This window comes from Amycolatopsis sp. NPDC004169 (assembly GCF_040610315.1).
GTDB lineage: Bacteria > Actinomycetota > Actinomycetes > Mycobacteriales > Pseudonocardiaceae > Amycolatopsis.
In genome coordinates this window covers 1-113458 of sequence record NZ_JBEXMD010000031.1, presented here as the reverse complement: position 1 = coordinate 113458, position 113458 = coordinate 1, and the positions used below count along the sequence as shown (strand labels likewise).

Sequence of the window (113458 nt, the reverse complement as noted above, 5' to 3'; positions counted from 1 at the left end):
GGCGGCGTGGGACGTCTTCCTCGACCCGCAGATGGTGGACGAGGGGTACTGGACCTGGGCCTCGCCCGAGCCGTCGCTGCCGCTGGTCACCGGGATCCCGGTGACGAACTTCGCGGGCTGGCTGCTGGTCGCCGTCCTCGTCCAGGCGGCGTTGCACCGCTGGGTGCCCCGCCCGCCGGACCCGGTCCCGGCCCTGGCGGCCGGCCCGGCGCCCGCGTTGTACCTCTGGACGTGGTTTTCCTCGGTGTGGGCGCATTTCGCGTTCTTCGGACGGCCGTGGGTGGCCGTCGCCGGAGGTGTGCTCATGGGCGCGGTGGCGGTGCCGTTCGCGATCCGGCTGGGAAAGGGGATCCGGTGGGCCCGCGTTTCCGCGTGATCGTCCGCGCGGCCGCCGCGGCGGCGGTCGCCGGTGCCGCGCACGCGGCGTACAACGCGCGGATCGTCCGGGCACCGCGCGAAGGGCGGGCCCGGTGCCGGGAAGCCGTCTCGATCCTGCTGCCGCTGCGCGACGAAGCCGAGCGCGTCGGCCCGGCCCTGCGTTCCCTGCTGGCGCAACGCGGCCTCGACGACGCCGAAATCCTGGTGCTGGACGACTGTTCCACCGACGGGACGGCCGACGTCGTCCGCCGGCTCGCCGGGCCGCGGGTCACGCTGCTGACCGGCACCGAGCCACCGCCGGGGGTGCTGGGCAAGCCGCACGCGTGCCACCAGCTCGCCCAGCGGGCGCGGGGGAGCGTGCTGGTCTGCGTCGACGCGGACGTCGTGCTGGCCCCCGACGCCGTCGCGGCCGCGGTTTCCCTGCTGCGCGAGGCGGAGCTCGACGCGGTGTCGCCGTTCCCGCGCCAGCGCGCGGACGGGCTCGGGGCCCGGCTGGTGCAGCCGCTGCTGCAGTGGTCGTGGCTGGTGCTGCTGCCGCTGCGGCTCGCGGAGAGGTCCCCGCGGCCGTCGCTGGCCGCCGCCAACGGCCAGTTCTTCGTGATCGACGCGGCGATGCTGCGCAAGTGCGGCGGCTTCGCGGCGGTGGCGGGCGAAGTGCTGGACGACATCGCGTTGATGCGCGCGGTGAAGCGGGCGGGCGGCCGCGGCGTGGTCGCGGACGGCAGCCGTGTCGCGGAGTGCCGGATGTACGCGACGTGGGCGGAACTGCGCGAGGGCTACACGAAGTCCCTGTGGTCGGCGACGGGCTCGGCCCCCGCGGCGGCGGCGATCGCCGGGCTGTTCCTGGCGGTGTGGGTGCTTCCCGCGGTGGCCGCCCTGTGCGGTTCGCGGGCCGGCCTGGTGGGGTACGCGGCCGGGGTGGCCGGGCGCGCGGTGGCGGCCCGGCGGACCGGGGGCCGGGTGTGGCCGGACAGCCTGGCGCACCCGGTGTCGGTGCTCGCGCTGACGGGGTTGATCGGCCGGTCCTGGTGGGCCAGGACCACGGGCCGGCTGGTGTGGAAGGGGCGTTCGGTGGCGTCTGCGCGCCGCCTGCCGGGCGGAGGTGCCGCATGAGCGCCGTCGTCGTGGTCGGGGGCGGGATGGGCGGGCTCGCCGCGGCGGCCCGGCTCGCCGCGGCCGGGCACCGGGTCACCGTGCTGGAACGCGCCGCCTCCTGCGGCGGCAAGCTCGGCACCTTCACCCGGGACGGCTTCACCTTCGACACCGGGCCTTCGCTGCTCACCCTGCCGTCGGTCTACCGCGAGCTCTTCGCGGCCACCGGCGCCGACCTCGACGAGCTCGTCGACGTCGTCCCGGTCGATCCCGCCTGCCGCTACCGGTTCGCCGACGGCACCGAACTGGCCGTCCCGCACGAGCGTGCCGCGGTCCCGGACGCCCTGGAAGCGGCTTTCGGCGGCGGTGCCGGCGAAGAATGGCGGCAGCTCATGCAGGACGCCGAGCGGCTGTGGGGTCTCGTCGGCGAGCCCGTGCTGCGCCGCCCGCTGAACGGGACCCGGGACCTCCTCCGGCACGCCCGCGGCGTCCGGGACCTGCTGGCGATCGCGCCGTGGCGCACCCTGCGCGGCATCGGGCGCAGCCGGCTGAGCGACCCGCGGGCCCGGATGCTGCTGGACCGCTACGCGACCTACACCGGCTCGGACCCGCGGCGGCTGCCCGCCGTGCTGAGCGTCGTGCCGTTCGTGGAACAGGAGTTCGGCGCCTGGCACGTCCGCGGCGGGCTGCGCCGGCTCGCCGACGCCCTGCTGGGCCGGCTGGCGGCGCTCGGCGTCGACGTCCGGACCGGCGCGGAGGTCACCGCGATCGAGACCGGCCCGGCGGGCGTCCGCGGAGTCCGGCTGGCGGACGGCGAGCGGCTCCCGGCCTCGATCGTGGTGGCCAACGCGGACGCGGCGCACGTGTACGGCGACCTGCTCGACGACCCCCGCACGCGCGCGCCGCGCCGGGCCCTGCGCCGGACGCAACCGTCGTCGGCGGGGTTCGTGCTGCTGCTCGCGCTGCGCGGCACGACACCGGACCCGGCCCACCACCGCGTGCTCTTCCCGGCCGCCTACGACGCCGAGTTCGACGCGCTCTTCGGCCGTGCGCCCCGGCCGGTGGCGGACCCCACGGTGTACGTCTGCGCCCCCGGCGACCCGCAGCTGCACCCGCCGGGCTGCGAAGCCTGGTTCGTCCTGGTGAACGCCCCCCGCCACGACCCGGCGACGGCGGTCGACTGGACGACCCCGGGGCTGGCGGAGGACTACGCGGACCGGGTGCTGGAGGTCCTGGCGGCCCGGGGCCTGGACGTGCGGGACCGGGTGCTGTGGCGCGAGATCCGCACCCCGGCGGACCTGGAACGCACGACGGGCGCCCCGGGAGGATCGATCTACGGCTCATCGTCGAACGGCCCGAGGGCGGCGCTCCTCCGCCCGGCGAACGCGACGCCGGTGCCGGGGTTGTACCTCGCCGGCGGCTCGGCCCACCCGGGAGGAGGGCTGCCGCTGGTGGCGATGTCGGCGGAGATCGTGGCCGGGCTCGCCGGGGGAGGACCGAGCCGATGAGAGAGGGACCGGCGCAGGGCTACGGCTTCACGGAGCGGTGGGTGGGGCCGACGGCGGGAACCCGCGCTGCGCCGGGCAGGTTGCCGTGTTGCGGCTTCGCGTCGCGGTCGGCGGGAACGCGCGCTGCGCCGGGCAGGTTGCCGCGCCTCGGCTTCCTGGCGCCCACGCCGCGGTGGGTGAGGCTGGTGGTGGCCAGGCCGGTTCCCCGGCGCCTCCAGCCGGGAACCGGAGCCGCGCCGGGCAGGACGCCGCGCTGCGGCTTCGCGTCGCGGTGGGTGGGGTTGATGGCGGTCAGGCCGGTTCCCCGGCGCCTCCCGTCGGGAACCGGCGCCAAGCCGACCAGGGCGCCGCGCTTCGGCTTCACGCCGCGGTGGTTGGGGCCGTTGCCGGTCCCTTCGGCCGGAAGCCGCGCGGCGCCGACCTACCCGACCTACCCGGCCTGCCTGAACGCCCGCACGACCCCCACCCAGAGATGGGCCAAGCCGATGACCGACAACCCGGTCCCCAGCACCGCGCACGTCGTTCCCCACGGCCAGCCCGTCCACGGCGTCCCCGCCGGGGCCGACGCCGCCCCGGTCACCGCCACCGCCGTCACCACCAGGCGGGTCGGGCGCTCGGCCGCCGTGATCGCTCCCGCTCCGCGCATGCCCGCCGCCTGGGCGCGGGCGCGGATGTACTCGTGCAGCAGCGACGTCACCGCCGCCGCCGCGCACCAGCCCGGGGGTGCGCCGAGGACCAGCAGCACCGCCACGAAACACAGCTCCGTCACGCGGTCCGACGCCGCGTCGAGGACCGCTCCCAGCGGGCGGGCGCGGCCGGTGCGCAGGGCCACCGCGCCGTCCAGTCCGTCGAACACCCCCGTCGCCACGATCGCGGCCAAGGCGAGCCACAGCGCGTCGCCGCCCAGTGACGCCAGCCAGACCGCCGCCAGCGCGCTCAGCACGCCGAAGCCCGTCAGCACGTCGGGCGGCACGCCCAGCACCGGCCGGGCCAGCAGGTGGATCGCCCGCAGCCAGCCGACGGCGAGCGCGCTCCCCGAAACGTCGTGCTCGTGCACGCGGGACCAGCCCGCCACCCCGTCGTCCTCGACCGACACCGCCGGGGCACCGGCGTGAGCGGCCGGGACGTGGCCCGCCGGGCGGGCGCCGTCCTGCGGGACGCCGGCCGGGAGCTGCGTGGCCGGGACCTGTCCCTGTGGGCCGCCGGTGTCACCTTCTTCGCCGTCCTGGCCGTGGTCCCGCTGGCGCTCGTCGCCCTGCGGGGCGCGGCGTTCCTCGGGTCGCCGGCGTTCGTCCGGCACGGCGTTTCGCGCTGGGTCGACGCCCTGCCGCCCGGCCACGGGCCCGGACCGGCGCTGCAGGCCCTGACCACGGCCGCGCTCGGGACGCCGTGGACCGCGCTGCTGGTCACCCTGCTGCCGGCCACCTTCTACGGCGAAGGCCTGCTGCGCGGCCTCGTCCAGGTGGCCGGGCAGCCCGCCGGGGCGCTCGTCGGCTGGCGCGGGCGGCTGATGTTCGTGCCCGTGCTCGTCCTCAGCCCGACCCTGGCGATCGCGCCGCTGGCCACCGCCGACACGGTGGCCGGCTTCTACGCGCGCGGCGGCTGGGCGACGTTCTGGGGCATCACGCTGTCGTTCCACATCGACTGGCTGATCATCGCGGCGGTGACCGCGATCGTCTTCGCCGGCAGCGCCCCGCGCGGGGTGCGCCGGGGGCCGCTGGTGGTGGGCGCGCTCGCCGTGGCCGCCGTGCTGGCGGGGTTCTTCCACGGGTTCCTCCTGTTCCTGGCCATCCCGCTGGACTGGAGCGTGCCGTTCGGCGGCCTGGCGGCGGTCGGTGCGGTCTCGGCGTTGCTCCTGTGGCTCTACCTGCTCCACGTGCTGCTCCTGCTCGGCTACCGGCTGGCCCTCAGCGCCGAGCGCACCCGGCTCGGTGCCGAGGAGCCCGCGGAAAACGATGCAGAAGCGAGCGAGAATCCCGGCCGTTCCTGCAGGTCCGGCCGAGCCACCGGCTGAGACCCTGGATTTTTAACGCCCCCGTCATCAGTAAAGCGTTGCACAAGCGATTCGTTTGGGCCATCATCGGCCGTGCCGGAGCCGGACAGAAGAGCCGGCGCACGCCGGACCAGTGGTGGGGACGAGTGACGACCAGACCGGAACCGGAGGTCACCGACCGGGCCTCCTGGTGGACGACGGGGCAGATCGCCACCGCGATCGGGGTCTCGCCCGTCGTGCTGCGCGCGTGGGACAGCCGCTACGGTGTCGGGCCCGCCCGGCGCGGGCCCGGCGGGCAGCGGTTCTACGGGCCGCGCGAGCTGCAGCGGCTGCGCCGGATGAGCGCGCTGGTGAACCAGGGCGTCCGGGCCGGGACCGCGGCCGGGCTGGTCCTCTCCGAGGCCGTCACCCCCGCGCAGTCGCGGCTGCGGGCCGACGAGATCGACCAAGCCGCCGCCGCCATCGACCTCCCCGCGCTGGCCGTCCTGCTCGACGAGCTGCTGGCCGGGCACGGCACGATCGCCGCCTGGGTCGACGTCCTGGCGCCGGTGCTGCGCCGTCAGGGGGAGCGGTGGCGGGCCGGGGAAAGCGCCTTCGCGGCCGAATGGGCGCTGGCCGGGGCGATCTCGGCGGCGCTGCAGCGGCACGTCGTCGGCGCCCCGCCGCCCTCGGGTGAGCGGCCGGTGCTGCTGGCCTGCTGCGCGACCGAGCGGCACCCGCTGCCGCTCCAGGTGCTCGCGACGGTGCTGCGGGAAGCCGGCATCCCGGTGGTGTTCCTCGGCGAGATGGTGGCGCCCGACGTCCTCGTGCGGACGGCCGTGCGGATCGAGCCGGTGCTCGTGCTGCTCTGGTCGATGACGCCCTACACCGCCGACGCCCCGCTGCTGGCCGAGCTGGCCCGCCGGGGCGTGCCGGTGCGCGCGGCCGGGCCGGGCTGGTACCCGGTCGGCGGCCGGAACGGGCCGGTGCTCAACGGCCTCCGGGTCGCTCTGCGGGAAGCTTCCGCGCGTGCCGGACGCGTGTGGCCCTGACCGGTTCGGCCCCCGCTCGCGGAACGCGCACGCAAGCGCTGGGTAAACTGTGATTTGAGTCACAAAGGCACCTCTGTGGCGTGCAACTTGGGCACTGGGAGTGTCGAACGGGCGTCGGATGCCGTATCCGTTGAAGCGGACATAGCCGGTCGCAGGCTGTTCCGTCGCGTGTGACCACACCGGCGGACGTCCCTGGCGTGTGGGAACGTGGTGTTGATGGACGTCGACGGGGTGAGTGGCCGGGAACCCCGGGCCGGGGGTTCGTGGACGCCGGGCAAGGTCGCCGAACTGCTCGGCGTCTCGCCCGTGACCCTGCGCACCTGGGCCGCGCGCTACGGGGTCGGGCCGACGCTGCGCGACGACGGACGGCACCGGCGCTACTCCGACGCCGACGTCCGCCGCCTGCAGTACATGCAGCGGCTCATCGACCGCGGCATGCGGGCCAGGGAAGCCGCCGCGGCGGCGTTCTCCGGCGCCGACGAGACGGTGCCCGAGGTGTCGGTCGACCGGCACATCGAAGAGCTCGAGCGGGCCGCGGAAGGCCTCGAATTCGCCTCCCTGGCCGCGTTGCTGGACGAAACGCTGGACGCGCTCGGCCCGGCCGCGGCGTGGACCGAGGTGTTCGTCCCGGTGCTGCACCACCTCGGCGGCCGCTGGCTGCGCGGTGACGTCTGCTTCGAGTCCGAATGGGCGCTGACCGGCGAGATTTCGCTGGCCCTGCAGCGCTACAGCGCGGGGTTCGCCAACACCCCGCCCGGACGGCTGGTGCTGCTGGCCTGCTGCCCGGAGGAGCGGCACAGCCTGCCGATGGAGGTGCTGCGGGCCGCGCTGGTGGAGGTCGGCATCCCGGCGGTGTACCTGGGGCAGATGGTGCCGGCCGAGACCACCATCGCGATCGCCTCCAAGCTGGACCCGGTCGTGGTGTTCCTGTGGTCGATGTCCGCCAACACCGTCGACGACCTGCTGGTCCAGCGGTTGCGCCGTCGTGGCTTCGACACCGCCACGGCCGGCCCGGGCTGGGAGAACCTCACCGAGCGGGACGTCCCGTTCGTCAACGACCTGCCCGGCGCCCTCGAGCTGGCCACCGAACGCCTGAAGGCGTGAACCCGTGCCCGGGCACCGGGCGAAAGCGTTGCGCAATCGCTCCAGATGCCCGAGGATTACTCGCGTGCCGGTCCTCTCGGCCGGCCGTGGCGGACGGGAGCGTCTCCGGTGGATCTCAAGCGGCAGGTGATCGAGCGCTGGCCGGCGCGGTGGCCGGTGCAGCCGTTCCGGGAGCCGGCCTGGGCTCGCCAGGAACCCACCTACGCGGAGTGCAGCCCCGCCCTGATCGAGGCGGCGGTCAAGCGGGCCGGTGCCCGGCCGTCGGGCAACTGGTTCGTCTTCGCCGCCGCCCGGGAAATCCGGGCCGACCGGCCGTTCGGTGTGCGGGTGGGCGGCCGGGAGCTGGTCGCCTGGCGCGGGCCGGACGGCGCACTGCAGATCGGCCCGGGCGCCTGCCCGCACCTCGGCGCGCCGCTGGAGCAGGCGCGGGTGCACTGCGGGGAGCTGGTCTGCCGCTGGCACGGCCTGCGCGTCGGCCCGGACCGTCCCGGGTGGACGGCGCTGCCGGCCCACGACGACGGCGTGCTGGCGTGGGTCCGCCTCGACCGGATCGGCGGCGAGCAGCCCACCGACCGGCCGATCGTGCCGGACCGCCCGGTGGGGACCACGGTCGACGCCGTGGCCACGCTGACCGGGGTCTGCGAGCCGGAAGACGTCGTCGCCAACCGGCTCGACCCGTGGCACGGCGCGTGGTTCCACCCGTACTCGTTCGCGCGGCTGCGCGTGCTCTCGGCGCCGCAGGGGGTCGACGTCGCGGAGGCCGAGGACCGGTTCGTCGTCGAGGTGACGTTCCGGCTGGCCGGGAAGCTCGGCGTCCCGGTGGTCGCCGAGTTCACCTGCCCCGGCCCGCGCACGGTGCTGATGACCATTGTGGACGGTGAGGGGGCGGGCAGCGTGGTCGAGACGCACGCCACCCCGCTCGGCCCCGGACCCGACGGCCGCCCGCGCACCGCGGTGATCGAGGCGACGATCGCCGCGTCCGACCGGCCGGGGTTCGCCGCGGCGGCTCGGCTGGCCCCGGCGTTGCGGCCGCTCATGCGCCGGGCCGCGGCCCGGTTGTGGCGGGACGATCTCGCGTACGCCGAACGGCGTTACGCGCTGCGAGGGGATCACCGCTGACTCGCCGTCGTCGGCTACCGGATCCGGTCGGTGCACCGCAGGGCCAGCAGGGACAGCGCCGACCGGGGTTCGGCCGGGACGGCCAGCCGGTCGACGATCTCGTGCGCCGCGGCGACCCGGGCCGTGATCAGCTCTTCGAGCTTTTCCCGCGCTCCGGTCGCCTCGATGACGTCCTGCCAGCGCCGCACGGCCGCGTCGTCGATGGCCCGCAGCCGGTCGAAGGCCGCGAGGTCCCGGCGCTGGGCCGGGGTGGCGAGCTCCCGGGCGAGCACGACCACGCTGGTCGCCTTGTGCTCGCGCAGGTCGTCGCCCACCGGCTTGCCGGTGACCGCCGGGTCGCCGAACACGCCGAGCAGGTCGTCGCGGAACTGGAAGGCCTCGCCGATGTGCGTGCCGTAGCTGCCGAGCAGCGCCGACACCGCGGGCGCGCAGCCGGCCAGCGCCGCGCCGAACTCGAGCGGGCGGCGGACGGTGTAGTTGCCGGACTTGCGGCGCAGCACGTCGAGCACGGACGCCCAGCTGGGCACCGACCGCGCGTCGTTCACCAGGTCACCGAGCTGCCCGACGGCGAGCTCGGCGCGCATGGCGTCGTACACCGGCCACCCGCGCGCCAGCTCGGCGGCGGCCAGGCCGGATTCGCGCAGCAGCTGCTCGGACCAGACGAGGAACAGGTCGCCGGAGAGCACCGCGGCCGACTCGCCGAACCGGCCGGGGTCGCCGCGCCAGCCCTGGCCCTCGTGCCAGGTGGCGAACTGGGTGTGCAGGGTCGGAGCCCCGCGCCGCAGCGGCGAGCCGTCCATGACGTCGTCCTGCGCGAGCGCGAAGCAGTGCAGCAGTTCGAGACTGGCGGCGGCCCGCAGGGCGGCGTCCGAGCCGTCGCGCCCGCAGCGCCAGCCGACGAAGGCGAAGGCGGACCGCAGGAACTTCCCGCCGGACACATAGGACGGCAGGGCGGTGGTGGCGAGCGCGCCCTCCCGCCGGCCGGTGAACAGCTCGGCACACCGCGCTTCGACGAACTCGAGCGCGGCGGCCCGGCTGCCGGCCCGGATGTCGCCGAGCCACGTCGCAGGAGCGAGCTCGGGGGCGGCCGTGGTGATCCTCATGGTCATCCCTCCCGCCGGACGCAGACCGCCCGAATCTGGTGTGGGCGGCGACCGGGCGCCCTGACGGGTAAGGTATCAGGATCCTTATAGTTCGGGCAAGGAGTTCGGCGCGGGGGCCGGGGCCGGGGTGGCCTGCGATCCCGGTGACCGGGCTTGGTGCGCCCTCGGGTGCCCGGCGCGGCCGAGCCGCACCGACCTTGCCGGTGCCGTGGCTGCGGCGGCGCGCACCGCGGCCGCCGGGAACGCCCGGCCGAACCCCGCCGCCTCGGCGGCGGCCGCGGGAGCGCCCGCCGAGCGGGCGTGGGCGACCCGCGCTAGCACGGACAGCCCCAACGTGGCATCGGTGGCCGGTGTCGGTCGCTCGAAATGCCTGGCGCGGCCGAGCCGCACCGTTCGTGGTGGCCGGTGGGCACGGGTGGTTCGCGGGTGCCGGGGCTTCGGCACCCACTCGGGGTGGCCGGCGGGCGCGGTTCACCCCCTCCGCTCACCTCCCGGGATCGCCGCCGCAAGGGCCGTGGCTGCAGCGGCCAGGACCGCCGCCACCAGGAACGCCCGGCCGAACCCCGCCGCCTCCGCGACCGCCGCCGGTGTCCCCGATGCCGTGAGCCCGGAAGAACGCGCGTGGGCGACCCATGCCAGCCCGGCCAGTCCCAACGCCGCCCCGATCTGGCGGAACGTGCTCAGCAAACCCGCCGCCAGCCCCGTGTCGCCCTCGGCCGCCGCCCCGGTGGCCAAGGCCGCCAGCGGGCCGAACGACAGCCCGAGGCCGAACGTCACCAGCATCCCCGGCGGCACCACCCCGGTCAGCGCCGCACTGCCCGCGTCCACAGTGGAATACCAGCCGAGCCCGGCCACGACGCACACCGTGCCCGCCAGCACGATCCGCTTCGGCGGGATCCGGCCCGGCAGCCGGCCGGCGAGGCGGGCGCCGGCGATGATGCACGCCGCCTGGGGGAGGAACGCCAGACCCGTGTGCCACGCGTCGAGACCCGCCACCCGCTGCAGGAACAGCGCTCCGAAGTACCACGTCGTGAACGCCACGCAGCCGAGGACCGCCATCGTCAGGTTGATCGTCAGCCCCGGCCGCCGCAGCAGGGTGCCCGGCGGGACCAGGGGTGCCGCGGAGCGCCGCTCGGTCCGGACGAACGCCGCGAACAGCCCGATCGCCAGCAGGAACGGCAGGTACGCCGCGCCGCCGTCCTGGAGGCGGGTGGCGCCGTACACCAGCGAGACCAGCGCTCCGGTCGCCAGCGCCGCCCCCACGACGTCGAGGCGCGGCCGTTCCCGTGCGCCGCCGGTGCGGGCCAGGAACAGCACCGCGATGACGCCGATCGCCAGCGCGATCGGCACGTTGATCAGGAAGATCCACCGCCAGCCCGCCCACCGCACCAGCGCGCCGCCCAGCAGGCCGCCCGCCGCGCCGCCGACCGCGCCGACCGCCGACCACGTCCCCAGTGCGCTGCGCCGGGCGCGCTCGCCGGTGAACGTCGTCGTCACGATGGCCAGCGTCGCCGGGGACAGCACCGCGCCGCCGAGGCCCTGCAGGACGCGGGCTGCCACCAGCCAGCCGGGCCCGGGCGCGGCCCCCGCGAGCAGGCTGGCCGCGCCGAACACGGCCACGCCGGCCAGGAACACGCGCCGGTGCCCGAACAGGTCCGCGCAGCGGCCGCCCAGCAGGAGGCAGCCGCCGAAGGCGAGGCTGTAGCCGTTGGCCACCCAGGTCAGGCCGCTGTCGCCGAAGCCGAGAGCGTCCTGGATGGCCGGCAGCGCCACGTTCACGACCGAGACGTCGAGCACCGTCATGAACTGGGCGAGGCAGGCCGCCAGCAGGATCAGGGCACCAGCGTGCCGACCACCTTGCGCAGCAGCTGGACCAGGGTCCGCTGCTCGGCCGCCGTCAGCCCCATCGCCGCCGGGGTGTTGACCTCCAGCACCGCCTTCGTCGCCTTCCGGACGAGCCGGCGGCCGGCGTCGGTGATGTGCACCGGGATCGGGTGGCCGCGGCCCGGGCGTTCGCCGCGCACGATCAGGCCGAGCGCCTCCAGCGGGAGCAGGGCCTCGCCCATGCTCTGCGGCGTCACCAGGCATCGGCGTGCCAGCGCGCCCTGGGCGATCCCGGGGCTGTTGTCGATCTGCACGAGTATCCCGAACTGGGCCGGGGAAAGCTCGGCGGGGGCGAGTGCCTGTGCCATGCGCGGGACGAAGGCGAGGTAGGCGCGGATGACGTTCCAGCCGGCCAGGCCGTCGATGTCGCTGTCGGTCCACACCGGCGCTTTGCCGGTGCGGACCGGATGTTCTGCGTTGGGCACGGCATCACGATATCGTAGCCCACATCCATAAGGAACCTTACTCTTCGGGAGGGTGCCGGATGTCCGGACGCAGCCACGTGATCATCGCCGGCGCCGGCATCGGCGGGCTCTGCCTGGCGCACGGCCTGCGCCGGCACGGGATCGACGTCACGGTGTACGAACGCGACACCGGCCCCGACGAACGGTGGGCGGGGTACCGCCTGCACCTCACCGGGCAGGCCAACCGCGCGCTGCACGCGTGCCTGCCGCTGGAGACCTACCTGGCGATCCTCGACAGCGCGTCCCGGCCGCTGGACGCCTTCCGCATCCTCGACGAGCACCTCGAAGAACTGCTGGTGTCGCCGACCGAGGCCGACCCGGCGCTGCTGGTGGACGACGACACGCTGATCGGCCGCCGCCCGCTGCGGCGGCTGCTCCTGCGCGGCCTCGAGGACGTGGTCCGGTGGGGCCGGGCCGTCGAGCGGTACCGGCTGCTGCCCGGCAACCGGGTCGCCGTCGACCTCGCGGACGGCACGACCGACGAGGGCACGCTGCTGGTCGGCGCGGACGGCCGGGCGTCGGCGGTGCGCCGCCAGCTGCTGCCGCACGCCGAACCCGAGGCGTGGGACGTCGCCTGCGTCGCGGGGATGACCCCGCTCGAGGCGGCCGTCGCCGCGGGTGTCCCGGCGGCGATGGTCGACGGGGCCGGGTTCGCGATCGGCCCGGCCGGGCACAACATGTTCTTCTCCGGCCACGACCCCGCCGGGCGCAGCCGTCCCGACCTCCCGCCGGGCGGCGGCCCCCGGGAGCCGGACGACGCCTACGTCCTCTGGTCGGTGGGCGCGCCGTCGGCCGAGTGGCCCGAGGATCCCCGCACGAGCGACGGGAACCTCGGCGAGGCGGCCATGGGGATGGTGGCGGACTGGCACCCGGCCGCCGGGCAGCTGATCGCCGCCGCGGACCCGCATTCGTTGTCCCCCTTGACGTTCTGGGTGGCGCCGGAGATCGAGCCGTGGCAGACCCAGCCGACGGTGACCCTGCTCGGCGACGCCGTGCACGTGATGCCCCCGACCGGCGGCATCGGCGCGAGCACGGCCCTGCGCGACGCGGCCGCGCTCACCGAGACGCTGGCGTTGTGCGAGCAGGGCCTGGGCCGTCCGGTGCCGGCGATCGCCGCCTACGAACGGGAAATGCTCGAGCGCGGCCAGGAGGCGATCCGCGCGTCGGTGGCGAACCTCCAGTGGGCGCAACGCCTCGACGGCCCGGTGTCGTTCCGGCTGGGCAAGTTCGGCCTGAAGTCCGCCGGCGGGATCCGCACCCTGCTGCGGACCCTCGCCGGCAAGGGCGACGCCGGGTGAGCGTCAGATCATGTACTGCATCGAGTGGTCTCCCAGGTAGCAGACGCGGGCCATCCGGCGCTCGGTGACCAGCCCGAAGGCCAGGTGCGCCCCGGCGGCGTGCACGTCCCGCCACAGCCGCTGCAGCGGGTGCTCGTCGCGCAGGGCCGCCGCTCCGGCCAGCCGGTAGGCGCCGTCGACGACCCGCTCCGCGACGCGCTGGGAGTGCTGGACCGCACCGGCGAACCGCGCGCGGGTCTCCGGCCGGGCCGAGCCCGCCGTCGTGACCTCGTCCCACACCCGGGCCGCGGCCTCGTGGAGCAGGCACCGGGCGGCCAGGCGTTCGTTGTCCAGCCGCCAGAACTCGACCTGGGCGGCGGTGTCGGCCAGATCGGCCTCGGGCAGCGCGCGGAACTCCTCGACCGCGCGCCTGGCCAGGCCGACCGAGAACCCGCCCATCATCATCATGAGGAACGCGAAGTACGACAGCCGGTACAGCGGCCCCTCGTGCTCGCCCGGCTCGAAGAACGGGCTGAACGTCATCGAGTGCGGCACCTCGACGCCGCGGATCTCGACGTCGTCGCTGCCCGAACCCCGCAGCCCCAGCACGTGCCAGGTGTCGAGCACGCGGACCTCGCTCGCCGGCAGCACCGCGAAGCGCACGACGTCCTCGCCCCACTGCGGGGAGTCGACGCCGGGTTCCTTCTTGGCGAAGGCCGCGATGAACCAGTCCGCGTGGCGGCACCCGGAGTTGATCGCCCACCGGCCGTCGAGCCGGTAGACCGGGCCGTCCTCGCCCTCGGCTTCGGTCGCCGGCAGGATCGTGCCCTCGCCCATCGGCGCCAGCGCGCACGCGATCAGCGGGTCCGGGCGCTCGGCCACCACCCGGCGGCCCAGTTCGGCCGAGCCCCAGCCGAGGAACCCGGACGCCTGGCCGATCATCAGCGTCCAGCCCACCGACGGGTCGGCCCACGAGATCTCCTCGACGACCGAGAGGACGGTGGCCGGGTCGGTCTCCGAACCGCCGAGCACCCGGGGCAGCGTCAGCGAGAAGAGGCCCGCTTCGCGCAGGGCCTCCACCGCGGTTCGGCTCGGGGTCCGCGCGCGTTCGGTCGCCGCTTCGCCGCCGACGAGGTCCCGGGCGATCCGGCGGGCGTCGCCGAGGAGCTGCTCGGGGGTGCGCACCGTTTCCGTTGCGGTCATGACGCCTTCCTCGGTTCGTCGGAGAACAGCCGGTCCAGGTCGGACTCGAGCGCGGCCCGCTCGGCCAGCAGCCGCGCGGGCCGGTCGAACCACGGGTGCGCGCCGAGCGCGGCGAGGTGGGCGAAGGATTCCTGCATGGGGTTGCCGTCGTAGAGCGCGCTCGCGCCGGTCAGGGTCATCACCTGGGTGGTCGCGGTGCGGGCGGCGTCCAGCGCGCCGATGCCGGTGACGACCAGCCGGGCCAGCGCGGCCGGACCGGTGGCCGGCTTCGCGGTCCGGGCGGTGAGCAGCGCCGCGGCGCCGTCGAGCAGCGCTTCGGCCGACAGCAGGATCGACAGCACCATCGGGTCGTCGATCGTCTTGACCGCGGCCCAGCCACGGGCGCTGGCGGCGGCCTTGCGCAGGAAGGAGTCCCGGAACCGCCCGGCGACGCCGAGGGCGTGCGCACCCGCCGCGACCACCGCGAGCACACTGGGCGGCAGGGACAGCAGGTCGTCGCCGGGCGCGGCGGTGTCGTCGACGACCGTCCCCGCGCGGGCGCCGTCCCGCAGCCGCACGCGGTGCCCGCCCCAGACGTCCATCGCCGGGGCGAGCGGCACCGGCTCGGTGGTCACCGCCTCGCCCGCGTAGGCCGTCCAGGTCGCGGTGCCGTCGTCCGACCGGCCGGCGAGCACGACGCACCCGCTCGCGTCGACCGGCCGGTCCACCGTCCACTCCGGACCGCCGGTGCTGCCGGCCGGCCAGCCCAGCGCGGCCTCGCGCGGCACCGCGCTGTCCCGGATGGACAGTGCGTGGACGACGAGGGCGGTGACGCCCAGCCAGCCGGCCCGCGGGTCGAGGTGGCCACGGGCGGCGATGTCGACGAGGTTCATGCGGGTTCCTTCCGGGCGGCGGTGAGTTCGGCCAGGAGGTTCGGCACCACCTGCTCGGGGCCGGGCAGGCCGGCGATCTCGTCGGCGACGTCCCGCGCCGTCTTGGCCGGCCGCGGGTCGTGGAGGACGTGGTCGAGCGCGTCGTCGAGCACGCCGGTGTCGCCGCCTTCGGGCACGGCGAACACGCCCGCGCCCCGGCGGGTGACCGCGTCGCCGTTGAACGCGTGGTCCGCTTCGCGCGAGACGATCACCTGCGGCACCCCGCGGGCGAGCGCGGCCAGGGTCGAGCCGGCCCCGCCGTGGTGGACCAGGACGTCGCAGCCGGGCAGCACGGCTTCCAGCGGCAGCCAGCCGTGGGCGAGCACCGAACCCGGGTCCGTGCCGGGCGGGAGGTCGCCGGCGACCAGCACGTCGAGGTCGTGCCGGGCCAGTGCCCGCAGCAGCAGCGGGGCGAGCTCGCCGTGCTCGGCGGTCGTGCCCAGGGTGACCAGCGCGCGCCGGCGGCCCGGCCGGGCGGCGAACCCGCCCGGGTCGAGCACCCGGGCGCCGCTGTAGGGCCGGTAGCCGAGCACCAGACCGGTCGGCCCGCCCGGGTACATGCTCGGCGGGCAGACGTCGAGGGCCTCGTCGGGGTCGGCCAGCCCGGCGACGCCGTGCCGGCGGCACGCCTCGGCCAGGTGCGGGGCCATCCGGTCCTGCGTCCGGGCCACACCGGTGAGCTGGAACCCGTGCTCGACCGACGGCACACCGAGCACCGCGGCCACCAGCGGGCCGACCGGCTGCAGCGCGGTGTGCACGACGACGTCCGGCCGCCACGCCCGGCCGAGCGCGACGGCCGCGTCGGCGACCCGGTCGGCCAGTGCCGCGAACAACTGCATCGCGAGGTCGAACCGCTCGGCCTCCGCGGCACCGGGCATCCGGCGCAGGAACGACATCCGGATCGCGGCCAGCTCGTCCGTCCCGCCCGGCAGCAGGTCGACGGCCGGGAGCCCGGCGGACACCGCCCCGGCCACCGCGGGCCCGGTCGCGCCGACGAGCACCGTCGCGCCCGCGCAGCGCGCCGCCCACAGGCTGGGCACCATCGGGAACAGGTGCCCGAGGCCCGAGGAGGTGAAGGCGAGAACGCGGGTCACGGCTTCCTCCTCAGCACGGTGACGTGGAAGGGCAGCCCCGGCACCTGCCGCGTCGCCTCGGCTTCGAGGCCGGCGGCGGCGTACATCCGCTCGTGCGCCGCGGTGGTGTGGACCTCGCCGGCCTCGGTCCAGGCCAGCATCAGCACGGAGAACAGGTGCGGCTCGGGGTCGTCGGCCGGGGCGTCGCCCGCGACGAACCCGACGACGCCGATCCGGCCGCCGGGGGCGAGCTGGGCCGCGGCGTGGGCCAGCAGTTCCGCGGACCGCTGTTCGGAGAAGTGGTGCAGCACGTTGGTGACCAGCACGAGGTCGTGGTCCGGGCCGAGGTCGAGCTCGAACATGTCGCCGGGGACGAACCGCGCGCGGTCGGCCAGGCCCTGGTCCTGGGCGTGCTGCCGGGTGATGGCCAGCACGTTCGGCCAGTCGACGCAGGTGACGGTCGCGCCGGGCAGCCGGCGGGTGAGGGTGAACCCGTAGATGCCGTGCCCGCAGGCCAGGTCCAGGATCCGCGGCGCCTCCCGGCCCGCCGACCACGGCTCCAGCAGCTCGGCCAGCAGCCCGGCGGTGGGCACGGTGACCGGCCCGACCGAGCGGGCGAAGGTCTCCCAGTAGTGGTAGCCGGGTGTCTCGGCGTTGACGTCGCGGACCGACCCGCCCTGCCGGACGGCGCCGGCGAGGTCGCGCATCGCGTCCCACTCCTCGTCGCTCGCCACGACGTCGACCATGCCGCCGTAGAAGCCCGGTTCGCCGGTCACCAGCAGGGACTTCGCGCCTTCGTCCAAAGTGTAGGGTCCGTCGGCGCCGCCGTGCACGAGCCCGAGCGCGGTCAAGGCGTTCAGCAGCAGCCGGATCCCGCGCGGCTCGGCGCCGGTCGCTTCGGCGACCTCGGCGGCGGTGGCGTGGCCGGCGCCGAGCGCGTCGAACACGCCGACCCGCAGGCCGGCCCGCAGCAGGCTGGTCTCCTTGTAGACCCGCATCATCCGGTACAGCCGCTCCCGGGTCACCGGCGCGGCTTCGAGCGTGGTCATGGGCGTTCCTCCGGGTCGGCGGGCGGGCTGGTGCGGACCTGGCGCATGCCGGTCATCGAAACGGTGCGGCCGAGCGCCTTGAGCGCCTTCGCGAGCTCCTCGTGCGCTTCGCCGGCGGAGAAGGCCCGGAAGTCCTCCGGGGTGTCCCATTCGCTGACGACGAAGTAGCGGCCGGTTTCGCGGGTGTGGGCGTTGAGGGACTGGGCGAGGATGCCGGGCGCCCGGCCTGCGGTGGCGGCCATCCGGTCCCACGCGGCGAAGAAGTCGGACGGCGGGGTGTCGCCGATGTCGATCTCCAGCAGCACCCGGAACACCCCGGTTTCGGTGGTGGTCATGCCGGCCTCCGCCAGTCGTAGAAGGGCTCGGCCTGCGCCTGGGCCATCGACGGCTCGTCGGGCCGGTAGGGCAGCAGCAGCTGCGCCAGCTCGCCGTCGATGGCGCGGAAGCGCTGGTCGCGCACGGCGGTGTAGAGCCGCTGCTGGAAGCCGTCCTCGCCTTCGATGAGGTGGAAGTAGAGGTCGTGGAAGCCGAACAGGGTCCGCCGGGTCGCGCCGATCTGCGCGGGCAGGGCGGTGCGGTCGTGCTCGGCGAACAGCTCGGTGATCCGGTCGCGGTCGGCGGGGTTCCACCGGCGGACCATCAGGGCGCGGTGCACGGGTTCTCCTTTCCGGTCTCCGCGGCGGGAGACGTGGTGGCCGGGCCGAGCCGGACCGGCAGCGTGCGCAGGCCGCGGACCAGCGAGCCGCGGCTCCACACGAGGTCTGCTTCGGCCGGTTCGGCCCGGGGGTGGCGGTCCAGCACCGCGGTGATGCCTTCGGCCAGTTCGATCCGGGCCAGCGCGGCACCCAGGCAGAAGTGCGGGCCGGTCCCGAAGGCCAGGTGCGACGGCGGGGTGGCGGCGAACCGGTCGAACCGCAGCTCGTCCGGGGCGTCGAACGCGGCGGGGTCGCGGTTGGCGGCGTTGAGCGCCGGGATGACGAGGTCGCCCGCCTCGACGGTGACGCCGGAGAGGTCCACTGTGGACGTCGCGACCCTGGGGAAGCCGCCGACCGAGCCGAGGGAGATCGCCCGTAGCAGCTCCTCGACGGCGTGGCCGACCTTGACCGGGTCACCGCGCAGGGCCGTGGCCGCGGCCGGGTCGGACAGCAGCAGCATCAGCGAGCTGGCGAGGTGGTTGCTGGTGGTCTCGTGCCCGGCGATGAGGATCGCCATGGCCAGCGGGACGAGTTCCCGCGGGCTCGCGTCCTGCGCGGCCAGGTCCGAGAGCAGGTCGTCCTGCGGCCGGGCGGCCCGGCGGCCCAGTAGCTCGCCGAAGTAGCCGGCGAGTTCCCCGCGGGCCCGGCCGACCTCCGGCGCGGACCCGGGCGCGGTGGAGAGGAACGCCTGCGCCCAGACGAAGAACCGGTCGTGGTCGGCCTCGGGGATGCCGAGCAGCGCCCCGATGACACCGGTGGACAGCGGCCGCGTGTAGCCGGCGACGAGGTCGGCCGGGTCGTCTTGCGCGCAGACGTCGAGCAGAGCCTGTGCGCGGGCCGCGATCCGGGGGCGCAGGGCGGCCATCCGCCGGGCCGAGAAGGCGCCGCTGACGAGGCTGCGCAGCCGCGTGTGCTCCGGCGGGTCGAGGGCGAGCAGGGACCCGGCGGGCGGGGAGAGCCCGGCCGTGGGCGCCCCGGCGGCTTCGACGGCGGCCGCGCGGGAGAAGCGGGGGTCGGTGTGCACGGTCCGGACGTCGGCCATGGTCGTGGCGAGCCACGCCCAGCGTCCTTCGCCGAGGAAGACCGGGACGGGGGCCCGGGTGGCCCGGGCGGTCGCGTAGCCGGGATCGGGGTCGATGCCGTCGCGGGCGGCGAAGGGGTAGGTGGTGGTGGGCTGCGTCTGTGCTGTCATGCGGCTTCCCTGTGGGGCGTGATCCGGTTCTCGCGTGATCGGAGGCGGAACTCGCGTGATCGGGGGCGGACCTCGTGTGTCCGGAGGGGTTTCTCGGGTGACGGGGGAGGCATCTCGCGTGATGGGAGGGGCATCACCCGTGATCGGGGGGACGACACGGTCATGCGGGGTCCGCGCGGAGGACGGTCCAGCGGCCGGCTTCCGGCTCGCCGGTCAGGCGGAAGCCGGTGTCGGCGAACAGGTCCCGCCATTGGGTGACCGTGCGTTCGCGGCCGCCGAAGAGGACCAGCATGTCGATGTCGAGGACCTTGCCGTGGTCGAAGCCGTTGCCCGGTGAGACCACCTGCTCGACCACGAACAGCGGCGCCTCCCGGTCGCCGATCGCGGAGCGGACACGGCGCAGCAGGGCCTCCGCCTGCGCGTCGGGCCAGTTGTGCAGCACCGCCTTGAGGAAGTACGCGTCGGCGTCGGCCGGCAGCGGGTCGCCGAAGAAGTCGCCCGGGCGCAGCTCCACCCGGTCGTCGACGCCCTCGGCGGACAGCACCGGCCCGGCGTCCGCCAGCACGCTGGGCCGGTCCACCAGGATGCCGCGGGTGTCCGGGGCCCGGCGTAGGGCCGCGCCGAGGAAGTGCCCGTGCCCGCCGCCGAGGTCGGCGATGCGGGCGTACCGCTCGGGCTCGATCCGCGCCAGGTGCCGCTCGGTCTCCCACCGGCCCAGCTCGGTCATCATCGCGTCGAAGAACTGCTCGTCGTCCGGGTGCTCGCGCAGGTAGCCCCAGAAGTCCGTGCCCAGCACCGGAACCGTGGCCGGCCGCCCGGTGCGCAGCGTGTGCAGCAGCGCCCCGTACGGCTCGGTGAAGAACCGCTTGCGGCCGTAGGCGATCAGCGGCCGCAGGCTGTAGGGCACGTCGGCGCGCATCGGGCCGGACAGGGGCGTGCCGTCGAACACGCCGGGTTCGGTTTCGGTGAACACGCCGAAGGACGCGGCCATCCGCAGCACCCGGTACAGCGCGTCCGGGTCGGCCCCGCACTTCCCGGCCAGCTCGTCCACCGGCCGCGGTCCTTCGGCGAGGATCTCGGCGACGCCCAGTTCCGCCAGCGCCCCGACGACGTGGGCCAGGCGCAGCCCGCAGGTGAGGATGGTCAGCCGCTCGCGGTGGGCGTCGGCGCTCCCGGGACCGGCGCCGGCGCGGGCCTCGATCACGGACTTGATGTGCTGCAGCTGCTCGGCGGAGGTCCGGTTCAGCCGCTCGGTCATCGCGGCGTCGTCGAACGGCAGGCCGGGCCGGACCGCGAACTCCTGCCGCCAGCGCAGTTCCACCCCGCCGTCGACGTCGCGGTAGTCCCAGCGCAGCCGCATGTACTCGAACGGGCCGGTCTCGATCCGGTGCGCGGTCACCGTGCGGGCGTCGCGGTCGGGGAACCGCTCGGAGACCCAGGTCCAGACGGACCCGTCCGGGTCGGGCACGGTGGTCAGCCGGAACCGCACCGAATCCGCGCTCTCGCCGAGGATCTCGGCCTTCGCGTACTCGGTGAACAGCGTGGGCCAGGACGCGACGTCGTTGGTCAGGTCCCAGACGGTGGCGAACGGGGCGTCGATGACGACGCGGTTGTCGGTCGTGGCCGGCACGGGTGGCTCCCTCTCTGGCGGTGGTGGTCAGGACGGGTGGCCGACGCGCGGCGGCGGCGCGTCGGGGTGCGGGACGGGGGCGGTGTCGACGTGCCCCTCGGCCGGGCTCGGCGCGAGCGGGCCGAGGAACAGCACGACGCGGGCGGGCACCGGGCCGTGCTGGCGCATCACGTGGCGCGCGCCCCGCCGGACGAAGCTCGCGTCCCCGGCGGACAGCTCGACGGCGTGCCCGTCCACTTCGAGCGTCACGGCACCCTCGACGACCAGCAGGTGCTCGTCGGACCACGGGTGGTAGTGCTCGCTGACGGCTTCGCCGACGTCCAGCACGGCTTCGGCGAGGAAGCCGGCGCGGGTGCCGGCCGAGGTGGGGGTCAGCAGGGGGCGGATGTGGCCGCCCTGGCGGCGGCCGGCGGGCACGTCCGCGGTGCGGATGCGGATCGGCGGGACGGGTTCGGGCACGGGTTCCTCCTGGGGTGTCGGGTCACGGGCGGACGAGCCGCAGGCCGGGGCGGGCGGTCAGGGCCGCCCGCACCACGCCGTCGAGGCCGTCTTCGAGGCGGACCGCCGGGCGCCAGCCGGTGATGTCCACAAAGGACGAAGGGTCGACGGCGACGTCCTCGAAGTCGCCCGGCGCCGCGTAGTCCGGTGGCGGCACGCGCTGCAGCGGCACCGCCGGGACGCCGGTGCGGCGGGCCGCGGCGGCGGCGATCAGCTTCAGGACGTCGCCGAGCGGGACGGCGTGCCCGGAGCCGACCGGCCATGCGCGGCCGTCGAGCGCCTCGGCGTGGCACACCGCGAGCCACAGGGCCGCCGCTACGTCGTCGACGTGCACCAGGTCCCGGCGCACCGACCCGTCGTGCCACAGCGTCAGCGGCAGGCCGGCCACCGCCCGCGCGGCCATGACGGTGACCACGCCGGTCCCCGGCGAGCCGGCGCCCGCGCCGTAGACCGTGGGCAGCCGCAGCACGACCCCGCGCACCGCCCCGGCCGACGCGGCGCCGAGCAGGGCTTCCTCCACGGCTCGCTTGTGCCGGTCGTAGCCGGCGTGGCTCGACGAGGGGACGGTCCCGGCGGTCACCACCGTGACCGGGCGGCCGCCGACGATGTCGAGCAGATCGACCATCGGCTGCACGGTGGTCCGGTGCGCTTCCGGGTCGTCTTCGGCCACCCGCCAGGAGCGGCCGTCGCTCATCCGCGCCACCAGGTGGACCACCACGTCGGCGTCGTGCACCACCGAAGCCAGCTCGTCCTTGCGCGTGACGTCCGCGCGGACGTGCCCGGGCACCGGCCGCCGTCCCACCGCGCGGGTCCGGACGCCGAGCGCGGCCAGCCGCGCCACCAGCGACGAGCCGAGGTAGCCCGTGCCGCCGAGCACCACGACCAGCGGATCGCGGGCACTCACCGGGCACCCAGGGTCCGCCGCAGCGCGTCGATCACGTCGTCCTGGCGGCGCTTGTCGAGGGCGGCGTACATCGGCAGCGAGAAGATCTCCGTGGCGAGGTGCTCGGTGACCGGCAGCGAGCCCGGCCCGTAGCCCAGGTGCGCGAACCCGCTCATGGTGTGCACCGGCCAGCGGTAGCTGACGTTCAGCTCGATGTCCTGCTTCGCCAGCTCGGCGAGGATTTCGTCGCGCCGGGGGTGGCGGACGACGTAGAGGTAGTAGACGTGCTCGTTGCCCGCGGTGACCGACGGCAGCACCAGCTCGGTGTCGCCGAGCCCCTCGGCGTACCGGGCGGCGATCTCCCGGCGGGCGGCCACGTAGGTGTCGAGCCGGCGCAGCTTGCGCCGCAGGATCTCGGCCTGGACCGCGTCGAGCCGGGAGTTGTGGCCCGGCGTCCGGACGACGTAGTAGCGCTCGGCCATGCCGTAGTAGCGCAGCCGGCGCAGGGCCTCGGCGGTCTCCGCGCTGCGCGTGATCGTCGCGCCGCCGTCGCCGTAGGCGCCCAGGACCTTGGTGGGGTAGAAGGAGAACGCGGCCGCGTCGCCCATGGTGCCGGCGAGCCGGTCGTGCCGGCGGGCGCCGTGCGCCTGCGCGCAGTCCTCGAGCACCCGCAGGCCGTGCCGGGCGGCGACCGCGTTGACCGCGTCCATGTCCACGCACTGGCCGTAGAGGTGCACCGGGACGATCGCCCGGGTCCGCTCGGTGATCGCGGCTTCCAGCAGCGCGGTGTCGAGCAGCTGGTCCTCGGCGCGGACGTCGACGAACCGCGGCGTCGCGCCGGTCCCGTCGATCGCGACCACGGTCGGCGCGGCGGTGTTGGCCACCGTGATCACCTCGTCGCCGGGGCCGACGCCGAGGGCCTCCAGGCCGAGCTTGATCGCGTTGGTGCCGTTGTCCACGCCGACGCAGTGGGCGACCCCGTGGTAGGCGGCGAACTCCGCTTCGAAGCCCTCGACGCTCGGTCCGAGCACGAGCTGCCCGGAACCGAAGACGGTTTCGACCGCGTCCAGGATGTCTTCGCGCTCGGTGGCGTATTCGCTCAGGTAGTCCCAAACCCGGATCGTCATGCGGTCTCCTCAACCGGTCGGGGGAGGCGGCCGCCGAGGGCCGCTTCGAGGGCGGTGCTGGTGGAGTGGTCCGGCAGCAGGCCGGCGGCGTCGAGCTCGGCGAGCGTCGGCGCGTCGCGGTCGCGGGCCGACAGCACCGGGGCGTCCCGCCCGACCGGCCGCGGCAGCCGCAGGCGGATCCGCGGGTCGTGGATCGACAGGGCGAGCTCGTTCTCCGGGACGTAGGTGCCGGAGAGCAGGTAGGTCATCGTGGCGTCGTCGGACAGCGCGGCGAAGGCGTGCCCCACCCCGACGGGGAGGTAGACCGCCCGGCCGTGCTCGGCGTCGAGGCGCACCACGTCCCACGCCCCGAAGGTCGGCGAGCCGGTGCGCAGGTCCACGACGTAGTCGAGGACGCTGCCGTGCACGCACGAGACGTACTTGGCGACGCCGGGCGGCGTGCGCGTGAAGTGGATGCCGCGCACCACGCCCGCCCGCGACCGGCTCGTGCTCACCTGCGCGAGCGGGAAGAGCGGCGCTCCGGCGAACGCGCGGTGGTCGCGCTCGTCGTAGGCGGTGCGGAACAGCCCGCGGCCGTCGCGGTGGGTGGCCGGGGTGAAGGTCCAGGCCCCGGCGACGGCGAGCGCGCGCCGGGTCCCGGGTGCGTCCGCGGTGGACGCGTCGACCGGCAGGGACAACGGGACTCCCGGGGGGAAGGCGGGTCAGAGGACCCGGACGTCGGGCACGTAGGTGATCCAGCGGCCGCCGCGTTCCCGGAACTCCGTCTCCCGCGCCATGATCTCCGCGGCGTGGTTCCAGGCGAACAGCAGCGCGTAGTCCGGGTAGGGCGCGTCGAACGCCGACGCCGGCGAGACGGGGATGTGGGTGCCCGGCGTGACCCGGCCCTGCTTTTCGGGGGTGGTGTCGTAGACGGTGGTGACGAGCTCGGGGCCGATCCCGCAGAAGTTCGTCACCGTCGCGCTCTTGGCGGTGGCGCCGTAGGCGGCGATCGTGTGCCCGTCCTCGCGCAGCCGGGTGAGCAGGGCGATGAGCTCGCGGGCGTTGTGCCGGACGCTGTCGGCGAAGGCGGCGAGGGTGGCGGGGTCGTGCAGCCGGCGTTCCGCTTCTTCGGCGACGAGCTCGGCGACCGCGGGGCTCGCGGGCCGTTTTCCTTCACGCGCCAACGTGTAGCGGACTTCACCGCCGTGCACGGCCAGGCGCTCGACGTCGACCAGCGCCAGCCCGTGGCGGCGGGCCAGCTCGGCGACCGTGGTGGCGCTGAAGAGGAAGTAGTGCTCGTCGTAGATCTGGTCGAACGACGTCGCCGCGACGACGTCCCCGAGGTAGGGGTCTTCGAAGACGAAGATCCCGTCGTCGGTGAGCAGCTCGCTCACGCCGTCGAGCACCGAGCCGATGTACGGGATGTGGCAGAGGGTGTTGGCCGCGTAGATGACGTCGGCCGGCCCGTCCTCGGCGGCGATCGCGGCCGCGGTCTCCTTCTCGAAGTAGGCGGTGAGCACCCGGACCCCGCGTTCCTCGGCGGTCCGGGCGATCCCGCCGGAGGGTTCCACGCCGAGGTGCCGGACCCCGGCTTCGGCGATCGTCCCCAGCATCACGCCGTCGTTGCAGCCGAGCTCGACGACGAACGGGTCGGGCTTGCCGGCGAGTTCGGTGCCGAGCAGGTGCTTCGCCCAGTCCGAGAAGTGCGTCCGCATCACCGACGATCCCGATGAGCGGTACGGGTAGTGCTCGCCGAACATGCGCTCGCGCGGGACTTCTTCGAGCAGCTGGACCGTGGCGCACCCGGCGCACCGGCCCAGCTGCAGCCGGTAGAAGAACTCCTGGCCCGCGGCCGGGGGTGCCGGCGGGAAGACGTCGGACAACGGCTGGCTGCCGAGGTCGAGCACGAGCTCGACGGATCGGCCGCAGACCCGGCACTGGGACATCGGGTTACCCCCTCGGGAAGTCGGATGCCGGGCAGCCTGGGGAGCGCGGCTCGAGAAGTTCTCGAAGTTCTCGAAGCTCGCTCGACCGGCGGGCCGGCAACCGCTGGAGCCGCACGTCACCGGGAGCAGGGGCCCCGCTGGGTGGCAAATCGTCGCACACCGTCGAGAAAATCGTTGCAGCGCGTTCACATCTGTCGATCAAAGCCAAGGGCAATGATATGTGAGATAGGTCACAAAACCGGTTCAAGCTGTCAGGGTCCTTATAACCGGATCTAGCATGAAATTCGCCACCGGGGGACGGCATTCACGGTGAAAGACTCACGACACCGATATCTGTCCGCACCCCGGTCCATTCCGGTGCGGAAATATTCGGAGGTGTTGGGTGGATTTCACATTGCTCGGCGGCATGGAGATTCGATCCGACGAACGCGGTGGAATCCCGTCGGCGCCGAAACAACGGCAGGTGCTGGCCATGCTCCTGCTCAACGCCAACAAGGTCACCTACGTCGACGAGCTGTCGGACGAGCTCTGGGGTGACCGGCCGCCCGTCAGCAGACACACGACCCTGCAGACCTACGTCTACCAGCTGCGCCGCCGGCTCGAGAGCCCGTCGCGGCGGACCACGATCGTCACCCGGCCGCTCGGGTACATGCTGCAGGTGCCCGACGGCTCCATCGACGTGCTGGAGTTCCAGGCGAAGATCGAGCAGGCCGCCCGGGTTCTCGAGCTGGAGCCGGACGTGGCGGTGGAGCTGCTCGAAGGCGCGCTGAGCCTGTGGCGCGGCCCGGCGCTGGCCGACGTCGTCTGCGGGTCCGTGCTCACCGGGTACGTCACCCAGCTCGACGAGCTGCGGATATGCGCCACCGAGCTGCTGATCGAGGCGCGGATGAACACCGGGCACTACCGAGAGCTGGTCTCCGAGCTGAAGCGGCTGGTGCACACCTACCCGTTCCACGAAAACTTCCACGCCCAGCTCGTCCGCGCGCTGTCGATGAGCGGGCGGCGGCAGGAGGCGATCGCCGCCTACCGTTCGGTCCGCTCGATGCTGCGGGCCGAGCTCGGGATCGACCCCTCGCCGTGCCTCGACGACGCCCTGCAGCTCGCGCTGAACGGGCCGCGGCCGGCCGGCGTCCCCTCCCTGCCCGGCGTGCGCCAGGAGCGCTGCGGGTGACCCCCGATGCTTCCGGAGCCCGATCGTGGGTATACGGCACCTGATACCGACGACACGGAGGCCGTCCCTTGGCGCACGCGACGGAGCACCCACCCGCTGAGCGGCAGCGGGCCACCTCGTCCTGGCGGACCATCGCCTGGACCCTGCTGCTGGACGTGGCGCTGCCGTTCGGCTCCTACCTGGTCCTGCTGGTGTGGTTCGGCGTGCCCGAGGCGGCCGCGCTGGCCGCCGCCGGCGGCGTGGCGTTCCTGCGGGCCGTGGTGATCTGGGTGCGCGAGCGGCAGATCGGCGCGCTGTCGATCCTGCTCGTGGTCCGGTTCTTCCTCGGCGTGCTGGCCGCGCTGATCACCGGGGACGCCCGGTTCGTGCTGGCCAAGGACTCCGTGGTGACGGCGGTGGTCGGGCTCAGCGTGCTGGCCAGCCTGGTCCTCGCCCGCCCCGCGATCTTCTACATCCGCCGGAGCCTGTCACCGCGCAAGCACGCCTTCGACCGGCAGTGGCGGGAGGCCGCCGGGTTCCGGCGGCTCAACCGGCGGATGACCTGGGTGTGGGGGCTCGGCCTGCTCGGCGAGTCGACGCTGCGGATCGCCGTCATCTACCTGCTGCCGATCGGGGTCGCCGCCTTCCTGTCGCAGGCGATGGCCGCGCTGGCCATCGTGGTGCTCGTCGCCTGGACGCAGTGGCGCGGACGGCGCAGCCCGGTCGACCCCGAGGAGTGAAACCTCGAGCCTGGCTCGAGCGGGGTAACAGGAACCTGACACCCGCGGCCGATTTTGCCATAGTGGGCCCATGCAGACGGCGATCGAGGCCGACGGCCTCGGCAAGCGCTTCGGCGACACCCACGCCCTGTCCGGCACGACGTTCACCGCGCGCCGGGGCACGGTCCTCGGCGTCCTCGGCCCCAACGGCGCGGGCAAGACGACGGTGGTCCGGATCCTCAGCACGCTCATCCGGCCCGACACCGGCCGGGCCAGGGTGGAGGGGTGCGACGTCGTCACCGACGCCCACCGCGTCCGCCGGCTGATCGGCGTCACCGGCCAGTACGCCGGCGTCGACGAAAAGCTGACCGGGCTGGAAAACCTGGTCCTGATCGGGAAACTGCTCGGCCTGTCCCGCGCGGCCGCGCGGGAGCGCGGTGCGGCGCTGCTCGACCGGTTCGGGCTGAGCGCGGCAGGCGGCCGGGTCGCGGGCGGCTACTCCGGCGGCATGCGGCGGCGGCTGGACCTGGCGGCCAGCCTGGTCGGCCGTCCCCGGGTGCTGTTCCTCGACGAACCGACCACCGGGCTCGACCCCGCGGCCCGCGGCGACCTCTGGCAGGTGGTCCGCGACCTCGTCGGCGACGGCACCACCGTGCTGCTGACCACCCAGTACATCGAGGAGGCCGACCGGCTCGCCGACGACGTCGTGGTCATCGACCGCGGGGTCGTCGTCGCCAGCGGCACCCCGGCCGAGCTGAAGGGCAGGCTGGGGACGTCGACGCTGGTGGTGCGGCCCCGGGACCCCGGCCACACGGGACGGTTGCGCGAAGTGCTCACCGCGTTCGGCCACCCGGTGACCGAGGAGGACGGCGCGCTGGCCACGACGGCGGGCGACGACGACCTGCTGCCCGCGGTGGTACGGCGGCTCGACGAGCGGGGCATCCCGGTCAGCGAGCTGGCCCTGCGGCGCTCCACGCTGGACGAGGTGTTCCTCGCCATCACCCGCGGCGAGTCCACTGTGGACGTGGTCCGGTGACCGCCGCGCCCGGGCACGTCCCGCCCCTGCTCGCCCTGCGCCAGTCCGGCACCTTCGCCTGGCGCAGCATCCTGCAGATCAAGCACAAACCGGCCGAGCTGCTCGACCTTTCGGTGCAGCCGATCATGTTCACGCTGTTGTTCACCTACGTTTTCGGTGGTGCGATCGGCGGAACACCGCGGGATTACCTGCAATTCGCACTCGGCGGGCTGATTGTGCAGAACGCGTTGTTCCTCTCCATCTACGCGGCCATCGGACTGTCCACGGATCTCCAGAAGGGCCTGTTCGACCGCTTCCGCAGCCTCCCGATCGCCCGCGGCGCGCCGCTGGCCGGCCGCGTGCTGGCCGACGTCGTCCGGCAGCTGTGGTCGCTGATCGTCCTGCTGGTGGTCGGGGTGGCCCTCGGCTTCCGGTTGACGACCGGGTTCCCGGCGCTGCTCGGCGCCTTCGCGGTCCTGACGATGTTCACCGTCTCGTTCGCCTGGCTGCCGGTGTGGATCGGGGTCCTCGCGCGTGATCCGGAGAAGGTCCAGGTGTTCGGATTCGTCGTGGTCCTGCCGCTGACGTTCACCAGCAACGCCCTCGTCCCGACGGCCACGATGCCGTCCTGGCTGCGGTCCTGGGTGGACGTGAACCCGGTGACGCAGGTGAACGACACGCTCCGGGCGCTGCTGTCCGGGGGATCGGCCGGCGGGCCGCTGGGTGGCGCGGTGCTGTGGTCGGCCGCGCTCGCGGCGGTGTTCGGCACGCTCAGCGTGGTGGCCCTGCGAACCCGCGGCTGAGGGGACTCGCCCGGGTTCGCCCCGGCTCCGGACCCGCGGCCGAGCAAGCGCTTCCTCGAGCGAGCCGTCCGAGAACTCTTCAGCCGTCGTCGAGCCCGTACCGGCAGGCTTTGCCGCAGAAAGCGTTGCCTAGCAGAGGAGTTCGCATGACGGACGAGTCCGGGCCGGACGGCCGGGTGTCCGCATGAGCGGACCGTTCACCATCGTCCGCCCGCCGGAAACCCTGGTCTCCGGGGACCGCGGGATGCCCGCCGCGGTGGCCGGGTCCGCACTGGCCGCCGGGGAGGCCGGGCCGGTGCGCCGCTGGCTCGCCGAGCGCGACCGGCTCTCGGCGATGACGGTGACCCGGGTGGATCTGGCCGGCCTGCGCGGCTGGCACGACGACGGCGTGCTCCGCCACCACACCGGGCGGTTCTTCACCGTGGAGGGCCTCGACGTGCGGGTCGAAGGCGGCGCGGTCCCGCACTGGCGGCAGCCGATCATCTGCCAGTTCGAAGTCGGCGTGCTCGGCATCCTGGTCGCCCGGATCGACGGCGCGCTGCGGTTCCTCATGCAGGCGAAGGTCGAGCCCGGCAACGCGCGGGGCCACCAGCTCTCGCCCACCGTGCAGGCCACGCGCAGCAACTACACCCGTGCCCACGGCGGCCGCTCCGTGCCCTACCTGCGCCACTTCGCCGACGCCCCGCCCGCCCGGGTCGTCGTCGACGTCCTGCAGTCGGAACAGGGCTCGTGGTTCCTGCGCAAGCGCAACCGCAACATGGTCGTCGAGGTCGACCCGGGCCTCGAGGTCCTGGACGGCTTCCGCTGGTGCACCCTCGCCGAGATCCACGCCGCGCTGGCGGTCGAGGACCTGGTCAACATGGACGCCAGGACCGTGCTGTCCTGCCTCCCGCTGCACGGCCCCGGCCTGGCGGAGCGGCTGGACGTCACGGCGGCGGGGTTCACCGGCGCCCTCGTCCGGTCGATGGCCGGGACACACGGGGGAGTCCACCACCTGGAGGAGATCCTCGGCGCGGTCACCGCGGCCCGCGCCGAAACCGCGGTGAGCGCGCGGCGGGTGCCGCTGGCCGAGGTGTCCGGGTGGTACCGCCGCGACGGGGCGATCGTGCACGAGAGCGGCGCCTTCTTCGAGGTGCTGGGCGTCGACGTCAAGGCCGAGGGCCGCGAGGTCGCGGAGTGGTCGCAGCCGATGTTCGCCGCGCGCGGCACCGGGCTGGTGTGCTTCCTCGCGAAGGCCTTCGACGGCGTGCTGCACGTCCTCGTCCAGCTGCGCCGCGAGCCGGGGTTCCTCGACTCGGTGGAGCTGGCCCCGACCGTGCAGTGCACGCCCGCCACGCACGCCCGCACCCCGCCGTCGGCCCGGCCGCCGTTCCTCGACGTGGTGCTGGCCGCCGACCCGGCCGCGTTCCGCTTCGACACGGTGATGTCCGAGGAGGGCGGCCGGTTCCACCACACCCGCACCCGCTACACCGTGCTCGAAGCCCCGGACGTCACCGAACGGCCCGGCTTCCGCTGGATGACCGTCGACCAGCTCGCCGGCCTGCTGCGGCACAGCCACTACGTCGACGTCCAGGCCCGGAGCCTGGTGCCCTGCCTGCAGGCGCTGGCCTGCGGCCCCGCCGCACGACCGGCGGCCTGACCGAGGAGAGGGAGGAATCCGTGCACCGACGCGTCGTCATCACCGGACTGGGCGTGGTCGCACCCGGGGGAACGGGCACCGCGGCGTTCTGGGACCTGCTCACCGCGGGCCGCACCGCCACCCGGACGATCAGCTTCTTCGACCCCGCGCCCTTCCGGTCCCGGGTGGCCGCCGAATGCGACTTCGACCCGGCCGAGCACGGGTTCACCGCCGAGGAGGCGGCGCGGCTCGACCGGAGCACGCAGCTCGCGCTGGTCGCGGCGCGCGAAGCCCTCGCCGACGCCGGCACCGCGCCGGGGGAGGACGCCCACCGCTGGGGCGTCACCGTCGGCAGCGCCGTCGGCTGCACCATGGGGCTGGACCGGGAGTACGCCGTGGTCAGCGACCGGGGCCGGCACTGGGAGGTCGATGCCGGCCGCGCGGTCGGGCACCTCTTCGACTACTTCGTCCCCAGCTCGATCTCCGCGGAGGTCGCCCGCCGGTTCGGCGCCGGCGGCCCGGTCGCGATGGTCTCGGCCGGGTGCACCTCCGGGCTGGACTCGGTGGGGTACGCGGCCGCGCTGGTCGCCGAAGGCTCCGCCGACGTGGTGCTCGCCGGCGCCACCGACGCCCCGATCTCGCCGATCACCGTGGCCTGCTTCGACGCGATCAAGGCCACCACCGCCCGCAACGACGACCCGGCCACCGCGTCCCGGCCGTTCGACCGCTCCCGGGACGGGTTCGTGCTCGGCGAAGGTGCCGCCATGTTCGTCCTGGAGGAACTGGGCGCGGCCCGGCGGCGGGGCGCCCGGATCTACGCCGAGATCGGCGGGTACGCCGCCCGCTGCAACGCCTTCCACATGACCGGCCTGCGCCCGGACGGCCGCGAAATGGCGGCGGCGATCGACGCGGCGCTCGGCGAGGCGAAGCTCGCCCCCGAGGACGTCGGCTACGTCAACGCGCACGGCTCGGGTACCCGGCAGAACGACGTGCACGAGACCGCGGCGGTCAAGACCAGCCTCGGCGAGCACGCCCGCCGGACGCCGATGAGCTCGATCAAGTCGATGATCGGGCACTCCCTCGGCGCCATCGGCGCGATCGAGCTGGCCGCCTCCGCGCTCGCCATCGACCGCGGGGTGGTGCCGCCGACGGCGAACCTGCACGAAGCCGATCCCGCCTGCGACCTCGACTACGTGCCGGTCACCGCGCGCGAGGCCCGGGTCGACGTCGTGCTCAGCGTCGGCAGCGGGTTCGGCGGCTTCCAGAGCGCGGTCGTGCTGGGCAAGCCGGAACGGCTGAGCCGGTGAGCGCGGCGATCGTCACCGGCCTGGGCGTGCTCGCCCCGAACGGCGCCGGCACCGAGGAGTACTGGAAGGCGACCCTGGCCGGGTGCGGCGGGATCGGGCCGCTGACCCGGTTCGACGCCTCGGGGTACGCGGGCGGGCTGGCCGGCGAGATCGGCTTCGACCCCGGCGAGCTCCTGCCGCGCCGGCTGCTGCCGCAGACCGACCGGATGACGCGCCTGGCGCTGGTGGCCGCGGACTGGGCGCTCGCCGACGCCGGGATCGTCCCGGGCGACCGGCCCGAGTACGCGATGAGCGTCGCCACGGCCAGCTCGTCCGGCGGGTTCGAATTCGGGCAGCGGGAACTGCAGCGGCTGTGGGCCGACGGGCCCGAGCACGTCAGCGCCTACCAGTCGTTCGCGTGGTTCTACGCGGTCAACACCGGGCAGATCTCGATCCGCCACGGCATGCGCGGCGCGAGCGGGGTCGTGGTCACCGAGCAGGCGGGCGGGCTCGACGTGCTCGGCCAGTCCCGGCGGCTGCTGCGGCGCGGGAGCGAGCTCGTCGTCACGGGCGCGGTCGACGCGTCGCTGTGCCCGTGGGGCTGGGTCGCGCAGCTGGCCAGCGGCCGGATCAGCACCGAGACCCGGCCCGAGCACGCGTACCTGCCGTTCTCCCCGGAGGCGCACGGTTTCGTGCCCGGCGAGGGCGGCGCGCTGCTGGTGGTCGAGGACGAGGCCGTCGCCAGGGCCCGGGGCGCCGCGGGGTACGGCAGGCTCGCCGGCTACTGCGCGACCTTCGACCTCCCCGGGCGGCCCGGCCTGGAGCGGGCGATCCGCGGGGCGCTCGCCGACGCCGGTCTCGAGCCCGGCGACGTCGGGGTCGTCTACGCCGACGCGGCGGGCGTTCCGGAGCTCGACGCGCAGGAAGCCGCGGCGGTGTCGGCGGTGTTCGGGCGGCACGCCGTCCCGGTCACCGCGCCGAAGACGATGACCGGGCGCCTGTCGTCCGGCGGCGGCGCGCTCGACGTCGCGACCGCGCTGCTGGGCCTGCGCGACGCCGTGATCCCGCCGACGGTGAACGTCTCCGGGCCCGTGCCCGGCTACGGGCTCGACCTCGTCGTGGGCGAGCCGCGCCCGGCCGCCGTGTCCGCCGCGCTGGTACTGGCCCGCGGGCAGGGCGGGTTCAACTCGGCGGTCGTCGTCACGCCCGTCCGACCGTCCGAAGAGGAGTGACCATGCTGACCGCAAGTGCACTGAGGGACCTGATCGTCGAAGCGGGCGGCGACGCCGACGGCGCGGCGGACCTGGAGGAGTTCCTGACGACCGGGTTCGACGACCTCGGCTACGACTCGCTGGCGTTGCTGCAGGCGGAAGCCCTGCTGCGCACGAGGTACGGCGTGGTGCTGCCCGAAGGGACGACCGCGGAGCTCGCCTGTCCCCGCGACCTGCTGGCGGCGGTGAACGACCGGCTGGTGCCGGGCTGAGGTTTCTCAGCATCCTGCCAGCGGCGCGTGGCTAGCTTGGCGGGGCCGGGAACGGAACCGCCGTTTCCCCGAACCGGGTGGGGTGCGCGCCATCAGCGAGAAGTCCCGCGGCTCCGCGCTCGCGTCGTTCCACGTCCTGCTGGCGCTGGCCGGGATCCTCGCGCTGGTCGGGGTGGTGATGGTGCTGAGCGCGTCGTCGGTTTCGTCGTACGACCCGCGCACCGGCGGCGGGCAGTACGACCTGTTCTTCCGGCACCTGACCTACCTGGGCCTCGGTGCCGGGGTGTTCTGGCTGGCGCTGCGCCTGCCGCTGCGGCGGATCCGGGCGCTGGCGAGCAAGGTGATGGCGGTGGCGCTGGTGCTGCTGGTCCTGGTGCTCACCCCACTGGGCGCGGCCGGCGGCGGCGCCCAGCGCTGGTTCGTCGTCGCCGGGCAGTCGGTCCAGCCGATCGAGTTCGCCAAGCTCGCGCTGGTGCTCTGGGGCGCGCACGTGCTGGTGGCCAAGCAGCACCTGCTGCACCGCTGGCGGCACCTGCTGGTGCCGGTGGTCCCGGTGACGCTGCTGATGTTCGCGCTGGTGATGGCCCAGCCGAACCTGAGCGGGACGGTCACCCTGGGCGTGATCGTGCTGGGCCTGCTGTGGTTCGCGGGCATCCCCGGGCGCCTGTTCGCAGCCTTGGTGTCCGGGGCGGCGGCCGGGTTCGCGGTGCCGGCGATGAGCGCGGACTACCGGCTGGGGCGGGTACTGGCGTTCCTGTCGGACTCGTCGGCGTCGTACCAGACGACCCAGGCACTGTACGCGCTCGCCGACGGCGGGGTGTTCGGCCGCGGGCTCGGCCGGGGCAGCGCGAACTGGGGCTACCTGCCGGGCGTGGAGAACGACTTCATCTTCGCGCTGGTGGGCGAGGAACTGGGGTTCGTGGGGTGCGCGGCGGTGATCGGCTTGTACGCGGGGGTCGCGATCGTGGGAACGCGGATCGCGCGGCGGGTCCGCGATCCCTGGGCCCGCCTGGTGGCGGGCACGCTGACGCTGCTGGTGGTCGCGCAGGCGGCGATCAACATCGGGTACGTGGTGGGGTTGCTGCCGGTGACGGGGGTGACGTTGCCGTTGGTTTCCTACGGTGGATCGTCGTTGCTGGTGACGGCGGCGATGTTCGGGATCCTCGCGAACATCGCCCGCACCGAACCCGAAGCCGCGGCGGCTTTGCGCCACCGCGCGCCGGGCCGGTTCGGGTTCCTGCGGTGGCCGCCGCCCCCACCGCACGCACCTCGCCCGGCCCCGGCGGGCGACCGCCGCCGGACGGTGCGTCCGCCGGGCGAACCGGCGCGTGTCGCCGGTCGTTGACTGCCCGCCCGGCGCGCCCGTGGGGCCCGTTGGTTGCCTCGCGCGGAGCGGAGCGGGCGCGTCCACCGAAGGCGCTCGGGGACGCAGTCTCGATTGCGCCCATGGCAAGGCGATGTGCCGCAGGGACAGGGGCTCCCTTGGCCTGCCCGAGCTGCCCAGCCGGATCGGCGCGGCGCACCCGCGGAGGGTGCCGGTGATCGCCGCCCCTGCTCTCAGTCCTTCACCGCTCCCGCCGCGAGCCCCGTCCGCCAGAACCGTTGCAGTGCCAAGAAAGCCAGGATCAGCGGGATGATCGACAGCAGCGACCCCGTCACCACGATCGCCTTCAGGTCCGGGTCTCGCGTGATCTGCGTGTTCAACGTGTACAGCCCCAGCGTCACCGGGTACAGCCGGTCGCTGGTCAGCATCACCAGCGGCAGCAGGAAGTTGTTCCAGATCGCCACGAACTGGAACAGGAAGATCGTGATCAGCGCCGGGGCCATCAGCCGCAGGCTGACCGTGTAGAACATCCGCACGTCGCCCGCGCCGTCGATGCGGCCCGCCTCCAGGATCTCGTCCGGGACCGATGCCGCCGCGTACACGCGGGCCAGGTACACCCCGAACGGGCTGATCGTGCTCGGCAGGAGCACCGACCACACCGTGTTCGTCATCCCGACACCGGCCAGCATGAGGAACAGCGGCACCGCGAGCGCGGTCGGCGGCACCAGCACCCCGGCGAGGATCGCCGAGAACGTCACCGAACGCCCGCGGAAGGTGTACTTGGCGAGCGCGTACCCCGCCATCGCCGACAGCAGCGTGGCCGCCGCCGCGCCCACCACCGAATACAGCGCGCTGTTCGCCAGCCAGCGCAGGTACAAGCCGTCGCCGAAGGTCACCGTGTCGTGCAGGTTGGTGCCCAGGTGGTTGCCCGAGAACCACAGACCGAACGTCGTCGACAGGTCGGACGCCGACTTCGTCGCGGAGATCGCCAGCCAGGCCACCGGCAGCAGGAAGTAGACCGCGGCGACGAACATCGCCGTGGTCACCACGAAGGACGAACGGTGGCCGGTCACAGGGCGGCCCTCGCGCGGGTGATCCGGAAGAACAGCCACGAAAGGACCGCGATGAGCAGCGTCACCAGCACGCTCATCGCCGCTCCCAGGCCGTAGTTCTGGGCGGAAATCTGGGCGTAGGCGGCCATCGACGGCGTGTACGACGACGAAACCGCGCTCGAAACCCCGGCCATCACCTGGGGCTCGGTGAACAGCTGGAACGTGCCGATGATGGAGAACACCCCGGTCAGCACCAGCGACGGCGCGATGATCGGCACCTTGATCCGCCACGCGATCGCCCAGCCGGACGCACCGTCGAGCCGGGCCGCCTCGTACAGCTGGGGCGGGATCGCCTGCAGCGACGAGTAGAGGATCAGCATGTTGTAGCCGGTGAACGTCCAGGTGACGATGTTCGCGATCGAGTACAGGATCACGCTGCCGGACAACAGGTCCGGGTGGAGGCCGAGCGGGTCGAGCAGCTGGTTGACCGGCGAGAGGTTGGGCGCGTAGAAGAAGCCCCACATCACCGCGGCGATCACCCCGGGCACCGCGTACGGCAAGAAGAACGCGAGCCGGAAGAACCGCCGCAGCCGCACCACCGCCGAGTCCAGGGCCAGGGCCAGCACCAGCGCGAGGCCGAGCATCACCGGGATCTGGACCACCCCGAACAGCAGCACCCGCCCGACCGAGCCGGTGAACCCGGCGTCGCCGAGTGCCGCGGTGTAGTTGGCCAGGCCGGCGAACACCTCGACCGGGCGGCCGTAGGTGGAGGTCCGGGTGACCGCGGTGAAGCTCTTCACCACGGCCACGACGATCGGGGCCACGTAGAACACCGCGAACCCGAGCAGGAACGGGGCGAGCAGCAGCCACGCCGCGCGGGTGCTGCCGTTCGCCCGCCGCCGGCGCGCCACCCGGGGGCGGGGCGGCGCGCCGGCGACGGTCTGGGACGCTGCGACAACCATCGTCGTCCCTACTTCGCCACGGGGATGGACTGGCGTTGCAGGTCGGTGATCGTCGCCGCGCCGGCCTCGGAAAGCGCCTTGCCGAGCGTGCCGTTGCCGGACAGCGCGGCGCCGAAGCCGTCACGGACGTGGGCGTAGGTCTGCTCCATCGACGGTCCCCAGGTGAAGTCCTGGCTGACACCCTTGCCCGCTTCGCGGAACACCGCGTCGACGTCCTGGCCGCCGAAGAACCGCGTGTTCTCCGGCGACGCCTTCGCCGACTCCTGGGCCGACACGGTGGCCGGGTAGATGCCGCCCTGGGCGGTCAGGATGGCCAGTGCCTGCGGGTCGCTGTCGAGCCACAGGGCGAACTGCGCCGCTTCGGCCGGGTGCTTGGTGCCGGCGAACACCGCGGTGGTCGAGCCACCCCAGTTGCCGGAGCGCTGCTCGCCCTTCGTCCACTGCGGCAGCGGCGCCACGGCCCACTTCCCGGCGGTCGAGGGCGCGGCCTTCGCGATCGTGCCGACGCCCCAGACGGCCCCGGTCCAGGTGGCGATCTGCCCGGAGTCGAGGGCCTTGTTCCAGGATTCGGAGAAGCCCTGGTAGTTCGAAACCAGGCCCTGGGAAAGCAGGTTCTGCCAGTAGTCGGCGACCTTGGTGGACGCCGGGTCGGTCAGGTTCACCTTCCACTGCTGCCCGTCCTGGGTGAACCAGTGCCCGCCGGCCTGCCAGACCAGCCCGGCGAACCAGTTCACGTCCTTCTGCGGGAAGTGCGTGATCGTGAGCTTCGGGTCGGCGGCGTGCAGGGTCTTCGCGGCCTGGGCGTACTCGTCCCAGGTCGTCGGCACCGGCACCTGGTACTTCTCGAACAGGTCCTTGCGGTAGAACAGGCCCATCGGGCCGGTGTCCTGCGGGATGGCGAAGACGCCGTCGCCGCCCACCGAGGCCTGCGCCCACGTCCAGTCCACGAACTTCGATTTGGCGTCCGCGACGCCGGGACAGGCCGAGATGTCCCGCAGGCCCTGCTGGACGCGGAACCCGGGGAGCGAGTCGAACTCGACCTGCCCGAGGTCCGGCGCCTGGTTCGCCTTCAGCGCGGTGAACATCTTGTTGTAGGTGCCCTGGTTGCCCTGCGGGGTCTGCTCGACGGTGACGTGGATGTCGGGGTGCCCCTGGTTCCACAGGGCGACGGCCTGGTCGATGCCGGGCAGCCAGGACCAGAACGAAAGCTCGACCTTGCCCCCGGTGGGCGCGCAGCCGGCCGCGGCGGCGGGCGCGGCGGAGTCGGCGCTGCCGCAGCCCGCCAGCGCGAGCGACGCGGCGGCCAGGGCGGCGCCCAGGCGGCGGAGCCGGTTCGTCGGGGGAGAGGTACGCGTCATTGCGTTCGGTCCTTTCGCGGGGCGGCCCGGCAGCGGTCGATGGTGCCTCGGGAACGTTCCCGGGAATGTTCCCGGCCGCGGCACCCGGGGAGTATGCGCACCTCGGAGCCACCCCGTCAAGGGCGTCGTGCGGACGGATTCGATTCAGGCGGTCGCGCGCGTGATCAGCGAAACCGGCAGCGAGATCCGGTCGGCGGTGTCCGCGAGCAGGGCTCGGACCAGCGCCTGGCCGTGGTCGTACTTGTCGATCCGGACCGTGCTCAGCGGTGGGTTCAGGTACGCCGACATCTCCAGGTCGTCGAAGCCGACGACCGCGCAGTCCCGCGGCACCGCACCGCCCCTGGCGAGCACCGCCTGGACCGCCCCGATGCCCATCAGGTCGTTGAACGCGAAGATCCCGTTGACCTCCGGCGACGCCGAAAGCAGCCGGCGGGCCGCGTCCTTGCCGCCCGGGATGGTCGGCGGTCCCTGGACGATGCGGGCGGTGACGTCGCCGAAGCCGAGCGCCGCGCACGCGGTCACGAAGGCCAGCCGTCGCTCGTCGACCGCGACGCCGACCGAGCTGTCCAGCATCCCGAGGCAGGCGTCCGGCCGCCGGGCGAGCAGCTCCACCGCCGCGGCGGTGCCGGCCGCGAAGTCGTTGCTCACCGAGGCCGCCACCTCCGCCGGCAGTTCCCGGTCGGCCACCACGAGCGGGACCGAGCGAGCGTAGTCGGCGAGGACGTCGTCGGGCATGCCGTAGAAGAAGCCGACGACCCCGCGCGCGGAGCGGGCCAGCGCGTCCTCCATGGCGTCGCGTTCCCGGCCCGGGTCGGCGTCGGTGTTGTACAGCACGACGCTGCACCCGGCCGCCTCCGCCGCGTCGTACACCCCGCGCGCCACCGCCGGGTAGAACGGGTTCGCGATGTCGGAGACGATCAGCGCGATGACGTCCGAGCGCTGGGTGCGCATGCCCTTCGCCAGCGCGCTCGGCCGGTAGCCCAGCCGGGTCGCCGCCGCCAGCACGCGCTCGCGGGTGTCCGGGGCGATCTCCGGCAGGTCGCGCAGGGCTCGCGAAACCGTCTGCCGCCCCACGCCCGCTTCCCGGGCCACGTCCTCGATCGTCACGCGCTTGACGCGTGGCAGCCGTCCGCGTTCGGTCACGCCGTCCCCTCCCTTCGCGTAAGACGCCGAGCCTAAGGGGTCAGGGCGCGGCGCCACTGGGCGGTGACGCTCCGGCGCAGCGCTGCGGTGTCGACGCTGTCCGGATCGAGCAGCCGCTGCAACGCGATCCCGCGCAGCTGGCCGACGACGGCGGTCGCGACCTCGTCCGCCCCGGCGTTCGCGTCGATACTGCCGTCCGCGATGCCGGCTTCGACGTCTTCGCGCAGGTCGGCGCGGAAGGCGGCGTCCCGCTCGCGGAAGATCGGGGCCAGCTCCGGCTGGGTGGCGGCTTCCGCCCACAGCAGCAGGAAAGCCTGGTTGAACGCGCCGATCCGGCCGAGTTCGCCGAGGTAGCCGTCGATCAGCCGCAGCAGGCGGTCGAGGCCGGGCGGGAGGTCTTCGAGCCCCGGGACGAACCCGGCCTGTGTGGCGCGCGCCAGCCGTTCGACCAGTGCCTGCTTCCCGCCGAAGTGGTGGGTGACGATCCCGCGGCTGTACCCGGCCCGTTCCCCGACGCGGGCGAGTGTCAACGACCGCACGCCCTGCTCGACGACGAGTTCGGCGGCGGCGGTCAGCAACGCGGCTTCGGCCTGGTCGCGGCGTTCCTGCTGGGTGCGGCGCATGTCCGGAGTCTAGCAAAGTAACTTGCGTGTTGCCCAACAAGTATGTGTAGAGTGCGTTGCCAGGAGGTCCTGATGATCGAAATCGAAGACCGAGCCCTCGACGCCCTGCTCGCCGACGACCCCGGCGGCCCGGTCGTGATGCTGAACCTGCTGCGGTTCCGCCCGGACGGCGGCCGCGAGAGCTACCAGCGCTATGCCGAAGCGCTTCGCGCCGAACTCAACCCCCGCTACGGCCTGCAGGTGGTGTACCTCGGTGCCGGCGGTCCGGCGCTGGTCGCCGAGCCCGGCCAGGCCTGGGACATGGTGGTGCTGGTCCGCTACCCGGACCGGCAGGCCTTCGCGGCCATGGTCCGCGATCCCGAGTACCAGGCGATCACCCACCTGCGCACCGAGGCGCTGGTGGAATCGGTCCTGCAGCCGACCACGCCGGCGGTGGCGTGATGCCCGCGGTGTTCGTCCACGGCAACCCCGAGACGGCGGCGGTCTGGGACCTGCTGCTGGCGGAACTCGCGCCCACGAGAACGGACGTGGTCTGCCTGTCCCCGCCCGGTTTCGGCGCGCCCCTGCCCGCCGGGTTCGCGGCCACCCCGGCCGGCTACCGGGACTGGCTGGCCGTCGAACTGGCGGCCTTCGGCGAGCCGGTGGACCTGGTGGGGCACGACTTCGGGGGCACTCACGTCCTCAACGTCGTGCTGAGCCACCCGCACCTGGTCCGCAGCTGGGTCAGTGACACCCTCGGAAGCTTCGACCCGGACTACGAGTGGCACGAACTCGCCCGCCGCTGGCAGACACCGGGCGTCGGCGAGGCCGATGTTGCGGCCCGGTTCGGTGCGGCGCCCGAAGAACGCGCCGCGGTGCTGGTGGAACGCGGGATGGGCCGGGCGGTCGCGGCCCGCGTCGCGGCGGGGCAGAACGAGGCGATGGGCCGCGCGGTGCTCACCCTGTACCGAGCCGCCGCCGCGGCCGGCGCGCCCGGCCTCGGCTTGCCGCTGGAACGCGCGGCGGCCCGGCCGGGGCTCGCCATCCTGGCCACGGCCGACCACGTCGTCGGCAGCGAGGAGCAACGGCGCCGGGCCGCTGCCCGCGCCGGGGCGCGGGTCGCCGTCCTCGACGGCCTCGGTCACTGGTGGATGACCCACGAACCGGACCGCGGCGCCGCGGCGCTGACCGGGTTCTGGGCGAGCCTGCCCTGACCTCAGCGGGCGGTGCAGGCGAGCCCGGCCAGCGGCTGGGACGTGCCGGTCACCACGGCGCCCCAGGTCGTCGCCGCGCCGGCGGCCAGTGTCCCGTTGTAGTTCTGGTTGGCCGCCTGCACCTGCCGGCCGGACTGGGTGGCCGCGGCGTTCCACGAGTTGGTCAGCTGCTTGCCGCCGGCGAAGGAGAACGCCGTGGTCCAGCCGGTCAGAGCGGTGGATCCGGTGTTCTTCACGGTGAACTCCAGCTGGTACCCGCCGTTCCACGACGAAGTGACCGCCGGGGTCACCGTGCACGACGCCCCGGCCGGGGTGGTCGTCGTGGTCGTGGTGGTGGGGCTGGTCGGCGTGGTCGTCGCGGTGCTGGTCCCGGTCGTGTAGCTGATCCCGGTGTAGGCGGCCGCGCACCCGGAAAGGCACTGGTCCGGCAGGGAAAAGCGGTACACGCGGCCGTCGTTGACGAGGGTGTCGCCCGCGTCGCGGACCCGGATCGCGTAGGAGGTCCCGGCCGTGGCGGTCGGGCCGATGAGGAAGGCCTGGCCGAGGTCGCTGTCCGGTGGTGCCTGCTGCCAGCTGCCGTCCGCGCCCTGGAACTCCACGCCGTGGACGCCGTTGGGCAGGTGCGACACGGCGACGGCCGTCCAATACCGTTGCGAGCCCTGGAGGAAGCCGAGTTTCAGGTCGCCGGTGTAGTTCGGCGCGGGCACGTAGGACCACGAGACGCGCCGGTTGTTCCAGTGCCCGGGGTTCATGTCCCCGACCGGGACGCCGTTCTTCACGAACCGGTTCAGCGACGCGGTCGAGAGGTCGAGGTGGCCGGGATCGTCGCGGCACCAGGCGTTCGAGTCACCGCAGCTGTCGGCGACGACCATGGTCAGCTGGGCGCCGGCGTAACCGTCGGTCACCCAGGACCCGTTGCGGCAGAACGGCTGTCCCGGCGCGCCGTCGTTCACGCCGGTGCAGTACTCGCCGATGGTGACCTGCACGAACCGCCCGCAGTTGCGGCCGTTGTCCCACAGCCCGATCTTCGCGGCCTGCGACGGCGGGATCGGCCGCGGGTAGAAGCTGTAGTCACCGGGGGTGTTGTAGACGTTGAGGGCGACGAAATCCGGCGCGTCGAGCACGTCCTGCGGGAGGCCGCAGCCGCCGTAGGGCGCACCCAGCGCGTCGAAGCGGGTGGCGTTGCCGGTGATGGGTGCGGCCGGTGCGGCGCCCGACTTCCAAGGCCACAGCACGGAAACACCCACGACGAGCACGGCGATCACGGCGAGCACACCCGGGCGTGCGGCCGGCCGGCGCGAGGCGGATCCCATCGGCTCTCCTTCCGCGGTTCAAGTACCGCGGCAGGCGGAAAGCGGCCCCGGCGGCGTCGTCTGGAAGCGCTCCCAGAGTCCACCGTGCCCCCGTCGTTTGTCAATCGCCTCCTCACGCCGGGCCGCGGGCGACGACGGTCAGCCGCTCGAGGGCCAGCTGTCCCGAGGTCAGCCGGAGGCCGATCGCGGGGGACCAGCCCGTGCCGATCACCGGACCGCCCGGGATCGTCCGCAGCAGCTGCCACCGGCCCTGGTGGCCGAGCCAGCTGGTGAGGCCGCCGCGGTGGTCGGACACGACCGCGAACCGGTCGCCCGGCGACCACTCGACGGCGGCGCAGCACCCGCCGGTCACGTCGTCGCCGTAGTCGCGCCCAGCGGCCCGCACGTCCGCGCCGGAGGTCCCGAAGTGGTGGTTGTACCAGGCCAGGGCCAGATCGTCCGGCCCGGCGGCGCGGCCGAGCAGCACGCTGTCCTCCGGGGCGCTCCCGGCGAAGGACCGCGGTTCGAGGACCACCGCGAAGTCACCGGCCGGGGCGGCCACCGGTGCCACGAGCACGGCGGCCGACTGCCGGCTCGCGGACGCGACCAGTGCGCCGTCCGCCTGGCTCAGCGCGGGCACCGGCTCCCCGAACCGCGGGCCGACGCGGTAGTCGTTCAGCCGGTCACCGGTGAAGTCGTCGTCCCACACCGGCGTGGCGAAATCGGCCGGGTCGAACACGACCTCCGCACCCACGAGGTCGGCGGTGCTGCGCACCGGGACGCCGTGGTCGAGCGTGGACACCAGCAGCCGCACCGGCGCCCGGGTGCCGACCGGCGTGTCCGCGGGTGCCGTCACCCGCCACCGCAGCGGCACGTCCCGGCCCGGGGTGAGCCGCAGGTCGCCGGCCGGGCCGACCGGCTGGGCCGTCCAGCCGCGGGGGAGGGTGAGCGCGGGCCGGACGGTCAGCGGCTGCGCACTGCGGACCGAACCGGTGATTTCGGCCGTCTGCCCGGGCCGCAGCCGCGGCGGATCGTCCTGGAGCCGGACCCTCAGCCGGTCGTCTTCGGCGCGCCACGCCTGCACCGCGGTGATACCGGTCGCGCCACCGTCCACTCTGGACGGCCGGACGCGCAGCCCGTCGGTGCGGACCGCCGGCTGGACGACGACCCGGTTCGGCCTGCCGCGCACCGGCGTCGCCGGATCCCTTTGCCCGCCGGGAAGATCCGCCCAGGTCCCGTCCGCGGCGCGGTACTGCAGCGCGAAGGAATCGGGCGTGCGGACGCCACCGCCGTCGTCGTAGAAGGAGATCCGGACGTCGGAGACGTCGGTGGCCGCGCCGAGGTTGACGGCCAGCCAGTCGTCGCGGTTCGGGCTGCCGTAGCTCGTCCAGCGCGTCGACGGGACGTCGAGGTCGAAGTCCTGGCCGTCGATCGCGTTGGCCGGGCTGTCCGCGGGCCACGTGGAGGACGCCGAGGCCGCCGGGTAGCCGGTGCGGGCGGGGTTCGCCAGGTCGTCGACCGAGTGGTCGGCGGCGGCCGCCTTGCCGGGCCGGACCGGCACGTCGACCGCGGTCAGCCCGGCCTGGCGGTGCACGAGCTTGCCGTCCAGCCAGACGCTCAGCCCGGCGCCCTGCCGGTAGACGTGGCCGTCGCGGTCCCAGGCCACGGTCAGGTTGCGCCCGTGGTAGGGCACGTTCTCCACGGCGAAGTGGTCCCAAGCGGGCGGAACGAGCGGCGCGAGCCGCACGTGGTCCCCCTGCTGGGGCCGGATGCCGAGCAGCCCGGACAGCACGAGGTCGTCGAACGTCGAGTGGTTGTAGTCCTCGCTGTGCCCGCGGGAGTCGTAGAGCCAGCGGTCCTCATCGGGGTGGTGCGCCTCGGCAACGTACGGCACGCCGTTCTTGCGCTGGGTGAGGGCGTAGCCGCGCAGCAGGGCGTAGTAGTCCTGAGTGGACACGTACGGTTGCGGGGGATAGTCGGTGAGCAGGTTCGCCAGCGCGGTCAGGGTCTGGCTGGTGGCGTAGGGCCAGCTCGGCCCGGACCAGCGGCAGCACCCGGCGGCGGCGTCGTGCATGAACCAGGGGCTCCGCCGCTCGACCGTGGTGGGCCCGAACGGGGCCGCGAAGCCGGCCGGATCGGTCAGCTGCGCCCACGCGGCGGCGGCACCGGCCGGGGCCATGTGGAAGTACCAGGGCACGAAGCCCATTTCCTCCCGGTCGGCGATCTTGGTGCGCGCCGGGTTGCCGTCGCGCATCACGTGCTTGTAGAACGCGTCGCCGCTGTCCCACAGGACGCGGTCCTGGTTCGCCTGCAGGCCGCGGGCGTCCCGGTCGTAGGAGTCGGCGAGCTGCCGGTCGCCGGGTGCGCCGCGGCGGCGCAGCAGGTTCGCGATGGCCTGCGCGTCGCCGTACTGGTAGGCGTTGAGCGTGGGGCGGAACCCGGCGCCGCCGTGGTAGGGATCCGGGCTCTGGTAGGAGCTCGCGGTGTACTCCATCGCGTCCCAGACCGGAACCTGCCAGTACAGGCCGAGCAGCGGATCGAACTGCGGCGCCCAGGCGGCCCACTGCCGCTGCAGCTCGGGGAGCCGGTCGACGGCGAAGTCCCACCGGCCGTCGACGGAGGCCCGGGCGAGCACGGCGTCGGCGGCCCAGAAGGAGTACTCGTGGGCCCAGTCGGTGGTGTTCTCGTTGAGGCCGTCGGTCGCCGGCTTCGGGCCCGCCCCGCTGCCGCGCAGCCAGTAGTCGACGTAGTCGTCGAGGTAGCGGGGGTCGCGCAGCCACCGGCCTTCGTACAGGTGGTGCCCGGCGGCGGCGTCGATCCCGCCGCCGGGGGCGGAGTAGCCGACCGGGCCGAGGAACTCGGAGACGATCCAGCCGTCCTCGGGCCCGGTGTACTTGAGGGCCTCCTTGAAGGTGCGCCACCGGTAGTAGTAGGTGTCCTCGATCGCCTTGTCGGGCAGGTCGACGAACGGGATGTTGGCCTCGTACCAGCCGGGGTCGCCCAGGCCGGCGAGCTTCGCCGGGTGGTCGAGCAGGTGCGTCCCCGGGCCGACGGCGGGGTACACCGGCGGCGGGCCGGCCTGCGCGGCCACCGCGGGGACCACGGCGGCCGACAGGGCGACGAGCGTGGTGGTCAGGACCGTGCACAGACGGCGAAGCGAGCGCATGCCGACGCTCCTCGTGCTCCTGGGGGACCGGGCAGGGGAACGGTAGCCGGTCGGATACAACGTTGTAAACAGGGATTTACAACGTTGTATCCGGGTAACCCCCGGAAATGCACCGCAGTCGCTTGTTCGGGATCTTCATCGACACGCCCGCCGCCGAAGCCGGCCGGGCCGCGCGGTTCTGGTCGGCCGCGCTCGGCGCGCCGGCCCGGCCGGTGGCGGGCGAAGAGCAGTTCACCACCCTGGAGGGTGCCCTGCCCGGCCTGCTCCTCGACGTCCAGGCGATCGACGGCGAACCCCGCTACCACGTCGACATCGAGACCGACGACGTGGCGGCGGAGGTCGCCCGCCTGACCGCTTCGGGCGCGCAACCGGTGTCCCGCTGGCTGGAGTGCCACACCCTGCGCGCGCCCGGCGGGCACCTGCTCTGCGTGGTGCCGGTGCACAGCGATCCGGAGACGTTCGGGAAGCTGGCCCGCACCTGGCCGTGACCGGGCTCGACGGCCCCCGCCGTCCGCAACTGCTCAGGCGTGCCAGGCCGGATCGCGCCCCAGGAAGCCCATCAGCCTGTCCTGTGCCGGAGCGTCCTCGGCCACCGGCACCGCGGGGCCGAACTGGCCGCTGTCGCGCAGCAGCTGCTCCATCGGCCGCATCGCCGCCAGCGCCTCCGCACAGCGCTCCGCTCCGAGGTCGGGCTCGCGGCCGAGTGCCTTCGCGAGATCCCAGGAGTGCATCCAGACATCGCCGGTGTAGAACTGCGCGATCGCCTCGTCCACCGGCCGGTCGCCGGTGTGCGGGTTGCTGAGCACGCGGCCGGCGGGGTCTTCGAGGATGGCCTGGATGTCGGCGACGTGCTGCTTCCACGCCCCCGCCGGGTCGGCGTCGACGTCCAGCGGCGGGAGTTCGATCCCCGCGCCGAGGAGGAAGCCGCGCGGCCACTCGACCAGGTGCCGGACGATGTCGAGGGCCGTCCACCCCGCCACCGGAGCCGGGCGCGTCCAGTCGCCGGACGAGGCCGATTCGACGAGTTCGGTGAAGCGCGCGGCGTCGGCGGCGTGCTGACCGGCCGGGGTCATCGGGCGAGCAGTTCGTCGAGCTTGGCGTACCCCTCGTTGACCCCGACGTCCATGCCGCCGGCCAGCATGCCGTCGCGGGTGGCGAAGTCCGGCACCACGCTGAGCACCCGCAGCCGGGTGCGGCCGCCCTCGAGTTCCTCCAGGGTCAGCGTTTCCAGTGCGACGCCGTCGGGCTCGCCGTCGTAGGTGAACGTCGACACGATCCGCTCGTTCGGCCGCAATTCGTGGAAACTGCCGTGGAAGGCGGCGATCTCCGCGCCGTCGCGGTCGTTGGCGAAGGCCCACTCGCCGCCGGTGCGCGCGTCCCAGCGGATGATCCGCGTGGTGACCGAGTGCGGCCCGACCCACTGCGCGTACAGCTCGGGGTCGACGTGCGCGCGGAACACCTGCTCCCGCGTGGCGTCGAAGTCCCGGACGAGCTGGATGGTCGGGACCTTCTCGTCGGCCAGGATGTCGGTTTCGTACTTCGCCGTGGTCATGACGCGTCCTTTCGCGGGCGGGTTTCGCTGCCGTTCATGCGGCCCAGCAACGTGTCGAGGCGCCGGTAGCGCTCCTCGGCCTGCCGCCGGTACCGCTCGATCCACTTGGTCATCAGGTCGAACACCTCCGCGTCCAGGTGAACCGGACGGCGCTGCGCGTCCTTGCTGCGGGTCACCAGCCCGGCCTCTTCCAGCACCTTCACGTGCTTGGAGACCGCCTGGAGGCTCATGTCGTAGGGCTCGGCCAGCTCGCCGACGGTCGCGTCCGCGCCGGCCAGCCGCGCCACCAGGTCGCGCCGCGTCGGATCGGCCAGTGCCGCGAACACCCGGTTGAGCCGTTCGCTGTCTTCGTCCACCGGTTTCTTCCTCAACTCTTCGGTTGAGCAAGACCGTACGACGGCGCCGGAACTGTTGTCAACCTGAAGGTTGAGAACGGGTGGGGCTCCGCGGAGCCCCACCCGGTGCCTCAGAAGTGGTCGGCCGTGCTGATCCGGCTCCGGACCAGTGCGCCGGACGCGGTCAGCCGCCCGGTGCCGTAGTCACCGCCCGCGCAGGTGCCCGGTTGCAGCGCGGCACTGCTTTCGTCCGCGTCGGAGTACGTCCAGTTCGCGTAGCCGATCTGCAGCTGGTCGAGCAGGTCCAGCCAGGCCGTGGTGCTCGACTGGTCGAGGGTGCCGCCGCCGGTCGCGGTCACCGTGCCGAACTCGGTGACGAACAACGGCAGCTTCGTCGCGGCCCGGCTCACCGTGGCGCGGTAGTTGTCCTTGTGGCTGGCCGCGTAGAAGTGGAACGTGTACATGATGTTGGTGGCGTTGACCGGGTTGGTGACGACCTCGGTCTCGTCGGACCCGTCGGAGACGCCGAGCGAGGACCACCCGCGGGTGCCGACGATCACGACGGCGTCCGGGTCGGCGGCCCGGATCACCGGGATGACCTGCTCGGCGTAGCTCTTGATGGCGCCCCAGCTGACCCCGTTGGGCTCGTTGGCGATCTCGTAGATCACGTTCTTCCGGCTCGCGTTGCGGGCGGCCACCGCGGCGAAGAAGGTCTTGGCGCGGTCGAGGTTGTAGTTCGGGTCGCCCGGGGTGAGGGTGTGGAAGTCGACGATCGCGTACATGCCGCGTTCCTCGGCCTCGCCGACGAGGCTGTTGACCCGGTCGGTGAACCAGGCCGGGTTGGTCTCGTACCCCTTCTCCTGCACGTACATGGCGATGCGGAGCAGGTCGGCGTGCCAGTCGTTCGCGAGCGCGTCCAGGGACGCGTCGTGGTAGCAGGAGTCGAACCACTGGAGGCCGTGCGTGCTCATGCCGCGCAGCTGGATCGCCCGGTTCGCCTCGTTGCACAGGTGGACGCCGCAGACGTGCAGCTGCCCGTTGGCCGCCAGCGGCGTGCCGCCGGGGGACGGCGTGGTCGTGCTGGTCGTCGGCGTGGTGGGCGTGGTGGTGGTCGTCGTCGAGCCGGTGCAGGTGACGCCGTTCAGTGCGAACGACGCCGGGATCGGGTTGGCGCCGGTGGTGGTGCCGGTGAAGCCGAGGTCGGCGACGGCACCCGGGCCGAGGGTCCGGTTCCAGTCGGGGCTGGCCGCGGTCGCGGTGGTCCCGGACTGCGACCAGGTGGCGTTCCAGCCCTGGGCGACCTTCTGGCCGGCGTCGGGGAAGGTGAACTTGAGCGACCAGCCGGTGATCGCGTCGCCCAGGTTGGTGACCTTGACCCCGGCTTGGAACCCGCCCTGCCACTGGTTGGTGACGGTGTAGTCGACCCGGCAGCCCTGCGCGGCGGCGGAGGCTTCGGGCATGGCCAGCACGGCGGTACCGCCGAGAACCGTCGCGCCGGCGGCCGCCAGCGCAGCGATGGAGCGCTTCATTGAACTCCCTTGGTGTGGTGTTCGAGTGTTTCGACGGGCTGAGAGCGCTCCCAGAGAGGAGAACATCCGGCGCCGGTCGTCGTCAAGAGCGCGCCCCCTGATGCCCTGCGGGTATCACCGGCGCCGGAAGAGGTCTTGGACGCGGGTTCCCCGCCGGGGCGAGAGTGGCGGGGTAAGCGAAAGGAGCAGGCATGAAGGTCTTTCTGACCGGCGGGTCCGGCTACATCGGCCGGGCCACGATCGCGGAGCTGGTGCGGGTGGGCCACCAGGTCGAGGCGCTGGCCCGCAGCGACCGCGCGGCAGCGGCCGTGGAGGCGGCCGGAGCCATCGCGATCCGCGGCGGCCTCACGGATCTCGACGTCCTCGGCGCCGCCGCCACCCGCGCGGAGGCGGTGGTCCACCTGGCCCAGGCCACCTCGGGCGAGGAGGACCTCGCCGCAGCCATGGCCATGGCAGGCGGCGGGACGTACGTGCACACCGGCGGCACGTGGGTGTACGGCGACACCGGCGGCGTGCGGGACGAGACGGCCCCGTGGCGGCCGCCGGCGGTGGTGGCGTGGCGCCGGCCGGTGGAGGAGGCCGTGCTGGCCCGCGCGCCCCGCCCGGTGATCGTGCAGCCGGGACTGCTGTACGGCGGCGAAAACCGCCTGATCGACGCGTTCTTCGTCCAGCCGGGCAAGAAGAACGGCGCGATCCCGTACATCGGCGAGGGGGACAACCACTGGGCTCTGGTCCACGTCGACGACCTCGCCCGGCTGTACGTGGCGGCGCTGGCGGCCGAGCCGGGGTCGGTCTACGTCGGCGTGGGTGGCGTGAACCCCACCGCGAAGCAGGTGGCCGAGGCGTGCGCGCACGCCTCGGGCCTGGACGGGAAGACGGTGTCGATCACGCTGGAGCAGGCCCGCACCGAGATGGGCCCGATCGCGGACGCGTTCGCCCTCGACCAGGAGTTCAGCCCGGCCAAGGCGCAGCGCGAGCTGGGCTGGGCGCCGCGGTACCGGGATCCGTTGCGGGTCCTCGCGGAAGGCCGCTGAAACCGTCTACTGTGGACGAAGTCTGGCGGATCGGGCGAGGTCGAGCCGCCAAGCCCCGCACACGACGACCAGCTCGGCTTCGACCCGCCCGGCAGCCCGCACCGGCTGGAGCGCGCCTTGCTGCCGGCCGGTGGTGGGCTGGGGGTGGGTGGTGGTTTCGGTGGCGTGCAGTGTTTCGGGTGCGCCGAGCCGCGGTCCGGTGGTGGGCCGGGGGCGGGGGTTGGTTCCGGTTTCGGGCGGGCTCGGCTTCTGTCCGTTGGTGGGCTGGGGGTGGGTGGTGGTTTCGGTGGCGTGCAGTGTTTCGAGCGTGCCCAGTCGCCGTCCGGTGGTGAGCCACAGGTGGGCGGCCAGTGCGGCGAGGTCGGCCGGAACGCCGTCGGCGAGGGCGGTCTCGCCGGACCGCTCGCCCAGCAGGCACCGGCCGCCGCCCAGGGGGATGGCCACGATCCCGAGTCCTGGCCACCGGTCGAAAGCCGCGGCCGCCTGTTCTTCCGCCCGGTGCGGCCGGGCGGGCGCGATCGCGAAGTCCGCCAGGGCCGGCAGACCGTGCCCGTCGGCCAGGACCGTGCTGAAAGCCGTGCTCCAGCGGGATTCGCGGCCGTACCACCAGCAGGTGAGCGCGGGCCGCGGCAGGCGCCAAGCGGTGATCCGGTGCGCAGTCGTCGTCATGGTGCCACCGGTTCCGGGAGCGGGACCGGCGAAACCGGGACCGCGCGCGCCGGCTCGGGCAGGCCGAGCAGCCGGTACATCGCGTGCCGCAGGAGCCGCCCGGCTTCCCCGGGCCGGGACGTGAGCAGCTCGCGGATCAGGCCCGGCAACCCGGTGCGGTCACGGGCTTCCCGCGCCGCCGACAGCTGCGGGGCCAGCGGCCGGTCGTGCCGGCGGCGGGGTGCTTCGCGGGCCAGAACCGCGGTCGGCGTACCGTCCAGCAGCGGCTGCCCCGGCGTGTCCTCGAGCAGGACGGCCGCACCCGCGGCCGCCGCGTAGGCGGTGACCGAGCCGTAGTCGCCGAGGACGTGGTCGGCCGCCGCCAGCGCCGCGCGCCAGCCTTCTTCCGGCGGCAGCAGGACCAGCCCGGCCCGCACGGCGTCGGCGAGCCAGGCCCGCACCTGCCAGGCGCCGTGGTGGGCCCAGATGTTCGGGTGCAGCGCCCCGACAACGCGGAAGCGGTCGGGCGGCAGCTCGGCGAGCACCCCGTCGAACAGGCCGGGGTCGCGCCCGAACGCCGAGCGCGGCGACCAGGTCGAGGTGACCACGACGACCTCCTGGTCCGCGCCGGCCCCGAGCGCCCGCCGGTAGTGGTCGCGGTGGGGGAGACTCGCGGTGAGCCGGTCGAGCGCGATGTCCCCGGTGACGACCGCGGCGGGCAGCGCCTGCGGGCACTCCTCGGCGAGCAGGACGCGCTCGCGTTCGTGGACCAGCGCGAGCGCGTCGGCCCGCAGCCTGCCCTCCCGCAGCAGCTGGTCCGGGCCCAGCCCCGTGCCGTGCCGCCGCGGCCGCGGCACCGCGGTGTCCGGCGGGCGCCACGGCCGGTACTGGCCGAACCCGCCGCCGTGGGGCACCAGCAGGGTCGGCGCGGCGAGCGCGTCGAGACCCCGGGTGCTGCCGGCGAGGACGAGGTCGAACTCGCTGCGCCGCGCCTGGGCCCAGGGCAGCACGACGCCGCCGTGCGCGCGCAGGAACGCTTGGCCTGCTTGCCAGTTGTCGCCCGCTTCGGGGTCGGCGAAGACGACCTGGATGCGGTGATCGGCTTCCAGCAACGGCAGCAGGTCCAGCAGCCGGGTGCCGGCGACCGGGTGCGGAACCAGCACCAGAACGGTTTTCGTGCCGCGCCGGGTGGCGTAGTGGCGGTCGGCGCGGCCGACCGGACTGCGGACCCAGGCTGTGTCGCACATGTGTTTCTCCCTCGCTGTCCGAAAACTGTCACCAGACTGCGCGGAGAGCCGGAAAAACCGGTTTGGCCTGCTGTTCCGCATCTTGACAATCGATCGACAAAGATCGTCATTTCAGGACACTTGTGGCTGTGACCTGGTAGTTCGTGGTGGGGAATGCGAAAATGCCGTGGGCGGAGAGGGGCGGCGTCACGGCTCGCCGCGGGGAGGGGATCTGATGGAAATCGGGTTCGGAATTCTCGGGCAAACGGCTCTGCTGCTGCACGGGAACATGGACGTGAAACCGGTGCGCGGGCGGCCGGGCCAGGTCCTGGCGGTGCTGCTCGCGAATCCCGGCCGGCTGGTTCCGGTGGACACCGTGGTCGACTGGGTGTGGGCCGACCACGAAAACCCGCCGCAGGACGCGCTGGGCACGCTGCACCAGGCCGGCGCCCGGTTGCGGCAGGCGTTCCAGGCCGACGGCGTCGACGCCGACCTCACCATCGGCAAGCCGGGCTGCCGGCTGGACGTCGACCGCGGGCGGATCGACTACCACCGCTTCCGGGCGATGATGGCCCGGGCGCGGCAGTTCCACGAACAGGGGCAGCACGACCGGGCGCACGTGGAGGCGCTGGCCGCGGTGCGGCTGCGGCGCGACGAGCCGCTGGCCGGCCTGCGGACCGCCGCCGCCGACGGGTGGCGCCTGCGGTGGGCGCGCAACGAGTGGGTCCCGGCCAACGCCTTCGTTGCGGCACAACAGCTTCTGCTGGGCCAGACGGAACTGGCGGTGGCGCGCCTGGAGGAGCTCGACCTCGCCCACCCGATGGAACTGAGCCTGGCGAAGCTGCGGATCCGCGCCCTGCTCGCCGCCGGGCGCGCCCTGGAGGCGACCGAGTACTTCCGCCGTCTCCGCCGCGAGTTCCAGGAGCACGGCGACCTCTACGCGGCCGGTGAACTGCTCGCCGTCTACAACGAGGTGTTCGTGCCCGGCGCGGCGTCCTTCCCCGCGCCGGCGCAACCGGCGCCGGCGGCCGAGGAGGCCGAACCGCGGCTGCCCGCGGTCTGGCACCTGCCGCCCGACGTCGACGGCGTGGTGGGCCGCGAAGCGGTGCTGGCCGAGCTCGACGCGTTCACCGCGGACTCGGCCGGCGTGCCGCGCGCGGACGTGGTCGTGCTGACCGGCGGCCCCGGCGTGGGCAAGACGACGGTGGCGCTGCGATGGGCGCACCGGGCGGCGAAGCGCTATCCGCACGGCGTGGTGCTGGTGGACCTGCGCGGCGACGGCCAGGCCGCGGACGCGTCGGCGGCGGACGTCGTCGAGCTCCTGCTGGCGCTGCTGGACGTGAAAGTCGACGAAATCGTCTCCCCGGTGGCGCGCGCGGCGCGGCTGGCCCGGCTGCTGCGGCGGCGTCGCCTGCTCGTGGTGCTGGACAACGTCGCCCGCACCGACCAGGTCGAGCCGTTGCTGCGGGTGCTGGCGGAGTGCACGGTCGTGGTGGTGACGCGGCAACGGTTGTCGGCTCTGCTCGCGGCCCGGCCCAGCCCGGTGGTGACGGTGGCGCCGCTGTCGGACGACGCGGCGCGGGCGCTGCTCGAGCGGCGGATCGGGTTGCGCGCCCGGCAGGACCCGGACGGCGTGGCCGCGCTGGTCCGGCTCTGCCAGGGCAACGCGCTCGCGCTGACGCTGGTGGCGGTCCGCGCCGCGGCCCGGACCGGGATGCGGCTGGTGACGCTGGCGGAAGCGTTGCGCGACGCGGACATGCTGCTCGACGTCGGCAACGACGGCGACTGGCCCGGCCGCAGCCTGCGCTCGGCGTTCACGGTGTCCTACCAGGCATTGCCGCCGGCCGAGCAGCGGACGTTCGCGTTGCTGGGCCTGCACCCCGGCGCCGAAGTCGCGCCGGACGCGCTCGCCGCGGCGGACGGGCGGCCGCTGTCGCAGGTGCGGCAGTCCCTCGCCGTGCTGGTGGCCGCGCACCTGATCGAGCAGCCGGGCGACCTCGACCGCTACCGCGTGCCCAACCTGCTGCAGCTGTACGCGGAGTCGCTGGCCCGGCAGCTGGCCGACAACGCGGCGGCACGCCGGAGGTTGCTCGAGTTTTCCTTGCTGACGGCGTACGAAGCCCACCGGACGGTGTTCCCGGCGAAGCACCGCCCGGACCTGCCCCGCACCGGCGGCGACGTCACCCCGGCCCGGTTCGCCACCCCGGCGGCGGCCCGGCAGTGGGTGCTGCGGGAGCGCACGACCCTCACCGCGGCGGTCCGGCTCGCGGCGGAAGCCGGCCTGCCGGAAATCGCTTTCACGCTGCCCTCGCTCACGGCCGACGTGTTCGACAGCCACGGTCACTTCGGAGACATCATCGCCGGGTTCACGGTCGCGGCCGCTTCGGCCGCGGCGGTGGGCAACGTGTACGCGGAGGCGTCGAGCCTCAACGACCTCGGGCAGGTCCTGCTGCTGATGGGGCAGGACGCCGAAGCCGAGCCGTACCTGCGGGAGGCGCTGCGGCTGGTCGACGCCCACGGGATCGGGATCGGCCGGGTGACGGTGATGCTCAACATGGCCCGGCGCCACCTGCACGCCGGCCGGATCACCGAGGCCGTGAAGATGTCCCGCGAAACCCTCGAAGAGGCCCGCGCGCTGGACGAGCCCGAGCGCTGCGCGGCGGCCCTGCACCGGCTCGCGGACGCGTTGCTGGAGCAAGGCGGGCACCAGCGCGAGGCGCTCGGGCTGTACCGCGAGGCGCTGGCGCTGCGGGAACGCATCGACTACCGCCCCGGCCGCGCGCAGACCCACATCGCGCTGGCCGACCTGCTGACCCGCATGAGCCGGTACGAAGAAGCCGCCGGCCAGTGCGCCCGCGCGGCGCGGCTGGTGAACGAGAGCCAGCACCTGCCGACGGCGATGAAGCTGAACACGGTCCAGGCCCGGCTGTGCCACGCCGAAGGGGACGACCGCGCGGCCCTGCGGCACGCCCACCGGGCGGTCGAGCTGGCCGACCGGTCGGGGCACGCCACAGGCCGCGGGCGGGCGCTGGACACGCTCGCGGGCATCCTCCTCGATCGCGGCAACATCGAGGACGCGCGTGAGCTCTGGGAACGCGCGGCGCGGCTGTTCCGCGACCGGGAGCGGGTCGGGCAGGCCCAGCGGATCGAGGCCAGGTTGAAGTCGTTGGAGGCGGCGGTGATCCCGGAGGCCCGCGACGGCGAGCGCGACACGGTGGCGATGCCGTCCCCGCGGCTGTCGTCATGGGCGGCCGAGCGCGCCTGACGGGCCTACCCGAATCGACTGCTCGACGCGGCGGTTGAGGCCGTTCGTGCGGTAGTTGTGGCTCTGCGTCTCAACCGAATCCACGAAGGTGTGAACTGTTGACCCGATAGAGTGAAGCGAATTCACGTTAGTCACGAATTTATCACTCAGAACAGTGTTTCGTCACAGGAACGATAGATCCACCCCAACGGGGAGTGACGGATACGCTTGGATATTGTGCTCGCCACCTAGTAAATAGCGGCTGCTTGTACGAGCGGTCGCATCGCACCTTGAGGTGACGAGTTGAAGCGTGTTCGGTTCCACCCGCTGGTCGTGACCGGCATCGTGTGCATGCTCGCTGTGATGCCCGCTGTGATGGCGTGCTTGCCGGCACACTGGCGTTATTACTGAGCGTGCGGAGGCGCCCGGCTGTGCCGGGCGCCTCCGCCGGTCAGAAATCGGTGAAGTCGGATCCGGCGGCCGTCGATCGTGGCGGCCGCCCCCGTCCGCGCAGTTGCACGCCCGCCTCGAGCAACATGCGTTTGGTGATGTCCCGGCCGAGGCCGAACGCCTTCCCGGCGTCGGCGATGGATTTGCCACTCAAATAGGTCTCGACCAATCCCGCGGGCGCGGGCGGTGTCATCGGCTGCGGCGCCCGGAACGTGACACCTTGTTCCTGCAGGACGGCACGCAACGTCCGGTAACTGCCGTCGAAATCGGCCAGCAGGGTGTTCAGCGTGGCCCCGGCCAGGTACCGCCGCTTCAGTTCGGCGGCTTCTTCGGCCGGTACGTCGGCGGGGAGCCGGTGGGCCCGCCGGTTGGGTCTGTGCGCTTCTCCGGCCTCGTTCACGAGATCATCGCCGCCCCGAACAGCTGATCCGGTATCGCCGGGGCGTGCGGAGCCAGCCTTGCCGCGCCCGGCGATCTGAGGTGTTCCTCCAGGCAAGGCGATGAGCGAGGAGGCGTACACCGCCAGACGTGTTCTACCCGCTCGCTCGTACGAGCGAGGTGGGGGTTTTCCGTGGTCACCGCGGGCTCACCCCTCGGTTCGCGGATGTGTTCCCGGTTGCGGGAGCGGTTGCCGGGCCGGACGTTGAGGAGACGGGCGACCTTCCGGTTCGTGATGGGGTTCGTCGCGGCGGGATGTGACGATCTTGACTGTCGCCCCGATGTGACACCAATGCCCGACGGGGGTGAACCCGCGGCAGGCCGCCCCCGGCCCCTCTTCGCCCGCCTCAGCCGGTCAGTTCGCCCAGTTCGGCCAGCAGCTCCGACGCGGTCACCGGGTCGAGTTCGCCGAACACCCTGGCCCCTTGCGGGCCCCAGCCTCCCTCGGCCTTCTCGGCCAGCCAGATGTCCGTCAGCTTCTGCTCCGGTTCCTCGGCCGGCATGCCGACCTGGAGACCCGGCTCGACGTTGACCACCACCGCCCCGCCGTCCGGGGTGGGCCGCAGGAGCCAGCACTCCACGCCGTTGTCCAGTACCGGCCCGCGCAGCCAGCCCCGCTTCGTCAGGCCCAGGAGGCGGCCCGTCGGGACCGTGCGGTTCTCGAACCTCCGCAACGTCGGTGCCGCCCGCTCGGCTTCCGCCAACCGGGCCGTCGGACGGCCCAGCTGGGGGAACGGCTGGCGGATCCCGTGACCCGCGAACCGCGCCGACCACGACGGCAGCTCGCCCGCGATGTCCAGGGGGTGGGCCACGCCGACCTCGTCTTGTTCGGAGAGCACGTACTCCTCGTCGTGGACGTCGGCGTACGTGCCGTCCTCCCGGCAGCGGAAGGTCTGCCCCGCCGGGGTGCGCCAGACCAGGCGGCGGACCAGGTGGACCAGCAGCGGGTGGCCGGCCAGCAGCTCGGTGAACTCCGCCGCCGGCCAGCGGCGGCCCAGCACCATCGCCGACTCCAGGCGGGGGATCTGCTCCGCCGCCACCGCGCGGACCTCCTTCTTCAGGACCGCGAACCGCTTGTACTCCGCCGCCGCGCGCTCGGTGTCGTCCTTGGCGCCCGGTTTGGGCAACGCCTTGAGACGCTGGCCGTCGGGGTCCGTGGCATACGGCTTGAGCTGTTCGTCGAACCCGATCGCGAACCGGCGGGGGCCGTAGTCGAGCACCGTGGTGGCCGCCTCGCCGAGTTCGAGGTCCGGGACCAGCCGGTCGGCGAGCTGCTCGGCGGACAGCCCCAGGCCGGCCGCCACCGCCGCGATCTTCTCCTGCGCGCGGAGCTTGAGCGCCTTGAACTTCACCTTCTGCGCGATCGAGTTCAGCTGCCGCAACGCCGGATCGGTGCCGATGCGGGCCAGCACGTCCAGCGCCGCGGCCGCCCGCGCGTGCCCGCCTTCCCCGGGCCACGCGCGGATCAGCGGGCTCAGCCCGCGCGCCACGTCGTCGTCGCCCAGCTCGGCCAGTGCGGTGAGCACCCAGCTGTCCTTGGCCGGGTGGTCCGCGGCCCGCCAGCGACCGAACAGCGCCCACGCGAACCGCGCCAGCGAATCCGGTTCGCAGAAATCGCGCAGGTGCGCCACCCCGGGGTGGACCTCGTCCGGCTTCGACAGCGCGAACAGCATCAGCACGTGCGGGATCACGTGGTCAGGCAGGGCCAGGTCGCCGCCGCGGACGCGGATCTGGGGCAGCACCGCGGGATCCGCCCACGCGCCGGGGACCGGCAGCACTTCCAGGGGATCGGTGACGAGCAGCGCGGCGACGGCCTCGGCTGCCTCCGCACCGTGGTGGGCGGCCGCCGCGGACACCGCCGCCTCGTGGCCGCTCTTGGCCAGCGCCCGCAGCGCGGCCTCGGCGGTGCGCCGGCTCGTGCCGAGCGGCCCGAGCGCCACCGGGACCAAGAGCGCCGTGGCGTCGGCGAGGTGCCGCTCGAACCACGCCGACGCGACCTCCCGGGCCTTCTTCAGCCGGACCAGCCAGTCCGCCATGAGCAGGGCGATCTCCGGGCTCACGTACGGCAGCAGCGCTTCGCCCCGCCGACCCGGGTTCGTCGTCGCCATCGCCAGCAGCGGCCGGTAGGCGAGCAGGCCGTGGCGGCTCGCCAGGACGCGGCCCCAGATCTCGCCGTGCCAGGTGTCGGCCGGGCGCCACGCGGCGAGCCGCTCGCGCACCCAGTCGTCGGGCGCCTTGAGGAACAGGGTGGGCGCGTCCGCCGCGTACAGCTTCCCGGCGTCGTACTCCTCGGCCGCGCGCGGCCAGCCGCCGTGGAGGCCCCGGTGCAGCCGCGTGTGCCACTCCGCCCACTCGGCCTGTTCGCCCGGCAGCCACACGAGTTTCGGCTCGGCCGGGACCGAAAGTCCACTGAGGACAACCGGTGGCCGCTTCGGGCGGCGCGAAACCCACGGCGGGTCCGCGAGCACCCGCGGCAGCGCCTCCACGACCGGCAGCCGCTCTTCGCCCGCCAGGGCTCGCTCGACCACCGCGCGTTCGTCGCCGTCCAGCTCGGTCAGCACCCTGGTGGCGACCTCCGGATGCGCCGCGACGTGGGTCCGCAGCAGGAAGCCCGCTTCTTCGGCGTAGCCCGCCGAAGCGGTGGCACCCCGCGCCAGGAGCCGGACCGCGCGCTCCGGCTCGCGGGCCATCACGGCGGTGAGCAGCGGCTGCACGTGTTTCTGCCCCAGCCGTTCCACCAGCAGCTCGAACGCTTCGTCACCCGGGAGGCCCGCCAGCAGGGACAGCGGCAGCTTGCGGGTGTCGCCACCGTGCGGATCCGCGTCGGCCGCTCGTGCGAACACCGGCGCCGCGGCGGCCCCCATCGCGTCGAGCAGCGTGTAAGTGACCTCTTCGCGCTGCAGGGTCCACGGGAGCACCTCGCCGGGGACCAGTGCGAGCTGGTCCCTTGTGGACAGTGACTGCAGCACCGACGCCCAGTCGAAGGCGTGGTTCCGGATCGGCAGGGCTTCCGCGACCAGCTCGCTCGCCCAGTCCGCGCGCGTGGGCACCAGGTAGGAGGCCACCACCTTGCCGGCCAGCCCGGCCCGGCACGCGGCCAGCGCCGTCACCGCCGCCTCGTAGCCGGCGTCGCCGGAAGCGGCGAGCAGCGTGCGCAACCGCCGGAACACGGGCTCCTCACGGAGACCGGGGTGCCGGTACCCGTCGGTCCACCGCCGCAGCACCTGCGTTCCGTCGACGCGGACCTGGTGGACCACCCCGGTCAGCGCGGCCGCGGCCCCGACCGCGAACCCGGTTCCCCGCGCCCACCACGCGTCGGCGATCCGCCCCAACTCCCGGTGCCCGCCCGGTTTCCGGCGCAGCCCGGCGGCCAGGAGCACCGCCAGGACGGCCGCGCCCAGCACGCTCTCGTCACCCGCCCGCGCGGCACCCACCAGCTCCGGGTCGCTCTCCGGGTGCGTCAGCGCGGCGGTCGCCAGGTCCTCCACGGCGACGGCGGCCCGCCACCAAGCGGCCGCGCCCGCCTCGGGTTCGGCCTCCGGTGCGAACCACCCGCCGCGCCGCACGTGGACGAACGGACGCCACGACGGGTCCGGCACGAAGGTCTCGTTCACTGGTTCCCCCCAGTTCGGTCGATGCTGGGCCGAAGGCTACGGGAGGGGTCCGACAATTCCGGGGCGCCCGCAGCTCAGGGCCGCTTTCTGGCACAGTGGGGCGCATGGGGGATGACTTCGCCGCCGCCGTGGCGGCCGCCGTGCCCGCCGTCCGCGCGATGATCCCGGCCGCGCCCGCCGCCGTGCTGGGCAGGCTGCGGTGCACGCCCGAGCCGCACCGGTTGCGGGACGAGCCCGACGTCGTCCGGTCGCTGCGGAGCCTGCCGTCGTGGGTCGTCGAGCGCGTGCACGGCGCGGTCGAGCTGCCCTTGGCCAGGCTCGAGATCCCGGCTCCACCGGTCGCGGCCGGACTGAAGCCACCGCCGGACGGGACGTTCGCCTTCATCACTTCCGACAGCGAGGCGGAAGCCTTGCGGGAGACGCGGTTGCTGCCCCGGACCCGCCCCGGTCTGCCGGAACTGGTGGCGGACCTGACCGCGCGCGCGGCCGACGACGACCGGCTGACCCTGGCCTCCGAAGGCGACGAAGCCGCCATCGCGGCCGCGCACGGCGCCCACCACCTCGCGATCGCGCTGGTGACCGCGACGATCGTCGCGCGCGAGGCAGGCGAGCCGAGCACCGCCGCGATCGTCGGCACGGCACTGGGCGTGGCCGCGAGCCTGCTGCGCACCAGGCCGATGCCCGGCGGCTACGCGGCGGCGCTGCGGGAGAAGGAACGGGCCGAATACCGCCTGCCCCAGCACGGAAGCACGTCGGCGGAGGTCCGGGACCACGTCTTCGCGCTGACCGAAAACGGTGCCCGCGAAACCGTGGGCCACGGCTTCGCGGAGAACGGCCTCGCGGAGGCCGTCGACGGCGGCGTGGTCGTCCGCACCGGTACGCAGAACGGGCACGTCCGCGTCGGCATCCGGGTGCTGGCCGAGCCGCCCGCGACGGCGGAAACCCTGGGCTGGGAAGAAGTCGTCGACCTCAGCTGGCGCGCGGAGCACGGCTCGGCCGGCGTCGGCGGGAGCGTGACGACGCCGCCGTGGCCCGGCGACTACCGCGTCCGCGTGCACGCCTACGGCCGCGACGAGCCGGAGACCGAGGGCTACGACCTCTGGATCTGGGTGGCCCCGCCCGGGCCGCCGGTCGTGCACGCCCGCGCCGACCGCCTCGGCCACCGCCTGCGCGGCGAGCCCGAGCCGCCGGTCGTCGACCGGCCCGAGGCGCGCTACCGCTGGGTCGACCGGTCCCGCCTGACGGTGGCGGCGACGGTCACCGTGGTGACCGGCCTGCCTGCCGAGGACGTCATCCGCGCGTTCGGCGCGGACCCCGCCCACCCCGAGCCGCTCGAAGACCTGCGCGAGGCGTACGCGGACCCGTGGCTGGCGGTCCTCGACCTCGACGGGGTCGTGGTGGCGATCGAGGAGAACGGCTACCACGGCTCCCACACCGAGGTGCTCACCGCGGTGTCCCGGGCCGGCCGGGCGGCGAGCATGTTCTGGAACGTCAACGGGGTCAGGCGGCTGTTCTTCGCCCGCGCCGGCGAAGTCCTCGCCTCGTTCGAACCGGGCCTGGGCGAGCCGTCCGCGGAGGACGAGGTCGTCGCCGCGCTGGCCGGTCTCGACCTGGAGAACTACCGCGACCGCACGGAAAAGGGCCTGGTCGCCGTCGAGCGGTTCACCGGCCGGGGCCTGTACCCGGAAGACCTGGAGGACATCGACCGCCTCGCCGTGGCCTACCGGATCACCGGCCCCGGTTCACCGCGCTGATGTCGTCCTGCAGCCGTTCCCGGACGTCCGAGAAGGCGTCCCGCGGCGCGGGCGACGTCGCCTGGGACGGCTCGCCCGCCGGCCCCGGCACCGGGTACACCCGGTCTTCGCCCGGCAGCGGGACGCCGGGGCAGATGGTGGCCGCCGGCCGCGCGGAACCCAGGTAGAAGCCGTTCACCAGATCGTCCACACAGGAGTTCCCGCTGACCGCGTACTGGCCGTGGAACGGCGAATCGGCCACCGAGATCATCGGGATCCCGGCCGTCCGCGCCGCCGCCTCCGCCTGCTCGTAGCCGGTCTGCGGATCGAACTCGCCCTGGACGACCAGGATGTTCTTCGCGGCCCGCGGCGAGAGCGTCGGCAGTGCGTTCCGCGGCGGGTCGGACCAGAAGCCGCAGGCCTCGCTCAGGCCGTACGCCCAGCCGAAGAGCGGGTAGGCCGGCCCCTGCAGGTCGCTGAGCAGCTTGTACCAGCTCGCCGTCCGCGTCGGCTGGTCGCCGCACGCCACCGCCAGCCGCGTGCCGGGGACGTCGGCGTAGTCGGGCTCCGGCGGGTCCGCGGCGACGTCGGCGGCGGTCAGCCGGTCCGCCGGACGCCCGAAGACCGCCCGCGAAGCCCGGTCGAGGTCGCTGCGCAGCCCGGCAGGCGGCGGGGTGGCGGCCGCGCCGTCGAGCGCCGCCGCGCCCTTGGTCAGGACCAGGGCGCCGGTCATCCACTGCCGGGTGCTGCCGTTGCCGACGAAGACCGAGTCGAAGACGTCGGGCGGCACGCCCTTGGTCTTGAAGAAGCTGCGCAGCCGCTCCCACTTGGCGCGGACCTCGGTGGCGGTCTTGCCGAGCTGGTCCGGGAACCGGCGGGCCAGCCACGGCGCGTAGACGCGGTCGAACTGGCGCTGGTCGATCTTCGGGAACGCCTCGAACGCGGCCTGGAGGCGGCCTTCGAAGTTGACGCTGGAGTCGAGGACGAGCTTCCCGGCGCGGTCCGGGAACAGCGACGCGTACTTCGCGCCGAGCCAGGTGCCGTAGGAGAAGCCGAGGTAGTTCAGCTTCTCGTCGCCCAGCAGGCTCCGGATCAGGTCCATGTCGTGCGCGGTCTGCCAGGTGGTGATGTACGGCGCGAGCGCGTCGCTCTGGCACGCCTCGGCCAGCACGCGCGGCGTCCGCTGGTGCTCCGCGATGCTGCCGGCCGAGCGGTCGCGGGCGTCGAGGTCGTCGTCGTCCTGGGGCAGCCGGCCCAGCGGCACGTGGCACACGTACCCCTCATCCGTGCCGCCCTCCTGGCCGGTGCCGCGCGGGTCCATCCCGACGATGTCGTAGTGCGCGTTGACCTCCGGTTCGAGCCCGGCGAGCGCGCCCGCGAGCGACGTCCCGCGGCCGCCGGGCCCGCCGGGGTTCACCAGGATCGCGCCCTGCCTGCCGCCGGTCGCCGCCACCCGGCTGATCGCCACCTGCAGGTCGTTCCCGGCCGCCGGCGCCGCCCAGTCGCGCGGGACGGTGATCCGCGCGCACTGCGCGACCGGTGGCTGGCGCTGCTTGAACGGGCAGGCGCCCCAGGAGACCTCCTGGCCGCGGTACGGCGCGAGCGGGTCGGGCGTGGTCGCGGCGGCGGGTGCGGTGGTCGCGACGAGGACCGAGACAGCCACCGCCAGCCCAGCTCGGGACGTTCGCACCGCACTCTTCCTTCCTCGCGCACCGGCCGGGCAAGATCCAATCACGGCCGGTGGGGGAGCGGCAGCGCAAAGTCGCGGCTCGCCGCGCGGATTCCGTCGATCCGGTGAACCTCGCGGCGCCGGTCAGGTGCGGTACGGCCCGTGGTTCCCGAGATCGGGGCTGACCCGCGGCTGCGGGCCCTCCTGCCCGGGCACCGGGGTCACGGTCGGGCGCCACGCCGGGTCCGTCGCCGCCGGCTCGACGACCACCTCGGTGGCCGGCCGGACGTAGGTCTCGGTCGCCGTCCGCTCGGGTTCGCGCTCCTGGAAGTGCTCCTCGACGATCCGGTCGTGACGGCGCTGGGAGAGCACGGCCAGCGTGAGCACGTGGGCCACCGCCATCAGCAGCAGGAAGACGCCGAGCCTGCCGACCAGCGCGGCCGTCGAGCCGGACCACTGCGGGCCGACCACCGAGAGCAGGGCGAGCACGCCGAAGGAGACGAGGTGGAAGACGGTCACCACCATCCACGCCATCGACCCCGACCCTTCGCCGCCGTCCGGCCCGCTGAGGTAGCGGCGGCCGCCGCGGTAGAGGACCTGGCCGTCGGCCACCACGAAGACCAGGCCGATGATCAGGAAACCGGTGAGGTCGTTGTCGGGCATGCGTCTCCTCCTCGTTTCCGACGGGGTACCCGGCCCGGCCGGGCCCGGACGGCGTTTCACCGGAACGAGCGACGACGGCGGTCACACCCGGGAATCATTCGCGGCTCCCGGACGTCTGAGGGGGCGTGAAGAAGATTGGGTTCCTGTCGTTCGGCCACTGGTCGCCGGGCGCGCACTCCGAGACCAGGTCGGCCGCCGACTTCCTGCACCAGTCGATCGACCTGGCGGTGGCCGCCGAGGAGCTCGGCGTGGACGGCGCCTACTTCCGCGTGCACCACTTCGCGCGGCAGGCGGCGAGCCCGTTCCCGCTGCTCGCGGCGATCGGCGCGCGGACGTCGAAGATCGAGATCGGCACCGGCGTGATCGACATGCGCTACGAGAACCCGCTGTACATGACCGAGGACGCGGGCTCCGCCGACCTGATCTCGGGCGGCAGGCTCCAGCTCGGCATCAGCCGGGGATCCCCCGAGCAGGTGATCGACGGCTGGCGGTACTTCGGGTACGCCCCCGGCGAGGGCGAGACGGACGCCGACATGGCCCGCCAGCACACCGAGGTGTTCCTCAAGCTCCTGGAGGGTGAGGGCTTCGCGCAGCCGAACCCGCGGCCGATGTTCGCCAACCCGCCGGGGCTGCTGCGGCTCGAGCCGCACTCCGAGGGCCTGCGCGAGCGCATCTGGTGGGGTTCGGGCTCGAACGCGACGAGCGTCTGGGCCGCGAAGCTGGGCATGAACCTGCAGAGCTCGACGCTCAAGGACGACGAAACGGGCGAACCGCTGCACGTCCAGCAGCGCAAGCAGATCGAGGCCTACCGCGAGGCGTGGACCGAAGCCGGTCACGAGCGGGAGCCGCGGGTTTCGGTCAGCCGCAGCATCTTCGCGCTGACGAACGACACCGATCGCGCCTACTTCGGCCGTGACCGCCAGTCGCGCGACCAGGTCGGCATGATCGACGAGAACACCCGGGCGATCTTCGGCCGCTCCTACGCCGGCGAACCCGACGAGCTGGTGCGGCAGCTCAAGGAGGACGAGGCGATCCAGGCCGCGGACACCCTGCTGCTCACCATCCCGAACCAGCTCGGCGTGGACTACAACGCGCACGTGCTGGAGAACATCCTGAAGCACGTGGCCCCGGAGCTGGGCTGGCGCTGACGAACGGCGGCCCGGTGGCGGCCGGGCCGCTCGTCTCAGCCGTGGGTGACCTTCAGGCCGTAGAACGCCACCCGCGCGCCCTTCGTCGTGCTGTCCGAAGAGGACTGGTTGTACGAGCCGGCCTTGAAGTACTGCTTGTACGCCTTGAACGACGACGGGATGCTGTAGTGCGTGGTGCTGCCGTTGACCGTGAGGTCGATGGTGTTGCCGCCGGAGATGCCGATCGTGTAGGTCCACGTCTTGCCGATCGACACGTGCCCGACGGTGTGCGGCGTCTGCCCGCCGTCGGGGGAGTTCTCGGTGCCCAGCACGATGTCCCCGTTCGCCCGGTAGTACAGCTCCAGCAGCGGTTTCGTCGACGAGCCGCCGGTGCCCAGGTGCACTTGGCCGACGCACACGTTCGACGTCACGGAGACCACGCGCAGGGTGGCGCTCAGCTTGTGCGACCCGCTCAGCGACCAGTTCGCCGCCGACCCGTCGCGGTTCATCTCCCGCAGTTCCGACCGCGCGTAGTTCGAGTTCGGCGTGGTGACGCCCTTTTCCGGCGCCCAGAAGGTCATCGCGCCGTCACGGGTGTCGGTGTAGAAGTAGCTGTCCTGGAAGCCGCCGGGCCCCTGCAGCCGGGACGAGGAGATGGTCGTCGGGCTGCCCGGCGAGCCGACCGGCTCCTGCAGCTGCCAGACCGAGAGGTCGAAGTTGCCGCCCGGAGCGACGGACGGGTCCGCCGCCAGCGCGGGGGAGGCGGTCGCCACGGCCAGGGCCGGGACCGCCAGGAGGGCGAGCAAGGCGCGCACACGCATGGTCGGGTGTCCTTTCACACGGATAACTGGTCTGGACAACCCGGCGGCGTGGCACTCACGGTAGGTCGGCGCTCACCCCTTGTCAAGATCGCCGGAGACGCGAACGGGCCCGGCCGGAAATCCGGCCGGGCCCGCTGCGGTGGTGGATCAGGCAGTGAAGATCAGGCGAGGTCGAAGCGGTCCAGCTCCATGACCTTCGTCCACGCGGCGACGAAGTCCGCCACGAACTTCTCGCGGGCGTCGTCGCTGGCGTAGACCTCGGCCAGCGCGCGAAGCTGCGAGTTCGACCCGAAGATCAGGTCGACCGCGGTGGCGGTCCACTTGACCTCGTCGGTCGAGACGTCGCGGATCTCGTAGACGTTCTCCGCCGACTCCGACGCCTTCCACTTGGTGCCGGGGGCGAGCAGGTTGGCGAAGAAGTCGTTGGTGAGCACGCCCGGCTTGTCGGTGAAGACGCCGTGGGCGGCACCGCCGTGGTTGGTGCCGAGCGCGCGCAGGCCGCCGACCAGGACCGTCATCTCCGGCGCGGTCAGGTCGAGCATGTACGCGCGGTCGATCAGCAGCACCTCCGGCTGGCGCTTCTCGCCGGCCCGCAGGTAGTTGCGGAAGCCGTCGGCCCGCGGCTCGAGGACCTTGAACGAGTCGACGTCGGTCTGCTCCTGCGAGGCGTCGGTGCGGCCCGGGTGGAACGGCACGGTCGTCTCGACGCCGGCGTCGCGCGCGGCCTTCTCGACGGCGGCCGAGCCGGCCAGCACGATCAGGTCGGCCAGCGAGATCTGCGCGCCGCCCGCCTCGTTGAACTCGCGCCGGACGCCTTCGAGGATCTCCAGGACCTTGCCGAGCTGCTCGGGCTGGTTGACCTCCCAGTTGCGCTGCGGCTCCAGGCGGATCCGGGCGCCGTTCGCGCCACCGCGCTTGTCGGTGGAGCGGAAGCTCGCGGCCGACGCCCACGCGGTCGAAACCAGCTCGGAGACCGAAAGACCGGACTCCAGCACCTTCGCCTTGAGGGCGGCGATGTCGGCGTCGCCGACGAGCTCGCCCTCGACGGCCGGGACCGGGTCCTGCCACAGCTGCGGCTCGGCGACCCACGGGCCGAGGAAGCGGCTGACCGGGCCCATGTCACGGTGCAGCAGCTTGTACCAGGCCTTGGCGAAGGCCAGCGCGAACTCGTCCGGGTTGTCCTTGAACCGCTGCGAGATCGGGCCGTAGACCGGGTCGAAGCGCAGCGACAGGTCCGTCGTGAGCATCGTCGGCTTGTGCTTCTTGTTCGGGTCGAACGGGTCCGGGATGATCTCCGGCGCGTCCTTGGCGACGTACTGCTTGCCGCCGCCCGGGCTCGTGGTGAGCTCCCACTCGTAGCCGAAGAGGATCTCGAAGAAGCGGTTGCTCCACTCGGTCGGCTTGTCGGTCCAGGTCACCTCGAGACCACTGGTGATCTGGTCCGGGCCCTTGCCGCTGCCGAGCGTGTTCAGCCAGCCGAGGCCCTGGGCCTCCAGCGGGGCGCCCTCCGGCTCCGGGCCCACGTGGTCGTCGGCCACGCCGGCGCCGTGGGTCTTGCCGAAGGTGTGGCCACCGGCGATGAGGGCGACGGTCTCCTCGTCGTTCATCGCCATCCGGGCGAAGGTCTCGCGGATGAAGTGGGCCGCGGCCTCGAAGTCCGCGCTGCCGCGGGGACCCTCGGGGTTGACGTAGATGAGGCCCATCTCGGTCGCGCCGAGCTCCGGCACCATCTCGGTGTCGGTGGCGTAGCGCTCGTCGCCCAGCCAGTCGTCCTCCGGGCCCCAGAAGATCTCTTCCGGCTCCCAGGTGTCGACGCGGCCGAAGCCGAAGCCGAAGGTCTTGAAGCCCATCGACTCCAGGGCCACGTTGCCCGCCAGGACGAGCAGGTCGGCCCAGGAGATCTTCTGGCCGTACTTCTGCTTGACCGGCCACAGCAGGCGGCGGGCCTTGTCCAGGTTGGCGTTGTCCGGCCAGCTGTTCAGCGGGGCGAACCGCTGGCCGCCGTCACCGGCGCCGCCGCGGCCGTCGTAGATGCGGTAGGTGCCCGCCGCGTGCCAGCTCATCCGGATCATCAGGCCGCCGTAGTGGCCGAAGTCCGCCGGCCACCAGTCCTGCGAGGTGGTGAGGACGTCGGTGATGTCCCGCTTGAGGGCCTCGACGTCGAGCTTCGCGAACTCCTTGGCGTACTCGAACTTCTCGCCGAGCGGGTTGCTCTTCGACGAGTGCGCGCGCAGCGGGCTGAGGTCGAGCTGGTTCGGCCACCAGTCCTGGAGGGTGCGCGGCCGGCCGCCGGTCTTGGGGGTCGGCGAGTCGATCGCCGGGTTCTCGCTCTCGCTGCCCTGCGAAGTCACCGAGTCGTGCGCGACCGGGCAACCGGCCGCCGCCTTCTTGTCCACGCCCTGCGCGGAGGACGGGTTGTCCTGGGTGGAGCTCATTTACTTCCTTCCGGGAGCGGCGAATCATTTCGGGGACGGGCGGCCGCGCAGTCGGGGCAGGTGCCCCAGTAGACGACCTCCGCCTGGTCGATCACGAAACCGTGGTCGTCGGAGGCGGTGAGACAGGGGGTGTGGCCGACGGCGCAGTCGACGTCGGCTATCGCCCCGCACGAGCGGCACACGACGTGGTGGTGGTTGTCACCCACCCTGGCCTCGTAGCGGGCGTTCGCGCCGGCCGGCTGGATGCGCCGGATGAGCCCGGTTTCGGTGAGCGCCCGCAGCACGTCGTAGATCGTCTGGTGCGACACCGACGGTTGCTCGGCGCGCACCAGGTCGATCACCGTCTCGGTGTCGACGTGGGGATGGTCGCGCAGCGCGGCCAGCACGGCCAGCCGGGGTCGCGTGACCCGCAGCGAGACCGCCCGCAGCTGTGCTTCGAAGTCCGACATCGCCGCCGACCCTAGGACCTTTTCTGGAATGGGTCAAGTTTTGGCCCCCATCCGTGTGGCCGATCCGGGGTTCACGCTGAGTCAGCGGCCCGGTTAGGCTCGCGGGCATGCCGGACACGCAGTACGAAGACCTCCTCCGTCACGTCCTCGACACGGGCGCCCGCAAGGGCGACCGTACCGGCACCGGCACGAGGTCGATCTTCGGGCACCAGCTGCGCTACCGCCTGTCCGAGGGTTTTCCGCTGATCACCACGAAGAAAGTCCACTTCCGCTCGATCGCCTACGAGCTGCTGTGGTTCCTGCGCGGCGACGCGAACGTCTCGTGGCTGCAGGAGCACGGCGTCACGATCTGGGACGAGTGGGCGGCGGCCGACGGCGACCTCGGCCCGGTCTACGGCGTCCAGTGGCGCTCGTGGCCGACCCCGGACGGCGGACACGTCGACCAGATCGCCGAGGTGCTGCGCACGCTGCGTGAGAACCCGGACTCGCGGCGGATCATCGTGTCGGCGTGGAACGTCGCCGACATCCCGCGGATGGCGCTGCCGCCGTGCCACGCGTTCTTCCAGTTCCACGTCGCCGACGGCGAGCTCTCCTGTCAGCTGTACCAGCGCAGCGCGGACCTGTTCCTCGGCGTGCCGTTCAACATCGCCAGCTACGCGCTGCTGACGCACATGATCGCCGCGCAGGTCGGGCTCGGCGTCGGCGACTTCATTTGGACCGGCGGCGACTGCCACATCTACGACAACCACGTCGACCAGGTGCGGACGCAGCTGGCCCGCGACGCGCGGCCGTTCCCGACGCTCGGGCTGAAGCCGGCCGACAGCCTGTTCGACTACACCTACGAGCACTTCGCCCTCGACGGCTACGACCCGCACCCGGGCATCAAGGCGCCGGTGGCGGTGTGATCGGGCTGGTCTGGGCCCAGTCGGCGAACGGCGTCATCGGCCGCGACGGCGGGCTGCCGTGGCACCTGCCGGAGGACCTCAAGCACTTCCGCGCGGTGACTTCGGGAGCGGCGGTGCTGATGGGGCGGCGCACGTGGGAGTCGCTGCCGCCGCGGTTCCGGCCGCTGCCGGGGCGCCGGAACCTGGTGCTGTCGTCGACGCCGCAGGACGGGGTCGAGACGTTCCCGGACCTGCCGTCGGCGCTGGCCGCGGTGCCCGGCGACCTGTGGGTGATCGGCGGCGCGGCGGTGTACCGGACGGCGCTGCCGCTCGCGGACCGGATCGTCGTCACCGAGCTGCGGGAGTCCTTCGAGGGCGACACGTACGCACCCGAGGTCGGCCGCCCGGCGGACTCCGTCGGCGAGTGGCTGGCGTCGTCGACCGGCCTGCACTACCGCTTCCTGACCTGGGGCTGAACCCCGCTCCCGCCGCCCGGGCCGTTGCGCTCGCCGGGGTCGGCGCTATACGGTTGCCTTGAACTAGAACACGTTACAGTTCTGGTGGCCGGTCGTAGCGAGGAGCGGACATGGCGAAAAGGGCGGCGCGCGGCGACGAGGCCGACTACGTCGTCGTCGGGTCGGGGAGCTCGGGGGCGGCGATCGCGGGACGGCTGGCACAGGCCGGGGCCAGCGTGATCGTCCTCGAAGCCGGCAAGAGCGACGAGCAGCTGCTGGTGAAGAAGCCCGGGCTGGTCGGGCCGATGCACGCGGTGCCGCAGCTCAAGAAACCGCTCGACTGGGGCTTCTACGGCGTCCCGCAGAAACACGTTCTCGATCGACGGATGCCGGTGCCGCGCGGCCGGGTCGTCGGCGGCTCCAGCTCCATCAACGGCATGGTCTACGTGCGTGGCAACCGCGCCAACTTCGACTCCTGGGCCGCGGAGGGCAACACCGGCTGGGACGCCGACAGCGTCAACGCCGCCTACAAGCGCATGGAGGACTTCGAAGACGGCGAGAACGCCTTCCGCGGCGCGGGCGGCCCGATCCGCGTCACCCGCGCGAAGAACCCCCAAGAGGGCTCGCTGCAGTTCATCGACGCCACGTCCGACGCGCTCGGCTGCAAGATCCTCGACGACTACAACGCCGAGTCCCAAGAGGGCGTCGGCCGGATGCAGCAGAACGCCGCCGACGGCCTGCGCTACAGCGCCTCGCGCGGCTACCTCCACCACCTCGCGCCGCCGACGCTGGAACTGCAGGACCGGGTGCTGGTCGAAAAGGTGCTCATCGAGAACGGCCGCGCCACCGGCGTCGAGGTGCTCGACCGCGGCCGCCGCCGCACCATCCGGGCCGGCAAGGAGGTCATCCTCTCCGCCGGCGTCATCGGCTCCGCGCAGCTGCTGATGCTCTCCGGCATCGGCCGCGCCGAGCACCTCGCGGAGCACGGCATCGACGTCGTCGCCGACCTGCCCGTCGGGGACAACATGCACGACCACATGTTCCACGCCCTGACGTTCCACGTCTCGAGCAGCAGGAACAAGGGCACGGCACCGTACTTCGCCCGCGGGCTGGCCCGGGAGCTGCTGCGCCCCGGCACCACGTTCCTCGCCAACTCGGTCTTCGAGGCCGTCGCGTTCCTGCGCACCTCGCAGGCCGGCGCGGTCCCCGACCTGCAGCTGCACCTGCTGCCGTGGGCCTACGTCTCGCCCAACCAGGACGCGCCGATCCGCCACGACGTCGACAAGCGCCCCGCGCTCACCGTGCTGACCACGCTGATCTACCCGAAGAGCCGCGGCACGCTGCGGCTCGCCTCGCCCGACCCCGCGGTGGCCCCGCTCATCGACTTCCAGTACCTGTCCGACCCGGCCGACCTCGAACTGCTCGGCGAGGGCTCCGAGATGGTGCGCGAGATCTTCGCGTCCAAGGCGTTCAAGGGCGCGGTCAAGGAAGAGATCCACCCGGGGGCCCGGCTGAAGGGCCAGGAACTGCGCGACGCGATCCTCAACCGCGCGACGTCGGTCTACCACGGCGTCGGCACCTGCCGGATGGGCGTCGACGAGCTCGCCGTCGTCGGCCCCGACCTGCGCGTGCGCGGCGTCGAGGGCCTGCGCGTCTGCGACGCCTCGATCATGCCGTCGATCACCGGCGGCAATACCAACGCGCCCTGCATCATGATCGGCGAAATGGGCGCCCAGCTCGTCCTCGGGAGCCGGTCATGACCCTCACCCCGCTCGGACTCACCCGCCCCGCGTCGGTCACGGACGCCTTCCTGCAGCAGCTCGTGGCCCGCGTCCCCGGCTCGGCCGGGGGAACCTGGAAGCTGACCGAGGTCTACACCGGCGACCTGCTCGTCGAGCTGCCGCAGTCGACGCCCGAAGACATCGAGCGCGCGTTCACCGTGGCGCGCGAAGCCCAGCGGAAGTGGGCGGCCACGCCGGTCAAGGAGCGGCTCTCGGTGTTCAAGCGGGCGCACGCGCTGTTCGTCGAGCACGCGCGGACCGTCGCCGACCTGATCCAGGTCGAGAGCGGCAAGAACCGGCGGATGGCGATCGAGGAGACCTGCGACCCGCCGATGGTGATGAGCCACTACCTGAAGCGGGCCGCCCGCCTGCTCGCGCCGGTCCGGCGGGGCGGCCCGGTGCCGCTGCTGACGACGTCGACCGAAGTCCGGCTGCCCAAGGGGGTCGTGGGCATCATCGCGCCGTGGAACTTCCCGTTCGCCACCGGGGTTTCCGACGCGGTCCCGGCGTTGATGGCCGGCAACGCGGTGGTGCTGAAGCCGGACAACAAGACCGCGCTGTCACCGCTCTACGGCGTCCGGCTGCTGGAGGAGGCGGGCCTGCCGGAAGGGCTGTTCCAGGTGGTGTGCGGCGAGGGTCCCGACGTCGGCCCGACGCTGATCGACCACGCGGACTACGTGATGTTCACCGGTTCGACGGCCACCGGCCGGGTGATCGGCGAGCGGGCGGGCCGCAACCTGATCGGCTGCTGCCTCGAGCTCGGCGGCAAGAACCCGATGATCGTCCTCCCGGACGCATCCCTGGCCGAAGCGGTCCAGGGCGCGATCTTCGGCGCGTTCGGCAACACGGGCCAGATCTGCATGCACATCGAGCGGATCTACCTGCCGGAGTCCCGCTACGAGGAGTTCAAGACGGCGTTCGTGGCGGCCGCCTCGGCCCTCGACGTCCGCGCCGCCTACGACTTCGGGCCCGATATGGGCTCGCTGGTGTCGGTCGACCACATGCGCCGCGTCAAGTCCCACGTGGACGACGCGGTCGCCAAGGGCGCCACGGTGTTGTGCGGCGGCAAGCCACGCCCCGACCTCGGCCCGGCCTTCTTCGAGCCGACGATCCTCGAGGGCGTCACCTCGGACATGCTGTGCGGCGTCACGGAAACGTTCGGCCCGGTGGTGGCGCTGCACAGGTACCGCACGGTCGACGAAGCGGTGGCGCTGGCCAACGACACGGACTACGGCCTCAACGCGTCGGTCTGGAGCACCGACGTCCCGGCGGCCCGCGCGGTGGCGGCCCGGATCGAGTCGGGCAACGTGAACGTCAACGACGTCCTGGCGACCGCGTACGCGGCGAAGGGGACACCGTCCGGAGGGGTGAAGAACTCCGGCGTCGGGGCCCGGCACGGGGACCAGGGACTGCTGAAGTACACGGACGTGCAGAACCTGGCCGTGCTGAAGAAGCAGGTGATGGGGCCCCGGCCGGGGCAGGGGTACGAGAAGTACGTCGAGAGCATGCTTTCCGGGCTGAAGCTGATGCGGAAGCTGCGGATCCGGTAGCGCTCACCCGTCGACCAGCAGCCCTCGCAGGGGTCCCTGCAGCCGGGCCGCGCGGCGGGAGGTGCCCGGCAGCAGGACCAGCCGGTGGGTGCGCCGCTCGCCGCGGCGTTCCCGCTCGGCCTGCTCCTCGGCCAGTGGCCGCCACAGGTTGTCCACGATGTCCGCCGGGCTCCGCTGCTCCAGCTCGGAAACCGGGTGCCCGAGGTGCTCGGCCCACAGCCGCAGCCGGGTGGTGCGGGCGACCTCCGGGTCGTCGGTGGCGATGTTGACCTCGGTGTCGTTGAACAGCGAGTGCTCGTTGAGGTTCGCCGAGCCCACCGTCAGCCACTCGTCGTCGACGATGCCGAGCTTCGCGTGGACGTACACCGGGGCCCCGCCGTCGTGGGCGCTGATCGTGGTCGCCAGCAGGCGCCGGTGGCCGTCGTCGGCGTCCAGCAGGCGGCCGAGCTGGCCGCGGGTGGTGTCCGAGCCGTTGCTCGGCTTGCGCGGCAGCAGCAGGACCACCCGGAACTCGTCGGCCGGCGGGTTGCGGAGCTTGTCGAGCAGCACCTCGGCGATCTCCGGCGACCACAGGAACTGGTTCTCCAGGTAGACGAGCCGCCGCGCCGAGCGCAGCGCCCGGAGGTAGCCGTCGAGCACGGTGAACTCGCCTTTGGGCAGGAAGTCGTAGGTGTCGTTCGGGACGGTCTTCTGCAGCTGCACGCGGCTGCCGCCGGCGGGTGCCGGGACGGCCGGTTCGGGCAGGGCCTCGCCGGCCACCTCGGTCCACCGCCGCCGGAAGTGCTCGGCGACGTCGGCGACGGACGGCCCTTCGAGCCGCGCCATCAGGTCGTGCCACCCGATGGGCCGCGGCGGGTGCTCCGGGCTGTCGTGCCGGTCGCCCTCCAGCGCGGTGAGGTCCACGCCACCGACGAACGCGACCGCGTCGTCGACGATCACGAGCTTTTCGTGGTGGCAGTGCAGGGTCCGCTCCCGGGCGTCCAGCACGCACCGCACCCCGGTGCCGTCGGTGAACTTCCGCTGTTCGTCCCGGGCGAGCTTCCTCGACGGCTGGAAGGCGGGGAAGGGCGGCCCGGCCCACAGCAGGACGCGGACCTCGACCCCGCGCCCGGCGGCCTCGGCCAGCAGCTCCCGCAGAGCGGGCGAGCCGGGCTCGCGCGTCAGCCGGAAGTCCGCGCTGGCGTGCCAGTTCGCGATGTGCACGTGGGACTTCGCCTGCCGGATGGCCTCGGCGACGGCGGGGAGCGACTCCTCACCGTCGATCAGCACCTCGACCCGGTTGCCCGCGCGCACCGGGGCCCGGCCGCCGAGACGGTCCTGGTCACCGCCCGGTTCGAACACCTCACCCCAGCCGAGCCGGCGCAACCGCCGGTGGTGGTGGGTGCACAGGACGCGTTCGAGCCCGTCGCCGAGCCGCTCGTCCACCTTGTCCACGAATGAGTGAAACGTCGTCACCCGTCCCATGTCACTACAGATCGGCCCGGTTCGCCGTGCAGTGACGCAGCGTCAGAGGTCGAGCACCAGGCGCCGCGAACGCGCCCGCGACACACAGAGCATCATCACCTCGTTCTCCAGCCGCTCATCCGCCGTCAGCACCGAATCCCGGTGGTCCGGCTCCCCGCCCAGCACCCCGGTCTCACAGGTGCCGCACGTTCCTTCCCGGCACGACGACAGCACCGTCACCCCGGCTTCCTCGACCACCTCGAGGATCGACCGGTCCGTCGGCACCGGCAGCACCCGCCCCGACCCGGCCAGCTCGACCTCGAACGCCGTGCGCGGACCCTCGTCCGCGAGCGGTGTGAAGCGCTCGACGTGCAGTTCGGGCGGCTCCAGTGCCTCCATCGCCGCCAGCAGGGGTTCCGGCCCGCAGCAGTACACCGCCGTGTCCGGGCCGGCCGAGGCCAGTGCCGCCGTGAGGTCCAGGAGACCGTGCTCGTCCTGGGGCCGGAAGACGACCCGGTCGCCGTGCTCGGCGAGCTCGTCCGCGAAAGCCATCGAGGAACGCGTCCGGCCGCCGTAGACAAGCCGCCACTCGCGGCCCTCACGGGCCACCCGGTTCAGCATCGGCAGGATCGGCGTGATGCCGATGCCGCCCGCCACGAACAGGTACCGCGACGCCTCCACCAGCGCGAAGTGGTTGCGCGGGCCCTCGACCGGAACCCGGTCCCCGACCGAAAGCGAGTCGTGGACGTACGCCGAGCCGCCGCGGCCGCCGGGCTCGCGCAGCACCGCCACCCGGTACACCGACGTCTCCGACGGGTCGCCGCACAGGGAGTACTGCCGCACGAAGCCCGGCAGGACCAGGTCGATGTGCGCCCCCGGCTCCCACGGCGGCAACGGCTCGCCGCCGGGAAGGCGGAGGGTGAGGGCGACCACGCCGTCGGCAAGCTTTTCCTTGCGGTCCACCAGGAGTGAGAGGGTCATCAGTGTCCTTCGGGGTGGGCGAGCAGCCAGTCCCACAGCTGCACGGGGTCTTCGAACTCGCGCTCGGCGCCGCAGTGGCAGACCGCGCGCAGCCGGTCGGTGCCGAGCACCCAGTGGATCCGGTACACGCGGTCACCGGCGAGCATCGGCCGGTTCACGAGGCCGCCATCCGCTGCAGCATCCGGCGGGCCGCCAGGCCGCCGGTGTCGATGTTGATCGAAAGCTCCTGGTAGCCCTCGGGCTCGGTGGCGATCACCCGTTCGAGGACGTCGAGGGCCTCGACGTCCTGCAGCACCACCGTGCGGTTGTTCTCCGCCAGGAACGCCGACACGCCTTCGTCGTCGAGCGCGAAGTCACGGGCCACCGCCCAGAAGTCGTGCGTCGAGTGCTCGGTTTCCGGCGTGATGGCGTAGACGACCTCGACGTGGAAGGCGTCCGGGTCGCTGCCGTCCGGGTTCGGCACCGACCCGACCGGCGCGATCCGGCTGTGCAGCTTGTACAGGCACGGCGGCGTGTACTCGATGTCCTGCCAGCGCGTGATGCGGCCTTCGAGGCCGGTCGACTTGGCGTAGAAGGGCGGGCACGCCGCGTCGGCCATGTGCCGCGAGACGTAGACGATGCCGGCTTCTTCGTCGACCTCGGTGGTGATCGGGGTTTCGGCGACCTCCGGGGTGCCGATGTAGCCGCCGTGCAGGTAGGTCTCGTGGGACAGGTCCAGCAGGTTGTCCACCAGCAGCGAGTACCGCGCCTTGAGCGGCTCCATCCCGCGGACGGTGGTGTAGTCCGGCGAGTCGAGCCAGGGTGCGCGCGGAATCGCGGCCGCGTCGGCCTTCGCGGGGTCGCCGATGAACACCCAGACGAAGGAGTCCTGCTCCACCAGCGGGTAGCGCGCCAGCCGCGCGGTCCGCGGCACCCGGGTCTGCCCGGGCACGGCCACGCACTTGCCGTCGACGCCGTAGGTGAAGCCGTGGTAGCCGCAGATGACCTGGTCGTCGACCAGCCGCGACGGCGCCTGCGACAGGGGGAACCGCCGGTGCACGCACCGGTCGGCCACCGCGGTGACGCTCCCGTCCCGCGTCCGCCAGAACAGGATGGGCTCGCCGCAGACGGTGCGGCTGAACAGCTCGGCCCCGATCTCGGAACCGTAGGCGGCGACGTACCACTGATCGCGGGGGATGGCGCTCATCGGAGTCCTTTCGTGGTGGGCCGGGTCACAGCGTGGGGGAGCGACCCCGGCACCACGAAGGGCTATTTCATAAGACGGAAAGGGCGCGCGAAATCGCGCGGGCGCTGGTCATCACCAGGGGAGCGAGCGCGTGCGGCGCCACGCTTCCGTACCGCACCACCAGCGACACCGCCGCGATGACCTGACCCCGGGCGTCGTGGATCGGCGCGCCGACCGACAGCGCGTCCAGGGTCACCTGGCGCTCGCTGATCGAGAACCCGTGCGTCCGCACGTCGGCCAGCAGGTGGCGGAGGCGGTCCGGGTCGGTCACCGTCTCCGGCGTGTAGCGCTCGATCGGGCTGCCGAGGACCTCCTCCTGGACCTCGGCCGGGGCGTGGGCGAGCAGGACCAGCCCGACGCCCGTCGCGGTCAGGGCGAACCGGCCGCCGACGCGGGTCAGGACCGGGACCGCGCCCGTTCCGGCGATGCGCTCGATGTACACCACCTCGGTGCCTTCGCGGACGGCGAGCTGGACGTTCTCGCGGGTGATCTGCGAGAGGTCCTCCAGGAACGGCAGCGCGAGTTCCCGCAGGCCCAGGCCGCGCGGGGCGAGCGAGCCCAGCTCCCACAGGCGCAGCCCGACGCGGTAGACGCCGGTCTCGTCCCGCTCCAGCGCGCCCCACGCGCAGAACTCGCGCAGCAGCCGGTGCGCGGTCGCGGCCGGGAGCCCGGTGCGGCGCGCGACCTCGCTCAGCCGCAGCGCCGGCCGGTCCGGCGAGAACGCCTCCAGCACCCGCAGTGCGCGCCCCAGCACCGGCCCGGTGGCGCCGGGGACGCGACCTCGGTGCGGCACGGGCGACCTCCGGTGGTGGCTCAGGCCTCCACTATGCCCCGCGCCGCCCGGCGCGCGGCCGCGGCGTCCCGGCGTTCCTCGAACCGGGACGCCTGCGTGTCGAGCCCCTTGAGGAACGTCGCCAGCTCCTCCCGTGCCGCTTCGCCGACCGGGCCGAGGCCGGTCAGGTCGAACACCTTCCAGTAGCGCAGCAGCGGCTGGACGACGTCGTCGTGGTGGATGCGCAGGTCGTAGATGCCCGCCTTGGCGATCAGCGCCGCCTTGCGGGCGAAGCTCGGGATGACCGCGCCCGGCATCGCGAAGCACAGCACCTCGTCGGTGATCGCGCGCATCATCGCGTCCGGCGAGATCTCCAGCGCCGCCTTGACGAGGTTGCGGTAGAAGACCATGTGCAGGTTCTCGTCCGTGGACACCCGGGCGAGCAGCTTCTCGGCCAGCGGATCCTGCGTGTAGCGGCCGGTGTTGCGGTGCGAGAGCCGGGTCGCCAGCTCCTGGAAGGAGACGTACGCGCAGACGTTGAGCAGCGGCTTGTCGTCGGTGTCGTAGCCGGCCTGCATGGTCTCCATCCGCATCCGCTCCAGCTCGACGGGGTCGACGGCGCGGGTGACCAGCAGGTAGTCGCGGATGCAGATGCCGTGGCGGCCCTCTTCGGCCGTCCACCGGTGCACCCAGGTGCCCCACGCGCCGTCGCGGCCGAACGCGCGCTCGATCTCGCGGTGGTAGCTGGGCAGGTTGTCCTCGGTGAGCAGGTTGACTTCGAGGGCCGTCCGCGCGATCGGGCTCACCCGGGACTGCTCCGGGGCCCAGGCCTCCCCGCCCAGGTCGGCGAAGTCCCGCCCCTGGCTCCACGGGACGTACTCGTGCGGCATCCACTCCTGGGCGGCGGCGAGGTGCCGGTTGAGGTTCTCTTCGACCGTGCCTTCCAGTTCGTGCAGCAGGCGGGTCGTTTCGGGGACCGGCATGGGAGACGTCCTTCCGTACCTACGCGACCGTAACTTACGGTGCCGTAGGAAACGACAACGGACGCGGGCGCGCGGAGGTTCCCTCAGCGCGTGAAGTCGAAGACGTAGTCCTTGAGGATCGGCCCGAAGAAGGTCTTCCCGGTGACCCGGACGACGGCCCGCCCGGGCACGCCGGCGGCCTGGGAAAGGACTTCGCACCGCACGGCGGGATGGGCCGGGACGACCTTCGTGATCCTCGGCGAAGCGCCGGCGGCGAGCGGAACGGTCGACGACGGCGCCCCGGCGTCGAACCCGCCGATCGTCCGGCCGCCGACCACGATGGCGATGGCCAGCGGTCCGTCGGTCGGGATCGCCCGGCCGCTGAACCCCTGCCAGTACCCCACGCAGGTGTCGCGCCAGCTGCCCGCGTCGGCCTCGTGCGCGGCGAGCTTGGCCTTCACCTCGGCGAAGCGGCGCGCGTCGACGTGCGGTTCGAGTGAATCCCAGGCCTGGCGCAGCCAGGACACGTAGTGGACGCCCGTCTGGTAGCGGTACACCAGTTCGTCCCAGAAGATCCGGCCACTGCGCATCCGCCGGTCCCACGGCACGTGGTGGAACCACATCAGCAGGTTCTCGGGGGTGGTTTCGAGGTCGCCGTACCGGGCCGCGAGCACCGGGAAGTACTGCGCGGTGAAGCCGCTGCCGGTGGGGGAGCGGTCGTAGCCGAGGCCGGTGCTGTCGGCCTTGTTGTAGTACACCGGGCTCCAGTCGTCGCGCGCGAGCCGTTCGGCGGGGTTGGGGCCGTAGTGGTCGCTGGAACGGAACTGGTGCGCGACGCCGAGCGGGGTCTGGTAGCTCACCAGCGCTTCCCGCGAGCCCATCATCATCGCCACGATCGCCCGGACCACGAAGTCGCGGTTGCTCCAGGTCAGCCGGACCCAGTCCGCGGCGATGTCCCGCGCGGGGAGCGTCCAGTCCCACGCCAGCCTGCCGAAGGCGTACAGGTTGGCCTGCGCGAAGTGATGCCCGGTCAGGTTGTCCGCGTTGCCGAAGTTGGCCACGCCGACGATCGCGCTGTCCGGGTGACCCTGGGCCGTGCCGTCCACGACGTGGCCCACCAGCCTCTTGGCCAGCAGCCTGCCGTCCGCGCCGGTGGCGTAGGTGTCGGACTTCAGGACCTCTTCCCACAGCGGGCCGAGGTAGCACAGCATCGTGTTCTGCCCGGTGTACTCCTGGGTGATCTGCAGTTCGATGGCCTGGTTGGTGTGTTCCATCCGGCCGAACAACGGGTTGGCCGGCTCCCGCGCCTGGTAGTCGAGCGGGCCGTTCTTGGTCTGCAGGAACACGTTCCCGGCGAACCGGCCGGTGGTGCCGTCGGGCCGGGGTTCGGCGTCGATGGGCCCGAACTCCAGGTAGGCGCGCTTCAGCCGGTCCGGATCCACATCGGCGTTGTAGACGAAGGTCCGCCAGAAGATCCGCATCCCGAGGGGCGCCACCGCCGCCGCGATGCCGTTGGCGCCGTCACCGTGGTCGTAGCCGAGGTCCTGGGGACCCGGCTGGCCTTCGGAATTCGCTTTGACGGTGAAGCCCAGGAAATCCGGGATGGCCGCCTGCAGCTGCCGGGCCCGTCGCGTCCACCAGTCCCGGAACTGCGCGCTGTAGGGATCCAGCTGCTCGCGGGTGAGGGTGTCGGGCGCGAACCGGGCGTCGGTCGGCGCCGCGTAGTTGATCGAGACGGCGAGCTTGATCCCGTACGGGCGCAACGCGTCCGCCAGTGCGGCTTCCTGCTCGATGGCGGCCGGGGTGAGGTAGAAGCTGTTGGCGTTGACGTTGTTGATGGTGAGGCCGTTGAGGCCGAGGGAAGCCATCGCGCGTGCCGCGACGAGGTAGCGGTCGAGGATCACCGGCAGGTTCAGCCCGGCCGACGCGCCGGTGGCGGTGAAGTCGAACATCGCCCCGGTTTCGCCGTCCAGCCCGCCGGTGCCGGTCGCGTTGTTCCCGGCGTAGAGCCGTTCCGTCTCCCAGTAGTTCAGGTACCGGTGGTTGATGCGCGGCACCGAAGAAAGTTTCAGCTCGGCGACGGGTTGCTGCGCTTGGAGATGCCGGAGGAACGCGAAGGTCCCGTACAGCGCGGCGACGTCGGTGTTGCCGGCGATGACGATCACCCGGCGGCCGCCGCGCGAGAGCGAACGGATGAGGTAGCCGTCGGTGCCGAGCGGCGTCAGGTCGCGTGCCGGGACGAGCCCGCGCACCAGGGGAGAGCTCTCCGGGGTGCCGACGACCACCGCGCGGTCGGGGCAGCCGTTCGCCACCGGCACGGGCCGCCCCAGCAGCCCGCCGAGGCCGCGGACGAGTTCGTCCCGCGCCGCCGCCAAAGTGCTCTCCACCAGGTGTTCGGTGGAACCGGGGGCCATGCTCAGGTTCGCCGTGTGACGGTGCACCTTCGCCCGGTCGGCGTTCTCCACGACGATCGCGCCGAGCGCGGCCCGGTACCGGGCGAGGACGCCGGGATCGGCGACCGGTTCGTAGCGCAGCCACAGGTCGGAGCCGTCGTAGTCACCCGGGAAGGGCGGACTCGCCTGCGCCGGGGGAGCACCGAGCACCGACGCCGTCAGGACCGCTCCGCTGCCGATCAGGAAGGAACGCCGCCGCAGACCGTTCTCGTCGCTGAGAGACAAGGGTTTCCCCCATCGTGTCCGCCGGGGTATCGAGTTCGGTTCTCGCACTATTGCGGCGACGCTCCGCGCTGTCAAGAATTCGCGATATAGCAAGGAATCCCGAAAGTTTCGGCGTGTCGGGGACGGTGTGCCCGGGTCCGGCCGCAGCCCCGTGCCAGACTTCGCGGCGATGCTCACCCCAGCCGATCTCGCCGACCTGCTCGACTGCGAGCACCGCAGCATCCTCGGCCAGGCGCTGGCCGCGGGCCTGCCGGGAGCGCCGCGGCCCGCACCCGCGGAGCCACCGCCGCGCCGCGGGCACGCCGCCGCGATGCTCGCCGGGTTCCGCGCCGCCGGGTGCGAGATCGCCGAGATCGACGTCGAAGACACCGCACTCGCCGCGAAGGCGACCGAAGAGGCGTTGCGGTCCGGAGTGCCGGTGATCCACCGGGCCGTCCTCCTCGGCGGCGGCTTCTCGGCGCAGGCGGACTTCCTGGTCCAGGACGGCGAAGGCCGGTACGAGGTCCACGACGCGCAGCCGGTCCGGCAGGCCACGCCCGCCGCGGTGGTCCGGCTGACGGCGTGCGCCGACGCGCTGGGCCGCGCCGGCTGGCCGGCCGGGCCGCAGCTGCACCTGCGGCTGACCGACGGCGGCACCCGGACGTTGCGCGTCGAGGACTTCCGGCCGCTGGTCGACCGGCTGCGGACCCGGCTGGCTGGCCGTCCGCCGCGGCTGCCGGTCCCGCTCTGGGCCGACGAACGCCCGGCCTGCGCCGGCTGCGGCTTCGCCCAGCACTGCGCGTCGGCCCGGGAAGCCGACCGGGACCTCTCGCTGGTCGCCGGGATGCGCGGCGACCAGCGCCGCAAGCTCGTCGCCGCCGGGCTCGGGTCGATCGACGCGCTCGCCGCGGCCGGCCCGGCCGACCGGCCGCGGGACCTGTCGGCGACCGCGTTCGCGGCCCTGCGCGCCCAGGCCGCGCTGCAGGTCCGGCAGGACGCCACCGGCGAGGTCGCCTACGAGATCGTCGACCCGGACGAGCTGGCCGCGCTGCCCGCCCCGGCGCCGGGTGACGTGTTCGCCGACCTGGCCGGCGATCCGCACGCCCTCGCCGGCGAGGGCCTGGAATACCTCTTCGGCGCGTTCGGCGACCGGACCTTCACGCCGTTCTGGGCGCACAGCCGCGCCCAGGAACGGCGCGCGTTCGAGGAGTTCGTCGACTTCGTGGCCGCGCGCGTCGCCGAGCACCCCGGCTCGCACGTCTACCACTACGCGCCGTACGAAGTCACCGCGATCAAGCGGCTGGCCGCGGTGCACGGCACCCGCGAGGAGACCGTCGACCACCTGCTGCGCAGCGGCGCGGTCGTGGACCTGCACGCGGTGGTCCGCAAGGCGCTGCGGGTGTCGCAGCGGTCGTACTCGATCCGGCACCTCGAGCCGCTCTACCAGCCCGGCGCCCGCGCGAAGACGGCCGTGTCCGACGTCGAGGCGTACGAGGAGTACCTGGCGCTCGCGCAGGCCGGGGAGCCGGAACGCGCCGACGAGGTGCTGCGCCGCATCGGCGAGAACACCGAGGACGACTGCGCCTCCGCGCAGCGGCTGTTCGAGTTCCTGCACCGCGTCCGCGCCGACGCGGGCATCGAGGTCCCGGAGCCGGCCGAGGAGTCCGCCGAGGACGCCCTGCTGCGCCGGGCCGAGGAGGACGTGGCCGCCGAGCGGCGGGCCGAACGGGCCGCGCAGCTGGCCGCGCTGGTCGACCCGCTGCTCGACGGGCTGCCGGACGACCCGGGGCGGTTCACCCCCGACGAGCGGGCCCGCGCGCTGCTGGCGGCGTCCGTCGGCTACCACCGCCGCGAGACGAACCCGGCGTGGTGGGAGTACTTCCGCCAGCTCGCCGCCCCGCTCGGCGACCTGGAGGTGGACACCGCCTGCGCGGTGCCGGTCGCGCTGGAGGCGGGGGAGTGGGTGCCCCCGGCCGGGCGGGCGCGCACCGCGAAGCGGACCCTGCAGCTCGCGTGCGACCCCGACCGGCCGCACCCGTTCGCCCCTGGCGACGACGTGCGGCTGCGCTACGGCGACACCGCCCGCGACGCGAAGGTCGTCGCCGCCTCGGCGGTGGAGCTGACCCTGGAAGAGAGCTGCCCGCCCGACGCGACCACCAGCGACCGGCCGAGCGCGGTGCTGCCCGGCAGCCCGGTGCGGCCCTCGCCCAAGGACGAGGCCGTCGCCGACCTCGCCCGCCTGGTCGTCGACGCTCTCCCGGAGCTGCCGCGGCACCCCGGTGTCGACCTGCTCCGGCGGACCCCGCCGCGGCTGCGGGGCGGCGGCGCGCTGCCGGAGCCGGGGGACGACCTGGTCGCCACGGTGATCGAGGCGGTCGACGGGCTCGACGGGTCGGCGCTGGCCGTGCAGGGCCCGCCGGGTGCGGGCAAGACCTACCTGGCGGGCCGGCTCATCGCCCGGCTGGTGCGGGCGGGCCGGACCGTCGCGGTCACCTCGACCAGCCACAAGGCCGTGGAGAACGTGCTGAGCGCGGCCCTGAAGAGCGCGCCGGAGCTGCCGTGCGCCAAGCGCGCGAAGAAGACGCCGGACCCGGCCGCGCCGTGGGAGCAGCCGAAGAGCAACCCCGCACTGGTGAAGTGGCGGCAGGAGCACGACACCGGGCACCTGGTCGGCGGGACGGCCTGGACGTTCGCCAACGCAGCCGTCCGCGAAGAGCCCTTCGACCTGCTGATCATCGACGAGGCCGGCCAGTTCGCACTGGCCGACGCGCTCGCGGTGTCGATGTGCGCCCGCAACGTCCTGCTGCTGGGCGACCCGCAGCAGCTGCCCCAGGTCGTGCAGGGCACGCATCCGGCGGGTGCCGAGGCCTCGGCACTGGGCCACCTGATCGGGGAGGCCGACATCATGCCGCCGGCGCTGGGCTACTTCCTCGACGAGACGCGGCGCATGCACCCGGCCGTGTGCGCACCGGTGTCGGACCTGTCCTACGCCGGACGGCTGCACGCCCACCCCTCGGCCGCGGACCGCGCGCTCGACGGCGTCGACGCGGGCCTCTACCTGTCCGAAGTGGACCACCGGGGCAACACGACCCGATCGGTGGAGGAAGCCGCCGAGATCGTCCGCGTGGTGTCCGAAGTGCACGGTCGCATGTGGACCGACCACGGGGCCGCCCGGCCGCTGGGCGACCACGACATCCTCGTCGTCGCGCCCTACAACCTGCAGGCGCGCACGGTGAGCCGGGCGCTGGAGGAAGCCGGGTACGCGGGCGTGCGGGTGGGCACGGTCGACCGGTTCCAGGGCCAGGAGGCCCCGGTGGTGCTCGCGACGATGACGTCGTCGTCGGCGGTCGACCTGCCGCGCGGGCTCGACTTCCTGCTCTCGCGCAACCGGCTGAACGTGGCGCTGTCCCGGGCACAGGCGCTGGCGGTCCTGGTGTGCTCGCCCCGGCTCGTCGAGGCGGACATCCGCACGGTCGAGCAGCTGCGCCTGGTCGCGGGCATGATCGGCCTGATGACGGCGGCGCGGCCGTGGCCGTCGGGTCAGCTCGGCGGTTCGATTTCGCCGGCGTCCTCGTCGACGTCCTGAGCGCCGGGCTGCTCCCGCGGCCGGCCGGCTTCGGGGATCTCCACGTCGAGGTCGAGCTCCGGGGTGCCGGGCGGCGCCGGTGCGTCGGGGGTGAGGGGGCGGTCGTCGGATTCGCTCATGGGCGGCGGGTTACCCCCGGGGGCCGGTGACCAAGCGCGGCGGTCAAGCGGGGTTGCGCGGCCGCGCCGGGTCTTCGCCCGCGAGCTCGGCCGGGGCCAGGTCGTCCAGGGGTTGCCAGCGGAACACCCCGGCGCCCTGCGCGTAGCTCAGGTGGCCGCCAAGCGCGCCGCCGGCGCTGGTCGCCGTCAGGCCCAGCACCGCGAGGAACCGTCCGCCGCGGCCCCGCCGCCGGGCCAGGTAGGACGCGCCGAACAGCGCCGTCGCCGTCGCGTTGGCGACCGCGTGGACCAGCCCGACCCGCCGTTGCCGCACGTCGAGACCCGAGTAGTCGGCCAGCCCGAGCACCATCGCCGCCGGGGCGGTCAGCAGGCCGGTCGCGATCAGGCGGCGGGCCGCGTCCCGGCCGTCCGGGAGCAGGTCGAACACCGCCGAGCACAGCCAGGCGCCGATCGGGACGGTCACCGCGAGCGGGTGCAGCGGGTGCCCCAGTGCGCGGCCGCGCAGCTGCCGCGTGACCCTGTTTTCGCTGTTCAGCAGCCGCCCGAGCTGAGCGGCCGGGCCGTCGAGCGCTCCGGCGTCTTCGGCCTTCCGCAGGACTCGGTGCGGCCAGGCGGGCTTCGACCGGGCGTGACCATCGCGCGTGGGATCCATACCGCGGCGGCTACCCCGCCCCGTGCCGGTCAACCGGCGTTTCGCCGTCGCGTCAGCGGGAAGTCCCCGACCATGACCGAACCCGACCAGAGCTACGACCCGCCGCAGGACACCGGCGCGCCGGACGCCGTCGAGACGGACCCGGCCGCTCTGAACAGCGCCGAGGACCTCGACGAAGACCGCATCCGCACCGACCCGCTCGAAGAGGGGATGGACCCGCCGGAGCACTGGTCGGGCGTGACGAAGTACGGGATGACGCCGTGGGAGCAGGCCCACCCGCGGGGGCTGGGCGACCGGATCGGGGAGGAAGTCCCGGACCCGGCGGCCCAGGCGACGACCGGGATCGACAGCCGGGCGGGCGGGGACACGGACGAGGACACGGGCGAGTCCCCGGAACAGCCGGTCCAGCTGGCGCCGGTGGACGGGGACGGACCGCCGGTGGACACCGAGGCGGACGAGGTGGGCGTGGACGCGGGCTCGGCCCCGGCGGCCGGACCGGAACAGGCGGCGCTGCACATCGAGGGCGAACGCGGCGGGCGGTGACCGCGCCCGCGAGGGGTAGCCACCGAACGGGGGTGTCCCGCACTGCCCGTTGCTGATAGATCTCTGCGCGTGACCATGGACACGATCGAGCTCCACAGCATCAACCCGTGGGAGGTGTCCTTCCTGCGCGAGGAGGTGGGCGCCTACTTCGCCCGCGGCGTCGAGCTCACGCCCGGGGCGACCGTCCTCGACGTCGGGGCCAACGTCGGCGTCTTCTCCGCGGCGGTGTACGAGCGGCTGGACGGCGACGTGCGGATCTACGCCTTCGAGCCGCTCCCGCCCCTGCACACGACGCTGGAGCGCAACGGCCGCGACTTCTTCGGCGGCAGGCTGACCGCGTTGCCCTACGGCCTGGCGGCGGCCGAGGACGAGCTCGACTTCAGCTACTTCCCGGCGGCGACCATCTTTTCGTCGTCGTGGCGGGACGCTTCGAACGTCGAGGCCGAGCAGCAGCGGGTCACCGCGAGCATCGTCGAGATGATCCGCCGGGGTGGGCTGGGCGCCGGGCTGCGCCGCGTGCCGGCACCCGTCCTGCGCGGGATCGTCGGGCGCAAGCTGCGGGTGATGCGGGAGCTGGAAACCCACCGCGTCCGCGTCCGGCCGCTGTCGGCGGTGCTCGACGAGCAGCGCATCGACCGCGTCGACCTGCTGAAGGTCGACGTCGAGGGCGCCGAGCTCGACGTGCTGCGCGGCCTCGAAGACCGGCACTGGCCGCTGATCCGGCAGGCCGTCGTCGAAGTCGAAGGGTGGCGGCGGCACCGCGACACCGTCCGCGAGGTCTTCGCCACGCGCGGGTTCACGGTCGAGGCCGTGCAGGACCCCGTCCAGGAGGCGGCCGACATCGGGATGGTGTTCGCGGTCCGCTAACGGCGGAGTTCGAGCCAGTCGAGGTTGATCGCGCCGGTGTCGCCCGGGCCGTAGGAGAGGGTCACCACCGGGTCCCGGCCGGTGAGCGGGACGTCGGCGAAGGTCGTGGTGCCCCAGGCGTCCCAGCTGTCGGAGACCTTCGGGAAGCCGACCTGCCGCACCGGCTGCCCGTCCACCGACAGCGTCATCGTCCGGGTGTCGCTGTTGGCGTTGGCGTACCGCACGGTGATCGCGGCGCGCTCCGGCGCCGTCGTGGCGCGGTGCACGGTGAAGGACGACGCCGCGCCCTGCGCCCAGAGACCGTCGAGGAACGCGCGGCCCGCGTACCCGGTGTGGTTCACGTTCGTCTTCACGCCGCCGGTGTTGCGGGCGTCCTCGGCTTCGAGGTGCGCCGGGTCGGGGCAGCCGTCGAGGACGGAGGTGCCCGCGGTGTCGGCGCAGCGGTCTCGGGCGTCGGGGACGCCGTCGCCGTCGCGGTCACCGGCGGGCGCTCCGGCGAGGGTGATGTCGATCGTGTGGGCGCCGGTGAGCGAGTCCGGCACCGAGGCCGGGGTGGGCCGGCCGTCGAGCCGGAACGCCGTGATCGTGCTGCCCGCGCCGTGCAGGGCGATGGTGAGGGTCGCGCCGCGGTAGTGCAGGTCCCGCAGGGTGACGTCACCCCAGCCGGCGGGCAGGTGCGGGGTGAAGGAGAGCCCGCGGCCGCCGAACGTGAGCCCGAACAGGCCGGTGTGGACCATGTCGAGGAACGCCGTGGCCGACCAGGTCTGGTCCGGTTCGGACCCCCAGTGGAACTTCACCGTGTCGCCCAGCCGCTGCCAGCCGCCGTCGACCACGCCCGTGGTGCCGTTGTGGATCTCCCAGAAGCCGCTGTTGCTCCCGGCCAGCTTGGCCAGCCGCGCGGTCTCCGCGGCGAACCCGTTCTGGTCGCCCTGTCCGGCCAGCGCCTTCGCCCACAGGCCCTGGACGAGCGGCCAGACGATGGCGTTGTGCCGTCCGGGCTGCGCGTCGCTGTAGCGGGCCCAGTGCGGGAAGGTGTCGGGCATGCCCCACGGCAGCTCCCGGGCGTGCGCGAGGATCGAGCGCGCCTGCGCCGGGTCCGCGACGCCGAAGACCAGGGCGAACGCCAGCCCGCTGCCTTCCTGGTAGGCACCGCGGGAGCCGTCGGCGAGCAGCTGGTAGTCGTACAGGCCGGTCGCGGGGTTCCAGAACCGCTGGTTGATCGCGGTCCGCAGCGCGGCGGCCTTGCCGCGGTAGCCGGCGACCTCGGGGGCCGGACGGCCCAGCTGCCCGGCCATCTCCGCGGCGGCGGCGTAGGCGGCGTAGTACAGCTCGTTGGTGCTGAGGTACATCCCGCTCGCGACCCCCGGCCACGGCATGCTGCCGGTGCTGACCGACTCGGTCGCGTCGGCGGGCGGGGCGGGGTAGCCGGCGATGCCGTCGTTGAAGAAGGAGGCGCCGGTGAACAGGCCGTAGGCGGGGTTGAACCCGGCGGTCGTGGCGTGTTCGCGGATCGCCAGGGTGGCCGTCGCGGTGCGGTAGGCGTTCTGCAGGAAGCGCCGGTCGCCGGTGACGAGGTAGTGGTGCCAGGCGGCGGTGACCCAGACCACCTGGTCCCACTGCTGGTCGTCCTGCTGCACGCGCAGGGCGCCGCCGGTGTCCTTGTCGACCACCGCCCAGAGCGTGTTCGCCGCCAGGGCCGGGTCGAGGAGGCTGGTGGCGTTCCAGCTGTTGATCGACGCGTCGCGCGTCCACGGCTGGGCGTAGCCGCCGCCCGCGCGGACGATGCCGGTGGCGGGGTCCAGCAGGCCGCTCCGGTCGTAGCGCGCGTCGTAGCCGATCGTGTTGGTGTGCAGCAGGTTCTGCAGCGCGGCGGCGTAGGCGGTGCCGAACAGGGACTGGCTGTCCGGGTTGGCGAACTCGAGCGAAGGCGGTGCCGGGCTCGCGGTGGCCGGAGCGAGCACGGCGGCCGCCGTCGTCAGTGCCAGGAGTGCGTGACCGATTCGCTGCGGGATTCCCATGCTCGTACCCCTTCCGGCGCGGGCGGCCATTGCACCACGGGGACGGCGGTGTCTCTCCGGATACGGCCGGATCCTGTCCGTTCTTGTCCACCACGGCGGTGGCAGGGCCGGTGACTGTTCGTGATGGTGGGCGGGCTGTGGGCACGGCCAGGTGGCAGTGCCGGGCACCGACGTTGCATACTGCTGGAATGGCGCGCAGGTACCCGGAGACCGCACGGTGAGTCCCCGCGAAGGGCAATCGCGCCCGAAATTCGGCCGCATCGACCCGTTCTGCCTGATGGCGGTGCTGCCGGTGCTGCTCGTCGCCGGGATCCTCGGCGCGCTCGTCCACATCGGACTCGGCATCGGCTTCGCGGTGTTCGCGGGCCTGATCCTGCTGTTCGACTCCTGGGTCAACCGGCCGCGCCCGCTCCCGCAGGACGACCGCCCGGCCCGCCCGGCCGCCCCACCCCGCGGCCCCGCCCGCGCCCCCGGCCGGGCACCGACGGCTCGCGCACCCCGCCCGCAGGACGGCCGTGGCCCGGCACGGGCCCCGGCCCGCGCCCCGGTGCGGCGGGGTGGTCCGCCCCCTGCGGGGCGATGACCTGACCGCCGGGTTCCCGCGCCCCGGCGACAAGAGCTCTCGTGCCACCGGCGCCCGGATCGCCGGGGCGATCCGCCGTGAGGTGAGTAACCCTTCCGCAAGTGGCGTCGGCGGCCGCCCACCCCGGCCGGGCGCCGGCGGCGCGCGCCGTTCCCCCCAGCGACCGGGAGCATCGCGAGTGCGTCCCCCTAGCCGCCGACGTGGATGGCCGGGCGGCGGGCCGGGTCCTTCTCCACGCTGCGGATGATCTCCCGGACCACCGGTGCCGTGTCGCCGCGGCCGAGGAGCAGGTAGCGGAACAGGTGTCCGAGCGGGTTGCCCTCCGACCACTCGAAGTAGCAGCGGGGGCGGACGCCCGTGACGTCGCGCAGGGTCAGCAGGATCGCCGCGATCGCGTTGGGGGCCGCGGGGCTGTCCGCGCGGAGGATCCGGTAGCCGTCGATCTCCACGCCGCGCACCCGGAGCACGTTGCTGAACTCCGACGGGTCCACGACGTCGATCTCCAGGAACAGGATGTCGGCGGCGCCGGGCACCGGGTTCATCCCGCGCTGTTCGGCCTCCTTCGCCGAGTACTCGGCGTAATCGCCGCCCTGGCGCTTGTTGGCGACGATGTTCAGCGCGCCGTCGTGGGCCAGGGAATCGGCGATGAAGCGGCGGGCCTCGTCGTCGAACTCGATGCGGTCGGCGCGCAGTTCCGTCGTCCGCGACACCCGGGACACCAGCGAGACGACGATGATCCCGAGGATGAACAGGGCCGAAATCGCGATGCCGTCGGGCTTTTCGATGACGTTTTCGACGAGCGCGTAGAGCAGGACGAGCGTCAGGACGATGAAGCCCGCTGCCGCCCCTCGCTGCCGGTGCCGGACCGCCGAGATGCTCACCGCCACCGCGCCGGAGACCATCATCGCCAGGATGCCGGTCGCGTAGGCGCCGGCCTGGGCGTTGACGTCGGCGCCGAACGCGACGGTGATGAGGATGCTGATCGCCGTGTAGACGATGACCACCGGCCGGACCGCGCGGCCCCACTCCGGCGCCATGCCGTAGGAGGGCAGGTACCGCGGCACGATGTTGATCAGCCCGGCCATCGCCGAGGCGCCGGCGAACCAGAGGATCAGCACGCTGCTGATGTCGTAGACGGTCCCGAAGAGCTCACCGAGTTCGCGGTGGGCGAGGTAGGCCATCGCGCGGCCGTTGGCCTCGCCGCCCTCCTTGAACGCGTCGGCCGGGATCAGCACGGTCGTGACGAAGCTCGTCGCGATCAGGAACACCGACATGATGAGCGCGGCGGCGGTCAGCAGCTTCCGCGTGTTGCGGATCCGCGATTCCAGCTTCTCTTCGGCGGTCTTCCCGTCGGCGGCGACCAGCGGCATCATGCTGACGCCGGTTTCGAAGCCGGACAGGCCCAGCACCAGCATCGGGAAGGCGATGACGGCGGGCCCGATGATGCCGGAGAACCCGCCGCCGCCGGCGGTGAGCGCGTCGGTCCAGTGGGAGAGGGCGGCGGAATCGCCGAGCAGGTCGATCACGCCCGCGACCGTCACCACGGCGTTGAGCAGCAGGAACACCGCGACGAGCGGGATGGCGACGCCGACGGCCTCGCTGAACCCGAGCAGGAACACCCCGCCGAGGATCAGCAGCAGCACGACGGTGATCAGGACCGCGTGGCCGTGCAGGAAGCCCGGCAGGTACGGGTTTTCCAGCATGTGCACGGTGGCGTCGGCGGAGGACAGCGTGATCGTGATGATCCACGAGGTGGCGACGAACCCGAGCAGGGTGAGGACGAAGAGCTTGCCGCGCCAGAACGGCAGCAGGTTCTCCAGCATCGCGACCGAGCCCTGGCCGTGCGGGCTTTCCCGGGCCACCCGCCGGTACATGGGGAGCATCCCGAGCAGCGTCAGCGCGACGATCAGCAGGGTCGCCAGCGGCGAGAGCGCCCCGGCGGCGAGCGCGGCGATGCCGGGCAGGTAGGAGAGGGTGGAGAAGTAGTCGACGCCGGTCAGGCACATGACCTTCCACCAGGCCTGCGGCGTGCCGTGGTCCTCACCGCCGGCCCGCCCGACGGGCGCGACCCGGTGTTCCAGCAGCCACCGAGCGACCCGCGAGGAGGGCACGTGCGGTGGCGCCGGGCTGTCCACGCTCGCCGGTACGGTCAAATCGGGTGAAGCACCCATTTTCGCCCTCTCGTCCCCTCGGCCCCGTCAAGCAGTGGTGACAGCATGCCCGACCCCACAGCGACGGCACTCAGGAGGTTCCGGTCCTCTTCGGACGAAACACCACCCCCGCCCCGCCCCGACCCTCCAGGTACGCCAACCGACCCTCCAGGCACGCCAGCCGACGGTTCAGGTACGCCAGCCGACCCTCCGGGAGCACCTGCCGACCCTCGAGGAACGCCAGCCGACCGGCGGAGTACGTGCGCGGGCCGACCGGGTACCAGTCGGCCCGCCGGGGCGAGGCGGCCGACCGGTCCAAGCGCGCGAACCTCCTTCCACCGGCGCGCACGCCGGCGGGCCGGTTCGCATCCGCAAGGTCGGTTCGCGCACCCAGGCGGTTGGGGCGCGTGCCTGGAGGGTCGGCCTGCGTATCCAGAGGGTCGGTTGGCGTACCTGGAGGGTCGGATCGGGCTTACCGCGTGATCGGGCGGGCTTCTTGCGTGATTGAGCGGGCTTCTCGTGTGATTGAGCGGGCTTCTCGTGTGATTGGGCGGGGATCTCGTGTGATTGGGGGCGGATGTGGGTGGGGGTGTCGTTTCGGGGTGGGGCGGGGCGGGTAGCCGAAGCACCATGCCTGGTCGTGAAGACTTGCCCAGCACCCTGTTGCGGTCCCCGCGCAAGGCCCAGGACACCTGGGTCGCCGCGCACGACTCCGCGCTGAAGACCTACGGGCCCGGCCGGCGGGCGCAGCAGACCGCCTTCTCGGCCCTGAAGCACACCTTCGAGAAGGTCGGCGACCACTGGGAACCCAAGCCGGAACGCGGTCCGTCGGACGAGCAGGCCGCCCGGGGTGCGGGGCAGCCCGTCAAGCCGACCCACGGCGGCGTCAACGCCACCGCGAGCCGGCAGCACCTCTACGAGCGCGCCAAGCAGCTCGGCATCCCCGGCCGGTCGCGGATGTCCAAAGAGGACCTCGTCGCCGCGCTGGAGAAGGAGAACCGGCGCCGGACCGATCGGGCCCGCCGCTCCGGGTGAGCGGTCAGAACTCGTCGCCGTCGGTGAGTTCGTGCTCGAACGCGTCCGCGCGGGCGACGACCGCCTTGAGGGGCCGCTCGAACTCCTCCTGGATGCTGAGGTCCTCCAGCGGCACCGTGTGCTTGAGCAGCGCGACGCCGTCCACCACCGCGGCGCCGCCGACGGCCGAGGCACCGGCCAGCTCGAGCAGCCGGCGGAGGTCGATCTTGTCGGCCCAGCCGACCGGGGAGGAGAGCTCGATCCACGAGCCGCCGTCGAGTTCGGCGAGGTGGTGCACCGTCACCTGCTGGGTCCGGCCGCCCGGGCCCTCCAGCCGGAACCGCAGCCAGCCCTCCGACTCCTCGAGGACCTCGAACCGCGTCCGGACAAAGTTGATCACGTCGATCCAGGTGGTCACCCGCTGCGCCTCCCGCCTTCGGCCTGCCTGCGCGGTCGAGCATCTCATGCCCGCGGTGAAGCCGGTCCGCTGGTCGCCGGGGTGTTCCCGTGACACGATGGTCCGGTGACGGACCGGCCACCAGCGCGGCGGCTTTCGCCGGTCGTCGTCGGTGGTGAGCTCCGGTGACGACCGGCTCCCCGGTCGTCACCCTGGTCGCTTCGGCGGGCGGCCCGGACGCCCCGACCCAGGTGCTCGGCCGGACGAGTCACGTGACGGAGATCCTGGCCGGCCGCACGGCTTTGCGGGTGCTCTGCCGGCCACGCTCGCCGTCACCTGTCACGTCGCCGCCACGACCGGTGGGGGGTTTAACCCACTCGGTGGGGGCTACTCGGGGTAGCGAGCGGCCTCCACTACCGTGAGGTGAGATGTGAGGAGGTGGGCGCGGTGCCGCCCTTCCGGCGAGACCTCGTGGTCGTCGGCGCCTCGGCCGGCGGGGTCGAAGCGCTGCGGGCGACGGTGTCCGCCCTCCCGCCGGACTTCCCCGCGACGGTGCTGGTCGTCATCCACCTCGCCGCCGACACGGAGAGCGCGCTGGCCCGGATCCTCGACCGGGCGGGCCCGCTGCCGGCCCGGACTGCGCGGCACGGCGCGCCGATCGAGCCGGGCACCGTGTACGTCGCCCCGCCCGACCGTCACCTGCTCACCGAAGACGGCACCCTCGTGCTGACCATGGGCCCGACCGAGAACGGGCACCGGCCCGCGATCAACGCGACCTTCCGGTCGGCCGCGCTGACCGGCGGTCCCCGGGTCATCGGCGTCGTGCTCTCGGGCGTGCTGGACGACGGCGCGGCCGGGCTGCGCGCGATCGTGGACCGGGGCGGCCTCGCCGTCGTCCAGGACCCCGCCGACGCGCTGTACAGCGGCATGCCGGAGAACGCGCTGGCCGTGGTGGACACCGACCACGTGGTCCGGGCGGGCGAGCTCGGCGCGCTGCTCGACAAGCTGGTCCGGATGCCGGTGGAACCGGTGGCCCTGCGGCCGCCGCCCGGCGCGCTCGTGCTCGAGGACCGGATCGCCCGCCACTCGGTGCGGGCCGGGGCACTGCCGCCGGCGGAACAGGACGGCGGCCCGGGCTACACCTGCCCCGACTGTGAGGGCTCACTGAGCGAAGTCGGCCCGGGCCGGTACCGGTGCCGGATCGGGCACGCCTGGTCCGCGCAGGCGCTGCTGGCGGCCCACGACGGGGAATTCCGGTTCGCGCTCCAGAAGGCGCTGCGCGCGCTCGACGAGAAGGCGGGGCTGGCCCGGAAGCTGGCCGCGCAGTTCGCCGGCGGACGGCCGAGCGGGCTGTCGGAACGCTACGCCGTCTCGGCTGCCGAAGCCGCCGAAGCCGCCGAGACCTTGCGCCGGTTCCTGCTGGACGCGACGGACCCGGCCGGAGATGACGAACCGCCGCAACCGGATACGTCCGGCCGGCCCTCGGAGGAGGCGGCACCACGATGAACGCCAGACCGGTCGAGCTGACCGTCGGCCGCCACGACGAGGCGACCGTCGTGCGGGTGACCGGTGAGCTGAACCTCGCTTCGTACCCGACACTGCGTGACAGCCTGCTCAAGATCGCCACCGACGCACCGGACGGACTGGTGGCCGACATCTGCGGGCTGGCCATCACCGAGTCGTCCCTGGTCAGCGTCTTCTCCCTGATCGCCATGCGGATCGGTGACTGGCCGGGCATCCCGTTCACCGTCGTCGCCGGCAGCGCCGGGCAACGGGCGCTGCTCAGCCGCCACGTCGTCGACCGGTACGCCCCGGTCCGCGCCGACCTCACGGCCGCGACGGCGGCGCTGGACCACCCCGTGCGCCGCCGGAGCGAACGCGTCTTCGCCCGCAGCGAGGCCGCTTCGGCGCAGGTCCGGGCGTTCGTCACGGACAAGCTCGGCGAGTGGGCGGTCCCCGAGCTCGCCGAAGACGCCCGGCTGATCGCCACCGAGCTGGTCGAGAACGTGCTGCGGCACACCACGTCCGAGCCGAAGCTGCGGCTCGACCTGCGGCGCGGGGTGTGCACGGTGGCCGTGGCCGACCAGGACACGCGGCCGGCCATGCTGCTCGAACGGCTGTCCCCGTTCGAGCCGGGGATGGGCCTGAAACTGGTCGCCCAGATCGCCCGGACGTGGGGTTGCAGCCGGTCCTGGGCCGGCGGGAAGGTCGTCTGGGCGGTCCTGGTTCCCGGTGCCCGCACCGCAGGTGACCGTCCGGCCGGGTAGGTTGTCAGACCGTGACCGAGCCCAAGGAAGCCAACGGCGAGTTCGAGTCCGTGCTCGCCTACCTCAAGGAGTCGCGGGGCTTCGACTTCACCGGGTACAAGCGCAGCAGCCTCATGCGCCGGGTCCGCCGCCGGATGAGCCAGGTCGGCACCGAGAGCTACACGGACTACATCGACCAGCTGCAGGTCAACGCCGACGAGTTCGTCGCGCTGTTCAACACCATCCTGATCAACGTGACCGGCTTCTTCCGGGACCCGGACGCCTGGGAACACCTGCGCGAGCACGTGCTGCCCGCGCTGCTGGCCGAGCGCAACCCCGAAGAGCCGATCCGGGTGTGGAGCGCCGGCTGCTCGGCCGGGCAGGAGGCCTACAGCCTGGCGATGCTCTTCGCCGACGTGCTCGGGGTCGAAGCGTTCCGGCAGCGGGTCAAGATCTACGCCACCGACGTCGACGACGAGGCGCTGGCGCAGGCCCGGCACGCGGCCTACACCCCGGCGGAGGTCGAGGGGCTCACCGAGGCGCAGCTCGAGCAGTTCTTCGAGCTGCAGGGCAGCCGCTACTGCTTCCGCAAGGACCTGCGCCGCTCGGTGATCTTCGGGCGCAACGACCTGGTGCAGGACGCGCCGATCTCCCGGATCGACCTGCTGGTCTGCCGCAACACGCTGATGTACTTCAACGCCGAGACCCAGACCAAGATCCTCGAGCGGTTCCACTTCGCGCTGGCGCCGCGCGGGGTGCTGTTCCTCGGCAAGGCCGAGATGCTGTTGTCGCACACCCGGATCTTCGAGCCGCTGGATCTCAAGCGGCGGGTCTTCCGCAAGGCGGTCAACGCGCCCGTGAGCTTCAACCACTTCGTTTCGCACGGCTTCCCGCAGCGGCGCACCCAGGACATCTCGGGCCTGGAGGAGCTGCGCGAGCACGCTTTCTCGGCCAGCCCGGTGGCGCAGATCGTCTTCACCGAGGGGGAGACCACGGCGCTGATCAACGCCCAGGCGGAAGTCGCGTTCGGACTGTCCGAACGCGACGTCGGGCGGCCGCTGCGCGACCTCGACGTCTCCTACCGCCCGGTGGCCCTGCGCGCCTACGTCGAGCAGGCCCGGATGGAGCGCCGGTCGCTGCGGATCAAGGACGTCGAGTGGCGCCGGGGCGGGGAGACGGTGTGGTTCGAGGTCCACGTCAACCCGCTGGTGAACAAGAGCAAGGCGCTGCTCGGCGTCTCGGTGGTGTTCCACGACGTCAGCTGGGCGCGGCAGCTGCTCACCGAGCTGGAGCACACGAACCGGCAGCTGGAGTCGGCCTACGAGGAGCTCCAGTCGACCAACGAGGAGCTCGAGACCACCAACGAGGAACTCCAGTCCACCGTGGAGGAGCTGGAGACGACGAACGAGGAACTCCAGTCCACCAACGAGGAACTGGAGACGATGAACGAGGAGCTGCAGTCGACCAACGACGAGCTCCAGACGATCAACGACGCGCTGCGTGAGCGCAGCCTCGACCTCGACGAGGTGAACGAGTTCCTCGAGTCGGTGCTCACCTCGATCCGCGCGGGCATCGTGGTGATCGACGCCGAGATGCGGATCAAGGCGTGGAACCGCGGCGCCGAGGACCTCTGGGGCGTGCGGCGGGAGGAGGCCGAGGGCATCCACCTGCTGAACCTGGACATCGGCCTGCCGGTCGCCGAGATCCGCCCGGTGGTCCGGGAAGCGTTGTCGGACCCGGCCTACTACGGCGAGCTGACGCTGGACGCGATCAACCGCCGCGGCCGCGCGGCGGTCGTGCGGCTGCTGTGCAGCCCGCTGCGCGGGTCGGGCGGGGAGAGTCACGGTGCGCTGCTGATGATGGAGGAGACGAAGGCCGAACAGCCGGAGTGAGCCGCACGGCGACGGCGAGTCGGCTCCGCTGTTCGTCGCCGCGGTGGCGCAGGTCGTGGCGGCCGGGAAGGCCTGCATCGTGCGGTCGAGCCGCACGGTGGCCGTCGGGTGGGTGAGGGGCTCGCCCCTCACCCACCCGACAGTTCACTTGGTCAGCGCGGCGATCCGGCCGAGGACCTCTTCCTGGCCCAGCGCCTGCGTGATCGCGTGCAGGTCAGGGCTGCGGGTCGACCCGGTGAGGGCGATCCGGATGATCTGCGAGGCCTCGCGGATGGAGCCGGGGAAGCCCTCCGGGTTCTTCTTGAACTCCTTGGCGTTGCGGGCGAACCCGTGCTTGGCCGCGACCGCGCGGATCTGGTCGAACCACTCCTGGCCGTCGTCGAGCTGGCGGTAGTCCGCCGCGAAGTCGCGGGCCACCGCCCGGACCACCTCCGGGTCCACGCCGAGGGCCGCGATGCGCTCGTCGTCCGGCCCGGTCACCGCCGCGTGCAGCTGGGGGAAGAAGAACCCGTAGACCGCGCGGAACTCGCTCCACTTCTTCAGGTCCTTGCGCGGGTTCTCGGCCCCTTCGCGCTCGACCGCCAGCGCGCGCAGGGCCAGGTCGGGCTCCTCGTCGAGGACCCGGCGCAGTTCCGGGTCGAACCGCTCGGCCCAAGTGCGGACGGCCTCGAGGATCGCCGCGCCGGAGAGGGTGGCGATGTGGTCGGCCGCGATGTCGTCGAGCTTGACCAGGTCCACCAGCGGACCGGCGACGCCGCACTCGTCGAGGTTGATCGGCGCGGCCAGCGCCTCCTCCAGCGGCAGCTCCGCGAGCCGGCCGTTGACGAGGCCGCGCAGGTAGTAGAGGACCGCTTCGGTGGGGTAGCCGGCCTCGATGAAGAAGTCGACCGACGCTTCCGGGTCCTTGCGCTTGGACAGCTTGCGCTTGCTGCCGCCCTCCTGCTTCATCAGCGGCGCGATGTGCGCGTAGGTGACCGGCTCGAAGCCGAGCGCGTCGAACAGCTGCCGGTGCACCGGGACCGACGAGATCCACTCGTCGCCGCGGATCACCAGGTTCACCCGCATGAGGTGGTCGTCGACGGCGTGCGCGAAGTGGTAGGTCGGCAGCCGGGGGCTCTGGTCGGAGCTCTTGAGGACGACGACGTCGTTGCGGTTGGCCTCGGCTTCCAGCGGCCCGCGGATGGCGTCGGTGAAGCGGGTGCGCGCGCCGGTGTCGTCCGGGGCGCGGAACCGCACGACGTACGGGGCGCCGGCGTCGAGCTTGGCCTGGACGTCGGCGGGGTCGGCGTCGCGCCAGATCGCCCAGCTGCCGTAGTAGCCGGTGGGCAGCTTGGTGGCCTGCTGCCGCTGGGTGATGGCGGCCAGCTCCTCCTTGGTGGCGAAGTCCAGGTAGGCCTTGCCCTGGCGCAGCAGCTCACGCACGTAGGTGAGGTAGATCCGCTCGCGGGCTGACTGCTGGTACGGGCCGTAGTCACCACCGCGGTGGATGTCCTCGTCGGCGGTCAGGTGGAAGTAGGCGAAGCCGCGCTCGAACTGCTCGAGGACGCCCCCGACCTCGCGGGACTGGTCGGTGTCCTCGATGCGCACGAGGTAGCGGCCGCCGGAGCGCCGGGCGACGTCCTGGTCGATCAGGCCGACGTAGACGCCGCCCAGGTGGAGTGACCCGGTCGGGGACGGGCCGAGGCGCGTGACCAGCGCGCCCTCGGGCAGCTGCCGGGCGGGGTACTGCTCCTCCCAGTGCCCGGGTTCGGGCAGGTCGGCAGGGAAGAGGGCGTCGATGACCGCTCGGTCCAGCATGGGTTGTTCTCCCCGCGTCGTGGTGCACTTGCCTCGGCGAAAGTGGTCGTTTTCGCCGACGAAGAGCCTAGCCGTGAGCCCTGCCGGCCCACCCGGGCAGGTGGTGCTCGACCGGCCGCGGTGCTAGCTTGCCGGGAATGCGTCGTCGATTCCCTTTCGCCAGAACGCTTTCCGCCCTCGCCGCCGCTCTGGTCGTCCCGCTGATCGGGACGGCGCCGGCCACCGCGTCGCCGGGCCGGGAGTGCGCGACCCCCTCGATCGACCGGCTGCAGCAGTGGCTGGCCAGCGGCGAAGGCACCACGGTCCCGGCCACCGGGAGCCTGCTGGTGCCCTCGGGGCACCGGTACACGGCGAGGGTGACGTTCCTGAACGCCGAGTGGCACGTGGCCGTGGTCTGGCTCGGGAACCGGTTCGAGGCGCAGGCCGACCTGTCCCGCTCGGCGGGCTTCCTGCTGACCTACCGGGCGACCGAAGACCTGTACGTCCAGCTGCGGCCGGCGTCGCACTGGAGCGGCGGGGACAAGTGGCTGACGCTCGTGCCCTCGACGGGCGGGCGCCTGGTGACGCGGTTCTTCTCCTTCTCGCCGCGGAACTGGACGTCGCTGCCGGAGCTGGGTACGCCGGCGTACTCGTTCGCTTCGGCGCTGCGCGAGGCGCGGGGGTTGGTGTTCGTCGGCAAGACGCCGAACGAGCTGGAGTTCCGCGGCCTGCGCATCGACGGCTACCGGCCGCCGTGTCTCTGACCGTCGGCTTCGAAGCCGAGCTCTGGGAGTGGGACGCCCGCCGCACCGAGACCTGGACCTTCGTCAGCCTGCCGCCCGAGGCGTCGGACGACATCCGCGAGCACACCGCCGGGCCCCGGCGCGGCTTCGGGGCCGTGCGGGTCCGGGTGACCCTCGGGGCCACCAGCTGGCGGACTTCGATCTTCCCGGACAGCTCGCGCGGCGCGTACGTGCTGCCCGTCAAGCGGGCCGTCCGCGAGGCCGAGGGGATCGAGGTGGGGGACACCTGCACCGTCCGGGTGGAGGTCGACGGCCCCTGACCGCGTGATCCGGCGAAACGCGATCGGCGAAGGAGCCGATCTGTCATGATGCGGACACAGGCCCCGAACCGCGCAAAGGGAGACCCGATGTCCGCCCAGATGGACGAGCTGATCGCCCAGTTCCAGAACTTCCAGAGCAAGGTGCGGCAGGCCGAGGCCCGCTTCGCCGGCGTCGGCGACATGCAGGAGCGGATCGCCCGGCTGGAGACCACCGTCACCTCGCCCGACGGGACCGTCACGGTCACCGCGGGTGCCGGCGGCACCATCACCGGCCTGCGGCTCACCGCCGGGGCCACCCGCGTCGAGGCCGGCCAGCTGGCCGCGACGATCATGGACACCATCCGCCGGGCGGCGGCCGGGGCCGCGCAGCAGCAGGCCGGGATCGTGGACGAGACCTTCGGCGACGCGTTCGGCGTCGACGTCTCGGCGCAGGTGCGCGAAGCCCAGGCGGAAGCGTTCGGAACCGCGGCGGCCGAACCCGCGTCGGAACCACAACCGCGGCAGCCGTCGCGGCCCGCCCGCCGGCCGGCCGCCGGGGACGACGACGACTTCGAGCAAGGCCCCATCCTCCGCCGATCCTAGGGAAACCCCGATGCCAGAAGGAATTCAGACGAACATCGGCGCGATCTCCGCGTACGCCAAGCAGCTGCCGTTCTACGAGCAGGAGGCGGACAAGTTCGGGGCCAAGATCGACGCCGCCGACGTGACGGACGAGGCGTGGGGGCTCGTCGGCCTCTTCGCCAAGCAGGGCTACACCGACCGCCTCGCCGAACTGCGCTCGCTGCTGACCGACCTCAAGGACGGCGTGGACGGGTTCACCACCAAGCTCACCAAGGCCGCGCAGATGTACCAGGGCATGGAAGACGCCGGCAAGGTCGCCTTCGGCCGGTACGAGGCGGAAATCGACGCGATCGGGCAGGGCGAATGACCGAGCCGAAGAAGAGCATCGCCGACGCGCTGAACGTCGAGGCCTACGACGAGAGCATGAGCGCGAACCTCGACCGCGCGGCCGGGTACGTGCCGGTCGCCGGCACCGCCTACAAGGCGGGCAAGAAGATCGGGGAGCACGCGCGGCAGGCCGCCGAGGCGGACGGGCCCGGCGAGCTGGCGTCGGCGGGTGCCGCCCTGGTCGGCGACGGCGCGGCGTTCGTCGGCGCGGCCGCCGGCGACATGGTCACCTTCGCCATGGACCCGATCGGCTGGCTGGTCAGCCACGGCCTCAACATGCTGCTCGAACTGGTCCAGCCGCTGCAGGACGCGCTGCACCAGGTCACCGGCGACGGCCCGGCCATCGGCCACGCCTCGGAGAACTTCGTGACGATCGCGCAGGGGTTCGTCGCGCTCGCCGAGGACTTCGAGCGCACCGGTGACACCGCGCTGGCCGAGTGGGTCGACGACGCCGGCAACGCGGCGAAGGAAGCGCTCGGCGACTTCTCCTCGGGGATCCGCGGCATCGGCTCGGCCGCCGGGTCGGTGGCCGAGGTGCTGCAGATGTGGTCGATGGTCATGGTGGTCATCGAAGAGGTGATCAAGGGGATCATCACCGAGCTGGTGTCCTGGCTGATCACCCTGTGGCTGCCCGCGCTGGCGGCGTCGGTGATCAGCTTCGGCGGCTCGGTCGCGGCCGCGATGACCGCGTCGATCGCCAAGGCGGCCAGCGTGCTGCAGAAGGTGACGCGCTACCTCGGCAAGTTCGGCAAGCTGCTCGACAAGTTCATGGAGTTCCTGGTCAGGTACTCGGGGAAGCTCGAGGTGTTCACCCGCAAGCTGCGCGTCGGCGTGATGCCGGGCGAGACGAAGTTCGGCTTCGGCGCGGCCGCGCAGGGCTGGCAGCCCAGCAACCGGGCGCTCACCACGATGTTCGGCACTTCGGCCGGCGTCAAGCCGTTCCTGGCCGGCGCGGGGGTGAAGGCCGGCATCGGGGCGGGCAAGGGTGCTTTCGCCGAGGGCAAGGAAGCCGTCACGCCGGAGGGGGACGAACCGTGGTTCGACAAGAGCGAGATCGGCGGCGACCGGAGCCCGGAGGAGACGCGCCGGGACCTCGACATTTGAGCGAGCACGTCGAGCGCTGGTCCGCGGAGGCGCAGGTCCGGCCCGGGTTCCGGGAGCGCGTCGAAGCACTGGTGCGGGAGCGGTGGCGCGAGCCGGTCATCGTGCTGCGCCTCGGTGACCTGGACGTGGGCTTCGCCGTTCCCGGCCGCCGCCCGGACGGGACGGTCGAGGGCACCCAGGCGGGCCGGCAGTTCTTCCGCAACGTCCTGCGCGGGATCGGCACGGCGGTGTTCTCCGTCTTCGCGCTGGCGAACGGCGGCGCGCCCGGACGGCCGGGCCGGCGGGAAGTCCGGGTGACGGGACCGGAGAACGCGCTGGTGCTCGACCTGGCCGACCGGCTCCGCGGGCTGTCGGGGCCGTGGCTGGCGTGCTCGCCGTCGTGCGTGGCGGTGGTGGACACCGGCACGACCTTCACCGATCCGGCCGACGCACCGCCGCCGCGGATCGTCTGGGAGGCGCGCAAGCCCGAGGCTCCGGAGCTCAGCTTCCGCAAGCGCACGCTGACCTGGCCGGACGGTTCGGAATTCCGGTTCCCGCTGCACGGCCGGTCCGAGGAGCAGCACCTGCGGAAGTTCGTCGAATTCGGCGACGTCGTGCACTGGGAGGGCCGCTAGTCCTCACAGGCGAGGCGGGCCCAGACGACCTTGCCGTCGTCGTGGTGGCTCACGCCCCAGGCCACGGCGAGTTCGTCGACCAGCAGCAAGCCACGGCCGCCGGAGTGGCCGGGCACCCGCAGCCGCGGTTCGCCGGTGCCGCTGTCGGCGACGGCCACGGTGACCACGCACGGGTCGCGCGCCACGTGGATCCGCAGCTGGCGGGCGCCGGTGGCGTGGACGTAGGCGTTTTCGAGCAGTTCCCCGACCACGATCACGGCGTCGACCCGGTCGTCGTCGCTCAGCGAAGCCAGCCGGGCCGTGGCCCACCGGCGCGCCGAAGCCAGCCCTGCGGGACCCGCTCCGGCGACGTCCAGCACCTGCCAGCCGGGCTCCGGTGCCGCGCCCCAGTTCACTTGCACCAGGTGAGTCCTCCTTCACGGAGGGGCTACCCGGTACAGCGCCGGTTACTCACCGGTTTCGCTACGCAGCCCGATCCGCCAGAGGAACGCGGCGCGCAGGGCCTCGATGAGGGCTTCGTCGTCGCCTTCGCTGGGCCGCTCGCCCATCGGCAGCCAGAGCCCGCCGTCGGGCACCCCGGCGCTGACGCGCGTCAGTGTGACACCCGGATAGGTGAGCGTCTCCCGCCCACCGGCATCGTCGGGGACGACGACGTCCCGGGACTCCGCCCGGACGAGCACCTGCCGCTGGTCGTTCATGTCGCGCGTCTTCCCGGAACCGAAAGCGTGGCCGGGGTCCAGGATAAACAGGGAACGCGCCGGGCACCTTCGGGCGAACAGCGGATTCTCATTCACCTCAGTTCAAGAAACCCCTGCGCACCAACATCTCCGCTGCCGGGCACGGCGCGCTCCGAGGGGGAGGAGAGCGCGCCGTGTCCTCGGGGGAAACGGTACGCCGCGGCTGACCCGGTGGCGGGGGAACCACTCGTACGCCGGAGCAGCACACGGTGACGCGCGGGTTTTTGTCGGTGTGCGCCGATACGCTGGATCCGGGGGGCGCCCCCGCGGGATGGCGGGCTTCGGCGATCTGCTCGAAACCGAAGACGCTTCGAGCATGTCCAGGATGTCTTCGCGCTCGGTGGCGTATTCGCTCGGGTACTGGGCGGGTCTCGTTGCGGGAGAAGGCTTTTCGGCGGGAGAAGTTCGGAATGTGCTGCGGCGGGCCGAACTTCGGGGTGCTGAGCGGCTCACTGTCCGGTTGCTCTGCGCGAACCACCCGTGGGCGTTTTGCCCGGTACCTATATTTTGTCCCATCCGACGAAAGTCGCTACCGCCCCACCACCCACCAGACCACCCTCGACGAACCGGATCACCCGGTCCGGCGCGGCCACCCCTCGCGCCGGATTCCTCCGCGACCCGCGAAAGTGAGTTACCGGCATGCGCAGAACGTCCCCGGGACACCACCTCCTCGCCCGCTCCGCCACCACCCTCGTGGCCGCCGCCGCGGCCATCGGGTTCTCCTGCGGCCCGGCCACCGCCACCACCATCGACGGCTACTCCGCCACCGTGCAGCAGGAAGCCGTCGCTTCGCTCGCCGCCGATGCCGGGATCAGCGAGTCCGCCGCCGTTGCGCTGCTGCGTGCCCAGGCCGCCGGGGTCGACACCGTGCAGCGGGTCGCCGCCTCGCTCGGGTCGCGCGCGGCCGACGGCTTCCTCGATGCCGCCGCCAAGCCCGTCGTCAACGTGCTCGACCCGGCCGCCGCCGCGCAGGTCGAGCGAGCCGGTGCGCAGGCTCGGCTGGTCAAGCACTCCAGTGCCGCGCTGGCCGGTGCGCAGGACGCCCTGCAAGCCCTGCCCGCGGTGACGCACACGTCGATCGGCCTCGACCCGAAGGCCAACCAGGTCGTGCTGACCGTCGCCGACGCCGCCAAGGGCACCGACGCGCTGCTGAAGGCGGCCGCGGCCCTCGGGGACCGGGTGCGCGTCGAACGGGTCGCGGGGGAGATGCACACCGCGATCTACAACGGCGAAGCCATCACCGGCGGCGGCACCCGCTGCTCCGCCGGCTTCAACACCAACCGCGGCGGCCAGAACTACCTCATCGACGCCGGGCACTGCACGCGCGCGGTGTCGCAGTGGAACGTCGGCCCGTCGCAGGGCGCCAGCTTCCCGACCAACGACTACGGCCTGATCCGCAACACCACCGGCAGCGCACCCGGCGCGGTCACCCTGTGGAACGGCTCCACCCAGCGGATCAGCTCCGCCGGCACCGCGACCGTCGGGCAGCGGATCAGCAAGAGCGGCAGCACCACGCACCTCACCTCGGGGTCGGTGCAGCGGACCAACGTCACCGTGAACTACGCCGAAGGCTCGGTGTACCAGCTGATCCAGACCGACGCGCTGGTCAACCCGGGCGACTCCGGCGGCTGCCTGTTCGCCGGCAGCGTCGGCCTCGGCATCACGTCCGGCAAGGGCGGCGGGAGCTCGTACTTCCAGCCGGTCGGCGAGGCGCTGAGCGCCTACGGCGTCACCCTGAACTGAACCGGGCCGGCCGGGGCGCCCGCCCCGGCCGGTCGCGTCAGTCGCGGCGGTGGAAGATGAGCCGGTAGCCGGCCAGGATGATCAGCGCGCCCAGGATGGCCAGGCCCCAGGTGCGCAGGTCGAAGAACGTGCCGAGCTGGGTGTGGAACAGCGTCTTGCCGATCCAGCCGCCGACGAACGCGCCCGCGATCCCCAGCAGGATGGTGATGATGCAGCCGCCGGGGTCCTTGCCCGGCATGAGGGCTTTCGCGATCACCCCGGCGATGAGACCCAGCACGATCCAGGCGATGATGCCCACGGGGTTGTCCTCTCGTCCGCTACCTCTTGACGGCACAGGATGGCAGGCAGCGGCCCCCGAAGCGCGGCGAGCCACGCCGACGTGATCCGGATCTCACCAGGACGAACGAAAGCCCGCCCGGAACCGTCCCGGGCGGGCCTTTTCGCACGATCCGGCCGGCTCAGCCGCCGCCGTAGGTGGCCTGGGTGACCGCGAAGACGTTGCGGTTGCCCGCACCCTCCTGCAGCGACCACAGCAGGTCGGCGGCGGTGTCGTCCTCCCAGTACGAGATGCTCTCGCCGCTGCCGACCCAGGCGAAGGTCTGCGCGGCGGCCGACGGCTTCCAGTAGTAGAGCTGCTTCGAGCCCGAGGAGTTGAACCACCAGCGGCCGTTGTGCGACGCCACGCCGTTGAGCTTGTACCAGGGCAGCTGCAGCGCCTGGCTCGCCGTGGTGGTGGCGGCGAAGGTGCCGGAGGCCGCGAACGGGTAGCGGATCGCTCGCGGCGCGCGGTTCGGGTAGTCCGTGCAGCCGGACGAGCAGGTGTACTCGGTCATCACGATCGACTTGCTGACCCGGTCCAGGGAGATCGACGACCAGGCGAGGTTCGTCCCCGACGTCGTCTTCGAGCTGATCGTGCCGACCTGCGGCAGGACGTAGGCGTAGTTGTGGGCGTAGTAGGTGCTGCCGCTCTGGTGACCGATCTGGTCGGCGGTGCCGCCGCTGTTCGTCTTGAGGATCTTGCGCATGTCGAACACGCGCATGCCCTTCCCGGTGTCGGCGACGTAGAGGTAGTCGCCGTACCAGGACATGCCGCCCGCGTGGATCGGGATGTCCTTGAAGTCCGGGGCGTCCGCGGTCCCGGTCGGCTCGACCAGCAGGATCTTGCGGTAGGCGTTGGGGTAGTCGGCGTCCCAGTCGACCAGGGTGATCCGGCTGCGCTGCTGGCCGCCGTCGCAGCCGTCCTTGGTGTACCAGCTGACCGCGACGAGCTGGTGGCCGTCGTAGTTGCCGCCACCCGCCGTCCCCACGGCGTCGCGGCTGGTGGTGATGCCCTGCGGGTAGCTCGCGCAGTCGGAGTTGTCGCCGCTGTCGAACCGGAACCCGGTCGAGAGCCCGGCGACGGAGAACGACGACGGCAGCGCCGTGCGGTCGTGGTTCGCGTTGTCCATCACGGTGTGGACGGGCGCGGTGCCGAGCGTCGACACCAGCGCGCTGTTCACGGCGTCGAACTGGGAGTAGCTTGCGGTCAGGGTGTACTGGTCGGCGGGCAGGGTCGTCGGCGCGGCCGCGGCGGCGGACGCCGGTGCGGCGACCAGGCCGGCGAGCACGCCGGCGGCCAGCGCGGCTTGGGCTAGACGGTGCAATGACATGCGGGCCATCTTCGGCCCCGGTCGTACAAGAGCCGTACAACCACGGTCACCGCGCCGCCCGGCGGTCGAGCACCTTCAGCGCCTGCTCGCACCACCGCAGGTTCTCCCGCTCGAACGACAGGCCCCGCATCAGCGTCAGGTACGGGCCGATCCGCTCGGCTTCGGCGAGGTAGTCGTCTTCGAACCGGCCGTCCAGCAGGCGGGCGCGAAGCTTTTCGTAGCCGGCGATCTTGGTTTCGGCCCGGGCCATCCGCTCGGCCAGCGCGCGCCGGACCGCGGCCTCGTCGCCCGCGTCCACGGCCTGCACCTGCACCAGGAGCTCGTCGCGGATCACGCCGGGGCGGGGCGGCTGCGCGGTGAACCCGTGCAGCGCCCGGTGCCCGGCTTCGGTCAGCGAGAACAGCCGCTTGTCCGGACGCCGTTCCTGGTGGACGACCCGCGCCTGCACCAGGCCGTCGGCCGCCATGCGGTCGAGCTCCCGGTACAGCTGCTGCGGCGTGGCCGCCCAGAAGTTCGCCACCGAGGCGTCGAACCCCTTCGCCAGGTCGTAGCCCGACGCCTCGCCTTCGAGCAGCGCCGCCATCAGCGCGTGTCGCAGCGCCATGCTCAACTAGTTGAGTGCTTCGCGCTGGATCCGGTCGAACTGCGCCGCCATCGCCTCCGCGAGGGCCTGCGCCGCCGACAGCGGCCGGACCATCACCGTGAACTCGTCGATCAGGCCGTCCTCGTCGAGGTGCAGGAAGTCGCAGCCCTCGACCCGCACGTCCCCGATCCGGGCCTCGAAGACCAGCGCGTGGTCACGGCCCTCGCCGCCGCTGAGCTCGCGGACGTACCGGAAGTCCTCGAACACGCGCAGCACGCCGCGCAGGATCGCAGCGGTGATGGCCTTGCCGGGGTAGGGCTTGAACGCGACCGGGCTGCGGAAGACGACGTTCTCCGCCAGCGTCGCGGCCATGGCGTCCGGATCGCGCGCCTCGACGGCCTTGCGGAAGCTGCTCATGCCCACCTCGCATACTCAATTAGTTGACTATCTCCGCGCAGCGTACCTCCTCGCCGGCCCGACCTGTGACGGCGTGCGGTGCGTCACGCCCGGGCGAGCCATTGGGCGAGCGTGGTCTCCGACAGCCGCGCGCCCGGTCCCGGCAGGAGGTCTTCCGGCCCCGGCACCGCCCCGAAGTACGGCGCCCGCGGGTCGGTCACCACCGGCCGCGGGTCGGAGCGCGCGGTCAGCACGGTGCGCACCCACGCGTCGAGCCCGAAGACCTCCGGGCCGGCGACCTCGGTGACACCCCCGCTCGGCTCGCCGGTGACGGCCCGCCCCACGGCCGCCGACACCTCGGCGGCCGCCATCGGCTGCACGCCCGCGCCCGGCAGGCGCACGACGCCGCCGGTGGCGGAGCCGTCCGCGATCCCGGCGGCGAATTCGAAGAACTGCGTCGCGCGCACGATCGAGTACGGCAGGCCCGAGCCGGCGATCAGCTCCTCCTGCGCGAGCTTCGCGCGGAAGTAGCCGACGCCCGGCTGCCGGTCCGTGCCGACCACCGACAGCGCGACGTAGTGGCCGGCGCCGGCCTCCTTCGCCGCGTCGACGAGGTGGCCGGTCGAAGTGCGGAAGAAGGCCATGACGTCGTCGTCGGCGAACGACGGCGAGTTGGAGACGTCCACCACGACGTCGGCGCCCTGCAGCACCTCCTTCAGCCCCTCGCCGGTGACGGTGTCCACGCCGGTGCTCGGCGCCGCGGGCACCGCCTCGTGCCCGTGCTCCGCCAGCCAGGTGACCAGGTTCCGGCCGATCAGGCCGGTCCCGCCGATGACGACGACCTTCATGGGGCATTCCCTCCGCTCGGCGCCGCCCGGCGGTCCCGGAGCGGCTGCGCACCCCGAGGACGAGACGACGGACCGAAGCGTGACAGCGGCGAAGGGTATAACGCCCTACACGGCGGCGCCGTGGCGCGCGTATTGGGCGCGCAGGGCCTTCTTGTCCGGCTTGCCCAGCCCGGTCATCGGCAGCGACTCCGCCACGATCACCTGCTTGGGCACGTGCACCGGCCCCTTGCGCTCGCGCACCGCGGCCTGGATCTCCGCCATGAGCTGCTCGAGGGCGATGTCCGCGTCGCGGCGCAGGACCACGACCGCCGTGACCGCTTCGCCCCACTTGTCGTCCGGGGTGCCGATCACGCCGACCTGGGCCACCGCGGGGTGCTCGGCCACCACGTCCTCCACCTCGCGGGGGAAGACGTTGAAGCCGCCGGTGACGATCATGTCCTTGACCCGGTCGACGATGAACCAGAAGCCGTCCTCGTCCTCGCGGGCGACGTCGCCGGTGTGCAGCCAGCCGTCGCGGAACGTCTCGGCGGTGATCTCCGGCAGGTTCCAGTAGCCGCCGGCGAGCAGCGGCCCGGCCACGCAGATCTCGCCCGGCTCGCCGGGGGCCACGGGATTGCCGTCGGCGTCGAGCAGCGCCGTGCGCAGGAACGCCGAGGGGCGGCCGCAAGAGGCCAGCCGCGCGTCGTCGTGGTCACCCTTGGCGAGGTAGCTGATCGCCATCGGCGCCTCGGACTGGCCGTAGTACTGCGCGAAGATCGGGCCGAACCGGTCGATCGCCTCGCGCAGCCGGACCGGGTTGATCGACGCGGCCCCGTAGTACACCGTCTGCAGCGAAGACAGGTCGCGGATGCGCGAGTCGGGGTGGTCCATCAGCGCGTAGAGCATGGTGGGCACCAGCATGGTCGCGGTGATCCGCTGCTCTTCGATGATCCGCAGGGTGTCGGCGGGGTCGAACTTCGGCACCACCACCAGCGAGCCGCCCTTGATCAGTGTCGGGGCGAAGAAGGCCGCGCCGGCGTGCGACAGCGGGGTGCAGATCAGGAACTTCGGCGCCTCGGGCCACTCCCACTCGGCCAGCTGGATCTGCGTCATCGTGGTCATCGCCTGCGCGGTGCCCATGACGCCCTTGGGCTTGCCGGTGGTCCCGCCGGTGTAGGTGATCGAGACGACCTGGTCCGGCGGCAGCACGGCGGGCCGCAGCGGCCCGGGCTCGAACGTCGCGGCGGCCGCCGTCAGGTCCGTGCCGACCCCGGCCAGCGGCTCCGGCACCGGGCCGATGGTGAGCACCTGGGTCAGGCCCGGGACCTTGTCCAGGAGGCCGAGCGCGCGGTCGACGAAGGCGGGCACGGGATCGATGATCAGCGTGGTGATGCCGGCGTCGGCGAGGATGTAGGCGTGGTCGTCGAGCGAGCCGAGCGGGTGCAGCGCGGTGCGCCGCGAACCCTGGAGCTGGCCGGCGGCGATGATGAGCAGCACTTCCGGCCGGTTCAGCGACAGCAGCGCGACCGGTGCGCCCGTGCCGGCCCCGAGCGCCTCGAACGCCTGCGCGTACTGGCTGACCTGCTCGGCGGTCCGGCCCCCGGTCATCGTGGTCTCGCCGAGCACCATCACCGGCTTGTCCCGGTGGCGCTTCAGGGCGGAGACGACCAGGTGGCCGAGGTGGTTCGGATACCGCATCGCCTGCTCGTCCATCCCGGTCCCTTCCACGGCGCCAGACTAGAACGCGTTACTGTTCTCGACAAGATACGGCGATCGGGCCGGGTTTGTCAGCTTGGCGATCCGGTGGAACAGGTTTCAGTGAGTCCGGGGGACGCGCCGGGCCGCGCGTCCCCCGGAGCGGCCTCAGCCGGGCAGGCGCCCGGTGTGGCCGCGGTTGACGGCGACCGCCGACACGCTCACGTACCCGTCGAACAGGGCCTTCGTGTCACTGCCCTCCTCGAACTGCGGTGCGGGTGTCACCGGGTTGTAGGACAGCTGGTACGTCCCGTCGCCCGCCGGCACGTACGTCACCCAGCCCTGCGCCACCCGGCCGACCGACGTCCAGCGCACCGGCGACGGCTCCGACCCCGGCGTGACGTCCGGCTGGTTCACGTTGACCAGCACCATGTCCCGGACGAGGGTCCAGATCCGGGGCGAGGCGAGCAGCCGGACCACGACGTCGGCGGCGGCCGTGTAGGTCTCCGTCGAAGGCGGGGGTGCCACGCGGGTGCCGGCGCTGACCGCCACCGTCGGCACGCCCCGCTCGACCGCCGCGGTGGCCGCGCCGACCGTGCCGGACAGGTTGACCGAGACGTCGGTGTTCGGGCCTGCGTTGACGCCGGAAACCACCAGGTCCGGGCCGGTGGTCCAGCCGAGCCGCTGCGGCAGGACGCCGGTCAGGGCGAGCTCGACCACGTCCGCCGGGGTGATCGACGGGCTGCCGGGGCCGCACGGGGTGCTGCCCTGGCAGGCGCCGAGCACCAGCCCGTGCCCGGGCGCGGCCGCGCAGTCGCCCGCGAACTCGGCGGGCACCGCCAGGGGCGGCGCCACCGATGCTGCGGGAGATCCGGCCGTGGACCGGCTTTTCGCGCCCTGCGACGCCCACGGGCCGACGATCGCCACGTCGGCGCCGGCCTGGCACAGGGCCCGCCGGAGCACGTAGATGCCCCGGCCGTCCGATCCGTCGGGCTTCGCCGCCTGCACCGAATCGTCGTTGACCAGCAGAACCTTCTTGCCCCCCAGCGAAACCGGTTGATCGGGCCGCGGGCTGGCTTGGGCGGGCACGGCCAGCGACAGCGCCACCGCCGCCGCGACCGCGACGCGCAAAGCCTGGTACCGCATCGCCACCTCCTCATTCGTTCGGAATCGGAGGGCCAGGTTAGCGGGAACGGTGGTCGCGGGGTGGTCTTTTCCGTGGTTTCCACGGTGGTGCGCCCGCGGGTGCACCGGCGTGACACTCCTTTGTGGACGGTCGGGGCAACCTGTGCTCTCGCCACGGCCTCGTCGCGGCCGGCCGGCGGCGGGCGCCCGCGCCCCCGGCCTGGTCCGCCACCGCGGTGAACCGGGGCGAAGGTGGCGTGCTCGGGCCGGCTGTCGATCGGGGAAGCCGTCGTGGCTGCGCCGCACGGGTTGGATCGCATTTGCATAGGTGGTGGGCCGGAGTGCGGAGTGGCCCGGACCGCCTGCGCGGGACTGCGAAAAGGCCGGGCGGGCGACGGCGCGGGAGCGGTTCCCGGCTCGCCATCGTCCACATCGGACACTGCGCGGCAGGCGGTCCGGCCACCGGCTTTGTCTTCTACCCGCCGGTAAAGGTGCGGGCGACGACCCGCCCGCGGGGCGGCGGGAATCCACTCGGGAACACCCAGGGATGTGACAAGTCAACCGTCCGGTGCTCGCCGTCGGGGGATTCGGAAAGTGCTTTCGGCGCCGCAACCTTGCGCAGGTGTCACTCGTTGCGCGACTATCTCGGGACGTTCTGCACGTGCATGCGCACGGCGAGGGGGTGTGGTGACCGAAGTGGCGCCGGCGGTGGCCGGGACGACGGACGTCCCGAGCGACGCGGCCTTGATCACGGCGGTTCGTGGTGGTGACATCGCGGCCTACGGGGAGCTCTACGACCGGCACCTGGTCGCCGCCCGCCGGGTGGCGGCCGCGATCGCGGCCGACCCGGCCGAGCGCGAGGACCTGATCGCCGAGGGGTTCACCCGCGTCCTGCGGATTCTGCGCAACGGCGAGGGCCCGGACGAGGATTTCCGGCCGTACCTGCTGACGACCATCCGGAACACGATGATCAGCTGGCGCCGTCGCGACGCGGCCGTCTCGCTGGTGGCCGAGGTACCGGACGTCACGCCGGGCGCGGGCAGCGACGAGCCGGTCGGCAACCGGCTGCACGCCACCGTCGCCGCGGACGCCTTCGCGAGCCTGCCCGAGCGGTGGCGGACGGTGCTGTGGCGGACCGAGATCGACGGCGACTCGCCCGCGCGGATCGCCGAGGACCTCGGGCTGACGCCGAACGGCGTGGCCGCCCTGGCCTACCGCGCCCGCGAGGGGCTGCGCCAGGCCTACCTCGACCAGCACGTCCCCGAGGCCCGCCGTCGCACCTGCCGGACCATCTCCGCCCAGCTGGCCCGGTTCGTGCGCGACGGCATCTCCGACCACAAGGCCCACCGGGTCGCCGCCCACCTCGAACGCTGCCCGGACTGCCGGGAGCTGGCCGACGGGCTCCGCCAGCTCAACCAGGAGCTGCCCGCCACCGTCGCCCCGCTCATCCTGGGCATCCCGCTCGTCTCGCAGTGGCTGTCCACCAGCGGCTCGCTCGCCGGCACCGGTGCCGCCGCGACGGCCACCGGCACGGGCGCGTCCGCCCTGTCGTGGGCCACCGCGGCGAAGGTGGCCGTGGCCGGCGCGGCGCTGGTCACGACGGTGACGATCGGCGCGAGCAGCTCCGGCGACACCCCACCACCACCGCTGTCCGGCGACGGCACGACGACCCAGCCGGTGGCGACCGGGCCGCAGCCGGGCACCCGGGCCGGCCTCCCGCCCGGCGGCGTGCCCACCTCGGACGCCGCGGGAACCTCGGATCCCGGCGGTACCGAGGTGGCGCCGACGGGCGTGCAGCCGGCGGGCGAGTCCTCGGGCGCGGTGGCCTCCGGGGATCCGGCGGTCCCGGGGGCCGGAACCGGTTCCGAGAACGGGAACAACGGGAACGGCAACGGGAACAACGGCAACAACGGGAACGGGCTCGGGAACGACCCGGCCGCCAAGGAGTCCAAGAAGGCGGCGAAGGAGTCGTCCAAGGCCGCGAAATCGTCGGCGAAAGAGTCGAAGAAGGCCGAAAAGACGCAGACCCCCGGCGAGGGGGGCGCGGCCGCGCCGGGGCGGCGGGGCGGGCCCCGGCCCGGGGGGGGGGCCACCCACGGAGCGGGGGTGTGCGGGTGTGGGGGGGCCC

General features: G+C 73.1%; 104 protein-coding genes (1 of these 104 cut by a window edge). 44 read left to right on the top strand and 60 right to left on the bottom strand.

Annotation, left to right across the window (positions count from 1 at the left end):
* The 3 genes in view from ABZX11_RS33285 to crtI are tightly spaced (each overlapping or abutting the next) and all read left to right on the top strand, a layout consistent with a single transcriptional unit that may run on beyond the window.
* Nucleotides 1-376, top strand: partial view of a carotenoid biosynthesis protein gene (locus tag ABZX11_RS33285; RefSeq protein WP_354920501.1) — the 3' portion only. Its footprint begins 443 nt before the window's first position; 376 of the gene's 819 nt are visible here — the last part of the coding sequence; the start codon falls outside the window, past its left edge; the stop codon is at nt 374-376.
* Nucleotides 355-1491, top strand: coding sequence for a glycosyltransferase (locus ABZX11_RS33280; protein ID WP_354920498.1), 1137 nt, complete (start codon nt 355-357; stop codon nt 1489-1491). Before ABZX11_RS33285 ends, ABZX11_RS33280 begins: the two co-directional genes overlap by 22 nt.
* On the top strand, nt 1488-2978 hold the full coding sequence (gene crtI / locus ABZX11_RS33275; RefSeq protein WP_354920495.1) for a phytoene desaturase family protein: 1491 nt from the start codon (nt 1488-1490) through the stop codon (nt 2976-2978). The genes ABZX11_RS33280 and crtI overlap by 4 nt, the downstream gene beginning before the upstream one ends.
* Before the next feature lie 19 nt (nt 2979-2997).
* Here crtI and ABZX11_RS33270 read toward each other — a convergent pair whose 3' ends face one another.
* A complete protein-coding gene (locus ABZX11_RS33270; protein WP_354920492.1) occupies nt 2998-3342 on the bottom strand; it encodes a hypothetical protein in 345 nt (114 codons plus the stop codon).
* A gap of 66 nt (nt 3343-3408) precedes the next feature.
* A complete protein-coding gene (locus tag ABZX11_RS33265; protein ID WP_354920489.1) occupies nt 3409-4074 on the bottom strand; it encodes a CDP-alcohol phosphatidyltransferase family protein in 666 nt (221 codons plus the stop codon).
* 15 nt (nt 4075-4089) lie between these two features.
* On the opposite strand from ABZX11_RS33265, the gene ABZX11_RS33260 reads away from it, so the two are divergent.
* The 4 genes from ABZX11_RS33260 (at nt 4090) to ABZX11_RS33245 (ending at nt 8225) form a co-directional block, all read left to right on the top strand.
* The gene (locus ABZX11_RS33260) at nt 4090-4992 is read left to right on the top strand and encodes a YhjD/YihY/BrkB family envelope integrity protein (protein ID WP_254897301.1); all 903 of its coding nucleotides are present in this window, start codon (nt 4090-4092) and stop codon (nt 4990-4992) included.
* 125 nt (nt 4993-5117) lie between these two features.
* The gene (locus ABZX11_RS33255; protein WP_354920486.1) at nt 5118-6002 is read left to right on the top strand and encodes a MerR family transcriptional regulator; all 885 of its coding nucleotides are present in this window, start codon (nt 5118-5120) and stop codon (nt 6000-6002) included.
* Between the two features lie 216 nt (nt 6003-6218).
* Entirely contained in the window at nt 6219-7106 is an 888-nt protein-coding gene (locus tag ABZX11_RS33250; protein WP_176176727.1) for a MerR family transcriptional regulator, read from the top strand.
* Nucleotides 7107-7214: 108 nt separating this feature from the next.
* Complete coding sequence (locus ABZX11_RS33245) at nt 7215-8225, top strand: DUF5914 domain-containing protein (RefSeq protein WP_176176728.1); 1011 nt, start codon at nt 7215-7217, stop codon at nt 8223-8225.
* Nucleotides 8226-8239: 14 nt separating this feature from the next.
* Here the strand turns inward: ABZX11_RS33245 and ABZX11_RS33240 are convergent, their stop codons facing one another.
* From ABZX11_RS33240 to ABZX11_RS33230, 3 genes are all read right to left on the bottom strand, one after another.
* Entirely contained in the window at nt 8240-9328 is a 1089-nt protein-coding gene (locus ABZX11_RS33240) for a polyprenyl synthetase family protein (protein WP_254897302.1), read from the bottom strand.
* A 471-nt stretch (nt 9329-9799) separates the two neighbouring features.
* Entirely contained in the window at nt 9800-11155 is a 1356-nt protein-coding gene (locus ABZX11_RS33235) for an MFS transporter (RefSeq protein WP_354920521.1), read from the bottom strand.
* 5 nt (nt 11156-11160) lie between these two features.
* Nucleotides 11161-11637, bottom strand: a complete 477-nt coding sequence (locus ABZX11_RS33230) for a MarR family winged helix-turn-helix transcriptional regulator (RefSeq protein ID WP_176176732.1) — start codon at nt 11635-11637, stop codon at nt 11161-11163.
* A 59-nt stretch (nt 11638-11696) separates the two neighbouring features.
* On the opposite strand from ABZX11_RS33230, the gene ABZX11_RS33225 reads away from it, so the two are divergent.
* Nucleotides 11697-12974, top strand: coding sequence for an NAD(P)/FAD-dependent oxidoreductase (locus ABZX11_RS33225; RefSeq protein WP_354920481.1), 1278 nt, complete (start codon nt 11697-11699; stop codon nt 12972-12974).
* A 3-nt stretch (nt 12975-12977) separates the two neighbouring features.
* Here ABZX11_RS33225 and ABZX11_RS33220 read toward each other — a convergent pair whose 3' ends face one another.
* The 13 genes from ABZX11_RS33220 to ABZX11_RS33160 all read right to left on the bottom strand — a co-directional run bounded on the left by ABZX11_RS33220 (nt 12978) and on the right by ABZX11_RS33160 (nt 25139).
* Complete coding sequence (locus ABZX11_RS33220; RefSeq protein WP_354920478.1) at nt 12978-14156, bottom strand: acyl-CoA dehydrogenase family protein; 1179 nt, start codon at nt 14154-14156, stop codon at nt 12978-12980.
* On the bottom strand, nt 14153-15028 hold the full coding sequence (locus ABZX11_RS33215) for a hypothetical protein (protein ID WP_354920475.1): 876 nt from the start codon (nt 15026-15028) through the stop codon (nt 14153-14155). Before ABZX11_RS33215 ends, ABZX11_RS33220 begins: the two co-directional genes overlap by 4 nt.
* Nucleotides 15025-16161 carry a glycosyltransferase gene (locus tag ABZX11_RS33210; RefSeq protein WP_176176736.1) on the bottom strand — a complete coding sequence of 379 codons (1137 nt, stop codon included), beginning with the start codon at nt 16159-16161 and terminating at the stop codon, nt 15025-15027. The genes ABZX11_RS33215 and ABZX11_RS33210 overlap by 4 nt, the downstream gene beginning before the upstream one ends.
* Nucleotides 16158-17189: a class I SAM-dependent methyltransferase gene (locus ABZX11_RS33205; protein WP_354920472.1), complete on the bottom strand. Its 1032-nt coding sequence runs from the start codon at nt 17187-17189 to the stop codon at nt 16158-16160. The genes ABZX11_RS33210 and ABZX11_RS33205 overlap by 4 nt, the downstream gene beginning before the upstream one ends.
* Nucleotides 17186-17524, bottom strand: a complete 339-nt coding sequence (locus ABZX11_RS33200; protein ID WP_176176737.1) for an antibiotic biosynthesis monooxygenase — start codon at nt 17522-17524, stop codon at nt 17186-17188. Before ABZX11_RS33200 ends, ABZX11_RS33205 begins: the two co-directional genes overlap by 4 nt.
* Nucleotides 17521-17844, bottom strand: a complete 324-nt coding sequence (locus tag ABZX11_RS33195; RefSeq protein WP_254897303.1) for a TcmI family type II polyketide cyclase — start codon at nt 17842-17844, stop codon at nt 17521-17523. The genes ABZX11_RS33200 and ABZX11_RS33195 overlap by 4 nt, the downstream gene beginning before the upstream one ends.
* Nucleotides 17829-19076, bottom strand: a complete 1248-nt coding sequence (locus tag ABZX11_RS33190; RefSeq protein ID WP_354920467.1) for a cytochrome P450 — start codon at nt 19074-19076, stop codon at nt 17829-17831. The genes ABZX11_RS33195 and ABZX11_RS33190 overlap by 16 nt, the downstream gene beginning before the upstream one ends.
* 160 nt (nt 19077-19236) lie before the next feature.
* Entirely contained in the window at nt 19237-20706 is a 1470-nt protein-coding gene (locus tag ABZX11_RS33185) for a methyltransferase (protein ID WP_354920464.1), read from the bottom strand.
* Between the two features lie 27 nt (nt 20707-20733).
* A complete protein-coding gene (locus ABZX11_RS33180) occupies nt 20734-21165 on the bottom strand; it encodes a cupin domain-containing protein (protein WP_254897304.1) in 432 nt (143 codons plus the stop codon).
* A 22-nt stretch (nt 21166-21187) separates the two neighbouring features.
* The gene (locus ABZX11_RS33175) at nt 21188-22108 is read right to left on the bottom strand and encodes an NAD-dependent epimerase/dehydratase family protein (protein ID WP_176176740.1); all 921 of its coding nucleotides are present in this window, start codon (nt 22106-22108) and stop codon (nt 21188-21190) included.
* Nucleotides 22105-23214 carry a DegT/DnrJ/EryC1/StrS family aminotransferase gene (locus ABZX11_RS33170; protein WP_354920460.1) on the bottom strand — a complete coding sequence of 370 codons (1110 nt, stop codon included), beginning with the start codon at nt 23212-23214 and terminating at the stop codon, nt 22105-22107. Before ABZX11_RS33170 ends, ABZX11_RS33175 begins: the two co-directional genes overlap by 4 nt.
* A complete protein-coding gene (gene rfbC, locus ABZX11_RS33165; protein WP_303247012.1) occupies nt 23211-23891 on the bottom strand; it encodes a dTDP-4-dehydrorhamnose 3,5-epimerase in 681 nt (226 codons plus the stop codon). Before rfbC ends, ABZX11_RS33170 begins: the two co-directional genes overlap by 4 nt.
* A 24-nt stretch (nt 23892-23915) precedes the next feature.
* On the bottom strand, nt 23916-25139 hold the full coding sequence (locus ABZX11_RS33160; RefSeq protein ID WP_354920457.1) for a methyltransferase domain-containing protein: 1224 nt from the start codon (nt 25137-25139) through the stop codon (nt 23916-23918).
* A gap of 382 nt (nt 25140-25521) precedes the next feature.
* Here ABZX11_RS33160 and ABZX11_RS33155 point away from each other — a divergent pair, with 382 nt between their 5' ends.
* The 9 genes from ABZX11_RS33155 to ABZX11_RS33115 all read left to right on the top strand — a co-directional run bounded on the left by ABZX11_RS33155 (nt 25522) and on the right by ABZX11_RS33115 (nt 34558).
* The gene (locus tag ABZX11_RS33155; protein ID WP_217709697.1) at nt 25522-26310 is read left to right on the top strand and encodes an AfsR/SARP family transcriptional regulator; all 789 of its coding nucleotides are present in this window, start codon (nt 25522-25524) and stop codon (nt 26308-26310) included.
* Nucleotides 26311-26378: 68 nt separating this feature from the next.
* On the top strand, nt 26379-27029 hold the full coding sequence (locus tag ABZX11_RS33150) for a VC0807 family protein (RefSeq protein ID WP_354920454.1): 651 nt from the start codon (nt 26379-26381) through the stop codon (nt 27027-27029).
* Nucleotides 27030-27099: 70 nt separating this feature from the next.
* Nucleotides 27100-28044 carry an ATP-binding cassette domain-containing protein gene (locus tag ABZX11_RS33145; RefSeq protein ID WP_176176745.1) on the top strand — a complete coding sequence of 315 codons (945 nt, stop codon included), beginning with the start codon at nt 27100-27102 and terminating at the stop codon, nt 28042-28044.
* Nucleotides 28041-28826, top strand: coding sequence for an ABC transporter permease (locus ABZX11_RS33140; RefSeq protein WP_176176746.1), 786 nt, complete (start codon nt 28041-28043; stop codon nt 28824-28826). The genes ABZX11_RS33145 and ABZX11_RS33140 overlap by 4 nt, the downstream gene beginning before the upstream one ends.
* Nucleotides 28827-29010: 184 nt before the next feature.
* Nucleotides 29011-30465, top strand: a complete 1455-nt coding sequence (locus tag ABZX11_RS33135) for an NDP-hexose 2,3-dehydratase family protein (protein WP_354920450.1) — start codon at nt 29011-29013, stop codon at nt 30463-30465.
* 20 nt (nt 30466-30485) lie between these two features.
* On the top strand, nt 30486-31751 hold the full coding sequence (locus tag ABZX11_RS33130) for a beta-ketoacyl-[acyl-carrier-protein] synthase family protein (protein ID WP_176176748.1): 1266 nt from the start codon (nt 30486-30488) through the stop codon (nt 31749-31751).
* Nucleotides 31748-32962: a ketosynthase chain-length factor gene (locus tag ABZX11_RS33125; RefSeq protein ID WP_176176749.1), complete on the top strand. Its 1215-nt coding sequence runs from the start codon at nt 31748-31750 to the stop codon at nt 32960-32962. Before ABZX11_RS33130 ends, ABZX11_RS33125 begins: the two co-directional genes overlap by 4 nt.
* A 2-nt stretch (nt 32963-32964) precedes the next feature.
* On the top strand, nt 32965-33213 hold the full coding sequence (locus ABZX11_RS33120; RefSeq protein ID WP_176176750.1) for a phosphopantetheine-binding protein: 249 nt from the start codon (nt 32965-32967) through the stop codon (nt 33211-33213).
* An 82-nt stretch (nt 33214-33295) separates the two neighbouring features.
* Nucleotides 33296-34558 (top strand): putative peptidoglycan glycosyltransferase FtsW, encoded by a 1263-nt coding sequence (locus ABZX11_RS33115; RefSeq protein ID WP_354920446.1) that lies wholly within the window; start codon nt 33296-33298, stop codon nt 34556-34558.
* 212 nt (nt 34559-34770) lie between these two features.
* Here ABZX11_RS33115 and ABZX11_RS33110 read toward each other — a convergent pair whose 3' ends face one another.
* From ABZX11_RS33110 to ABZX11_RS33090, 5 genes are all read right to left on the bottom strand, one after another.
* A complete protein-coding gene (locus ABZX11_RS33110; RefSeq protein ID WP_176178340.1) occupies nt 34771-35586 on the bottom strand; it encodes a carbohydrate ABC transporter permease in 816 nt (271 codons plus the stop codon).
* A 20-nt stretch (nt 35587-35606) separates the two neighbouring features.
* The gene (locus ABZX11_RS33105) at nt 35607-36551 is read right to left on the bottom strand and encodes a sugar ABC transporter permease (protein WP_176176751.1); all 945 of its coding nucleotides are present in this window, start codon (nt 36549-36551) and stop codon (nt 35607-35609) included.
* Between the two features lie 8 nt (nt 36552-36559).
* Nucleotides 36560-37909 carry an extracellular solute-binding protein gene (locus ABZX11_RS33100; RefSeq protein WP_354920443.1) on the bottom strand — a complete coding sequence of 450 codons (1350 nt, stop codon included), beginning with the start codon at nt 37907-37909 and terminating at the stop codon, nt 36560-36562.
* A 144-nt stretch (nt 37910-38053) separates the two neighbouring features.
* Nucleotides 38054-39052: a LacI family DNA-binding transcriptional regulator gene (locus tag ABZX11_RS33095; RefSeq protein ID WP_176176753.1), complete on the bottom strand. Its 999-nt coding sequence runs from the start codon at nt 39050-39052 to the stop codon at nt 38054-38056.
* 32 nt (nt 39053-39084) lie between these two features.
* The gene (locus ABZX11_RS33090; RefSeq protein ID WP_354920440.1) at nt 39085-39675 is read right to left on the bottom strand and encodes a TetR/AcrR family transcriptional regulator; all 591 of its coding nucleotides are present in this window, start codon (nt 39673-39675) and stop codon (nt 39085-39087) included.
* 72 nt (nt 39676-39747) lie between these two features.
* On the opposite strand from ABZX11_RS33090, the gene ABZX11_RS33085 reads away from it, so the two are divergent.
* Both ABZX11_RS33085 and ABZX11_RS33080 read left to right on the top strand, forming a co-directional pair.
* A complete protein-coding gene (locus ABZX11_RS33085) occupies nt 39748-40116 on the top strand; it encodes a DUF1330 domain-containing protein (protein WP_176176755.1) in 369 nt (122 codons plus the stop codon).
* Nucleotides 40116-40868 carry an alpha/beta fold hydrolase gene (locus ABZX11_RS33080; RefSeq protein WP_354920436.1) on the top strand — a complete coding sequence of 251 codons (753 nt, stop codon included), beginning with the start codon at nt 40116-40118 and terminating at the stop codon, nt 40866-40868. Before ABZX11_RS33085 ends, ABZX11_RS33080 begins: the two co-directional genes overlap by 1 nt.
* 2 nt (nt 40869-40870) lie before the next feature.
* On the opposite strand, the gene ABZX11_RS33075 is transcribed toward ABZX11_RS33080, so the two are convergent.
* Entirely contained in the window at nt 40871-42181 is a 1311-nt protein-coding gene (locus ABZX11_RS33075; RefSeq protein ID WP_354920433.1) for a cellulose binding domain-containing protein, read from the bottom strand.
* A 112-nt stretch (nt 42182-42293) separates the two neighbouring features.
* The gene (locus tag ABZX11_RS33070; protein ID WP_354920430.1) at nt 42294-45326 is read right to left on the bottom strand and encodes a discoidin domain-containing protein; all 3033 of its coding nucleotides are present in this window, start codon (nt 45324-45326) and stop codon (nt 42294-42296) included.
* 107 nt (nt 45327-45433) lie between these two features.
* Here ABZX11_RS33070 and ABZX11_RS33065 point away from each other — a divergent pair, with 107 nt between their 5' ends.
* Entirely contained in the window at nt 45434-45814 is a 381-nt protein-coding gene (locus ABZX11_RS33065) for a VOC family protein (RefSeq protein ID WP_354920427.1), read from the top strand.
* 33 nt (nt 45815-45847) lie between these two features.
* Here the strand turns inward: ABZX11_RS33065 and ABZX11_RS33060 are convergent, their stop codons facing one another.
* The 4 genes from ABZX11_RS33060 to ABZX11_RS33045 all read right to left on the bottom strand — a co-directional run bounded on the left by ABZX11_RS33060 (nt 45848) and on the right by ABZX11_RS33045 (nt 48742).
* Nucleotides 45848-46399 (bottom strand): TIGR03086 family metal-binding protein, encoded by a 552-nt coding sequence (locus tag ABZX11_RS33060; RefSeq protein WP_354920424.1) that lies wholly within the window; start codon nt 46397-46399, stop codon nt 45848-45850.
* On the bottom strand, nt 46396-46878 hold the full coding sequence (locus ABZX11_RS33055; protein ID WP_354920421.1) for an SRPBCC domain-containing protein: 483 nt from the start codon (nt 46876-46878) through the stop codon (nt 46396-46398). The genes ABZX11_RS33060 and ABZX11_RS33055 overlap by 4 nt, the downstream gene beginning before the upstream one ends.
* Nucleotides 46875-47234, bottom strand: a complete 360-nt coding sequence (locus ABZX11_RS33050) for a metalloregulator ArsR/SmtB family transcription factor (protein WP_176176762.1) — start codon at nt 47232-47234, stop codon at nt 46875-46877. The genes ABZX11_RS33055 and ABZX11_RS33050 overlap by 4 nt, the downstream gene beginning before the upstream one ends.
* A 110-nt stretch (nt 47235-47344) precedes the next feature.
* Nucleotides 47345-48742, bottom strand: a complete 1398-nt coding sequence (locus tag ABZX11_RS33045) for a cellulase family glycosylhydrolase (RefSeq protein WP_354920418.1) — start codon at nt 48740-48742, stop codon at nt 47345-47347.
* Between the two features lie 191 nt (nt 48743-48933).
* Between ABZX11_RS33045 and ABZX11_RS33040 the strand changes: the two genes are divergently transcribed.
* Nucleotides 48934-49776, top strand: a complete 843-nt coding sequence (locus tag ABZX11_RS33040) for an NAD-dependent epimerase/dehydratase family protein (RefSeq protein WP_354920415.1) — start codon at nt 48934-48936, stop codon at nt 49774-49776.
* A 6-nt stretch (nt 49777-49782) separates the two neighbouring features.
* On the opposite strand, the gene ABZX11_RS33035 is transcribed toward ABZX11_RS33040, so the two are convergent.
* Nucleotides 49783-50445: a hypothetical protein gene (locus ABZX11_RS33035; protein ID WP_354920412.1), complete on the bottom strand. Its 663-nt coding sequence runs from the start codon at nt 50443-50445 to the stop codon at nt 49783-49785.
* Nucleotides 50442-51671, bottom strand: a complete 1230-nt coding sequence (locus tag ABZX11_RS33030) for a hypothetical protein (protein ID WP_354920409.1) — start codon at nt 51669-51671, stop codon at nt 50442-50444. The genes ABZX11_RS33035 and ABZX11_RS33030 overlap by 4 nt, the downstream gene beginning before the upstream one ends.
* Nucleotides 51672-51885: 214 nt before the next feature.
* Here ABZX11_RS33030 and ABZX11_RS33025 point away from each other — a divergent pair, with 214 nt between their 5' ends.
* Entirely contained in the window at nt 51886-54915 is a 3030-nt protein-coding gene (locus ABZX11_RS33025) for a tetratricopeptide repeat protein (protein WP_354920406.1), read from the top strand.
* Between the two features lie 430 nt (nt 54916-55345).
* On the opposite strand, the gene ABZX11_RS33020 is transcribed toward ABZX11_RS33025, so the two are convergent.
* Nucleotides 55346-55744 (bottom strand): hypothetical protein, encoded by a 399-nt coding sequence (locus ABZX11_RS33020; protein WP_176176769.1) that lies wholly within the window; start codon nt 55742-55744, stop codon nt 55346-55348.
* A 385-nt stretch (nt 55745-56129) separates the two neighbouring features.
* Complete coding sequence (locus ABZX11_RS33015) at nt 56130-59396, bottom strand: DUF4132 domain-containing protein (RefSeq protein ID WP_354920403.1); 3267 nt, start codon at nt 59394-59396, stop codon at nt 56130-56132.
* A 104-nt stretch (nt 59397-59500) separates the two neighbouring features.
* On the opposite strand from ABZX11_RS33015, the gene ABZX11_RS33010 reads away from it, so the two are divergent.
* Nucleotides 59501-61150 carry a DUF6461 domain-containing protein gene (locus tag ABZX11_RS33010; protein WP_354920400.1) on the top strand — a complete coding sequence of 550 codons (1650 nt, stop codon included), beginning with the start codon at nt 59501-59503 and terminating at the stop codon, nt 61148-61150.
* On the opposite strand, the gene ABZX11_RS33005 is transcribed toward ABZX11_RS33010, so the two are convergent.
* Both ABZX11_RS33005 and ABZX11_RS33000 read right to left on the bottom strand, forming a co-directional pair.
* A complete protein-coding gene (locus ABZX11_RS33005; protein WP_354920397.1) occupies nt 61125-62792 on the bottom strand; it encodes an alpha/beta fold hydrolase in 1668 nt (555 codons plus the stop codon). The genes ABZX11_RS33010 and ABZX11_RS33005 overlap by 26 nt on opposite strands.
* Before the next feature lie 150 nt (nt 62793-62942).
* Nucleotides 62943-63461, bottom strand: coding sequence for a hypothetical protein (locus ABZX11_RS33000; RefSeq protein ID WP_176176773.1), 519 nt, complete (start codon nt 63459-63461; stop codon nt 62943-62945).
* A gap of 125 nt (nt 63462-63586) precedes the next feature.
* On the opposite strand from ABZX11_RS33000, the gene ABZX11_RS32995 reads away from it, so the two are divergent.
* Complete coding sequence (locus ABZX11_RS32995; RefSeq protein ID WP_354920394.1) at nt 63587-64609, top strand: LLM class flavin-dependent oxidoreductase; 1023 nt, start codon at nt 63587-63589, stop codon at nt 64607-64609.
* A 35-nt stretch (nt 64610-64644) separates the two neighbouring features.
* On the opposite strand, the gene ABZX11_RS32990 is transcribed toward ABZX11_RS32995, so the two are convergent.
* From ABZX11_RS32990 to ABZX11_RS32980, 3 genes are all read right to left on the bottom strand, one after another.
* Nucleotides 64645-65409: a polysaccharide lyase family 7 protein gene (locus ABZX11_RS32990; RefSeq protein WP_354920391.1), complete on the bottom strand. Its 765-nt coding sequence runs from the start codon at nt 65407-65409 to the stop codon at nt 64645-64647.
* A gap of 161 nt (nt 65410-65570) precedes the next feature.
* A complete protein-coding gene (katG, locus tag ABZX11_RS32985) occupies nt 65571-67844 on the bottom strand; it encodes a catalase/peroxidase HPI (RefSeq protein WP_354920388.1) in 2274 nt (757 codons plus the stop codon).
* Nucleotides 67841-68293: a Fur family transcriptional regulator gene (locus ABZX11_RS32980; protein ID WP_176176777.1), complete on the bottom strand. Its 453-nt coding sequence runs from the start codon at nt 68291-68293 to the stop codon at nt 67841-67843. Before ABZX11_RS32980 ends, katG begins: the two co-directional genes overlap by 4 nt.
* A gap of 107 nt (nt 68294-68400) precedes the next feature.
* Here ABZX11_RS32980 and ABZX11_RS32975 point away from each other — a divergent pair, with 107 nt between their 5' ends.
* The 4 genes from ABZX11_RS32975 (at nt 68401) to ABZX11_RS32960 (ending at nt 72963) form a co-directional block, all read left to right on the top strand.
* A complete protein-coding gene (locus ABZX11_RS32975) occupies nt 68401-69198 on the top strand; it encodes a thymidylate synthase (RefSeq protein ID WP_176176778.1) in 798 nt (265 codons plus the stop codon).
* Complete coding sequence (locus ABZX11_RS32970) at nt 69195-69653, top strand: dihydrofolate reductase (RefSeq protein WP_354920383.1); 459 nt, start codon at nt 69195-69197, stop codon at nt 69651-69653. The genes ABZX11_RS32975 and ABZX11_RS32970 overlap by 4 nt, the downstream gene beginning before the upstream one ends.
* Nucleotides 69654-69763: 110 nt before the next feature.
* Nucleotides 69764-71392: a GMC family oxidoreductase N-terminal domain-containing protein gene (locus ABZX11_RS32965; RefSeq protein ID WP_354920381.1), complete on the top strand. Its 1629-nt coding sequence runs from the start codon at nt 69764-69766 to the stop codon at nt 71390-71392.
* Nucleotides 71389-72963, top strand: a complete 1575-nt coding sequence (locus tag ABZX11_RS32960) for a succinic semialdehyde dehydrogenase (RefSeq protein ID WP_354920378.1) — start codon at nt 71389-71391, stop codon at nt 72961-72963. Before ABZX11_RS32965 ends, ABZX11_RS32960 begins: the two co-directional genes overlap by 4 nt.
* Before the next feature lie 3 nt (nt 72964-72966).
* Here the strand turns inward: ABZX11_RS32960 and ABZX11_RS32955 are convergent, their stop codons facing one another.
* The 7 genes from ABZX11_RS32955 to ABZX11_RS32925 form a co-directional block, all read right to left on the bottom strand.
* Complete coding sequence (locus ABZX11_RS32955) at nt 72967-74418, bottom strand: phospholipase D family protein (protein WP_354920375.1); 1452 nt, start codon at nt 74416-74418, stop codon at nt 72967-72969.
* A 51-nt stretch (nt 74419-74469) separates the two neighbouring features.
* Nucleotides 74470-75387 (bottom strand): PDR/VanB family oxidoreductase, encoded by a 918-nt coding sequence (locus ABZX11_RS32950; protein WP_354920372.1) that lies wholly within the window; start codon nt 75385-75387, stop codon nt 74470-74472.
* The gene (locus tag ABZX11_RS32945; RefSeq protein WP_308676564.1) at nt 75387-75545 is read right to left on the bottom strand and encodes a hypothetical protein; all 159 of its coding nucleotides are present in this window, start codon (nt 75543-75545) and stop codon (nt 75387-75389) included. The genes ABZX11_RS32950 and ABZX11_RS32945 overlap by 1 nt, the downstream gene beginning before the upstream one ends.
* On the bottom strand, nt 75542-76573 hold the full coding sequence (locus ABZX11_RS32940) for an aromatic ring-hydroxylating dioxygenase subunit alpha (RefSeq protein WP_354920369.1): 1032 nt from the start codon (nt 76571-76573) through the stop codon (nt 75542-75544). The genes ABZX11_RS32945 and ABZX11_RS32940 overlap by 4 nt, the downstream gene beginning before the upstream one ends.
* A gap of 67 nt (nt 76574-76640) precedes the next feature.
* Nucleotides 76641-77405, bottom strand: a complete 765-nt coding sequence (locus ABZX11_RS32935; RefSeq protein WP_354920366.1) for an IclR family transcriptional regulator — start codon at nt 77403-77405, stop codon at nt 76641-76643.
* A gap of 20 nt (nt 77406-77425) precedes the next feature.
* Nucleotides 77426-78367, bottom strand: a complete 942-nt coding sequence (locus ABZX11_RS32930; protein WP_354920363.1) for an acyl-ACP desaturase — start codon at nt 78365-78367, stop codon at nt 77426-77428.
* Between the two features lie 83 nt (nt 78368-78450).
* Entirely contained in the window at nt 78451-81024 is a 2574-nt protein-coding gene (locus tag ABZX11_RS32925; protein ID WP_354920360.1) for an alpha-glucuronidase family glycosyl hydrolase, read from the bottom strand.
* A 169-nt stretch (nt 81025-81193) separates the two neighbouring features.
* Here ABZX11_RS32925 and ABZX11_RS32920 point away from each other — a divergent pair, with 169 nt between their 5' ends.
* The gene (locus tag ABZX11_RS32920; RefSeq protein WP_354920357.1) at nt 81194-84589 is read left to right on the top strand and encodes a TM0106 family RecB-like putative nuclease; all 3396 of its coding nucleotides are present in this window, start codon (nt 81194-81196) and stop codon (nt 84587-84589) included.
* Here ABZX11_RS32920 and ABZX11_RS32915 read toward each other — a convergent pair.
* Together ABZX11_RS32915 and ABZX11_RS32910 are read right to left on the bottom strand one after the other, a co-directional pair.
* The gene (locus tag ABZX11_RS32915) at nt 84544-84708 is read right to left on the bottom strand and encodes a hypothetical protein (RefSeq protein ID WP_354920354.1); all 165 of its coding nucleotides are present in this window, start codon (nt 84706-84708) and stop codon (nt 84544-84546) included. The two genes, ABZX11_RS32920 and ABZX11_RS32915, sit on opposite strands and share 46 nt — an antisense overlap.
* A gap of 43 nt (nt 84709-84751) precedes the next feature.
* Entirely contained in the window at nt 84752-85360 is a 609-nt protein-coding gene (locus tag ABZX11_RS32910) for a DUF2231 domain-containing protein (protein WP_354920351.1), read from the bottom strand.
* Between the two features lie 72 nt (nt 85361-85432).
* Here ABZX11_RS32910 and ABZX11_RS32905 point away from each other — a divergent pair, with 72 nt between their 5' ends.
* Nucleotides 85433-85903, top strand: a complete 471-nt coding sequence (locus ABZX11_RS32905) for a hypothetical protein (RefSeq protein ID WP_176176790.1) — start codon at nt 85433-85435, stop codon at nt 85901-85903.
* A gap of 75 nt (nt 85904-85978) precedes the next feature.
* A complete protein-coding gene (locus tag ABZX11_RS32900) occupies nt 85979-86770 on the top strand; it encodes an FkbM family methyltransferase (RefSeq protein WP_354920518.1) in 792 nt (263 codons plus the stop codon).
* Here the strand turns inward: ABZX11_RS32900 and ABZX11_RS32895 are convergent.
* A complete protein-coding gene (locus ABZX11_RS32895; RefSeq protein WP_354920348.1) occupies nt 86767-88788 on the bottom strand; it encodes a glycosyl hydrolase family 65 protein in 2022 nt (673 codons plus the stop codon). The genes ABZX11_RS32900 and ABZX11_RS32895 overlap by 4 nt on opposite strands.
* 217 nt (nt 88789-89005) lie before the next feature.
* On the opposite strand from ABZX11_RS32895, the gene ABZX11_RS32890 reads away from it, so the two are divergent.
* On the top strand, nt 89006-89371 hold the full coding sequence (locus ABZX11_RS32890; RefSeq protein WP_176176793.1) for a hypothetical protein: 366 nt from the start codon (nt 89006-89008) through the stop codon (nt 89369-89371).
* 188 nt (nt 89372-89559) lie between these two features.
* Here ABZX11_RS32890 and ABZX11_RS32885 read toward each other — a convergent pair whose 3' ends face one another.
* Nucleotides 89560-91542: an amino acid transporter gene (locus tag ABZX11_RS32885; protein ID WP_354920345.1), complete on the bottom strand. Its 1983-nt coding sequence runs from the start codon at nt 91540-91542 to the stop codon at nt 89560-89562.
* Nucleotides 91543-92151: 609 nt separating this feature from the next.
* Here ABZX11_RS32885 and ABZX11_RS32880 point away from each other — a divergent pair.
* Nucleotides 92152-92556 carry a ChaB family protein gene (locus ABZX11_RS32880; protein WP_176176795.1) on the top strand — a complete coding sequence of 135 codons (405 nt, stop codon included), beginning with the start codon at nt 92152-92154 and terminating at the stop codon, nt 92554-92556.
* A gap of 4 nt (nt 92557-92560) precedes the next feature.
* Here the strand turns inward: ABZX11_RS32880 and ABZX11_RS32875 are convergent, their stop codons facing one another.
* Nucleotides 92561-92953 (bottom strand): hypothetical protein, encoded by a 393-nt coding sequence (locus tag ABZX11_RS32875; protein ID WP_176176796.1) that lies wholly within the window; start codon nt 92951-92953, stop codon nt 92561-92563.
* Nucleotides 92954-93370: 417 nt separating this feature from the next.
* Between ABZX11_RS32875 and ABZX11_RS32870 the strand changes: the two genes are divergently transcribed.
* Genes ABZX11_RS32870 through ABZX11_RS32860 form a run of 3 tightly spaced genes read left to right on the top strand, consistent with a single transcriptional unit; the run spans nt 93371 to nt 97070 of the window.
* Nucleotides 93371-94438: a chemotaxis protein CheB gene (locus ABZX11_RS32870; protein WP_354920515.1), complete on the top strand. Its 1068-nt coding sequence runs from the start codon at nt 93371-93373 to the stop codon at nt 94436-94438.
* On the top strand, nt 94435-95199 hold the full coding sequence (locus tag ABZX11_RS32865; protein WP_354920341.1) for an ATP-binding protein: 765 nt from the start codon (nt 94435-94437) through the stop codon (nt 95197-95199). The genes ABZX11_RS32870 and ABZX11_RS32865 overlap by 4 nt, the downstream gene beginning before the upstream one ends.
* Before the next feature lie 11 nt (nt 95200-95210).
* The gene (locus tag ABZX11_RS32860; protein WP_354920338.1) at nt 95211-97070 is read left to right on the top strand and encodes a CheR family methyltransferase; all 1860 of its coding nucleotides are present in this window, start codon (nt 95211-95213) and stop codon (nt 97068-97070) included.
* A gap of 144 nt (nt 97071-97214) precedes the next feature.
* Here ABZX11_RS32860 and ABZX11_RS32855 read toward each other — a convergent pair whose 3' ends face one another.
* Nucleotides 97215-98867 carry a glutamate--tRNA ligase family protein gene (locus ABZX11_RS32855; RefSeq protein WP_354920335.1) on the bottom strand — a complete coding sequence of 551 codons (1653 nt, stop codon included), beginning with the start codon at nt 98865-98867 and terminating at the stop codon, nt 97215-97217.
* A gap of 137 nt (nt 98868-99004) precedes the next feature.
* Between ABZX11_RS32855 and ABZX11_RS32850 the strand changes: the two genes are divergently transcribed.
* The 6 genes from ABZX11_RS32850 (at nt 99005) to ABZX11_RS32825 (ending at nt 102575) form a co-directional block, all read left to right on the top strand.
* Nucleotides 99005-99610, top strand: a complete 606-nt coding sequence (locus tag ABZX11_RS32850; RefSeq protein WP_354920332.1) for a hypothetical protein — start codon at nt 99005-99007, stop codon at nt 99608-99610.
* On the top strand, nt 99607-99909 hold the full coding sequence (locus ABZX11_RS32845; protein WP_176178342.1) for a DUF1905 domain-containing protein: 303 nt from the start codon (nt 99607-99609) through the stop codon (nt 99907-99909). The genes ABZX11_RS32850 and ABZX11_RS32845 overlap by 4 nt, the downstream gene beginning before the upstream one ends.
* Nucleotides 99910-99996: 87 nt before the next feature.
* Nucleotides 99997-100491, top strand: a complete 495-nt coding sequence (locus tag ABZX11_RS32840; RefSeq protein WP_176176800.1) for a YbaB/EbfC family nucleoid-associated protein — start codon at nt 99997-99999, stop codon at nt 100489-100491.
* Between the two features lie 10 nt (nt 100492-100501).
* A complete protein-coding gene (locus tag ABZX11_RS32835) occupies nt 100502-100837 on the top strand; it encodes a hypothetical protein (RefSeq protein ID WP_176176801.1) in 336 nt (111 codons plus the stop codon).
* Entirely contained in the window at nt 100834-101961 is a 1128-nt protein-coding gene (locus tag ABZX11_RS32830) for a hypothetical protein (protein ID WP_354920329.1), read from the top strand. Before ABZX11_RS32835 ends, ABZX11_RS32830 begins: the two co-directional genes overlap by 4 nt.
* Nucleotides 101958-102575, top strand: a complete 618-nt coding sequence (locus tag ABZX11_RS32825) for a hypothetical protein (RefSeq protein ID WP_354920326.1) — start codon at nt 101958-101960, stop codon at nt 102573-102575. Before ABZX11_RS32830 ends, ABZX11_RS32825 begins: the two co-directional genes overlap by 4 nt.
* On the opposite strand, the gene ABZX11_RS32820 is transcribed toward ABZX11_RS32825, so the two are convergent.
* Together ABZX11_RS32820 and ABZX11_RS32815 are read right to left on the bottom strand one after the other, a co-directional pair.
* Nucleotides 102572-102976 (bottom strand): ATP-binding protein, encoded by a 405-nt coding sequence (locus ABZX11_RS32820; RefSeq protein ID WP_354920323.1) that lies wholly within the window; start codon nt 102974-102976, stop codon nt 102572-102574. The two genes, ABZX11_RS32825 and ABZX11_RS32820, sit on opposite strands and share 4 nt — an antisense overlap.
* 45 nt (nt 102977-103021) lie before the next feature.
* Nucleotides 103022-103273 carry a hypothetical protein gene (locus ABZX11_RS32815; RefSeq protein ID WP_254897306.1) on the bottom strand — a complete coding sequence of 84 codons (252 nt, stop codon included), beginning with the start codon at nt 103271-103273 and terminating at the stop codon, nt 103022-103024.
* A 678-nt stretch (nt 103274-103951) separates the two neighbouring features.
* Between ABZX11_RS32815 and ABZX11_RS32810 the strand changes: the two genes are divergently transcribed.
* On the top strand, nt 103952-105055 hold the full coding sequence (locus ABZX11_RS32810; protein WP_354920320.1) for a S1 family peptidase: 1104 nt from the start codon (nt 103952-103954) through the stop codon (nt 105053-105055).
* 37 nt (nt 105056-105092) lie between these two features.
* Here the strand turns inward: ABZX11_RS32810 and ABZX11_RS32805 are convergent, their stop codons facing one another.
* From ABZX11_RS32805 to ABZX11_RS32775, 7 genes are all read right to left on the bottom strand, one after another.
* The gene (locus tag ABZX11_RS32805; RefSeq protein WP_176176806.1) at nt 105093-105353 is read right to left on the bottom strand and encodes a GlsB/YeaQ/YmgE family stress response membrane protein; all 261 of its coding nucleotides are present in this window, start codon (nt 105351-105353) and stop codon (nt 105093-105095) included.
* A gap of 160 nt (nt 105354-105513) precedes the next feature.
* On the bottom strand, nt 105514-106704 hold the full coding sequence (locus ABZX11_RS32800; RefSeq protein ID WP_354920317.1) for a hypothetical protein: 1191 nt from the start codon (nt 106702-106704) through the stop codon (nt 105514-105516).
* A 46-nt stretch (nt 106705-106750) separates the two neighbouring features.
* Nucleotides 106751-107308: a PadR family transcriptional regulator gene (locus tag ABZX11_RS32795; RefSeq protein WP_354920314.1), complete on the bottom strand. Its 558-nt coding sequence runs from the start codon at nt 107306-107308 to the stop codon at nt 106751-106753.
* 6 nt (nt 107309-107314) lie between these two features.
* Nucleotides 107315-107704 carry a nuclear transport factor 2 family protein gene (locus ABZX11_RS32790; RefSeq protein WP_354920311.1) on the bottom strand — a complete coding sequence of 130 codons (390 nt, stop codon included), beginning with the start codon at nt 107702-107704 and terminating at the stop codon, nt 107315-107317.
* Nucleotides 107705-107787: 83 nt separating this feature from the next.
* Complete coding sequence (locus ABZX11_RS32785) at nt 107788-108531, bottom strand: NAD(P)H-binding protein (protein WP_354920308.1); 744 nt, start codon at nt 108529-108531, stop codon at nt 107788-107790.
* Between the two features lie 105 nt (nt 108532-108636).
* Nucleotides 108637-110238, bottom strand: coding sequence for a fatty-acid--CoA ligase FadD8 (gene fadD8, locus ABZX11_RS32780; protein ID WP_354920305.1), 1602 nt, complete (start codon nt 110236-110238; stop codon nt 108637-108639).
* Nucleotides 110239-110373: 135 nt separating this feature from the next.
* Complete coding sequence (locus ABZX11_RS32775; protein ID WP_354920302.1) at nt 110374-111351, bottom strand: 5'/3'-nucleotidase SurE; 978 nt, start codon at nt 111349-111351, stop codon at nt 110374-110376.
* A 666-nt stretch (nt 111352-112017) separates the two neighbouring features.
* On the opposite strand from ABZX11_RS32775, the gene ABZX11_RS32770 reads away from it, so the two are divergent.
* On the top strand, nt 112018-113458 hold a 1441-nt coding region (locus ABZX11_RS32770; protein WP_354920299.1), incomplete at its 3' end, for a sigma-70 family RNA polymerase sigma factor.

Bases quoted from the DNA above. Each gene is read 5' to 3' on its own strand.
- crtI (WP_354920495.1), top strand. From the start codon at position 1,488: ATGAGCGCCGTCGTCGTGGTCGGGGGCGGGATGGGCGGGCTCGCCGCG.
- ABZX11_RS33250 (WP_176176727.1), top strand. From the start codon at position 6,219: ATGGACGTCGACGGGGTGAGTGGCCGGGAACCCCGGGCCGGGGGTTCG.
- ABZX11_RS33240 (WP_254897302.1), bottom strand. From the start codon at position 9,328: ATGAGGATCACCACGGCCGCCCCCGAGCTCGCTCCTGCGACGTGGCTC.
- ABZX11_RS33225 (WP_354920481.1), top strand. From the start codon at position 11,697: ATGTCCGGACGCAGCCACGTGATCATCGCCGGCGCCGGCATCGGCGGG.
- ABZX11_RS33220 (WP_354920478.1), bottom strand. From the start codon at position 14,156: ATGACCGCAACGGAAACGGTGCGCACCCCCGAGCAGCTCCTCGGCGAC.
- ABZX11_RS33215 (WP_354920475.1), bottom strand. From the start codon at position 15,028: ATGAACCTCGTCGACATCGCCGCCCGTGGCCACCTCGACCCGCGGGCC.
- ABZX11_RS33205 (WP_354920472.1), bottom strand. From the start codon at position 17,189: ATGACCACGCTCGAAGCCGCGCCGGTGACCCGGGAGCGGCTGTACCGG.
- ABZX11_RS33200 (WP_176176737.1), bottom strand. From the start codon at position 17,524: ATGACCACCACCGAAACCGGGGTGTTCCGGGTGCTGCTGGAGATCGAC.
- ABZX11_RS33190 (WP_354920467.1), bottom strand. From the start codon at position 19,076: ATGACAGCACAGACGCAGCCCACCACCACCTACCCCTTCGCCGCCCGC.
- ABZX11_RS33170 (WP_354920460.1), bottom strand. From the start codon at position 23,214: ATGACGATCCGGGTTTGGGACTACCTGAGCGAATACGCCACCGAGCGC.
- ABZX11_RS33160 (WP_354920457.1), bottom strand. From the start codon at position 25,139: ATGTCCCAGTGCCGGGTCTGCGGCCGATCCGTCGAGCTCGTGCTCGAC.
- ABZX11_RS33145 (WP_176176745.1), top strand. From the start codon at position 27,100: ATGCAGACGGCGATCGAGGCCGACGGCCTCGGCAAGCGCTTCGGCGAC.
- ABZX11_RS33135 (WP_354920450.1), top strand. From the start codon at position 29,011: ATGAGCGGACCGTTCACCATCGTCCGCCCGCCGGAAACCCTGGTCTCC.
- ABZX11_RS33120 (WP_176176750.1), top strand. From the start codon at position 32,965: ATGCTGACCGCAAGTGCACTGAGGGACCTGATCGTCGAAGCGGGCGGC.
- ABZX11_RS33105 (WP_176176751.1), bottom strand. From the start codon at position 36,551: ATGGTTGTCGCAGCGTCCCAGACCGTCGCCGGCGCGCCGCCCCGCCCC.
- ABZX11_RS33100 (WP_354920443.1), bottom strand. From the start codon at position 37,909: ATGACGCGTACCTCTCCCCCGACGAACCGGCTCCGCCGCCTGGGCGCC.
- ABZX11_RS33090 (WP_354920440.1), bottom strand. From the start codon at position 39,675: ATGCGCCGCACCCAGCAGGAACGCCGCGACCAGGCCGAAGCCGCGTTG.
- ABZX11_RS33085 (WP_176176755.1), top strand. From the start codon at position 39,748: ATGATCGAAATCGAAGACCGAGCCCTCGACGCCCTGCTCGCCGACGAC.
- ABZX11_RS33080 (WP_354920436.1), top strand. From the start codon at position 40,116: ATGCCCGCGGTGTTCGTCCACGGCAACCCCGAGACGGCGGCGGTCTGG.
- ABZX11_RS33075 (WP_354920433.1), bottom strand. From the start codon at position 42,181: ATGGGATCCGCCTCGCGCCGGCCGGCCGCACGCCCGGGTGTGCTCGCC.
- ABZX11_RS33070 (WP_354920430.1), bottom strand. From the start codon at position 45,326: ATGCGCTCGCTTCGCCGTCTGTGCACGGTCCTGACCACCACGCTCGTC.
- ABZX11_RS33065 (WP_354920427.1), top strand. From the start codon at position 45,434: ATGCACCGCAGTCGCTTGTTCGGGATCTTCATCGACACGCCCGCCGCC.
- ABZX11_RS33060 (WP_354920424.1), bottom strand. From the start codon at position 46,399: ATGACCCCGGCCGGTCAGCACGCCGCCGACGCCGCGCGCTTCACCGAA.
- ABZX11_RS33055 (WP_354920421.1), bottom strand. From the start codon at position 46,878: ATGACCACGGCGAAGTACGAAACCGACATCCTGGCCGACGAGAAGGTC.
- ABZX11_RS33045 (WP_354920418.1), bottom strand. From the start codon at position 48,742: ATGAAGCGCTCCATCGCTGCGCTGGCGGCCGCCGGCGCGACGGTTCTC.
- ABZX11_RS33040 (WP_354920415.1), top strand. From the start codon at position 48,934: ATGAAGGTCTTTCTGACCGGCGGGTCCGGCTACATCGGCCGGGCCACG.
- ABZX11_RS33035 (WP_354920412.1), bottom strand. From the start codon at position 50,445: ATGACGACGACTGCGCACCGGATCACCGCTTGGCGCCTGCCGCGGCCC.
- ABZX11_RS33030 (WP_354920409.1), bottom strand. From the start codon at position 51,671: ATGTGCGACACAGCCTGGGTCCGCAGTCCGGTCGGCCGCGCCGACCGC.
- ABZX11_RS33025 (WP_354920406.1), top strand. From the start codon at position 51,886: ATGGAAATCGGGTTCGGAATTCTCGGGCAAACGGCTCTGCTGCTGCAC.
- ABZX11_RS33010 (WP_354920400.1), top strand. From the start codon at position 59,501: ATGGGGGATGACTTCGCCGCCGCCGTGGCGGCCGCCGTGCCCGCCGTC.
- ABZX11_RS33000 (WP_176176773.1), bottom strand. From the start codon at position 63,461: ATGCCCGACAACGACCTCACCGGTTTCCTGATCATCGGCCTGGTCTTC.
- ABZX11_RS32990 (WP_354920391.1), bottom strand. From the start codon at position 65,409: ATGCGTGTGCGCGCCTTGCTCGCCCTCCTGGCGGTCCCGGCCCTGGCC.
- katG (WP_354920388.1), bottom strand. From the start codon at position 67,844: ATGAGCTCCACCCAGGACAACCCGTCCTCCGCGCAGGGCGTGGACAAG.
- ABZX11_RS32980 (WP_176176777.1), bottom strand. From the start codon at position 68,293: ATGTCGGACTTCGAAGCACAGCTGCGGGCGGTCTCGCTGCGGGTCACG.
- ABZX11_RS32975 (WP_176176778.1), top strand. From the start codon at position 68,401: ATGCCGGACACGCAGTACGAAGACCTCCTCCGTCACGTCCTCGACACG.
- ABZX11_RS32965 (WP_354920381.1), top strand. From the start codon at position 69,764: ATGGCGAAAAGGGCGGCGCGCGGCGACGAGGCCGACTACGTCGTCGTC.
- ABZX11_RS32960 (WP_354920378.1), top strand. From the start codon at position 71,389: ATGACCCTCACCCCGCTCGGACTCACCCGCCCCGCGTCGGTCACGGAC.
- ABZX11_RS32950 (WP_354920372.1), bottom strand. From the start codon at position 75,387: ATGACCCTCTCACTCCTGGTGGACCGCAAGGAAAAGCTTGCCGACGGC.
- ABZX11_RS32940 (WP_354920369.1), bottom strand. From the start codon at position 76,573: ATGAGCGCCATCCCCCGCGATCAGTGGTACGTCGCCGCCTACGGTTCC.
- ABZX11_RS32930 (WP_354920363.1), bottom strand. From the start codon at position 78,367: ATGCCGGTCCCCGAAACGACCCGCCTGCTGCACGAACTGGAAGGCACG.
- ABZX11_RS32920 (WP_354920357.1), top strand. From the start codon at position 81,194: ATGCTCACCCCAGCCGATCTCGCCGACCTGCTCGACTGCGAGCACCGC.
- ABZX11_RS32915 (WP_354920354.1), bottom strand. From the start codon at position 84,708: ATGAGCGAATCCGACGACCGCCCCCTCACCCCCGACGCACCGGCGCCG.
- ABZX11_RS32910 (WP_354920351.1), bottom strand. From the start codon at position 85,360: ATGGATCCCACGCGCGATGGTCACGCCCGGTCGAAGCCCGCCTGGCCG.
- ABZX11_RS32905 (WP_176176790.1), top strand. From the start codon at position 85,433: ATGACCGAACCCGACCAGAGCTACGACCCGCCGCAGGACACCGGCGCG.
- ABZX11_RS32900 (WP_354920518.1), top strand. From the start codon at position 85,979: ATGGACACGATCGAGCTCCACAGCATCAACCCGTGGGAGGTGTCCTTC.
- ABZX11_RS32895 (WP_354920348.1), bottom strand. From the start codon at position 88,788: ATGGGAATCCCGCAGCGAATCGGTCACGCACTCCTGGCACTGACGACG.
- ABZX11_RS32885 (WP_354920345.1), bottom strand. From the start codon at position 91,542: ATGGGTGCTTCACCCGATTTGACCGTACCGGCGAGCGTGGACAGCCCG.
- ABZX11_RS32880 (WP_176176795.1), top strand. From the start codon at position 92,152: ATGCCTGGTCGTGAAGACTTGCCCAGCACCCTGTTGCGGTCCCCGCGC.
- ABZX11_RS32865 (WP_354920341.1), top strand. From the start codon at position 94,435: ATGAACGCCAGACCGGTCGAGCTGACCGTCGGCCGCCACGACGAGGCG.
- ABZX11_RS32855 (WP_354920335.1), bottom strand. From the start codon at position 98,867: ATGCTGGACCGAGCGGTCATCGACGCCCTCTTCCCTGCCGACCTGCCC.
- ABZX11_RS32850 (WP_354920332.1), top strand. From the start codon at position 99,005: ATGCGTCGTCGATTCCCTTTCGCCAGAACGCTTTCCGCCCTCGCCGCC.
- ABZX11_RS32840 (WP_176176800.1), top strand. From the start codon at position 99,997: ATGTCCGCCCAGATGGACGAGCTGATCGCCCAGTTCCAGAACTTCCAG.
- ABZX11_RS32835 (WP_176176801.1), top strand. From the start codon at position 100,502: ATGCCAGAAGGAATTCAGACGAACATCGGCGCGATCTCCGCGTACGCC.
- ABZX11_RS32830 (WP_354920329.1), top strand. From the start codon at position 100,834: ATGACCGAGCCGAAGAAGAGCATCGCCGACGCGCTGAACGTCGAGGCC.
- ABZX11_RS32815 (WP_254897306.1), bottom strand. From the start codon at position 103,273: ATGAACGACCAGCGGCAGGTGCTCGTCCGGGCGGAGTCCCGGGACGTC.
- ABZX11_RS32810 (WP_354920320.1), top strand. From the start codon at position 103,952: ATGCGCAGAACGTCCCCGGGACACCACCTCCTCGCCCGCTCCGCCACC.
- ABZX11_RS32800 (WP_354920317.1), bottom strand. From the start codon at position 106,704: ATGTCATTGCACCGTCTAGCCCAAGCCGCGCTGGCCGCCGGCGTGCTC.
- ABZX11_RS32795 (WP_354920314.1), bottom strand. From the start codon at position 107,308: ATGGCGCTGCGACACGCGCTGATGGCGGCGCTGCTCGAAGGCGAGGCG.
- ABZX11_RS32790 (WP_354920311.1), bottom strand. From the start codon at position 107,704: ATGAGCAGCTTCCGCAAGGCCGTCGAGGCGCGCGATCCGGACGCCATG.
- ABZX11_RS32785 (WP_354920308.1), bottom strand. From the start codon at position 108,531: ATGAAGGTCGTCGTCATCGGCGGGACCGGCCTGATCGGCCGGAACCTG.
- ABZX11_RS32775 (WP_354920302.1), bottom strand. From the start codon at position 111,351: ATGCGGTACCAGGCTTTGCGCGTCGCGGTCGCGGCGGCGGTGGCGCTG.